93 protein-coding genes and 1 pseudogene (1 of these 94 cut by a window edge) are annotated in these 115,343 nt (G+C 49.2%); 64 read left to right on the top strand and 30 right to left on the bottom strand.

Annotated elements, in window-relative coordinates; genetic code table 11:
- Window positions 1-25 precede the first annotated feature (25 nt).
- The 13 genes from glmS (at window position 26) to DFR27_RS09780 (ending at window position 16,539) form a co-directional block, all read left to right on the top strand.
- A complete protein-coding gene (glmS, locus tag DFR27_RS09840; RefSeq protein ID WP_121877294.1) occupies window positions 26-1,855 on the top strand; it encodes a glutamine--fructose-6-phosphate transaminase (isomerizing) in 1,830 nt (609 codons plus the stop codon).
- 6 nt (window positions 1,856-1,861) lie between these two features.
- Window positions 1,862-2,986 carry a non-hydrolyzing UDP-N-acetylglucosamine 2-epimerase gene (gene wecB / locus DFR27_RS09835; RefSeq protein WP_121877293.1) on the top strand — a complete coding sequence of 375 codons (1,125 nt, stop codon included), beginning with the start codon at window positions 1,862-1,864 and terminating at the stop codon, window positions 2,984-2,986.
- An 11-nt stretch (window positions 2,987-2,997) separates the two neighbouring features.
- Window positions 2,998-4,269, top strand: a complete 1,272-nt coding sequence (gene wecC / locus DFR27_RS09830; RefSeq protein ID WP_121877292.1) for a UDP-N-acetyl-D-mannosamine dehydrogenase — start codon at window positions 2,998-3,000, stop codon at window positions 4,267-4,269.
- A 70-nt stretch (window positions 4,270-4,339) separates the two neighbouring features.
- Window positions 4,340-5,521, top strand: a complete 1,182-nt coding sequence (locus tag DFR27_RS09825; protein ID WP_170150837.1) for an MATE family efflux transporter — start codon at window positions 4,340-4,342, stop codon at window positions 5,519-5,521.
- 139 nt (window positions 5,522-5,660) lie between these two features.
- The gene (locus DFR27_RS09820; RefSeq protein ID WP_147434533.1) at window positions 5,661-6,881 is read left to right on the top strand and encodes a hypothetical protein; all 1,221 of its coding nucleotides are present in this window, start codon (window positions 5,661-5,663) and stop codon (window positions 6,879-6,881) included.
- Window positions 6,868-7,914: a glycosyltransferase family 4 protein gene (locus DFR27_RS09815; protein ID WP_170150836.1), complete on the top strand. Its 1,047-nt coding sequence runs from the start codon at window positions 6,868-6,870 to the stop codon at window positions 7,912-7,914. The genes DFR27_RS09820 and DFR27_RS09815 overlap by 14 nt, the downstream gene beginning before the upstream one ends.
- Window positions 7,911-9,032, top strand: a complete 1,122-nt coding sequence (locus tag DFR27_RS09810; protein WP_121877288.1) for a glycosyltransferase family 4 protein — start codon at window positions 7,911-7,913, stop codon at window positions 9,030-9,032. The genes DFR27_RS09815 and DFR27_RS09810 overlap by 4 nt, the downstream gene beginning before the upstream one ends.
- Window positions 9,022-10,164 carry an N-acetyl sugar amidotransferase gene (locus DFR27_RS09805; protein WP_121877287.1) on the top strand — a complete coding sequence of 381 codons (1,143 nt, stop codon included), beginning with the start codon at window positions 9,022-9,024 and terminating at the stop codon, window positions 10,162-10,164. Before DFR27_RS09810 ends, DFR27_RS09805 begins: the two co-directional genes overlap by 11 nt.
- Window positions 10,161-10,763: an imidazole glycerol phosphate synthase subunit HisH gene (hisH, locus tag DFR27_RS09800; RefSeq protein ID WP_121877286.1), complete on the top strand. Its 603-nt coding sequence runs from the start codon at window positions 10,161-10,163 to the stop codon at window positions 10,761-10,763. The genes DFR27_RS09805 and hisH overlap by 4 nt, the downstream gene beginning before the upstream one ends.
- Window positions 10,726-11,538 (top strand): AglZ/HisF2 family acetamidino modification protein, encoded by an 813-nt coding sequence (locus tag DFR27_RS09795; protein WP_211327613.1) that lies wholly within the window; start codon window positions 10,726-10,728, stop codon window positions 11,536-11,538. Before hisH ends, DFR27_RS09795 begins: the two co-directional genes overlap by 38 nt.
- Window positions 11,535-13,646, top strand: coding sequence for a bi-domain-containing oxidoreductase (locus DFR27_RS09790; RefSeq protein ID WP_121877284.1), 2,112 nt, complete (start codon window positions 11,535-11,537; stop codon window positions 13,644-13,646). The genes DFR27_RS09795 and DFR27_RS09790 overlap by 4 nt, the downstream gene beginning before the upstream one ends.
- A gap of 453 nt (window positions 13,647-14,099) precedes the next feature.
- Window positions 14,100-15,314: an alginate lyase family protein gene (locus DFR27_RS09785; protein WP_170150835.1), complete on the top strand. Its 1,215-nt coding sequence runs from the start codon at window positions 14,100-14,102 to the stop codon at window positions 15,312-15,314.
- Window position 15,315: 1 nt separating this feature from the next.
- Window positions 15,316-16,539, top strand: a complete 1,224-nt coding sequence (locus tag DFR27_RS09780; protein ID WP_121877282.1) for a glycosyltransferase family 4 protein — start codon at window positions 15,316-15,318, stop codon at window positions 16,537-16,539.
- A 36-nt stretch (window positions 16,540-16,575) separates the two neighbouring features.
- Here DFR27_RS09780 and DFR27_RS09775 read toward each other — a convergent pair whose 3' ends face one another.
- Entirely contained in the window at window positions 16,576-18,300 is a 1,725-nt protein-coding gene (locus DFR27_RS09775; protein WP_121877281.1) for an SLC13 family permease, read from the bottom strand.
- Window positions 18,301-18,388: 88 nt separating this feature from the next.
- On the opposite strand from DFR27_RS09775, the gene DFR27_RS12735 reads away from it, so the two are divergent.
- From DFR27_RS12735 to rimI, 10 genes are all read left to right on the top strand, one after another.
- Entirely contained in the window at window positions 18,389-18,520 is a 132-nt protein-coding gene (locus DFR27_RS12735) for a hypothetical protein (RefSeq protein ID WP_281269021.1), read from the top strand.
- A 20-nt stretch (window positions 18,521-18,540) separates the two neighbouring features.
- Window positions 18,541-19,455, top strand: coding sequence for a sulfate adenylyltransferase subunit CysD (gene cysD / locus DFR27_RS09770; protein WP_211327612.1), 915 nt, complete (start codon window positions 18,541-18,543; stop codon window positions 19,453-19,455).
- Between the two features lies 1 nt (window position 19,456).
- Complete coding sequence (cysN, locus tag DFR27_RS09765; RefSeq protein ID WP_121877280.1) at window positions 19,457-20,869, top strand: sulfate adenylyltransferase subunit CysN; 1,413 nt, start codon at window positions 19,457-19,459, stop codon at window positions 20,867-20,869.
- An 85-nt stretch (window positions 20,870-20,954) separates the two neighbouring features.
- Window positions 20,955-21,554 carry an adenylyl-sulfate kinase gene (cysC, locus tag DFR27_RS09760; protein WP_121877279.1) on the top strand — a complete coding sequence of 200 codons (600 nt, stop codon included), beginning with the start codon at window positions 20,955-20,957 and terminating at the stop codon, window positions 21,552-21,554.
- 91 nt (window positions 21,555-21,645) lie between these two features.
- Window positions 21,646-23,148: a mannose-1-phosphate guanylyltransferase/mannose-6-phosphate isomerase gene (locus DFR27_RS09755; RefSeq protein ID WP_121877278.1), complete on the top strand. Its 1,503-nt coding sequence runs from the start codon at window positions 21,646-21,648 to the stop codon at window positions 23,146-23,148.
- A gap of 77 nt (window positions 23,149-23,225) precedes the next feature.
- Window positions 23,226-24,134, top strand: a complete 909-nt coding sequence (galU, locus tag DFR27_RS09750) for a UTP--glucose-1-phosphate uridylyltransferase GalU (protein WP_281269020.1) — start codon at window positions 23,226-23,228, stop codon at window positions 24,132-24,134.
- Window positions 24,135-25,151: a UDP-glucose 4-epimerase GalE gene (gene galE / locus DFR27_RS09745; RefSeq protein WP_121877276.1), complete on the top strand. Its 1,017-nt coding sequence runs from the start codon at window positions 24,135-24,137 to the stop codon at window positions 25,149-25,151. It abuts the gene before it with no gap.
- 9 nt (window positions 25,152-25,160) lie between these two features.
- Complete coding sequence (locus tag DFR27_RS09740) at window positions 25,161-26,120, top strand: DHH family phosphoesterase (protein ID WP_121877275.1); 960 nt, start codon at window positions 25,161-25,163, stop codon at window positions 26,118-26,120.
- A 30-nt stretch (window positions 26,121-26,150) separates the two neighbouring features.
- Window positions 26,151-27,086, top strand: coding sequence for a hypothetical protein (locus tag DFR27_RS09735; protein ID WP_121877274.1), 936 nt, complete (start codon window positions 26,151-26,153; stop codon window positions 27,084-27,086).
- 3 nt (window positions 27,087-27,089) lie between these two features.
- Window positions 27,090-27,563, top strand: coding sequence for a ribosomal protein S18-alanine N-acetyltransferase (gene rimI / locus DFR27_RS09730; protein WP_121877273.1), 474 nt, complete (start codon window positions 27,090-27,092; stop codon window positions 27,561-27,563).
- A 146-nt stretch (window positions 27,564-27,709) separates the two neighbouring features.
- On the opposite strand, the gene DFR27_RS09725 is transcribed toward rimI, so the two are convergent.
- The 6 genes from DFR27_RS09725 to DFR27_RS09700 form a co-directional block, all read right to left on the bottom strand.
- Window positions 27,710-29,290, bottom strand: coding sequence for a BCCT family transporter (locus DFR27_RS09725; protein WP_245962646.1), 1,581 nt, complete (start codon window positions 29,288-29,290; stop codon window positions 27,710-27,712).
- A 25-nt stretch (window positions 29,291-29,315) separates the two neighbouring features.
- Entirely contained in the window at window positions 29,316-30,845 is a 1,530-nt protein-coding gene (locus DFR27_RS09720) for a carboxylesterase/lipase family protein (RefSeq protein WP_121877272.1), read from the bottom strand.
- A 4-nt stretch (window positions 30,846-30,849) separates the two neighbouring features.
- Window positions 30,850-31,839 carry an NADPH:quinone reductase gene (locus tag DFR27_RS09715; protein WP_121877271.1) on the bottom strand — a complete coding sequence of 330 codons (990 nt, stop codon included), beginning with the start codon at window positions 31,837-31,839 and terminating at the stop codon, window positions 30,850-30,852.
- A 144-nt stretch (window positions 31,840-31,983) separates the two neighbouring features.
- Window positions 31,984-32,784 carry an SDR family oxidoreductase gene (locus DFR27_RS09710; protein WP_121877270.1) on the bottom strand — a complete coding sequence of 267 codons (801 nt, stop codon included), beginning with the start codon at window positions 32,782-32,784 and terminating at the stop codon, window positions 31,984-31,986.
- Window positions 32,785-32,849: 65 nt separating this feature from the next.
- A complete protein-coding gene (locus DFR27_RS09705; RefSeq protein ID WP_121877269.1) occupies window positions 32,850-35,324 on the bottom strand; it encodes a TonB-dependent receptor in 2,475 nt (824 codons plus the stop codon).
- Between the two features lie 119 nt (window positions 35,325-35,443).
- Window positions 35,444-37,447, bottom strand: a complete 2,004-nt coding sequence (locus DFR27_RS09700; protein WP_121877268.1) for a tetratricopeptide repeat-containing sulfotransferase family protein — start codon at window positions 37,445-37,447, stop codon at window positions 35,444-35,446.
- Window positions 37,448-37,583: 136 nt separating this feature from the next.
- Between DFR27_RS09700 and gcvA the strand changes: the two genes are divergently transcribed.
- Together gcvA and DFR27_RS09690 are read left to right on the top strand one after the other, a co-directional pair.
- Complete coding sequence (gene gcvA, locus DFR27_RS09695) at window positions 37,584-38,498, top strand: transcriptional regulator GcvA (protein WP_121877267.1); 915 nt, start codon at window positions 37,584-37,586, stop codon at window positions 38,496-38,498.
- Window positions 38,499-38,506: 8 nt separating this feature from the next.
- Entirely contained in the window at window positions 38,507-40,555 is a 2,049-nt protein-coding gene (locus DFR27_RS09690) for a tetratricopeptide repeat-containing sulfotransferase family protein (RefSeq protein ID WP_121877266.1), read from the top strand.
- A gap of 241 nt (window positions 40,556-40,796) precedes the next feature.
- Here DFR27_RS09690 and DFR27_RS09685 read toward each other — a convergent pair whose 3' ends face one another.
- Both DFR27_RS09685 and DFR27_RS09680 read right to left on the bottom strand, forming a co-directional pair.
- Entirely contained in the window at window positions 40,797-41,480 is a 684-nt protein-coding gene (locus tag DFR27_RS09685) for a transposase (protein WP_170150834.1), read from the bottom strand.
- A gap of 216 nt (window positions 41,481-41,696) precedes the next feature.
- Window positions 41,697-42,620 carry a hypothetical protein gene (locus DFR27_RS09680; protein ID WP_121877264.1) on the bottom strand — a complete coding sequence of 308 codons (924 nt, stop codon included), beginning with the start codon at window positions 42,618-42,620 and terminating at the stop codon, window positions 41,697-41,699.
- A gap of 117 nt (window positions 42,621-42,737) precedes the next feature.
- Here DFR27_RS09680 and DFR27_RS12665 point away from each other — a divergent pair, with 117 nt between their 5' ends.
- The gene (locus DFR27_RS12665) at window positions 42,738-42,998 is read left to right on the top strand and encodes a hypothetical protein (protein WP_211327611.1); all 261 of its coding nucleotides are present in this window, start codon (window positions 42,738-42,740) and stop codon (window positions 42,996-42,998) included.
- Window positions 42,999-43,061: 63 nt separating this feature from the next.
- Here DFR27_RS12665 and DFR27_RS09670 read toward each other — a convergent pair whose 3' ends face one another.
- From DFR27_RS09670 to DFR27_RS09660, 3 genes are all read right to left on the bottom strand, one after another.
- Window positions 43,062-44,630 (bottom strand): sodium/sugar symporter, encoded by a 1,569-nt coding sequence (locus DFR27_RS09670; RefSeq protein ID WP_121877263.1) that lies wholly within the window; start codon window positions 44,628-44,630, stop codon window positions 43,062-43,064.
- 184 nt (window positions 44,631-44,814) lie between these two features.
- Window positions 44,815-48,009, bottom strand: coding sequence for a glycoside hydrolase family 2 TIM barrel-domain containing protein (locus DFR27_RS09665; protein ID WP_121877262.1), 3,195 nt, complete (start codon window positions 48,007-48,009; stop codon window positions 44,815-44,817).
- A 159-nt stretch (window positions 48,010-48,168) separates the two neighbouring features.
- The gene (locus tag DFR27_RS09660; protein WP_147434532.1) at window positions 48,169-50,622 is read right to left on the bottom strand and encodes a TonB-dependent receptor; all 2,454 of its coding nucleotides are present in this window, start codon (window positions 50,620-50,622) and stop codon (window positions 48,169-48,171) included.
- 218 nt (window positions 50,623-50,840) lie between these two features.
- Here DFR27_RS09660 and DFR27_RS09655 point away from each other — a divergent pair, with 218 nt between their 5' ends.
- The 10 genes and pseudogenes from DFR27_RS09655 (at window position 50,841) to DFR27_RS09610 (ending at window position 60,586) form a co-directional block, all read left to right on the top strand.
- A complete protein-coding gene (locus DFR27_RS09655; RefSeq protein WP_121877260.1) occupies window positions 50,841-51,413 on the top strand; it encodes an aspartyl/asparaginyl beta-hydroxylase domain-containing protein in 573 nt (190 codons plus the stop codon).
- Window positions 51,414-51,505: 92 nt separating this feature from the next.
- The gene (locus DFR27_RS09650) at window positions 51,506-53,131 is read left to right on the top strand and encodes an SGNH/GDSL hydrolase family protein (RefSeq protein WP_170150833.1); all 1,626 of its coding nucleotides are present in this window, start codon (window positions 51,506-51,508) and stop codon (window positions 53,129-53,131) included.
- Between the two features lie 94 nt (window positions 53,132-53,225).
- A complete protein-coding gene (locus DFR27_RS09645) occupies window positions 53,226-54,395 on the top strand; it encodes a hypothetical protein (protein WP_147434531.1) in 1,170 nt (389 codons plus the stop codon).
- A 256-nt stretch (window positions 54,396-54,651) separates the two neighbouring features.
- Window positions 54,652-56,229 carry a peptide chain release factor 3 gene (locus DFR27_RS09640; protein ID WP_121877257.1) on the top strand — a complete coding sequence of 526 codons (1,578 nt, stop codon included), beginning with the start codon at window positions 54,652-54,654 and terminating at the stop codon, window positions 56,227-56,229.
- 190 nt (window positions 56,230-56,419) lie between these two features.
- Entirely contained in the window at window positions 56,420-56,836 is a 417-nt protein-coding gene (locus DFR27_RS09635) for an ExbD/TolR family protein (protein ID WP_121877256.1), read from the top strand.
- Between the two features lie 207 nt (window positions 56,837-57,043).
- Window positions 57,044-57,634 (top strand): 1-acyl-sn-glycerol-3-phosphate acyltransferase, encoded by a 591-nt coding sequence (locus tag DFR27_RS09630; protein ID WP_121877255.1) that lies wholly within the window; start codon window positions 57,044-57,046, stop codon window positions 57,632-57,634.
- Window positions 57,635-57,672: 38 nt separating this feature from the next.
- Complete coding sequence (locus DFR27_RS09625; protein ID WP_121877254.1) at window positions 57,673-58,770, top strand: AI-2E family transporter; 1,098 nt, start codon at window positions 57,673-57,675, stop codon at window positions 58,768-58,770.
- Between the two features lie 4 nt (window positions 58,771-58,774).
- Window positions 58,775-59,602: a DUF72 domain-containing protein gene (locus tag DFR27_RS09620; protein ID WP_121877253.1), complete on the top strand. Its 828-nt coding sequence runs from the start codon at window positions 58,775-58,777 to the stop codon at window positions 59,600-59,602.
- Between the two features lie 76 nt (window positions 59,603-59,678).
- Window positions 59,679-59,843 (top strand): annotated as a pseudogene (locus DFR27_RS09615) (rubredoxin); the annotation flags it as partial.
- A 5-nt stretch (window positions 59,844-59,848) separates the two neighbouring features.
- Window positions 59,849-60,586 (top strand): class I SAM-dependent methyltransferase, encoded by a 738-nt coding sequence (locus DFR27_RS09610; protein WP_245962645.1) that lies wholly within the window; start codon window positions 59,849-59,851, stop codon window positions 60,584-60,586.
- Between the two features lie 141 nt (window positions 60,587-60,727).
- Here the strand turns inward: DFR27_RS09610 and DFR27_RS09605 are convergent, their stop codons facing one another.
- The 3 genes from DFR27_RS09605 to DFR27_RS09595 all read right to left on the bottom strand — a co-directional run bounded on the left by DFR27_RS09605 (window position 60,728) and on the right by DFR27_RS09595 (window position 62,976).
- Window positions 60,728-61,261 carry a retropepsin-like aspartic protease gene (locus DFR27_RS09605; protein ID WP_121877251.1) on the bottom strand — a complete coding sequence of 178 codons (534 nt, stop codon included), beginning with the start codon at window positions 61,259-61,261 and terminating at the stop codon, window positions 60,728-60,730.
- A 136-nt stretch (window positions 61,262-61,397) separates the two neighbouring features.
- Window positions 61,398-62,492: a S1C family serine protease gene (locus DFR27_RS09600; protein WP_121877250.1), complete on the bottom strand. Its 1,095-nt coding sequence runs from the start codon at window positions 62,490-62,492 to the stop codon at window positions 61,398-61,400.
- A 70-nt stretch (window positions 62,493-62,562) separates the two neighbouring features.
- Entirely contained in the window at window positions 62,563-62,976 is a 414-nt protein-coding gene (locus DFR27_RS09595) for a Z-ring associated ZapG family protein (RefSeq protein WP_121877249.1), read from the bottom strand.
- A gap of 116 nt (window positions 62,977-63,092) precedes the next feature.
- On the opposite strand from DFR27_RS09595, the gene DFR27_RS09590 reads away from it, so the two are divergent.
- From DFR27_RS09590 to nhaA, 9 genes are all read left to right on the top strand, one after another.
- The gene (locus tag DFR27_RS09590; protein ID WP_121877248.1) at window positions 63,093-63,725 is read left to right on the top strand and encodes an alpha/beta hydrolase; all 633 of its coding nucleotides are present in this window, start codon (window positions 63,093-63,095) and stop codon (window positions 63,723-63,725) included.
- A 10-nt stretch (window positions 63,726-63,735) separates the two neighbouring features.
- Window positions 63,736-64,839: a cell division protein ZapE gene (gene zapE, locus DFR27_RS09585; protein WP_121877247.1), complete on the top strand. Its 1,104-nt coding sequence runs from the start codon at window positions 63,736-63,738 to the stop codon at window positions 64,837-64,839.
- Window positions 64,840-65,314: 475 nt separating this feature from the next.
- A complete protein-coding gene (gene rplM, locus DFR27_RS09580) occupies window positions 65,315-65,743 on the top strand; it encodes a 50S ribosomal protein L13 (protein ID WP_121877246.1) in 429 nt (142 codons plus the stop codon).
- Window positions 65,744-65,756: 13 nt separating this feature from the next.
- Window positions 65,757-66,146 carry a 30S ribosomal protein S9 gene (gene rpsI / locus DFR27_RS09575; protein ID WP_121877245.1) on the top strand — a complete coding sequence of 130 codons (390 nt, stop codon included), beginning with the start codon at window positions 65,757-65,759 and terminating at the stop codon, window positions 66,144-66,146.
- Between the two features lie 592 nt (window positions 66,147-66,738).
- On the top strand, window positions 66,739-67,335 hold the full coding sequence (gene petA, locus DFR27_RS09570; RefSeq protein WP_121877244.1) for a ubiquinol-cytochrome c reductase iron-sulfur subunit: 597 nt from the start codon (window positions 66,739-66,741) through the stop codon (window positions 67,333-67,335).
- Window positions 67,335-69,563 carry a ubiquinol-cytochrome c reductase gene (locus DFR27_RS09565; protein WP_121877243.1) on the top strand — a complete coding sequence of 743 codons (2,229 nt, stop codon included), beginning with the start codon at window positions 67,335-67,337 and terminating at the stop codon, window positions 69,561-69,563. Before petA ends, DFR27_RS09565 begins: the two co-directional genes overlap by 1 nt.
- Before the next feature lie 85 nt (window positions 69,564-69,648).
- A complete protein-coding gene (locus DFR27_RS09560) occupies window positions 69,649-70,284 on the top strand; it encodes a glutathione S-transferase N-terminal domain-containing protein (RefSeq protein WP_121877242.1) in 636 nt (211 codons plus the stop codon).
- Window positions 70,285-70,344: 60 nt separating this feature from the next.
- Window positions 70,345-70,791, top strand: coding sequence for a ClpXP protease specificity-enhancing factor (locus tag DFR27_RS09555; RefSeq protein ID WP_121877241.1), 447 nt, complete (start codon window positions 70,345-70,347; stop codon window positions 70,789-70,791).
- A gap of 106 nt (window positions 70,792-70,897) precedes the next feature.
- On the top strand, window positions 70,898-72,073 hold the full coding sequence (gene nhaA / locus DFR27_RS09550) for a Na+/H+ antiporter NhaA (protein WP_121877240.1): 1,176 nt from the start codon (window positions 70,898-70,900) through the stop codon (window positions 72,071-72,073).
- 265 nt (window positions 72,074-72,338) lie between these two features.
- Here the strand turns inward: nhaA and glpK are convergent, their stop codons facing one another.
- The gene (gene glpK / locus DFR27_RS09545) at window positions 72,339-73,829 is read right to left on the bottom strand and encodes a glycerol kinase GlpK (RefSeq protein ID WP_121877239.1); all 1,491 of its coding nucleotides are present in this window, start codon (window positions 73,827-73,829) and stop codon (window positions 72,339-72,341) included.
- A 143-nt stretch (window positions 73,830-73,972) separates the two neighbouring features.
- On the opposite strand from glpK, the gene DFR27_RS09540 reads away from it, so the two are divergent.
- The 6 genes from DFR27_RS09540 (at window position 73,973) to DFR27_RS09515 (ending at window position 80,283) form a co-directional block, all read left to right on the top strand.
- Window positions 73,973-74,803 (top strand): SDR family NAD(P)-dependent oxidoreductase, encoded by an 831-nt coding sequence (locus DFR27_RS09540; RefSeq protein ID WP_121877238.1) that lies wholly within the window; start codon window positions 73,973-73,975, stop codon window positions 74,801-74,803.
- Window positions 74,800-75,861 carry a phosphotransferase family protein gene (locus DFR27_RS09535; RefSeq protein ID WP_121877237.1) on the top strand — a complete coding sequence of 354 codons (1,062 nt, stop codon included), beginning with the start codon at window positions 74,800-74,802 and terminating at the stop codon, window positions 75,859-75,861. Before DFR27_RS09540 ends, DFR27_RS09535 begins: the two co-directional genes overlap by 4 nt.
- Window positions 75,862-75,899: 38 nt before the next feature.
- Window positions 75,900-76,238 carry a hypothetical protein gene (locus DFR27_RS09530; RefSeq protein WP_147434530.1) on the top strand — a complete coding sequence of 113 codons (339 nt, stop codon included), beginning with the start codon at window positions 75,900-75,902 and terminating at the stop codon, window positions 76,236-76,238.
- Window positions 76,239-76,516: 278 nt separating this feature from the next.
- Window positions 76,517-77,665 carry a DUF3089 domain-containing protein gene (locus tag DFR27_RS09525; protein ID WP_121877235.1) on the top strand — a complete coding sequence of 383 codons (1,149 nt, stop codon included), beginning with the start codon at window positions 76,517-76,519 and terminating at the stop codon, window positions 77,663-77,665.
- 60 nt (window positions 77,666-77,725) lie between these two features.
- Window positions 77,726-78,016: a hypothetical protein gene (locus DFR27_RS09520; protein WP_121877234.1), complete on the top strand. Its 291-nt coding sequence runs from the start codon at window positions 77,726-77,728 to the stop codon at window positions 78,014-78,016.
- Between the two features lie 200 nt (window positions 78,017-78,216).
- Window positions 78,217-80,283 carry a M13 family metallopeptidase gene (locus DFR27_RS09515; RefSeq protein ID WP_121877233.1) on the top strand — a complete coding sequence of 689 codons (2,067 nt, stop codon included), beginning with the start codon at window positions 78,217-78,219 and terminating at the stop codon, window positions 80,281-80,283.
- Between the two features lie 163 nt (window positions 80,284-80,446).
- Here DFR27_RS09515 and DFR27_RS09510 read toward each other — a convergent pair whose 3' ends face one another.
- Window positions 80,447-80,983: a hypothetical protein gene (locus tag DFR27_RS09510; protein WP_121877232.1), complete on the bottom strand. Its 537-nt coding sequence runs from the start codon at window positions 80,981-80,983 to the stop codon at window positions 80,447-80,449.
- Window positions 80,984-81,299: 316 nt separating this feature from the next.
- Here DFR27_RS09510 and DFR27_RS09505 point away from each other — a divergent pair, with 316 nt between their 5' ends.
- Window positions 81,300-82,664, top strand: coding sequence for a tetratricopeptide repeat-containing sulfotransferase family protein (locus tag DFR27_RS09505; RefSeq protein WP_121877231.1), 1,365 nt, complete (start codon window positions 81,300-81,302; stop codon window positions 82,662-82,664).
- Window positions 82,665-82,673: 9 nt separating this feature from the next.
- Here the strand turns inward: DFR27_RS09505 and DFR27_RS09500 are convergent, their stop codons facing one another.
- The 4 genes from DFR27_RS09500 to DFR27_RS09485 all read right to left on the bottom strand — a co-directional run bounded on the left by DFR27_RS09500 (window position 82,674) and on the right by DFR27_RS09485 (window position 88,685).
- Window positions 82,674-83,969, bottom strand: a complete 1,296-nt coding sequence (locus tag DFR27_RS09500) for an NAD(P)/FAD-dependent oxidoreductase (protein WP_121877230.1) — start codon at window positions 83,967-83,969, stop codon at window positions 82,674-82,676.
- A 4-nt stretch (window positions 83,970-83,973) separates the two neighbouring features.
- A complete protein-coding gene (locus tag DFR27_RS09495) occupies window positions 83,974-87,075 on the bottom strand; it encodes an efflux RND transporter permease subunit (protein ID WP_121877229.1) in 3,102 nt (1,033 codons plus the stop codon).
- Window positions 87,072-88,091 carry an efflux RND transporter periplasmic adaptor subunit gene (locus DFR27_RS09490; RefSeq protein WP_121877228.1) on the bottom strand — a complete coding sequence of 340 codons (1,020 nt, stop codon included), beginning with the start codon at window positions 88,089-88,091 and terminating at the stop codon, window positions 87,072-87,074. The genes DFR27_RS09495 and DFR27_RS09490 overlap by 4 nt, the downstream gene beginning before the upstream one ends.
- Window positions 88,092-88,175: 84 nt before the next feature.
- Window positions 88,176-88,685, bottom strand: a complete 510-nt coding sequence (locus tag DFR27_RS09485; protein WP_121877227.1) for a DUF1643 domain-containing protein — start codon at window positions 88,683-88,685, stop codon at window positions 88,176-88,178.
- A 134-nt stretch (window positions 88,686-88,819) separates the two neighbouring features.
- On the opposite strand from DFR27_RS09485, the gene DFR27_RS09480 reads away from it, so the two are divergent.
- The gene (locus tag DFR27_RS09480; protein ID WP_121877226.1) at window positions 88,820-91,045 is read left to right on the top strand and encodes a RelA/SpoT family protein; all 2,226 of its coding nucleotides are present in this window, start codon (window positions 88,820-88,822) and stop codon (window positions 91,043-91,045) included.
- Window positions 91,046-91,077: 32 nt separating this feature from the next.
- On the opposite strand, the gene DFR27_RS09475 is transcribed toward DFR27_RS09480, so the two are convergent.
- The 4 genes from DFR27_RS09475 to DFR27_RS09460 form a co-directional block, all read right to left on the bottom strand.
- Complete coding sequence (locus tag DFR27_RS09475) at window positions 91,078-91,623, bottom strand: histidine phosphatase family protein (protein WP_170150832.1); 546 nt, start codon at window positions 91,621-91,623, stop codon at window positions 91,078-91,080.
- Window positions 91,616-92,872, bottom strand: coding sequence for a TetR/AcrR family transcriptional regulator (locus DFR27_RS09470; protein ID WP_121877224.1), 1,257 nt, complete (start codon window positions 92,870-92,872; stop codon window positions 91,616-91,618). Before DFR27_RS09470 ends, DFR27_RS09475 begins: the two co-directional genes overlap by 8 nt.
- A 3-nt stretch (window positions 92,873-92,875) precedes the next feature.
- Entirely contained in the window at window positions 92,876-94,291 is a 1,416-nt protein-coding gene (locus tag DFR27_RS09465; RefSeq protein WP_121877223.1) for an aldehyde dehydrogenase family protein, read from the bottom strand.
- An 88-nt stretch (window positions 94,292-94,379) separates the two neighbouring features.
- On the bottom strand, window positions 94,380-95,468 hold the full coding sequence (locus DFR27_RS09460) for a methyltransferase (protein WP_121877222.1): 1,089 nt from the start codon (window positions 95,466-95,468) through the stop codon (window positions 94,380-94,382).
- Between the two features lie 359 nt (window positions 95,469-95,827).
- Between DFR27_RS09460 and DFR27_RS09455 the strand changes: the two genes are divergently transcribed.
- The 5 genes from DFR27_RS09455 (at window position 95,828) to DFR27_RS09435 (ending at window position 102,652) form a co-directional block, all read left to right on the top strand.
- Window positions 95,828-98,425, top strand: coding sequence for a TonB-dependent receptor plug domain-containing protein (locus DFR27_RS09455; protein WP_121877221.1), 2,598 nt, complete (start codon window positions 95,828-95,830; stop codon window positions 98,423-98,425).
- A gap of 62 nt (window positions 98,426-98,487) precedes the next feature.
- Window positions 98,488-99,426, top strand: coding sequence for a class I SAM-dependent methyltransferase (locus DFR27_RS09450; protein ID WP_121877220.1), 939 nt, complete (start codon window positions 98,488-98,490; stop codon window positions 99,424-99,426).
- A 23-nt stretch (window positions 99,427-99,449) separates the two neighbouring features.
- On the top strand, window positions 99,450-100,067 hold the full coding sequence (locus tag DFR27_RS09445) for a hypothetical protein (protein ID WP_147434529.1): 618 nt from the start codon (window positions 99,450-99,452) through the stop codon (window positions 100,065-100,067).
- 3 nt (window positions 100,068-100,070) lie between these two features.
- Complete coding sequence (locus DFR27_RS09440; protein ID WP_121877218.1) at window positions 100,071-102,017, top strand: alpha/beta hydrolase family protein; 1,947 nt, start codon at window positions 100,071-100,073, stop codon at window positions 102,015-102,017.
- Window positions 102,018-102,064: 47 nt separating this feature from the next.
- The gene (locus DFR27_RS09435) at window positions 102,065-102,652 is read left to right on the top strand and encodes a YhgN family NAAT transporter (protein ID WP_121877217.1); all 588 of its coding nucleotides are present in this window, start codon (window positions 102,065-102,067) and stop codon (window positions 102,650-102,652) included.
- A gap of 20 nt (window positions 102,653-102,672) precedes the next feature.
- On the opposite strand, the gene cysZ is transcribed toward DFR27_RS09435, so the two are convergent.
- From cysZ to gatC, 4 genes are read right to left on the bottom strand one after another with little or no spacing between them, the layout of a single operon-like run.
- A complete protein-coding gene (gene cysZ / locus DFR27_RS09430) occupies window positions 102,673-103,485 on the bottom strand; it encodes a sulfate transporter CysZ (protein ID WP_121877216.1) in 813 nt (270 codons plus the stop codon).
- A gap of 2 nt (window positions 103,486-103,487) precedes the next feature.
- Window positions 103,488-104,945, bottom strand: coding sequence for an Asp-tRNA(Asn)/Glu-tRNA(Gln) amidotransferase subunit GatB (gatB, locus tag DFR27_RS09425; protein WP_121877215.1), 1,458 nt, complete (start codon window positions 104,943-104,945; stop codon window positions 103,488-103,490).
- The gene (gene gatA, locus DFR27_RS09420) at window positions 104,942-106,411 is read right to left on the bottom strand and encodes an Asp-tRNA(Asn)/Glu-tRNA(Gln) amidotransferase subunit GatA (protein WP_121877314.1); all 1,470 of its coding nucleotides are present in this window, start codon (window positions 106,409-106,411) and stop codon (window positions 104,942-104,944) included. Before gatA ends, gatB begins: the two co-directional genes overlap by 4 nt.
- Before the next feature lie 16 nt (window positions 106,412-106,427).
- Window positions 106,428-106,715 (bottom strand): Asp-tRNA(Asn)/Glu-tRNA(Gln) amidotransferase subunit GatC, encoded by a 288-nt coding sequence (gene gatC / locus DFR27_RS09415; RefSeq protein WP_121877214.1) that lies wholly within the window; start codon window positions 106,713-106,715, stop codon window positions 106,428-106,430.
- A 219-nt stretch (window positions 106,716-106,934) separates the two neighbouring features.
- Here gatC and DFR27_RS09410 point away from each other — a divergent pair, with 219 nt between their 5' ends.
- Genes DFR27_RS09410 through DFR27_RS09385 form a run of 6 tightly spaced genes read left to right on the top strand, consistent with a single transcriptional unit; the run spans window position 106,935 to window position 115,243 of the window.
- Window positions 106,935-107,975 carry a rod shape-determining protein gene (locus DFR27_RS09410; RefSeq protein WP_121877213.1) on the top strand — a complete coding sequence of 347 codons (1,041 nt, stop codon included), beginning with the start codon at window positions 106,935-106,937 and terminating at the stop codon, window positions 107,973-107,975.
- Window positions 107,976-107,988: 13 nt separating this feature from the next.
- Window positions 107,989-108,870: a rod shape-determining protein MreC gene (mreC, locus tag DFR27_RS09405; protein WP_121877212.1), complete on the top strand. Its 882-nt coding sequence runs from the start codon at window positions 107,989-107,991 to the stop codon at window positions 108,868-108,870.
- On the top strand, window positions 108,870-109,346 hold the full coding sequence (mreD, locus tag DFR27_RS09400) for a rod shape-determining protein MreD (RefSeq protein ID WP_121877211.1): 477 nt from the start codon (window positions 108,870-108,872) through the stop codon (window positions 109,344-109,346). Before mreC ends, mreD begins: the two co-directional genes overlap by 1 nt.
- Window positions 109,313-109,927: a Maf family protein gene (locus tag DFR27_RS09395; protein WP_245962643.1), complete on the top strand. Its 615-nt coding sequence runs from the start codon at window positions 109,313-109,315 to the stop codon at window positions 109,925-109,927. The genes mreD and DFR27_RS09395 overlap by 34 nt, the downstream gene beginning before the upstream one ends.
- Complete coding sequence (gene rng, locus DFR27_RS09390; protein WP_121877209.1) at window positions 109,920-111,398, top strand: ribonuclease G; 1,479 nt, start codon at window positions 109,920-109,922, stop codon at window positions 111,396-111,398. The genes DFR27_RS09395 and rng overlap by 8 nt, the downstream gene beginning before the upstream one ends.
- On the top strand, window positions 111,395-115,243 hold the full coding sequence (locus tag DFR27_RS09385; RefSeq protein WP_121877208.1) for a YhdP family phospholipid transporter: 3,849 nt from the start codon (window positions 111,395-111,397) through the stop codon (window positions 115,241-115,243). Before rng ends, DFR27_RS09385 begins: the two co-directional genes overlap by 4 nt.
- A 62-nt stretch (window positions 115,244-115,305) precedes the next feature.
- Here DFR27_RS09385 and yjgA read toward each other — a convergent pair whose 3' ends face one another.
- Window positions 115,306-115,343, bottom strand: partial view of a ribosome biogenesis factor YjgA gene (gene yjgA, locus DFR27_RS09380; protein WP_121877207.1) — the end only. 481 nt of this gene lie beyond the right edge of the window; only the last 38 of its 519 coding nucleotides appear in the window; the start codon falls outside the window, past its right edge; it ends in the stop codon at window positions 115,306-115,308.

Below are 115,343 nucleotides of genomic sequence, written 5' to 3'. Positions count from 1 at the left end.
TAAAATAAAATACTAGGATACTCCAATGTGTGGAATTGTTGGCGCTATTGCCAATCATGATGTGACAGCGTCACTTGTTGATGGATTGCGTAAGCTTGAATATAGAGGTTATGACAGTGCCGGCGTTGCCTTGCTTAATGGCGGCAAGCTCGAGCGTCGCCGGGCTGTGGGTAAGGTGCAGAACCTTGCTAATGTGATTGAAGCTACGCCGGTGCAGGGTGTTGTAGGCATTGCGCATACCCGTTGGGCCACTCACGGCCAGCCAACTGAGGCAAATGCTCACCCACACGTGAGTAGTAATATTGCCGTGGTACACAATGGTATCATTGAGAACTACGCAACACTTCGAGATGAGCTTAAAGGCAATGGCTATGTGTTCACCTCGGATACGGATACCGAAGTGATTGCTCATTTAGTCCATAGCTTGCTAGCTGCTGAAAATATTAGCCTGCTAAGAGCAGTGCAACGTGCCTCGCGTATTCTTCATGGTGCCTACGGCATGGTGATTATTGATCAAAAGCACCCTGATCAGTTGGTGGTGGCCCGTAGTGGCTCGCCGTTAGTGATTGGTCATGGCGAAGGCGAAAATTATGTGGCCTCTGACCCGCTGGCATTAGCCGAGCACACCAGTCAGTTTACCTACCTTGAGGAGGGTGATGTTGCCAAGGTAACCACCACCAAGATAGATATTTATAATGACCGTGGTGAGCACGTACTGCGTGATCAGGCTCGCGATACCGAATTTAATGCCGCGGTGAGTAAGGGCGAGTATCGCCACTTTATGCTCAAGGAAATTTACGAGCAGCCTTCCGTGGTGCAGCGCATCTTGGAAGGGCGTATTGGTGCTAATGGCTTATTGCCAGAAGCGTTTGATGCAAAAACCGTTGAGCTGTTTAAAACTATCGAAAATATCACTATTATTGCCTGTGGTACCAGCTACCATGCAGGCCTAGTGGCGCGCTATTGGATTGAAGAGTTGGCAGGTATTCCCTGCAATGTAGAGATTGCTAGTGAGTTCCGCTACCGCAAGATTGCTCCGCCTAAGAACGCCATGCTGTTGACCATCTCTCAAAGTGGTGAAACTGCGGATACGCTAGCAGGGTTGCGGGTGGCGCTTGACCGTGGTTTTGTAAGCAGCTTAACCATTTGTAATGTTCCGGGTTCAAGCTTGGTGCGTGAGAGCGATGCCGCCTTTATGACCCGTGCGGGCACTGAGGTGGGCGTGGCATCCACTAAGGCCTTCACGGCGCAACTAGTGAGTTTGTTGCTAGTGACGTTGCAGTTGGCGAAGACACGCGGTTACAGCCAAGCGCAAGAGGTTGAGCTGTGTAATGACTTGCATAAGCTACCTGCTATTTTGAGCGATGCACTAAGTATGGCCGCTGGTATTGAGCATCTCTCCGCTGAGTTCATTCATAAGCAGCATGCGCTGTTCCTAGGGCGAGGAGTTCAGTACCCTGTCGCCATGGAAGGGGCGCTAAAGCTGAAAGAAATTAGTTACATCCACGCCGAAGCTTATGCGGCGGGTGAATTAAAACACGGCCCATTAGCACTCATTGACGAAGATATGCCGGTAATAGCCGTAGCGCCAAATGACGAACTCCTCGATAAGCTCAAGAGTAACCTTGAGGAAGTGAGAGCGCGCGGCGGTGAGTTGTTTGTATTTAAAGATAAAAACGCCGACTTCACTGACGGCGAAGGTATTACCCTCATGGATGTGCCTCACGTGAGCGATGTGATGTCGCCGCTGGTGTATAACATTCCATTGCAGTTGCTCAGTTATTATGTTGCGCTGATTAAGGGTACGGATGTAGATCAGCCAAGAAATTTGGCGAAGAGTGTAACGGTAGAGTAATCATAAATGAATAAGAAGAAAGTATTAACCGTATTCGGTACTCGTCCGGAAGCTATCAAGATGGCACCTCTGGTCCATGCGCTGGCAAACGACGATCGATTCGATGCAAAGTGCTGCGTAACGGCACAACACCGAGAAATGCTCGATCAGGTTCTGGAGTTATTCGAGATTGCTCCGGATTACGACTTAAACCTAATGAAGGCAGGGCAAACGCTAAACCAAGTAACGGCTCGAATTGTTACTGAGTTAAAGCCAGTGCTTGAGGAGTTCAAGCCAGATGTAGTGTTGGTGCATGGCGACACCGCTACTACGTTTGCGGCGAGCTTGGCGGCCTACTACGAGCAAATTCCTGTTGGGCACATAGAGGCAGGGCTGCGCACGGGCGATATTTACTCGCCATGGCCAGAAGAAGGCAATCGTAAGCTAACGGGTGCGCTAACTAAGTATCACTTTGCCCCAACGGAAACATCTAAGCAAAATCTGCTAAAAGAAAACTTCAGTGAAGACGATATTCATGTGACGGGTAATACCGTTATCGATGCGCTGTTGATGATTACCGAGAAGCTAGCAAACGACGAAACGCTTTCGTCCCATTTGGCTGCTAAATTTCCGATGCTCGAAGATAGTAAAAAGCTAATTTTAGTCACTGGCCACCGTCGCGAAAGCTTTGGTGGTGGTTTCGAGCGTATCTGTGAGGCGTTAGCTAAAGTCGCTCAACAGCACGAAGATGTGCAAGTTCTTTACCCGGTGCACCTAAATCCCAATGTGCAAGAGCCAGTCAATCGAATTCTTGGTTGTGCAGCGAACATACACTTGATTGAGCCGCAGCAGTACTTACCGTTTGTATACCTAATGACCCGCGCTCACATCATCCTTACCGATTCGGGAGGTATCCAAGAGGAGGCTCCAAGTTTAGGTAAGCCGGTGTTGGTAATGCGCGATACGACCGAGCGACCCGAGGCGGTAAGCGCGGGTACGGTCAAGTTGGTGGGTACCGATGTGGAAATCATCACACAAAACTTAAATCGGCTGCTTACAGATCAAGCAACCTATAACGAAATGAGCTTCGCTCATAACCCTTACGGTGACGGTAAGGCGTGTGAGCGTATTTTAGATCAGCTAGCAAAATAAAGAGTAAAGATATGTCTTTTGAAACCATCTCAGTAGTCGGCCTTGGGTATATCGGCCTACCCACAGCGGCAATGTTTGCCTCGCGTAAGAAAAAAGTCATTGGTGTTGATGTAAATCAACATGCGGTAGACACGATTAATCGAGGAGAGATTCACATTGTTGAGCCTGAGCTCGATATGATAGTACACGCAGCAGTCAATGAGGGTTATCTTAGAGCGGTGACGACGCCAGAACCGGCCGATGCTTTCCTCATCGCAGTACCTACGCCGTTTAAGAATAACGGCAGCGAAATTCCTGAGCCAGACCTGAGTTATATTGAGTCGGCAGCGAACGCTATTGCGCCAGTCTTGAAAAAAGGCAACTTAGTAATATTAGAATCGACCTCCCCGGTTGGCGCGACCGAGCAAATGGCCGAGTGGCTCGCAGCGGCTCGCCCAGATCTTAGTTTCCCAAAAACACACGGTGAAGACTCTGATATACGCGTAGCACACTGTCCGGAGCGTGTTTTACCCGGGCAAGTCGTACGAGAGCTTGTCGAAAACGATCGAGTGATTGGAGGCATGACGCCCTGGTGCTCGACTGCTGCGATTGAGCTCTATAAAACGTTTGTAGAGGGTGAGTGCGTAACTACGAATGCGCGCACTGCAGAAATGGCGAAGCTTACAGAGAACGCCTGTCGTGATGTTCAAATTGCATTCGCCAATGAGCTATCAATAATCTGTGATAAATTAAGTATTAATGTTTGGGAGTTAATCTCGTTGGCTAACAGGCATCCGCGAATCAATATACTAGAGCCAGGTCCAGGTGTTGGGGGTCATTGTATCGCTGTGGACCCTTGGTTTATAGTTTCCAAAACCCCGGATGAAGCGCGTTTGGTAAAGACCGCCCGAACAATCAATGACGAAAAGCCTTCTTGGGTAGAAGAAAAGGTATCGCAAACAGTTGGTAAGTACCTCGAACTTAATCCCAGAAAATCGCAAATCGATGTGGCGGTCGCCTTTTATGGCCTTGCATTCAAGCCAGATATAGATGATCTAAGGGAAAGCCCATCAATAGATATTGTAGTATCGTTCGCAAAGAATCACCTAGGGAAGATACTAGTCGTTGAACCAAATGTATCCGAACTAAGTATAGACCAAGTTACTTTAGTTGATATGGATGAAGCTATTACTCAGGCAGATATCCATGTCCTATTGGTAAGGCATCAGCAATTTGAGAATATTGATATTGATTCGGATTTTATTGTAGATACTAAAGGCCTCTTATGTGCTAGTCGGACTTAATGGAAAAGGCTTTTTAGGTTTATAGATACAGTATCGGATGAAAAGCATATTCGGCTTGGTAAGATATGGTGTGAATGAACTCTTGGCTAGAGGGCTTAGTCTTGGGCTTATTCTTATACTGCCTTTACTTCTAACGCCAACAGAATTTGGGTACGTCGTATTTTACGTCGCAGTTGAACAGGTGCTAGTGTCGTTACTTCTGTTCGGGCAATCCAATTACTTTATAAAAGTTTATCAGTCAAGCGAAAGTCTCGGAGCAAAATTAACTCAATACGGCATAGCAATATCTGTGATTTTCTTTATAGCTATTATCGTTACAAGTGTTGGTCTTGTTACCTTCATCTCAGGGATTGCATCTCTGAGTAAGGGAGTGCCTTTTTTACTAATACTTTGTTCAAGCGTCATGTTGGCGGTTTACGAGCTCAAGAACATAAAGTTTAGGGCAGACGGTCAACATCGCGACTATTTTCGCTCCAAGTTACTGTTTCAGTCATTGAAGTTCGCAATTTGTATGTTCTTAGTGGTTGTGTTGGGAGCTCAAAGCCTCTCATACCCAGCGGCACTTTTTATCGCAGTCGTCGTAACGTCCTTGCGAAATCATATAGCCGACCCATTATCGCTAGGTTTTGTCGAAGCTCTGCCAAAGTTAAACAGTGTTTTAGTTTTAGTGCCTTTTGCAATGCAATCTTTAATTAATATTATGTACAGCTTTGTCGATCGAATTATGGTAAAGGATATGTTGAGTGTGGTCGATCTCGCTGTATACGGATTCTCATACAATGTTGCTTCGCTAGCTTTCTTTTCACTGAGCGTAATTTTTATATATTATACACCTGTGTTTTACCGTGTTAAAACACTGTGTGTTGCACAGAGGATTCTTTTTAAAGTATGTTCAATTGCTGCATGCTGTCTTGTTATTTTAATTTTCTTCTTGTCTGTTATTTATGATCCCATAATCGAACACTTTCCGATTGAGTATCGGAATTCCGATGTGGTGGCGAGAATATTGATTATAAGCTTCTTGTTTCACGTGTTATACCTTTACGGTTTTCATTTGAGTAATTACCAAGGGTTTGTCAAGCTAATGCCGATTTACGTCACAATAAGTCTTTTGTTGAATGTTCTATTTAATTACGTTTTTATCGCTCGCTATGGGGTATCGGGTGCGGCATTGTCAACACTATTATCTGAAATGGTATTGGCGTTTTTGATGGTTTATAACGCAAGGATCGCCAAGCGAAATCATGCATAGTTTTATATTTTTACTTCCTTGTATATTTGTATTCTTGTTCGATGATGAGAGTGTAAGGGACTATAGTTTTCTTCTATACGCATCGCAACTAATGGTGTTGCTGTCGTATGTGCGAACTAAAGGTGCGCTTATAGATTTCATGAGGCCGACAGTTCTAACACTGCTGTATGTGTTGGTTTCATTTTCTCTTGGTAGCTGGGCTTATAGCAAAGGCTTGGTGTACAGTTTAGATAATCTCAATAATTATAAAAGTTGGCAGTATTATCAGCTAGCGACATTTGTAATGCTAGCATTCAATTTTATTGTATTCTTAGTTTATACAAAGACTAGTTCGAGTCTGTTAAGGTCAAATTACAGTATAAACGCAGTTGAGAGGCGGGAAGTTGCTGCTCGCGCTAAATATTTGTTTTTTACTACGTTACTAGTCTCGCTCCCTTTCGCCTTTTTTGACGTCGATTTAAGTGTGGTGGGAGGGTCTGGCGGCATCGCGGTGATTCCCAAAGCACTCGTCGCAATATCGCTGATCTATTATTCGTGTGTTCGTTTGGGCAGCTCGCGGTACGTTATTTATATGTTGATTCTTTTGGGCTTTTCGTACTTTTCGTTTTCTGATAAGCGCGATGCCATTTTTCTTGTGTTTCCAATTGTTTACTTAGAGTTACTATTCAACGTCAATAAGATAAATATTCGTATTATTTTAGTAACGCTAGCGTTGGTATTTTTTATTGTTTTTTTAATTGTTGTTATGTCAATCACGAGGGGTTATGGCGGCTATGACGTAAATTCCGTAAGCGACGCGATTCCACTTGTAAAAGACTATTTAATGTCTGACCTTTTTCTTGTGTATTTTTTTAACAATATTGAGGTAAATTATACTTTCTTTCATTCGATACAAGCAGTCGAATACATTCTAGGCGATTCGAGCTTAATTGCTTATGGCGAAACGATCGTAAAGTTTATCTTTTTGGTAGTTCCGAGGGAGTTGTTCGAAAGCAAGCCCCAAAGCTTTGTGGATTTGTACACGCTGATGTATGACCCCTCATTCAGGGCGAAGGGAGGCTCTTGGCCACCAAATTTTTATGCAGAGATATTTTGGAATTTTTCGTTTATAGGTTTTGCAGTCGCTTTTTATATCTTCTTGCTTTTTGAAACGCTTTTCATAAAGCTAACGGATAGAGTTCGTGTAGCAAATTATTCTTATTCTCTGCTTTCTTTGTTTTTTGTGTACAGTTTTTTGATTTTAATTCGAGGTGGGGGTTTCGATTTGTTCTTATTTCAAATCATCGTGTCCGGTATTTTTACGTTTCTTGGTTATGTTTTTTTACGTCTCATTCGAGGTGAGATATATGCAGGCTCGTAAAACGTTACTTATATTTCAAGAGTCTTTGATGCATTATCGTGTAGAGTTCTTCAATGCCTTGACGGAAAGATATAAAGTTGTTGTTTTAGTGGGAGCTATCGATGACAAAATTCTCGAGAAAGATGTTAGGTTCGAAATTCTAAAGACCGACTTTAAATATTTCTACCGATTCGCTTATGTACCGGCGCTTCGAACGTTAATTGATCGTGTTAGCCCTGAATTTGTAATCGCACCCTTCGATTTGCGGTTAATAGTGGTGATTTCTTATATGCGTCATAGATTTGGAAAAAACATGGTTTTATGGGGCCTTGATAAGGGAAAAGGTCGCGCTGCACTTGGATTGAAGTTATCTTTAGCCAGACGTTTTGACAATCGAATCGTCTTTTATAGTTCACATACCATGCGTCAGTTTATAGGTATGGGTTTGGATGAGAGTAGGTGTTTTTTCGCGAATAATACCTTTCCCGTATTACAATCAAAAGATACAAGCAAGTCTAATAAGGACATAATCCTATTCGTTGGAAGCTTTGATAGCAGAAAGCGGCTACCAGACTTAGTCGACGCGTTTAACGCTATTCAGTCGAATAGTTCACTAAAGCTTATTTTAGTCGGAGACGGCAGTTGTTATGAAGCAGTTTCGAGGTACGTTCATCGGCTCGGTCTACAAAGCAAAGTATCGATGGTTGGCAAAATAACTAATGCTGATGAATTAGAAATCTTTTATTCGAGAGCATTGTGCTCTGTTTCTTACGGGCAAGCCGGGTTGAGTGTGCTTCAGAGTCTAGCTTTTGGTGTTCCTTTTATCACTCATCGTGACTCTATATCAGGAAGTGAAAAGTTCAATATAATTAATTCGTATAACGGGTACTTCGTAAAGGACGTCGACGACCTGATCAAAAAAATTGATGCGCTCAATCGAGATAGAGATTTAGCTTCAGAGCTAGGGGCTAATGCATATAAGTTTTATTTGGAAAACTGTACCGTAGAGATTATGTGTAATCAAATGATACGTGCTATAGAGGATGTTCGATGACTACGGTTTTAGTAAACGCAATCAACTCAAACTCCGCGGGTGGATTGACGGTTGTTAGGAACTTTCTTGGCCAGGCTTTGAGAGATAGTTGTCGCGATACACGATATGTTCTACTCGTTTCCAGGCCAAGTCTCTTTTCCGATTACGAGTCTGAGAATATTGATCTCATTAAGGTATCTAAGTTGGCTCTGATGCCGCTCCTGAATATTATATTCTATCGTTTTTTTATCGAATGGTATGTAAACCGATACCGTGCTGAGGTTTTGTTGAATTTCGGCGACCTAATTCCACGTGTCAGGTGTAGGGTTGTCTATTATTTCGACTGGGCGTATGCGCTTTACAACGACACGGAAATATGGCTTCGAATGCCCTTTGTTGATCGAATTTCACGTAACGTCAAGCGCGCGCTAATCTTAAGGTATATTACAACTTGTGCCGTAGTGATATGTCAGACTAAAACGATCGCAAATCGATTAAGTGGGTTTGTCGAAGATGAGCGTATTTTGATCATCCCCAATTCGATCCCTAATCATTTCATGCGTGACAACGTTAAATTTCCATTGGGGTCGAGCGCCGATCGGAAGTGCTTCCTTTATTTAACAAAGTATTACACCCATAAAAACATTGAGATTCTAATCGATGTTGCTTGCTTAGCAAAGCGGGCTAGTCTTAATTGGACCTTTGTATTGACAATTGATGAGAGCCAAGGGAGCGCTGCTCGTCGGCTAATAAACAAGATTAAGCTTCTTGAGTTAGATGATTTTTTTGAAATTTTAGGTTCTATTCCTTATGCTGATATACACCGGCTCTACAACGCGGTTGATTACGTTATTATGCCTACTCTATTGGAGTCGTTCTCTTCAAGCCATATTGAGGCTATTGCTGCGAGAAAACCGATATTCACTAGTAATAGGGATTTTGCTAAAGAAGTTTGTCAGAATTATCAAACGTTCTACTTTGATCCTCTCGATGGGCTCGATATATTTCAGGTCGTGAATAACGGTTTAAAGAAGATAGAAAATTGCTCTTCGGATTCTTTTTCGCACGTTGGAGTCTTGCCAGTTTGCTGGAATGTTTCGTACTTAAATATAAAAGAGGTGCTTTTGGATGAAAAGTAGCAGTAAAATTACGTTGTGTAGCCATTGTGTAATGGACTCCACTGATCGAGCTATTGTATTCGATGATCAAGGGCGTTGTGACCACTGCGACACCTATTTTAGCGATATTTTACCAAAGTGGGCGCCTGACGGTATTGACGATCTTGCTCTAGAAGATTTAGCGGAGCGTATCCGTAGGGATGGTAGCAGCCGCGACTTCGACTGTTTGATAGGTATGAGTGGAGGGATTGATAGTTCGTATCTGCTTTATTTGGCAGTTGAGAAAATGAAGCTGCGCCCGTTAGTGTTTCATGTTGACGCTGGTTGGAATTCACAAGAAGCTGTGCATAACATTGAGCGGTTGGTCGATGGGCTTGGGCTAGATCTCTATACCGAAGTGATCGATTGGGAAGAAATGAAGGACTTGCAACTTGCATTTTTTAAATCGGGAGTTTCCCATATTGATACACCTCAGGATCACGCTTTTTTTGCAACGATGTATAAGTTTGCTAGCAAGCATGGCGTTAAGAATATTCTTACGGGTGGTAACTACTCGACAGAGTGTATTAGAAATCCATTGGAGTGGATGTACTATCAATCTGATTCGCGTCAGTTGAAGGATATACAAAAGAAGTTCGGCACCAAGCCTCTAAAAAAATATCCAGTAACTAACATTCTTTGGCACAAAGTTTATCTGCCCTATGTAAAGGGTATCAAGGTCACTCGTCCATTGGACTTTATGAAATACGACAAAGAGGCGGCAACCCGCCTGCTTGAAGAGCGCTTTGGCTATCAGCGTTACCCTCAGAAACACTTTGAATCGCGTTTTACTCGTTTTTACGAAGGTTACTGGCTTCCGAAAAAATTCGGTTACGACACACGTAAAGTGCAGTTTTCGAGCCTCATACTTACTGGTCAAATGACCAGAGATGAAGCGCTTGAGCAATTAAATCAACCAGCGATGACCGATGATCAAGTCCGCCAGGAGTTTGAATATATCGCGAATAAGCTAGGTATAACCACGAAAGAACTTCAAGGATATCTCGACGCGCCTAACAAGTCCTACAAAGATTACAAGTCGATGCAGAACATTTACGACGTCGGCGCTAAGGTCATGAGGGCGCTTGGTTTAGAGAAAGGTGGTAAACGTTGATAGCGATTGTTGATTACGGTTTAGGAAATATTAGAGCTTTCGGTAACATATACCGCCGATTGGGTATTTCTTTCTGTTTCGCAAGCACACCGAATGAGCTGGAAGGCGCGACTCATCTAATACTTCCGGGCGTAGGGTCTTTTGATTACGCCATGGAGAGATTGAATGATTCGGGTCTCAAAGATAGTCTAACTGAATTGGTTCTAAAGAAAAAAGTTCCAGTTTTGGGGATTTGTGTCGGAATGCAAATTATGGCTGCAAGTAGTGATGAAGGGTCGTCTGAAGGGTTAGGCTGGCTAGATGCCAATGTTAATAAGTTTGAAAGTCGAGACGGCTACCCGCTTCCACATATGGGCTGGAATAATCTTAAAGTGAATCAAGCCGAGAAGCTATTTTCAGGTCTAGATGATGATCTGCGTTTTTACTTCCTTCATAGTTATCATTTTAAGGATGATGCGGATGGAGTGATTGCAACCGCAACATACTCAAAAACCATTGGTTGTGTTATAAAAAAAGAGAATATTTACGGTATTCAGTGTCACCCAGAAAAAAGCCACCATAATGGTGTTGCTTTACTTAAAAATTTCGCAGAGTTGTAGAATGCTAAGATCTCGCATTATCCCTGTTTTGCTGGTTCGAAATAAGGGATTAGTTAAAACCACGAAGTTTGGCGATGATAAGTACGTTGGCGACCCAATTAACGCGGTTCGTATCTTCAATGAAAAAGAAGCAGATGAATTGACCGTTTTCGATATTGATGCATCAGTTAACGAATCAGAGCCTGATTATAAAATGATTGAAAACTTAGCGTCGGAATGTCGGATGCCTCTTTGCTACGGCGGAGGCGTCAAAACGTTGCAACAAGCGCTTAACATATTATCTCTAGGCGTCGAAAAGGTAGCCTTAAGCTCTGCGCTTATCAGCAACCCTAGTCTTGTCAACGACATCGCAGCACAGGTCGGGAATCAAAGCGTTGTTGCAGTTCTCGACGTTAAAAAGAGGTTGTTGGGTGGCTACAAGGTCTTTACTCACAACGGTAAGAAGGCTTCAAACGTCGATCTCGTTGACTTTTGTAAAGACTTGGAAGTTCGCGGAGTTGGCGAAATCGTTATTAATAGCATCGACCGCGACGGAACCATGCAAGGCTATGATAAGGCTTTGATTAAAAAAGTAAAAGAAGCGGTTAATGTGCCGGTTACACTGTGTGGAGGAGCCTCCGATCACGCGGATCTAGGGCAGACGATTGCTGAATTCGGTCCTATCGGAGTTGCCGCGGGTAGTTTGTTCGTATTCAAAGGTAAATACCGCGCCGTGCTAATCAGCTATCCAAATTCAAACGATAAAGAGAAGATTTTCTCAGAAGGCCAAAAGTGAAACAAGTACTTCAAAATCTTGCGAGCGGTGAAACTTCCCTTGTAGATGTCCCATGCCCAAAGGCAAAGAACGGTGCTGTCCTAATAAATACGACGAGTACGCTAGTCTCAGTTGGTACTGAGCGAATGCTCGTCGACTTCGGTAAAGCAGGCTGGATTGAAAAGGCTCGATCCCAACCAGATAAAGTAAAAATGGTGCTTGAGAAAGCCAAAACCGATGGAATTACCGCCACCTATGATGCAGTCAAATCGAAGTTAGATCAGCCACTACCCCTCGGTTATTGTAACGTCGGTATCGTGATGGATGGCAGTGACACTGGCTTCGAAGCCGGAACTCGTGTCGTGTCCAACGGCAATCACGCTGAAGTTGTGCGTGTACCTAAAAACTTAGTTGCCGCAATTCCCGATGGTGTTGATGATGAATCAGCAGCGTTTACGGTTCTAGGTGCCATTGCGATGCAGGGTATAAGGTTGGTTAAGCCGACGTTGGGCGAGGCTGTAGTTGTTACCGGACTAGGGTTAATTGGGCTATTAGCCGTACAGATTCTAAAAGCCAATGGTTGCCGAGTTCTCGGAATCGATTTTGATTCTGCAAAGTGCGAGCTAGCAAAGCAATTCGGCGCCGAAGTCGTCGATCTCTCCAAAGGTGAGGATGCAGTAGTGGCTGCGGACGCTTTCTCTCGTGGTCGGGGTGTCGATGCTGTGTTGATTACAGCTAGCTCCAAAAGCAATGACATCATGAGTCAAGCAGCAACGATGTCACGTAAGCGAGGACGAATTGTCTTGGTTGGCGTAGTAGGCTTGGAACTCAGTCGCGCAGATTTTTACGAGAAAGAGCTTACCTTTCAGGTCTCTTGTTCCTATGGCCCAGGTCGTTACGACGAGGATTATGAGGAGAAGGGGAAAGATTACCCATTGGCTTTTGTTCGCTGGACAGAGCAGCGTAATTTTGAAGCAATTTTGGATCTGATGGCGTCCGGTGCCATTGATATCAAACCCCTCGTTAGCCATCGCTTTTCAATAGATGATGCTAAGGCTGCCTATGAGAAACTTGACGATCGTTCATCTCTGGGAATTCTCCTAGATTACGGTCAATCAGACACTGAGCAACTTACTAAATCGACAGTCGTATTGAATAAATCGTCTCATGCATTAGCGTCGAAGGGTAACGTGGCTTTCATCGGCGGCGGGAACTATGCGTCACGTGTATTGATTCCAGCATTTAAGAGCGCGGGGGCTACGCTAACCAGCATTGTAACGAGTGGCGGTATCAGTGCTGTACACCACGGGAAAAAGAACGGTTTTAACCACGCTTCAACTGATATGGTTCAAGCATTGAACGACCAGACAGATACGGTTGTCATTGCTACTCAGCACAATTTACACGCAACTCAGGCAATTTCAGCTCTTAATGCTGGCAAACATGTATTTGTCGAAAAGCCTCTCGCTCTTAATCACGCAGAGATTGATGCTATCGAATCGGCGCAGATCAGTGGCGAGAAGATGGTAATGGTTGGTTATAACCGGCGCTTCGCTCCCCAGATCCAAAAGATGAAGTCTTTACTGAAGAAGAAGGTTGTTCCAAAGACATTTATAATGACGATGAATGCGGGCGATATTCCAAGTGATCATTGGACTCAGGACCCGTTAGTTGGTGGCGGTAGGATTATAGGTGAGGCGTGCCACTACATCGATTTAATGCGCTTTTTAGCTGGTTCGAAGATTAAGTCTTTCAATGCGGTCCGTATGGGTGACAATGATTTCGTGGCTCTTACGGAAGATAAAGCAATAATCACGCTTGAGTTTGAAGATGGTTCAGTCGGGTCAATTCATTACTTTGCTAATGGTGGTAAGTCATTTTCAAAAGAGCGTATTGAAGTTTTCTGTGATAATGCCGTGCTTCAACTGGATAACTTCCGAAAGCTTAAAGGTTTCGGCTGGCAAGGGTTTAACAAAATGAATCTTTGGTCTCAAGACAAAGGTCAGTCGAATTGCGCCAAGGCCTTCATGGATGTTGTTAAGGAAGGGGGTAACCCTCCCATTCCACAAGACGAGATCTTTGAAATTGCGAGAGTTTCAGTCGACATAGCTGAGCTTCTTCGGAAATAGTTGGGATTAGAGGGGGCTAGGCCCCCTTTTTAAATTATGAAAAAGATCTTATTACTTATCCACACACTTAAGTATCTTAAGTGGCCCCAGTTTTATTTTCGGCTATATCGTAAGTTCGCAAAGCCTCGGGTTGGTGAAGAATTCAGCGGAGTGGTGCCTAAGCGCAACAGTTTATGGGTTCACACAGCGCTCTATAGCGAGAAGATTACGACCGATCTTGAAGCCACTTTTTTAAATAGCAGCAAGAAACTACGTTTTCCTAGTGACTGGAATAATGAAAATCATAGCAAATTGTGGGTTTATAACTTGCACTATTTTGAGGATCTTTTAGCGGTCGGCGCGGATCAAAAATATGCTTTACACATACGATTGATAAACCTTTGGATGGATGGGAATCCGGTAGGGGAGGGCAATGGTTGGGAACCATACCCACTCTCATTGAGAATTCCAAATATGCTAAAGGCTTGGCAAGCGGGCCTACCTCTGGACGGCTCGCATTTTTCGAGCCTCTACGCTCAGGCTAGCTATCTTTCAACTGATCTCGAGAAGCATCTTTTAGGAAACCATTATTTTGTTAATCTAAAAGCGCTTCTCTTCGCAGGGATTATATTTCAGAATTCGCGATGGTTGGGTTTGGCAGTTACTGGACTCGTTAAAGAAATTCCGGAGCAGACGCTTCCCGATGGCGCGAATTTCGAGCTAACACCAATGTATCACTCACTGATACTAGTGGATATGCTCGATATGTTTAATCTATGTAGGGCGTATCCAAGTGAGCAGACGAGTAAATTAACATTGTTGCTGGAGACCTACATCCCGAAGATGTTGAAGTTCATGCAACTTATGTCGCACAACGACGGCGGGGTGAGTTTCTTCAACGACTCTGTGGATGGCATTGCTCCGCCTAAAGCTAGAATAGAGTCCTACGCTAGGGCGTTAGGATTTCGGGTCCACAAACTCGATACTATGCAAACCTCGGCAATTGACTCAATGCCAAGCGGTTACATGTGTGCAATGAGCAATGGTAATAAGCTGATATTCGATGCTGCTAATGTCGGTCCTGACTACATCCCAGGGCACGCCCACGCTGATACGCTATCCTTTGAATTATCCTTAGGCCCACAGCGGGTTTTTGTTAATACAGGCACCTCACAATATGGCTTAGGGGAAAAACGTCTTGTTGAACGAAGGACCCAATCACATAATACGGTTGAGGTCGACGGTTTCGATTCTTCGCAGGTTTGGAGTGGCTTTCGTGTCGCTAAAAGGGCGCGCGTTATTTCACGTTCACATAGAGTGATCGATGATCGTGCTGTCTTAAGCGCGAGTCACAATGGGTTCAAAAAGGTCTCAGGAGGGCCGATTCACTTTCGGCAATTAGAGCTTTCAGAGAATAGCCTCAAGGTCGTTGACGCGTTTAACGGTGAGTATGGAACTGCAGTGGCTAGATTCTATTTACACCCCTCACTCAAGGCGGCTATAAACTCTGAATGTCTTACAATTATTGGTGAAAACTTCGAAATAAAGGCTGATCTGAAAAATTTACAGGCGCAGCTATCGGACACTACTTGGCATCCAGGTTTTGGATTGAGTCAGCCCAATAAATGCCTCGAACTCCGTTTTACTGCTGAAGAGCAGTCTGTCGAATTCACATGGAAAACTACTTAGTATGCATATTCTTTTTCTTACCGACAACTTTCCTCCTGAAGGAAATGCGCCAGCTACCCGTACGTTCGAGCACACCCGCGAATGGGTCAAGAAAGGTCATAAGGTAACGATTATCACATGCGCGCCTAACTTCCCCGAGGGCCGAGTTTTTGAAGGCTATAAGAATAGCTGGCTTAGTAAGGAGCAGGTGGAGGGGATTGATGTTTGGAGGGTGAAGACGTTTATTACAGCTAACGAAGGCTTCCTGAAGCGGACATTAGATTTCATTTCGTTCATGGTAAGCAGCTTTTTATTTGGTCTCTTCAGCAAGAAAGTCGACGTCGTAGTCGGGACATCTCCACAGTTCTTTACGGTCGTCTCGGCTTGGGCTCTCGCGAAACTAAAGCGGGTCCCATTTGTCTTTGAGCTCCGCGATATCTGGCCCGCTTCGATTACTGCAGTCGGAGCAATGAAAAAGAGCAAAGTGATCACTGCCTTAGAGAGGCTAGAGATGTTCTTGTACCGTCAAGCCCATGCAATCATTTCTGTTACGCATAGTTTTAAGTCGGAATTGATAGAGCGTGGAGTTGACGGCAGTAAGATTAAGGTGGTTCTCAATGGCGTGGATTTGTCTAAGTATGAACCGGCGACGGAAAAATCGGCTAACTTTGCGAATCAGTATGATTTAAAAGGCAAATTCGTAGCAGGTTATATTGGAACGCACGGTTTAGCGCATGCACTAGATAAGATTATCGATGCGGCAGAATTGTTAGAGTGTAATGATAATATCCGTATCGTGTTTGCTGGTGGAGGAGCGGATAGACCTAGGGTAGAAAGGATGGTCGAAGAACGAGGGCTTAAGAATATCGTGCTAATTCCTCGTCAAGCAAAAGATAGAATGCCAGAACTATGGAGTCTGTGTGACGTATCTCTTGTGCACCTCAAAGATGCTCCGCTGTTTAAGACGGTAATACCTTCGAAGATATTTGAGTCAATGGGAATGGGGCTACCCATAATTATATCGGTGCCCGAAGGTGAAGCGACAGCCATTATTGAGAGTGCTTCAGCTGGAATAGTAATTCCACCGGAAAACGCTGAGCAGCTTGCAGCAGCTATATTGCAGATGACGGATCCTGAAGTTTTAGACGAATACTCAGCGAACAGTATCACGTCGGCTTCAGCTTATGATCGATCTAAATTAGCACTTTCTATGTTGGATATTTTGGAGTCTACCGTCGAAAGTTAGCGAAGCGTTTGTAACTATGCAGAGACGCTAGTTTTTCTAAAACGGAAACACCACCGGAATCAAACACAACACCGCCACGCCATAACAAATCGATGTCGGCACGCCACACATCAAAAAGTGTTTCAGCTTATATTGCCCCGCGTTGAAGACCATTAAGTTGGTCTGATACCCAAAGGGGCTGATAAAGCTGCCACTCGCCGCAAACGCCGTCGCCATGATGAATGGCATAGGGCTAACCCCTAAACCCTCAGCAATACCCAGCGCAATGGGGAATACCATGGCTGCGGCGGCATTGTTGGTAATCAATTCCGTGGTGATCAGCGTGAGTAGGTACACCCCAATCAAGGTAATCCAGAGTGCTTGGCCGGCTAGCGCAGTTTGAGCGGCGCTTGCAATAGACGCACTCAGTCCCGTATTCAGGAAAGCCAAGGCAATAATCAACGCTCCTAATACAATACCTACCAGCTCATAGGGAAAGCGTTGTTTGATATCGTTGGTGAGTAAAGTCTTGGTGATCAACATGGCCGCTACGTAGAAGATTAGCGGCTTTAGCAACGGTATGCCCATAATAATGGAGGTGCTTAAGGCGCCTATAAAGCCACCAAGCGTGAGAATCTGACGCCAGCCAGTAATCACTCTGTCCGTAGTTAAATCACTCAATACAAAGAAGTTACGAGCGAGGTTAGGACGGGTATTGAAGTCCGGGCCGGTAGCTAAGGTTAAGAAGTCACCAGCGCGTAGCTTAATGTCTCCTAGTTTGCCGGATAGCGTTTCCCCCTGGCGGCGAATGGCCACCACAGCGGCATCAAAGCGCGAGCGAAAACGCATGTTCTGTAGGTTCTTACCCACCAATACAGAGCCGGGCTTAATCAGCACCTCCACTAAGTTGTCAGTAGGGTAGCCTTCACGGTGCGCGAAGATCTCAATGCCTTCAATAATCGCCAGTGAGTCCAGCTTGCTGACTTGGCCAGAAAACAGCAGTTTGTCGCCAGCGCGGATATGGTGGAACGGCCTCACCGGCGAGATTAATCGCCCGTCTCTTACAATCTCTGCCAGAAAGAAATTCTCCAGGGTTCGTAAGCCGTTTTCCTCCACGCTTTTGTTCACCAGTGGTGAATCGTCACTCACCATGGCTTCTACGAAGTAGTGTTCTTCGTCGTTATCCTTTGGCCAGCGGGTTGGCAGAATGTAATGGCAAACGCTCACGGCGAACGCCACTGCCGCTAAGGCGCCCAGGCCAACCAGGGTGAAATCAAAGAAGCCAAGGCTTGCCATGCCGCTCTCAACCATTTGCGCATTGATGATGAGGTTCGTTGAGGTACCCACCAGGGTCAGCGTGCCACCGGCAATGGAGATGTAGCTAAGTGGGATAAGCAGCTTTGAAGGCGCTACCTTACCGTTGCGCTTAATGGGCGTAATCAGTGCCGCTACCACAGCGGTATTACTTAGCACCGATGACAGCAAACCCGCCATGGTGAGCGTAGACGCTCTGGCGTGTTTGGGTTTCTTGCTAAACAGCTTGCGAGACATGCTGTAAACCAACTGAGTACGCTCCAGAGCAAAGCTGGCAACAAGCAGGAGCACTAGGGTTACCACACCCTGATTGGTAAGCACACTCAGTAACTCGTTGGTATCAACCATATCCAGGGCGTAGCAGGCCAGCGCCGCTACGGCGAAGAACGCACTGGCGCGGCGCTGCTGGATAAGCAATCCCAGCAGTAGTAAGCTGATAATTAATACGAGTTGCGTGGAAGCGTCCATAAAACCCTATTCATGTTAGTTTTAATCAGTCTAAGATATTTTTGCTGGGGTTTGCACATTTATCTAAGCGCACAATGGTTCTAAGGTTATGAAAAAACGCTCCAACCAACGTCTTTTCATCGCATTGTGTAACGAGTATGTTAGTGGCAAGTCATTTCTATTGTGTGAAGGCTCCGCGGTAGAAGGGCATAAAGTAATCAAAGAACAACTAGGTCGTTAATAAGAAGGTTAAGTGCTCGTATGCTGGTGTCGCCACAGAAAGTTACCCATCTAAAACAACTGGAAGCTGAAGCTATCCATATCTTTCGGGAAGTGGCGGCGGAGTTTGATAACCCGGTAATGCTTTACTCCGTTGGCAAAGACTCCAGCGTATTACTCCATTTAGCGCGCAAGGCATTCTTCCCGGGGAAAATCCCGTTCCCGCTATTACATGTGGATACCACTTGGAAGTTTAATGAGATGATTCGCTTCCGCGATCAAATGGCCACGGACATTGGTTTTGATTTGCTAGTACACCAAAACCCCGAGGCGAAGGCACATAATATTAACCCCTTCGATCACGGCAGCTCCAAACATACGGATATTTGGAAAACTCAGGGCCTTAAGCAGGCGCTAGACAAGTACGGCTTCGATGCGGCCTTTGGTGGCGCACGCAGAGATGAAGAGAAATCTCGCGCTAAAGAGCGTGTGTACTCCTTCCGCGATAAAAAGCACCGCTGGAATCCCAAGGCTCAGCGCCCGGAATTATGGAATGTATATAACTCCAAGGTAGAGAAGGGCGAAAGTATTCGCGTCTTTCCTCTGAGTAACTTCACTGAGTTAGATATCTGGCAGTACATTTACCTCGAGAATATTCAAATCCCAAGTTTGTATTTTTCGAAGCCTCGTCCGGTTGTAAATCGCGATGGGATGTTAATCATGGTGGATGATGAGCGTATGCCCATTGTACCGGGTGAAGAGGTGGTAGAGAAGAGCGTTCGTTTTAGAACATTAGGCTGCTACCCGTTAACCGGCGCTGTGGAGTCTGAAGCAACCTCGCTCCCTCAGATTATTCAAGAAATGCTACTGGCAACCACCTCGGAAAGACATGGGCGAGCTATCGATCACGATTCCTCGGGCTCAATGGAAAAGAAAAAAATGGAAGGTTATTTCTAATATGGCACACAGTTCAGATTTAATCGCCGATGACATAGAAGCCTACTTACAGGTTCATGAAAACAAAGACATGCTGCGTTTTATTACCTGCGGCAGCGTAGATGACGGTAAGTCCACGCTAATTGGGCGCTTACTGTATGATTCAAAGATGATCTTTGAAGATCAGATGGCGGCTATTGAGAAGGACTCGCAGCGCTTTAATACCACCAATGATGATTTTGATTTGTCGTTACTGGTAGATGGCCTACAAAGTGAGCGCGAGCAGGGCATCACCATTGATGTGGCCTACCGCTATTTCTCTACGGAACAACGCAAGTTCATCATTGCCGATACACCCGGACACGAGCAATACACCCGTAACATGGCAACGGGGGCGTCCACCTGTGATTTGGCCGTCATTTTGATTGACGCGCGCCACGGCGTGCAAACGCAAACGCGTCGTCACAGTTTCATCTGCAGCCTATTAGGCATTAAGCACGTGATTGTAGCGGTGAATAAAATGGATTTGGTTGACTACAGCCAAGACACCTACAAAAAGATTAAAGCCGAGTATCGTGAGTTTGCTGAAGACCTAAACTTCGCCGATATTCGCTTTGTGCCCATGTCAGCGCTGCGCGGCGATAACGTGGTGAACAACAGCGAAAACATGGCTTGGTATCCGGGTGCTACGCTCATGCGCCTACTGAATAGTGTTGATGTCCAAAGCACGGCAAGTGAGTTCAATGAATTTCGCTTGCCAGTACAGTATGTTAACCGCCCGAATTTGGATTTCCGTGGTTTTGCCGGAACCATCGCCGCGGGTGATATTCGTGTGGGTGACAGAGTACTAAGTTTACCTTCCGGGAAAGAGAGCAAGGTTAAACAAATTATTACCTTCGATGGCGAGCTTGAACAGGCTTCGCAGGGTATGGCCATTACGCTCACACTAGAAGATGAAATTGATTGTTCGCGCGGCGATATGTTGGTGCGCCCAAATCAACGCCCCCTCAGTTCAGAGAGTGTTGCGGCAGATGTAGTATGGATGGACGATCAGCCCCTAGCGGTAGACCGAGACTATGTAATTAAGCTGGGCACCTGTGAAACGGTGGGGCACGCTAAGCGCTTTGAGTACAAGGTGGACGTGAACAGCTTAGCAAAGTCCGATGCGGCCCAGCTAGACTTGAATGAAATTGGCCGAGTCGTCTTTGATTTTGATACCCGGGTGCTGTTTGATTTGTATCAGCAAAGTCGCCGTACGGGTTCATTTATTATCATTGATAAGCTTACCAACAACACCGTGGGTGCCGGTATGATTGCCAAGGCGGTCAAGTTTGATGTGCCAAAGCCACTTTATTCGGAGCAGGAGCTTGAACTTAATGCTTATGTACGCAAGCATTATCCTCACTGGGGTGTAAAGGATATTTCCAAGCTGTAATGCACACAGAACGCTTTAGGGTGGTGTCACGAATATAATCCTCAACCATCATTCCCTAAGCAGCAAGCAGGACGTAGAGGCAACAATGAGCACCAACATCGTTTGGCACAACACACAAATCACCTCGCAACAGCGTGCTGATCAGAAACAGCAGAAGCCGGTGGTACTTTGGTTTACGGGCTTAAGTGGTTCGGGTAAGTCCACGGTTGCGAACGCCGTGGAAAGTCTGCTCTTTGCAAAAGGCGCTCACAGCTATTTGCTTGATGGGGACAACGTTCGTTTCGGTTTAAACAAAGATCTTGGCTTTAGTGATGAAGATAGAGTGGAAAATATTCGTCGCATCTCGGAAGTGGCTAAACTCTTTGTGGATTCAGGTTTGATTGTGCTAACGGCATTTATCTCGCCGTTTATTGCTGATCGTGCGCAGGCTAAAAGCCTCATTGGTGATGCTAACTTCTTGGAAGTCTTTATTGATACGCCCATTGAAGTGTGCGAATCCCGAGATCCGAAGGGCTTATACAAAAAAGCACGTGCAGGTGAGATTAAGAACTTCACCGGTATTGGTTCAGCTTATGAGGCGCCGGTGGCTCCTGATATTCACATTCAAACGGATACTCTGAGTATTGAAGCCTGTGCCACCGCGGTGGTTGATGCCCTAACTACCAAGGGTTATGTAAAAAGTTAGGCGGCTACGGACTGCTATCTAGTCCCTACGCTCTTTTTACCCTCACTAAAACTCGCTACACTAGCGGTATCAATCATCGGAACCGCACATTATGCCCGCACTTTTACCCGTCATTATGGCGGGCGGCTCTGGCAGTCGCCTATGGCCGCTGTCTCGCCAGCAACATCCCAAACAGTTCATCCGCTTTAACGGCGAGCAAAGTTTACTGCAACAAACGGTGTTACGTGCTCAGGCATTGTCCACTCAGGCACCCCTGGTGGTGACCAATGAACATCATCGTTTTCTTGCCGCGGAACAGCTGCAAGCTGTGTGTGGTGATGACTTCCATCTGTTACTTGAACCCGAAGCTAAGAATACCGCGGCCACCATTGCGCTGGCGGCTAATTGGGCCAAGCAAGCGCTGGGTGAAGACACGCAACTGTTAGTGCTGGCGGCAGATCATGTCATGGCCGGTGGTGAATCACTGCTCACCGCGGTGGAGTCAGCCTCGAAGGCGGCCATGGATGGTTGTTTAGTGGCCTTTGGTATTGTGCCCACGCACGCGGAAACTGGCTACGGCTATATTCAGCGAGCTAACTTTGAAGGCCAAGCCAGCTTTGCAGACCAAGCCAGCTTTGAAGGTAAGGCTAGCCTCGAAGACCACACTCACCAAACAGTTAACCCGCAGCAAGCGGCGCCGATTTTAGCGTTTCATGAAAAGCCCTCATTAGCAGTGGCCGAGCAATACCTGTCGTCCGGTGATTACTGGTGGAACAGCGGGATGTTTCTGTTCTCGGCCCACGATTTCCTAGTTGAGCTCAACACCTATCAGCCAGAGATTGCAAACTGCTGCGAACTCGCGGCGAATTTTTCCGTGGACAGGGACTTTATCCGTATTGACCATGAGCCGTTTAGGAGTTGCCCATCATTGTCAGTGGATTACGCCGTGATGGAGCACACCCAGCGCGGTGCGGTGGTGCCTTTTACCGGAAACTGGAGTGATATTGGTAGCTTCGCAAGCCTGTGGGAGTTTTTGCCAAAGGAAGCGGCTGGGAATGTTCACTGGGGTGATGTCACCAGTATCAATAGCCACAATAATTTGGTGGTGGCCGAACATAAACTGGTGGCAACACTGGGTGTTGATGACCTAGTAGTGGTAGACACCAAAGATGCCATGCTGGTGGCGCACCGAAGCCAGTCTCAACAGCTTAGAGAGGTTGTGGCTCAGTTAGCTAAGGCCGACCGCCCCGAGTTGCAGCTGCACCGCCAGGTCTCAAGGCCTTGGGGTAGCTACGACAGTATTGATGAAGGTAATGGCTTCAAGGTAAAGCGCATCAAGGTAAAACCTGGACAGCGCTTAAGCCTTCAGTACCACCACCATCGCGCTGAGCACTGGGTGGTAGTGCGCGGAACGGCAACGGTGACCAAGGGCAATCAACAGCTTACGGTGAATGCTAATGAATCCCTGTATATCCCAGCTGGCGAAACTCATTCACTTGCAAATAATACACCTCACGCGTTAGAAATAATCGAGGTACAAACGGGCGATTATCTCGCCGAAGATGATATTATTCGTTTAGATGATGATTATGGCCGTGCCAACTCAAGCGACTGAGCGCGGAGCCAAAGGCTAAACATTGGATACATGTTACAATCATCCTAACTAAGCAGCGAACCATGAGGTCCTGAACTGTGCCGAATAATGTAACTCGAAAAATCACTTCCGCCGTTATTCCTGTTGCCGGCTTAGGCACACGTATGCTGCCTGCTACCAAAGCCATCCCCAAGGAAATGCTCCCCATTGTGGATAAGCCACTCATTCAATATATTGTGAATGAATGCGCCTCGGCGGGTATAGATCAAATTATTTTGGTCACGCATTCCTCCAAGGGCTCAATTGAAGATCACTTCGACACCTCATTTGAACTTGAAGCCACGCTAGAAAAACGGGTGAAGCGTCAGTTATTGGACGAAGTTCAGTCTATTACCCCGAAGGGCGTGACCATCATGCACGTTCGCCAGGGCCACGCCAAAGGGTTGGGACACGCGGTACTGTGCGCGCGGCCAATTATTCGTGACAACCCCTTCGTAGTGGTGCTCCCGGATGTGATTTTGGATGCTTACACGGCCGATCAAAAAACCGCTAACTTAGCCTCCATGATTAAGCGCTACGAAGAAACCAGCGCCTCGCAGATCATGGTTGAAGCTGTACCGGAGGAAGCCGTATCCAGCTATGGTATTGCCGATTGCGCCGGCGTAGCGGTGGCACCGGGTGAAACCGCGGTGATTAAAACCATGGTAGAGAAGCCTAGCCCTGAGGAAGCGCCATCTAATTTAGCGGTGGTAGGTCGTTACGTATTATCGCCAGCCGTATGGGGCGAGTTAGAGCGCACTCCGCCGGGGGCGGGGGGCGAAATTCAGCTCACCGATGCGATTGATCATATTATTAAGCATGAAACCGTTGAGGCCTTTTGTATGGAAGGGGCGTCCCATGATTGTGGTTCAAAGCAAGGCTATATTAAGGCCTTCGTGACTTACGCCATGCGTGAGGAATCCTATAAGGCAGCGGTAATTGAGGGAATTCAGGGAGTTGAGGTTTAGATGAAGGTTTTAGTAACAGGCGGTGCCGGGTACATCGGTTCGCACACAGTTCTTCAGTTGATTGAAGCAGGTAAAGAGGTTGTTGTCTTAGATAACCTATCTAACAGTTCGCGTGTAGCGCTGGCTCGTCTTGAAAAATTGGCAGGGCAAACCATAGCGTTTATTGAAGGTGACATACGTGACGCTCAGTTGTTGGAAAGACTGTTCGCGGATCACGATTTCGACTCCGTTGTTCATTTTGCAGGTTGGAAAGCGGTAGGCGAATCAGTTGAGAATCCACTTGAGTACTATGACAATAACGTGAACGGTACCCTTGTACTCTGTTCAGCTATGCAAAAAGCGGGTGTAAAGAAGATTGTTTTTTCTTCATCGGCCACAGTTTATGGTGATCCGAAAACGCTGCCTATCACAGAAACTAGCCCAGTAGGCGGAACGACCAATCCTTACGGAACGTCAAAATATATGGTTGAGCGAGTTTTGGAAGACATAACTATATCAAATCCTGAGTGGTGCGTATCGTTGTTACGCTATTTCAATCCAGTTGGTGCTCACGACAGCGGAACGATAGGCGAAGATCCGAATGGAATTCCTAACAATTTGGTGCCATTTATAAGTCAGGTCGCCGTGGGGAAGTTGGCAAAGCTTAGTGTATTTGGCGATGATTACGATACGCCCGATGGTACCGGTGTAAGGGACTATATCCACGTTGTTGATCTGGCAGAGGGGCATTTAAAGGCATTAGACTATTTAGAAAAGCACCCGGGCTGTCATGTTCACAATTTGGGGACAGGTGTGGGTTCAAGCGTCCTCGAAATGGTCCGTGCATTTGAAAGAGCTAGTGGAAATACTATTCCCTTTGAAGTTAAGCCACGCCGTAGTGGTGATATCGCAACGTGCTTCGCTGATCCCATGAAGGCCGAGCGAGAGTTAGGCTGGAAAGCTAAGCTAACACTCAGTGATATGATGCTAGACACCTGGCGCTGGCAATCAAACAACCCTAACGGCTATAACAGCTGAGGAGTTAATTTGGCTCATTACGATGTATTTAACGGCGATGCCGACGGTGTTTTGTCCCTGGTTCAATTGCGTTTGGCGCATCCGGCCAACAGCGTGTTAATCACCGGTGTCAAGCGCGATATTTCTTTGCTCAAGCAGGTCTCTCCGGATGTAGGAGATTCCATCACGGTGCTAGACGTGAGCATGGAGAAGAACGCCGAGGCACTCGATAGCGTGTTGGACCTAGGCGCAGAAGTCACTTACATTGATCACCACCGCGCAGGACATATTCCTGCTCACGGTTCGCTATCCGCACATATTAATTTAGATGCCAACACCTGCACGGCGCTAATTGTTGATGAGCTATTAAACGGCACCTACCACGCCTGGGCTATTGCTGCCGCCTATGGTGATAACCTCATTGCCAAAGCGGACTCACTGGTAGCGGCCGCCGAATATAACGAAGGCCAGCGTGAGTTCCTCAAGGAGCTTGGTACCTTGGTTAACTATAATGGCTATGGCGAGCATATTGGTGACTTACATTTTCATCCCGCTGAGCTGTTCAAACGTTTAGTTAAGTCGCTGTCTCCGTTCGAGTTGCGCGAAGATAAAAGCTCGGTCTTCTATGAGCTTAAAAGCGCCTATGAAGCCGATATGTCTGAACTTGACGAAGTGGAAGCCTGTTACAGCACCAAGGTAGTTGAAGCCTTTAGATTGCCGCACAAGCTCTGGGCTAAGCGGGTGAGTGGCGTATTTGGTAATGAACTGGCCAATACGGCGCCAAATCGCGCGCACGTGGTCTTTACTGACAACGCCGATGGCACACTAATGGTCAGCCTTCGAGCGCCACTAGCGAACAAACAGGGTGCCGGTGATATCTGTAGTCAGTTCCCAACGGGTGGTGGTCGTGCTGCCGCGGCGGGGGTGAATAAATTACCGGAACACATGATGAGTGACTTCCTAGGGGTGGTTGAACGCTACTACGCTTAAGCGCTAGTCCTACACAAAAAAGGCCTTACCGTGATTTACGAGAAAGCACGTTTAGAATATTTAGCCGCCATGGGCGTAACGTCTTGGGTGCCGCGCCAGCAGCTACCCGGGGCCAAGCCGAGTATTCGCTTAGTGCCGCAGGGTAAGGCGCCAAATAAAGAACGCGCGCTTGAGGGCGCGAATGGCTTAGCCGCCATGCGCGAGGCGGTAGGCCATAGCACGTCGGCAAGCCCTAGCCGCAGTTCGCAGGGGAATATGGTCGCGGCACGCGATGCCGCGAAAGAGATGTTGGCATCGCTCAAGTCCAGCGTGGCGGCGTCAGCGAATGGCGCTGAGAAATCCGGTAGTGCTAGCCCTAGTAACGCCGCAGCCGAGGATAAATCGGGAGCGAATGCCGCTAAATCAGCATCCAAGGCCAAGAACGTAACCCCGCGTGATGGGGATTCGGGAGTGAATGCGCAGCATGCTGCTGAGGCAGATGGCAACGCAACGCCCATGCTGCCTTCGTTATCGGTACTCCAAGTTGGTAGCGTGATGCTGGTGGTTGAACAACCCGTTGATAACAACATCAAAGGTTTACAGTATCCGCACCGAGTCCTCTTGAATGACGCCATGGTGATCTTAGCCGGTAGCTTTAATCGCGGTGACGTTAACGAGCAGGAAATTGATACCCAGGCCATTAAGCGCACCGCGCCTCGCGCCTCCGATAGTGAGCTGAACACGCGCATCCATGAAACCCTCCAAGCCTTTATTGAAGCGCGTGAGCCAACACTATTGGTAAGCTTTGGTGCAAGTATTGGTGAGAGCTTATCGGCGGCGCAAACAGCTCGCTATCGCTTTCATGCGGCACCGGCGTTCAATGAGCTCTTTGCCAGTGCCAACGCACGATTGACCCTAGCCAACCAATTGCTTGAGTTGAGCATGGGTGGGGAAAAGGACAGCGCCGCGTCAGAAGCCGCCTCCTAAGCCATGGATAGTTCAGCGCTAGAGGGTTATAAGTTTACGGTTTTGCATGAGTCGCATTTCGAGGCGGTTAAGGGGTTAGAACAGGGTTCCCATAGCCACCCCTGGTCCAACGCCAACATTCTTTCGGCGCTGTGCTCCACGCGCACACAGGTCTTGGGTTTCTTGGATCCGCAATCAGAACTGGCGGCGTACGCTGTATTCGACAGTGTGCTAGATGAAATTACCCTGCAGAATATCGCCGTGGATCTTGGGCATCGGCGCAAGGGGCTGGCCTATAAGCTCATTGAATCGGCTTGGTCAATCTTCCCTAACACCACCACCCAGTTTCTTGAGGTGCGTGAATCAAATACCTCAGCAATATCGCTCTATGAAAAGCTTGGCTTTGTAGAAGTGGGTGTCCGCAACAACTATTACCCCTGTGATCGTAAGGGTCGCGAAGACGCGATTATCATGGCGCTGACGCGCTTGGACGATTGACCACCAAGCTCCTCACCGGGCATCCCCAGGGCACTAGTTAGGGCGCCAGTTAGAGCGCTAGGCAGTCAGCCCGAATGCCAGCTTGGTAGCTAGGAACTCAGGCCGTACGCTAAGTGAGAGGGTTGATTGATAAGCCGTTACGAATACTATTCGTTCAGGTCCGCCGTTAAGCGCTTACGTGCATCGCGAGTACTCATAACGCCGTACTTAACATAATCCTCACGTAACATCTTAAGTAGTGAGCTGGTCATAATTACGCCAATCACCAACAGCGGCATACTCGCCACAATGGTGGTAGATAACATGACCTTAATGCCGCCATCAATGAACATCAGCGAGCAGGGCAAAATACCCACCCCAATGGCCCAGAAGATTCTATGCCAGCGCGCGGGGTGATCGCCAGCATGAAGGTGATCAGTGGCCACAGACGCCAAGGTATAAGAGGCCGAATCGTAGGTTGTTGCCACAAAGATAATGGCCACAAAGGCAAACAGAACCAGCGCCCACTCACCTGCGGGTAGGGAGAGGAACACTTGGGTAATCGCCGTTTCGGGCGATTGTTCGTTCATGATGCCGGTCACGTTTAGAATGTTATTGATGTCCAAGAACATGGCGTAGTTACCGAAGATAATGAAGAACAGCGCCGCGCCTAATGAGCCCCAAAGCAACATATTCATGATCACGGAGCGGATGGTTCGGCCACGCGAAATACGGGTGACAAAGATGCCAACAAACGGCCCGTAGGCAATCCACCAAGCCCAGTAGAACACCGTCCAGCTTTCCACAAAGCCACCGTTTTCTACTGGATCCGTCCAGGTGTTAAAACGAATGAAATCCTGCAGTACCAAGCCAATGCTATTGGTGCCCATTTTCAGAATAAACAGGGTAGGGCCAACCGCTAGTACGAAGAAGAGTAAGGCTAGCGCGGCGAACATGTTGATGTCCGCTAGGCGCTTAATGCCTTTACTCAGACCTAGCCAAGCACTGGTGCCGAAAATGGCTACACAGAGCACCACCACCGCCACTTCTAGAGCAAAATCGTGGGTGATACCAAAGATACTTGCCAAGCTTGCGGCAATGACCGGGGTGGACAATCCCAGTGAGGTACCTGAGCCACCAATTAAATTAATCATGTAAATGAAATCAATGAAGCGACCGCGCTTGCTGTTCACCCCGTTGGGAAGGTGTGCCACACAACCGGTACTCAAACGCAGATAGGGAATTTTGCGAACATAGTACGGGTAGGCAATGGCTAAGGTTGGTAGGCAGAAGATAGCCCAACCGGTAATGCCCCAATGGAAGATACCGTAAGCGGAGGCGTATTCAATGGCCTCGGTGCTACGTGCCGCAAAGCCTCTAGCGGGTGAATCAATATAGAAGCCCCATTCAATCACGGCCCAGTAAAGCAAACCCGCGCCAACCCCCGCGCTGAATAACATACCAATCCAGCTGAAGGTGGAAAACTCCGGTTTGTGGTCATAGTCGCCCAGCTTGATGTCGCCGTAACGACCAAAGCCTAGCCAAGCCAGAATAGCAACGGCCGCAACCCCATACCAAATATAAAAAACGCCAAAGTTATTGGTTAGCGCGGTGAAGAGACTACTAATAAAGGCACCGGCCGTATCATGAAATCCAATGATAGGAACACTCACCAATAATACGGTAAGCATAGTAGTGATGAACATGGGGCGATCTACGCGCGATACGGCTTGCGTTGATTGAGTCACTGCAACCTCCTAGTGGGTGCTTTTATTATTCTGTTAGTAGATTATCGCAGATTGCGCGTTGGATTACTGCGCGCTGCGGTGTATCACCGAAAATCAGCTGCTGTCCGCTGCTAAGCAGGGGCCAACTAGGCAGCGAGCTATCATTCGGGTTGCCTGTTCGGGCGAAATTAACCCAATAGCGAATCATGGCATCGCTAATCGCCAAATCCACCATGGACGTAGGCAGCCAGTCATCGTGGGTATTAAACACGTAGGCGATCTCGGCACCGTGGTAGGCGCCAATTTGATTACTTGGGTGAGCGCGAGTGGTATCGAAGCGGTACACATAGCTTGGTGCCGTGTCCTGATTCGCTTCAGCGAAGCTGAGACTGGGGCAAAGCATTTGCTGTGCGGTGGTGAGACGGTCTAATTGCTGACGAGCGGTTAAGCCCGCGAGGGCCTCATCAACGCTTTGCGTCTGCGCGGTGGACAGATACTCGGCGCGAAAGTTGGCCACAGCTTGCTCACTCACGGTGTCTGGCAAGTACATCAGCCATTCATCTAAGTTAGTACCAATCATGAGTGGCACGCTGCGCAGTGTGTTTGCCGCTAAGGCCTCTGCCACGGTGAGCGGCAAGGTGGGGCCACCGGCCACCGGGGAATAGCCATCGATGTCTTCAGCAAGTTCGGATATCTGGCTGTGTGTAAGCGCTCGCAAACCGTTCAGGTCAGTATTTGCTTTGCTGGCTAGTGCTTGTCCCTGTTCGTAGGCATCCGCTAGCGTGGCGCGGTCCAGGAGTTGAAAGCCGCCACTTTGGCTGATGAGTTTGGCGAAGAGTCCTTCGCTTTGGGGCACCGCTAACAGAGTACCCACATTCGCGGCGCCGGCAGATTCGCCGAAAATAGTGACATTACTGGCGTTGCCACCAAAGGCTTCAATATTGCTCTGAACCCAGCTTAACGCCGCAATTTGGTCAAGTAGCGCGAAGTTATTCTGCACCACTTGCGAGTCTTTCATCTCAGGATGCGAGAAATAGCCGAAAATCCCCAGGCGATAATTAATGGAAACAAGTACTACCCTGCGTTTGGCGAATTCACTACCTAGATAGTTGGGTTCAAAGCCCCAACCATTAACGTTACTGCCGCCGTGAATCCACACCATTACCGGTAGGCTCGCATCACGTTTAATAGGCTTTGGGGTCCAAATATTCAAATAAAGGCAATCTTCACTGATTGGCGGCGTGGTGATGACCTTCTCTGGGCCGTTAAAATTATCGGCCACGCTTTGATACCAATTCGCGTTGCCGTCATTCTGAATGCAGGCGCTGGAAAACGCCGTAGCGTCATATTCACCTTGGATACTAATGGGTTCGGGCGCTCGCCAGCGACGATCACCTACTGGCGGTTTGGCGAAGGGGATGCCACGAAAGCTCCATGTTTGAGCTTCCTCTACGCCCACATAAGTACCGCCGCTCGCGGTGCTAACCGAGTTTAGTTCTTCGTCTCCACAACCCAAGAGCACACTCGGCAGCACCGCGATAACAGCGATACGCTTAAGACACTGCAATAACATCATTCGATTAAGCAGATACCTTGACAACTACACAGCCGCCGAAGCCGCCTTGCTCAATGAGTTCGTTAGACTTAACCATCTCACTAAATGGCAAATTATGGGCAATGCGATGCTGCAGCTTACCTTCACTCAACATGCGCTGAGTATCGGCAATAGCTTGCATCTTGGCCTCTTCAGGCATGGCATACACAATCACCATTCGCAGCGTTAAATCCATAAACATCATCTGAATGAACGGCAACTGCGGTTCTTTAACTTGGGTAGACGAGTAAGTGGCAATCACGCCGTTAATGTTGATGCACTTGAGTACTTCCGGTAAGTTGGCACCAAATTCAACATCCACCACGCGGTCAACCTTGTCACCGCCTAATGCATTCACTACCGCTTCGCCCCAATTCGCTTCGCGATGATTCACAACGAAGTCAGCACCCATCTCTTTACAGGTTGCTTCGTCAGCAGGATTAGAGGCGGTAGCTACCACCGTGGCCCCGGCTGTTTTCGCCCATTGGATGGCGTAGTAACCCACGCGGCCAGCGCCACCGGTAATCAGGATGGTCTTGCCAGTAACATCGCCATCGGCGTATACACAACGGTGCGCCGTCATGATGGGAATGCCAATGAGCGCGCCCACTTCCATTGGGGCTTCGTCTGGAAGCTTTGGTGCGCGGTTGCTGTCAATAGCAATGTACTCCGCAGCCGTTCCCAAGAGGCGGCCATACTGACCTTGGTATACAAATACGCGTTCACCAATACGTGATGGGTCAACGCCTTCACCAACAGCTTCAATGACGCCCGAACCATCGGAGTTTGGAATGACGGGGCCGTTATCCAGCAAATTAGGGAACGCACCTGCACGCTTCTTCACATCGGAAGGGTTAGGGCAGGTATACGCCACTTTGACTAATACTTCCCCAGCGCCTGGGGTGGGGGTTTCCTGGTCACCGATGATTAAGGTGTCGGCGGCGGCTCCAAAGGATTCAAACCATGCAGCTTTCATATCTAGCTCCTAATGTTGCTTGGTGACGGCCTTAATGATGCCGCCCGGTACTTAATAATTCACTTTATAGCGGCTTGAGCCGGTATCAGTGCAGGGTAACTGAGCCGCGCAATAAGTTCTGCGCGGCCCTTAAACAATAATGACCTAAGGCTCAAGGAAGTTTGAAAGGCCTTCGGTGTGTCCATCTACGGCAATGGTTTGCCCAGAAATGGATTTGCCCATATCGCTGGCAAGAAAGAGCGCGGTATTGGCAATATCATCCGCTTCCACAAACAGCCGCATTGAGCTCTGGCGCTGATAAACGGTCCGTATTTCATCGGTGGTCATACCACGGCCGGCTGCGTCACGTTCAATCACGCCTTCAATACGAGGGCCATTAACGCTGCCAGGACAAATCGCGTTAACGCGGATTTTGTTGACGCCCAGCTCCATGGCCCAGGTTTTAGTTAGGCCCAATATTGCCCACTTGGCGGCGGTGTAAGGTCCGCGCAACGGAAAGCCAAAAAGTGCGGCATTGGAGGCGATATTAATCATGGCGCCACCGCGTGCTTTCATGAGCGGCGTGGCTTCCTTAGTCACATAGAAAATACTGTTGAGGTCAATGGCAATGGTTTTATCCCATTCGTTGGGGTCCATGTCTTCTACCGCAGCCGTAGGGCCAGCAATCCCAGCGTTATTGATTAATACATCGAGGTGGCCGAATTGGGCGGCGATGCCTTCGAACATTGTTTTAACCCGCTGGTAGTCGCTCACATCCACCACATCACCTGAAGCATTGGGGTGCGAGGCAATAAAATCAGCCACGCCTTGCTCATTGATATCGCACACGTGTACTAAGCAGCCCTGTGCAAGGAAGCGTTTTGCCATGGTTAAGCCGATACCCGAGGCACCCGCCGAGATAAAAACCGTACTACCAGACGATAGCCCCGGTACTCGTGGTTCCATATATGAACTCCTAAAAATGTAGTAAACAGGGCGCCGGGACCGGCGCCCTTGATCAGCCTTTCAGCTTATTCAAAGCGCATCTTGAAGCGCACACCAATGGTCCGAGGACGGTTAGTGGTGATTGACGTATCGTAGCTTGTGGTGAAACGGGTAATTTCAGCACGCTCATCGGTTACGTTATTGATAAAGGCTTCAACACCCCAGGCATCCGTTTCTACACCAGCGGTGAGGTTCAGGTTGTCATAGGCTGCCTGAACTTTGCGCTGATCCATGCTGGTGTTACCACCGGCATACTTAAAGATGTCATTATAGCTTTGATCCACGTTGGCGTAGGCCATTTGTACGTGAGTATCAAGCCCCATCATTGGGAACTCGTAACGCGCGGCCATGTTCCATTTTACATCGGGAACATGCGGTAGTGCGGTACCCGCGGGTGAAGAGTTGCCGCCGATAACGAAATCTTCAGCAAAAGAAGCGTCGTTATACGCCATGGCGCCCGAGAGCGTTAGGCCATCCATTGGAATCCACGTTAGGTCAGTCTCAAGACCTTGAATTTCCGCTTCGCCCACATTAAGTGTTAAGCCCACCGGTGAACCAAAGCTTGAGTCAAACTTAGTGAACTGCATATCTTCCCAGTCCATGCTGTAGATAGCACCGTTCCAGCGAACCGTATTGCCAGCCCAAGAGCTCTTCCAACCGAGTTCCATGTTGGTTAGGAAGTCAGCTTTATAGGTACGCCCTACTACCGCTGTCTCGTCACGGTTGATACCACCTGGGCGGTAACCTTCAGACCAGGTAGCGAATAGGTTGACGTTATCGGTGAGGTCATAGGCCAAGTTGAATTTCTTCAAGACGTCCGAATCACTAACCGAAGAGTTCACGTTGATAATTGGGAAGCCTGGTGCAATCACACCGTACCCAGAAATCCCTGACAACGAGCTTTCGGTCTCGAAGTAACGCAAGCCCATGGTAGCGGTTAGCTTATCCGTGAAGTCATAGGAAATCTCACCAAATACTGCCGTTTGCTTGTCATTACGAACTTGATCAGTGAGGTACCAAAGATCAGCTTTGTCCAATTGAACAAAATCTGGTCCCTTCGCCATACCCGGCTGAATCCACTCCTGACGATAGGTGTGATCGCTATCTTCGTAGTAAACCCCTACGCTGTAGTTAAGCGGGCCTTCCGAATTAGACACTAAGCGCAACTCATGGGTGCTGCGGTCATACTGGTTATCTTCTTCGTACATAATGTTGTTACTAGTACAAGGCGCGGTTGCCGTGCCGTAGTACTCACAGCTGTAGTACTGGATCCAGCTGGTTGAATAGTAGTCAGCGTAGTCTGAGTAATCGTTGTTGTACTCAACTTCACGGTCTAGCAATGAGCCTGCGTAGGTGGCGGTGGCGAAGCCTAAGTCACCTTCAGCCACAAACGAGAACTGGGTGAACTGATCCACGCTGCTGTCATCATTAAAACGCTGAATTTCAAGATCGCCCACTTGGCCATTTGGATTTTCTGGATCGTGGAACCAAACGCCTTCAGTTTCTTGCTTCTGCGTCACCACACTCGCGGTGACTGTCCAGCTGTCGTTAAGATCTACCTTTAGCGCGGCACGAGCGCCGGTGTTGGTTAGATCGTTAAAATCTTCCTCAACGCGATCGGCGTTATCTTCCACAACCATTGGGGTGGATGGATTGAACAGCGCATAGGTACGCTCGCCATAGACATTGTCAATGTAACCGCCGTCTTCCTTATTCCAACCTACTAGTCGAATGGCTGCGTTTTCCGATAACGGAATGTTTACAAAACCTTCTACTGAGTAGCTGTCTTCACCGTTCTTGGTGTTGGCATAGCTGACATCGAAGCCACCTTCGAATTGGGTGGTGTCAGGCTGGTTGGTAATAATACGAAGCGTACCACCCTGCGACGACGCTCCGAAGAAAGTGCCCTGTGGGCCGGCAAGTGCTTCAACACGCGCGATGTCATAAACGTGAACGTCTAAGTTACGACCAATTGCGGTAACTGGCTGCTCATCAAGGTAAATGGCAACACTTGGGTGCTGACCAGAGGCATTACCGTCGCCACCATCGGAGGCACCACGCATATAAACCTGCGCAAGACCTGGGCCGGCCGACTGATAGCTGAGGTTAGGGAGCATGAGCGCGTAATCATTGAAGTTACTAACGCCCTGATTTTCCAAATCCTGCGAACTGAGTGCTTGAACGCTAATAGGAACATCTTGCAGGCTTTCGGTGCGCTTCCGCGCGGTAACTAAAACTTCTTCAATTGCCGTAGCTTGAGCGGCAACGGGTGCTTCGGTTTGCGCGAAGGCAGCGGTGCTAGCCACTGCTGCACCAATACCGATGGCAAGATCTTTGCGTTTCAGCTGAGTAGTTAGAGCGCGATTTAAAGCTTTAGTAGCCTCGCGACTCGGCAAGCGAGTGTTATTCATTTGGTTGTCTCCAGTATCGTTCTTATAGTTATTGAATAGTGGAGGTCGAATCCGCTTTGCAACGGATACATCACGACCCTGCCAAAACATGGCAGTGTTTCCCTATTCAATGGCATTGCACGGGGTAAAGCAAACGAGGAAAATTTGTCTATAGGTAAGATAAATTCACCTGTTTAGGTGGCGCAAATAGGGTGGGGAGGCTCATTATTCTAAATGAGCCTCTCGTAGTTCAGTGTGGTTTCTTGAAGTAGGTGTTGGAGCGGCGAAAGCGTTTCGCCGTAGGCTTTCCAGAGCTCGACGGCACTGGTGTAAATGGGTTGGCGAACCTGTTCAGAACTGGCCGTTCTCACTGATCGTTCCGTCTGATGAAAATTCACGCAAGCCTCTTCGAAATTAAGATTGCAGTAGTCTAACAGCTTTCGGATTTCATTTTCAGTGTCATTGACCATGTTTTCATAACACACCCTATGAATGCGTCCAGGTAACACTTGGTCGAAGTGAGCCATCAGTTGCTCGTAATCTTGGTAGTAGCGGCCAATGTCCTCTAGGCGATAGCTAAAACGCTGCCCCGAGGCGAAGAGTTGCTTGTAGCCACCAAAGCAAGCTGCCATGGGGTGGCGACGCGCATCAATAATCTTGGCATTGGGTAAGATTAGTTGGATGAGCGCAATGTGTGCGAAGTTGTTAGGCATCTTATCAATGAAGAAGGGGGCGTTACCGCGCTGGGCGGCAGCGCGTTCCAAATACTCTTCGCCCAATTGAAGGCGCTGCTCTGGCGTTAGCTCGGCCAGTACTTCCGGATAGTTAGAAGGGTCTGTCTTCTTATTTCGTCCCGAGAGCCGCCTCGCCATGGCGATAATGTCAGGGAGCTCCTTGGTGCCGTCTACTTGGCTGTGCGAGGCGAGAATTTGTTCAATCAGTGTTGAGCCAGACCGCGGTAGGCCAACAACAAAAATCGGATCCGGTCGCTGGCAGCCCAATGAGGTTTCCGCAAACAACGCGGGGGTGCTAACTTGAATGGTGCGCTGCGAATCGGCGTGGTTGGCGTCTGCACTGTAGCGCTCGATGACCGCTTTAATGTTATTGCCCTTTTCGTAGTACTCGAATGAGCTGTTGTATGCTTTGCGATCCTCATAAGCTTTGCCCAGAGCGAAGGCAAGGTGGTAGGCATCTTCACGGGTGAGCGCGCCGCTGCTGGCGAGCGTGTGCATTTGCGCCAGGAGTTCGTCGTCAAACTTGAATACCTTCATGTTCGCCAAACTCCAATAGGCTTCGCCCAGGTTGGGGTTGAGCTTAATGGTCTCAAGGTAGGCGGCAATCGCCTCCTCCTGAGCGCCAATGGCCTTATGGGTATGGCCAAGGCTCATGACAATATTCGCTTGGGCGGGGTAGTGTTCAATCAGGTAGTTATAGGTGAGAACCGCTTCTTCCAATTCGCCCAGCTGAGCCTGAGCGGCAGCTTTGAGCGTGAGATAAGCGGGATTAACGTTGTCCTGTTGCTCAAGAATGGCGATTTGCGCCAGTGCTTCCTGAGGGCGCTGACGGCCATGCAGCGCGCTGGCATAGTTTAAACGCGCAAGATGAAAGTCCGGTGCCAATTCCAGTGCGCGCTCCAGTAGGCTTTCAGCATCTTTATAGAGTTTGAGCTTGATGGCGATTTCGGCCAGTAGGCGAATGGCAGACACATCGGTGGGGTGCTGCTTGAGGTAGTTTCGTACCTTTTGCTCAGCCTCGGCAATACGGCGAGCATTGAAGTCTTGCATGGCTGCCACTAGCTCGGGGGCCTGCGATGAGTGCTGCAATTGCTGATGTAGCGCGGCCCTACTGGCAGCTTCATTGCCCAGAGCACCGTGCGCGTTGGCTAAACCTTGCCATGCTGCGGCAAGTGAGGCGTCTAGGTTTGTTGCGGCCTCCAGATGCTGCGCAGCCACTTCATACTCGCCCTGTTGTGCTAAGCACAGCCCCAGTTCCTGCTGCGCTAGGGCAAATTTGGGTTGTTGGCGAACGACCTCGGCAAGGTGCTGCTGGGCTTCGCTGAGGCGCTGCTGTTTACGCAGTGCCGTGCCTAAAACTCGCAGTGCATTGATATTTCCGGGCGCCACCACAAGGATCTCACGGGCCTGCTCTTCAGCAAGCGAGAACTGGTTGTTGTCAATCAAGGATTGCGCATGAAAAACGGCTTCTTTAAGGCTTTGAGTGTGCGCGTTAGTCATGGTAAATCCCCTAGGTGGTGAGCAATTTAATAGCGTTTTAGCCAATCATGTTGACATGGCAGCGGCAAATGTTCAAACTCGAGTGGTTAAGTTTTATTCACCTATAAATTTTATAATAACGAAATAGGGTTGAATTATGCGCAAACGTTTACCCCCGTTAACCGCGTTAAAAAGCTTTGAAGCTGCTGCCAGATTAGGCTCGTTTAAGGACGCGGCCGCTGAGCTTTTTGTCTCACACTCTGCCATTAGCCACCAGGTTAAATTACTGGAGAGCTATTTAGACATTAGTCTCTTCGAACGCAAGGCTAGAGCGGTCCACCTCACTAAGTCGGGCAAGGCTTACTACCCCATAATTCGTGAAGCATTTGACCGAATTGCCGAGGGGACAGAGCTGATACTTAAGCCGAAGGATCACGATATTCTTACGGTTCAACTCTATAGTACTTTTGCTATTCGTTGGATGATTCCCAGGTTACCTGAATTCAACGCTGCGTACCCCGATATCAAGATTCGCTTGAATACCTCTCAAGTGGACGTGGACTTTAGTCACGATGATGTGGACGTCTGCGTGATGATTGGCCAGCGTGTAAGCGAAGACTTGCACTACGACTACTTGTTTACCTCGGAGATGTTCCCGGTAGCGTCGCCAAAATTGATTGCCGAACAGCAACTTAATGAACCTAATGATCTGGTGGGTTGCCCTATTTTGCAGGTACACCCATCACCCCATGATTGGGCCATTTGGTTGGAAGATCATGGCGTAAAGGATATTGATTCGGCGGAGGGTTTACAGTTCGACAGTTACGACCATGCGCTTTCAACGGCAATGCAGGGGTTGGGTGTCGCCCTAGGGATGCAGCCCTACGTTGATAAAGACCTTCGCTCCGGAATGCTACAGGAAATATTCCCGGGCCAGCGCTCACGCGCCGGTGGTGACTGGTATGCCGTATGCCGGCAGGAACGTATGAACGATGAAAAAATTCGCCTATTCAGAGCGTGGTTGCTTGAAGCATTGGCGCAAGATTCTCAGTTGCAGCCATTGATGGCATAGGGGGCTTTATGACCGCAACCATTTCACCTAATCAAGCGGCGCAAGCCAGTATTGCCGAAGCTGTTGGCGCGATGAAGCAGCGTAACCCACAGGAGGCTGAGCGCCTGTGTAAAGACTTTTTGGTGTTGAATCCCAGCAGTATTCCGCACGTGCAGGTGCTCGGGCACGCATTAATCCAGATGAATCGTCTGGCGGAGGCCAAGGCGCAAATTGAGTTTGGCATCAAGCTCGCGCCGGATTATGCCGCGTTCTACGAAGACCTGGGCAGTGTAGCGGGCATTGAAGGTCAGTATGACGAAGCGGTGCGGCTGTTGCAGCGCGCTATTCAGATGGATCCAAAGCAGCCGCGCTTTCACAAAAAATTGGCACAGGCTCTTGTAGCTGCAGGCAGGGCGACTGAGGCCGATGAGGCCTTCATGGGTTTTCTTGACCGTGACAACGATGCCGCGCTGGTGGCAATGGGTGCCGAGCATTGGCGTGCCGAACGAAAAAAAGAAGCCGAAGAAGCGTTTCGTAATGCACTGCGTGAAAACCCACAGAATGTTAACGCCATGCGTTTCTTGGCCATCTGTTATCACGAAGCCGGAGCTAAGATCATTGATGCCGAGGCTTTGCTGCGCCGAGCAGTAGAGATTGCGCCAGACTTTCATCAGGCGTGGCACAATTTGGGTTCGGTACTGATAGACAGTCAAAAGTGGCAGGAGGCCGTGGCGGCGTTTAAAGAGCTGGTGGCACTTAAGCCCGAAGATGACTTGGCCTGGGCTGGGTTGGGCAATGCGAGTTCGAACCTAGGTGACGTACATGCCGCTATTGCGGCGTTCGAACAGAGCTTGACCCTTAACCCTAAGTCCGCCGGTGTGCACATGTCGCTGGCGCATATGTATAAAACGGTAGGTCGTTTGGAGGACGCGCTGGCGTCCTATCGCGAATCGATTCGTCTCAAACCTGACCTCGGGGAGAGCTACTGGAGCATGGCGAACCTAAAAATCTTCAAGTTTGAGGATGAGGAAGTGGTCGCAATGGAAGCTCAATTGGAGAATGCCGAACTCAGTGAGCAGGCGCGGGTGCATTTCGAGTTCTCGTTGGGTAAGGCCTACGAGGATCGCAAGGATTACGATAATGCCTGGCAGCACTACAGCGCAGGGAACCAACAAAATCGTGGCTTGGTTGACTATGACCCGGTTGAATTTGAGCTGTTGCAGTCACGTATACAGTCCGTATTTAGTGCGGAGTTTGTGAATAAGCATCTTGGCTTAGGCCACGATGCCCCCGATCCCATTTTTATTGTTGGTCTGCCGCGCTCTGGCTCTACGTTAGTAGAGCAAATTCTGTCGAGTCACTCTCAGGTTGAGGGTACTTCTGAGCTGCCAAATGCGGCGAACATCGCCTATTCTACGGCAAAATACCGAAGTGATGGTCTAAGTTTCCCTGAAACATTAGGGGAGCTAACGGCTCGAGATTGGGCAGCCTACGGTAAAGAGTATCTGCAACAAGTGAGGCATCACCGGGTGGAGGGGACGCCGCTATTTATTGATAAGATGCCCAATAATTTTAGCTTTGTTGGCTGGATTAAACTCATTCTTCCCAATGCCAAAATTATCAATACCCGCCGTTTCCCCTTGGACAGTTTGCTGGGCGCACATAAGCAGCTATTCGCCAAGGGGCAGAATTTTACCTACGACGAATTTGAGCTGGCTGAATACTATCAGCAGTACGTTAAAATCATGGATCATTGGCATCAGGTCTTCCCTGGGGAAATACTTGATGTGCATTATGAAGACACGGTAACGCGTTTACCATGGCAGGTAGAGAGGGTATTGGAGTTTTGTGGGTTGCCCTTTGAGGAGCAATGTCTGCGTTACTACGAGAACAAGCGCGCGGTGAAGACGGCGAGTTCCGAGCAAGTTCGCCAGCCTATTTATACCTCGGCCCTTGGGCTGTGGCAGCGTTACGAAAGCCATCTGGAACTCTGGAAAGAGGAGCTCAATGAGGTGATTGAAGCGTGCCCAGCGCCGGTACTGGATGCCGCTGGTTGGAAGGTGAGTGCGGCTAGCTAAGTTTTTGCTTGCGCATCACACAGCACAGAGCGGATAGCACAACACAAGGCAGCAAAGCACACCTTTTAGCGCCGGCTAGTCCGGTGCTTAGGTGTGGAGACTGCACCGACACCAAGCCAACACCAAACCAACACCAAACCAAACCAAACCAACACAAACCAACACAAACCAACACCAAACCAAACCAACACAAACCAACACCAAGCCAATATCAATACCAACCCCGATAACGCCGCCTACTTTAGGTAGTGTTTGATATCTTGCGGTGAGCGTTGCTTCGTCGGCGATTGTCGGCAGCTAGATGCCGTTCTAAAAAGCTTGTTTCGCCGAACGCAAAGTTGTTCCGAGTAGCTTTGCGAATAGCCGCTTGTACTTGCTGGCAGGGCGTTTGAAATGAATTTCGATACACCGCGCAGCGAGTTTGTTTGGTGTTACACAGTTCAAGAAAGCTGGGATGCGGCGTTATCCAAGGGCAGTGATCCTGTTCGGCATTGGCTAAGTAGCTAGACCAGGGATAGCTTGCCGGTGTTGTTACCATGCCAGCGCGAACTGGGTTGTCTTCAATGTAGCGATAGCAAGCCAGCACATAGCTATCGTTGTCCACCAGGCAGGATGTGTAGCGGCTATCCCACAGCGGCCCACTTCTATCAAACGCCGTATTAATATACCGCGCATACTGTTGAGCGCAGGTCTTCATGAGCAGTGCGGGTGCACGCTGAGAGTGGGGGGTGATAAGCAGGTGAATATGATTGGGCATCAGGCAATAGGCGTGGATGTCACAATGGTACGCCTGGGCATTGCTTACCAACAGCCTGATGTAGCGGAGATAGTCGTGAAGTCCATAGAATAACTGCCGTTGGTTTAAGCCGCGGTGGACAATGTGAAGTGGCACTTCAGGTGATACTAAGCGTGCTGTGCGTGGCATGATCAATCTTCCCTCCATGGTTAGGATTGATCATCTATCGTGTCGTAATTCGTTAGCGAATTAGCTGCTAATAAGGGTAGTAATTAGGGATATTTCCCCGCGCTGCGTCCTAGGGTAGTGCCGCAATCGCAGTGGGGGTATCAATGGCAATGCGCGTTAAGGTGCTGCCGAACTCAATTAGCCCGGATTTGAACTTAGCGGCGTCTCTTCGCTTGGTTAAAAGGGATAGACTTCAAGCCCGTGAATGGCGTGGCGAACATCGTTGGTCAGCTGCACAGTGAGCCCGGTGACGCGTAGATTCATATCATGGATAGCAATGGTTGACGGAGAACTCCCGGCCGCAATGATTCCAGGCGCAACCACACATAGTCCACGGCCGAAACCAGGGCGAGCGAGCTTAGATTCGTCCAAATTCATCCCAGTTAATTCTGAAACGGGATATTGCGGCACTGGGAAAGCACATTCGTCTTCGATAGAACTTCTGCTGGCAAAACGAACCGCGTCGGCCTTTGTATCGTTGAAGAGTACACCATCCTGGTATGGCTGGGCGTTATGGGTGCCCGGCGGCAATTGTGCGCTCATGTTAACGTCTTTGCCGTTGAAGTGAAGCATACCGCCAGTCTTCAAACCGCTGATGTACATGCCATCATCGTTACAATGAACGTTGTTGATGTGCATCTTATTAAGCATTAACGGCCCTTCGTTTCCGTTCGGGTCAAAGCGCTTGGCACTAAAACTTAAGCCGTTAGTATCAAGTTGGATGGCCCAATGAAACTTCTGGGATTTGGGGTCGAAGCCAATAATTGCGTCGTAGGCCGTTGAAGTAATAAAAATAGTGCCTCGATACTCAAAGATTTCGTGGCAGTGTTTGAGGTACGGATTCTTCCAGCTACCAACGCATTCAAACTGCGGGTTGTAGGCAAACAATTCATCACTGGCGGCAATGTAAATGGTTTCGCCAATGATACAAATTCCTCGAAGCCCGCGATCCCAGCCGCGCCCTTGCCAGTCGATATCCATCTTGTCCCAATCCAATACCTGTTCGGTGGATTGAGTTTTAAGATCTACAAGAAACACGCCACCATGGCTTTGCCCCTGTTGGCTGCCACGTACTACAGATGTTGCAATAAGCTTAGTCATGAAGAAGTCTTTTGTTATTAGCGTTTGTATTTAGTGTACCCACTAAGAAATTAGAGTGACAGATTAAAACGAGTGAAAAAATGTAAAGTGTGTTGGAGTTACATTCAACTTTAGGGCTTGCGGCTATGGCCAACCTGGGGGCTAATACTGAAGCCAGAGCCAGAGCCAGAGCCAGAGCCAGAGCCAGAGCCAGAGCCAGAGCCAGAGCCAGAGCCAGAGTCAGAGCCAGAGTCAGAGTCAGAGTCAGAGTCAGAGTCAGAGTCAGAGTCAGAGTCAGAGTCAGAGCCAGAGTCAGAGTCAGAGTCAGAGTCAGAGTCAGAGTCAGAGTCAAAGTCTTCGGGTGGGTTGTTAGAGGCAGTTCTGAAGCCTGATCGCTAAGTTTAGATCTGGTCAAAAAAGGGCGCCGAAGCGCCCAGGGGATAAAAACTTAAGGTGGATTGTTTACCACCATGCCGCATAGAGCGCTATGAGGATAAGGCTGACCGCCACGGCGGCAACATTGAAACTCTTATCCGTGGCGAAACTGATGCCAGTGTTATCCAGCGCTGCTTTCTTATTGGGGAACAGCAGCGAGAAGATCACGCCTAATACCATACAGGCGATAAACACCACGCCTACACGATCCATGAATGGTAGCGTTTCCCAGAAGATTTTCAGTAGCAGGCTAAGGGCCGCCGAGCCCACGGTTGCCGTTAAGGCGCCCGCCGCGCTCGCTTTCTTCCAGAACATGCCCATGAAGAAGATAGCCACAATTCCTGGTGTGAAGAAGCCTGTGAACTCCTGAATGTACTGGAAGGCTTGGTCAAAGTTACCCAGTAATGGGCGAGCAATAATGACAGCAAGGATTAACGCGGCCATACCAACGGTACGACCTACGGTAACTAACTGTTTCTGAGTATGTGTCTTCTTACTGAACTGTGTATACATATCCATTGTGAAGATGGTGGATATGCTGTTCACCATTGAAGCGAGGGAGCTCACAATGGCGGCAATCAGTGCGGCGAAAACCACTCCCTTAATACCAACAGGCAGTAACTTCATCAGTTCTGGATAGGCTTTATCCGGCGCATCCAAATCCGGGAGTAACATCACCGCGGCAATACCGGGGAGCACTACAATAATTGGCATAAGCAACTTGAGGAAGGCCGCAAAGACAATGCCCTTTTGAGCTTCGCGCACATCCTTGGCTGCTAAGGCTCGTTGAATGATGTACTGATTGAAGCCCCAGTAGCTGAGGTTCATGATCCACATACCACCCACGAGCACCGAGATGCCTGGAAGCGAAATATATGAGGGATTGGAAGGGTCAAGAATCATATCGAACTTGCCAGGCAGCTCATTCAGCATGATACCAAAACCTTGAATCGCGCCGGTTCCTCCGGCGTTAATGGCAATGGCATCCAAGCTCAAATAGGCAAGGAACAGTCCGCCAGCCACCAACAGTACCACTTGAATGATGTCTGTGAGCGCCACCGCCTTAAGGCCTCCATAGAGCGAGTAAGCAGCGGTGAAGAGTGCCAGTACCACCAAAGCGTGATTGAGATCCAAGCCGGTCACGCTATTAATAGCTAATGCCCCTAACCATAGGATGGAGGTCAGGTTCACGAAGATGTAAACGCCCAGCCAGAATACCGCCATGACGGTACGTACTGCGTGGTTATAACGCTGCTCTAAGAACTGCGGCATGGTATAGATTTCGTGCTTCAAAAAGATCGGCAGGAAGTATTTCCCCACAATGATCAAGGTGATTGCTGCCATCCATTCGTAGGAGGCAATAGCCATGCCCATCACGTAAGCGGAGCCGGACATGCCGATGATTTGCTCAGCAGAGATATTGGCAGCAATCAGAGAGGCACCAATGGCCCACCAGGGCAGACCACGGCCTGCTAAAAAGTAGTCACTGGTATCTTTTTCATGGCCCGCTTTTTCACGAGATACATAGGTAGCAATGCCAATTAACGCAATGGCATAAATGGCGGCGACCCAAAGGTCTAGGGTTTGCAGTTGCATGTGGTACTCCCAATGTAAGTTATTGCTTACTTGTTATTGTTGTCACCAGGCACTGTGCTGGCTATTTTCTATCGTTATTGCTTAGTTTTTATTGTTGTCACCAGACACTGTGCTGGCTGTTTTCTATCGTTATTGCTTACTTGTTACTGTTGTCACCAGGCACTGTGCTGGCTATTTTCTATCGTTATTGCGCTCCCGGTGGTAGCTCACCAAAACGGAGCCACAGCGTATACTCGAAGCGGTCACCGTTAAGGTTGTATTGCGATAAGGTATGACCGCCCCAAGAATTGTCTCCGCCCACGCCCATCTGGCCGAAGTCTAGGTTCAGAGTAGTAAGCGGGAGCGGTTTGATATCGTTGAGGTGTGTGTTACGACGCTCCTCATTGCGCTGCGCTTCTGGCCCATCTTGGACCGTGACCGCAACCTTGACAGGCGGTGTGAAATCGCTACGGGTATTGTGGTGAACGCCGAAACTAAAGCTATTGTCGGACCACACCTTAAGCGCATGTTCGCCGCTTAAGGTGAGCGAGCGAGTATCTGTTTTGTAGCCATTTTCCTGCGGGCGCGCATAGGGTACATAGTGCGCAGCGATGGGCTGCTGATAACTATTGAGGAAGGCAGAGTGGTTTCGGTCTTTATAGTTCTCGTGAGGGCCACGTCCATACCATTGGGACTGCTCAAAACCGTCTACAAGTGTTGTCTGCAGACCAACACGTGGCAATCTAGCGGTGCCGGGAACACGCTCAAACTGATTACTAAGATGCAGTTCGCCATTCGCATAGATGCTAAAATTTGCTTTCCAGCTACCCAGTAAGTCGCCAGATTCGCTTTGAAACTCATACACGGCTGTCACTTCCACGCGTTGATCGTCCAACTGCTGAATGGCGAAATCCTTGAGTAAACGATGTTCACTCGCGTAGGCCCAATCCTTGCCCCAGTTGGTGAGGTAGTTGCCAAAGTCATTGTCGGTTGGGGCGCGCCAAAAGTCCGGCGTGAATGGCGCTAGTAGTTGAGCTTCGCCTGCCACGCTAATCTGTGCAAGCAGGCCAGTGCTATCGAAGAGATAGCGATGATCTGCTGCGTCTACCTGCCATTCCCCGGTGTTCAGGGCGCTAAAAGTCAGCTTCGGTGAAGCCTGCTGCGGTGGCGAGTAGGGCTCAGACGGATGCGCATTGTATTGAACCCACTGTTCGGCCGCTAGTTCGTGCCCTTTATTCAGTAATGGCTGTGCCGCCGAGAGATGGATACTCAGAGTCACTGTGTGCTCGCGGGCGTCTTGAGGTGCAGTGATTGGAAGCGTGACGAGTTGCGTATCCGAGGCGGCTAGGTCTGTCAGCGTAATGCTGCCCTGTGCAATGATAGCACCCTCGGCTCGCTGAGCCCAGCGCAGCTCATAACCAGCCAAATTGAGGAAGTTGTAGTGGTTCTTGAGTTGAAAAACGCCATTATTTAGATCCAGCGCCTCAAAGCCCACGGACTGATAAACGTGTTTTACTTCCCAGTAGGCCGGTTGTGGCTCGCGGTTTGAAAACAGCACGCCATTCATAACAAAGTTGCCACTAGAGGGAACGTCCTCTGGCCCGTAATCACCACCATAGGTGTAATATTCGGTGCCGTCCTTATCCCACTCTGCCAAACCTTGATCAACCCAGTCCCAAATGAAACCGCCAGCCAGCGCGTCGTGCTGATTAATCACGTCCCAGTAAGCTTGAAGGTTACCCGTAGAATTGCCCATGGAATGCGCGTATTCAATCAAAACAAAGGGTCGATCTTGATGGGTTTCTGCGTGAGCGGCTAAATCCCAATAACGCCAATACATACTTGAGTGAAAATCGGAATGACGTTCTCCTACCTCACTAATATCCCCTTCGGTTTCATATTGAACTGGACGGGAGCTATCAGCGGCTTTTAGCCAGTGATAGGTAGCGCCCAAATTTACCCCGTCTCCTGCTTCATTCCCCAAACTCCACATGACGATTGACGGGAAGTTCTTATCGCGCTCATACATTCGTTGAGTGCGGTTCAAATGCTGAGCCATCCACTCGGGCTTATTGCCTAATGTCTTATCATGGTCGTAGCCATAGCCATGACTTTCGATATTTGCCTCGTCCACCACGTACAGACCGAATTCGTCGCATAATTCGTAGAAGCGCTCAGGGAAAGGGTAGTGTGAGGTTCTCACAGCATTGAGGTTTGCCGCTTTCATTAACTGAATATCACGAATCATAGTGGCTTCATCAATCACGTGGCCGCTAATCGCATGATGTTCATGGAGATTGGTCCCTTTCAATTTAACGGCTTCACCATTAATTTTGAATACGTTACCGTCAATGCGAACGTCGCGAAAACCAATGTACGGAGCAAGGGCTTGAATCTCTTGCTGTTGGGAATCCACTGATTGAAGTGTTAGCCGATAGCGGTTCGGAATCTCGGCTGACCAGGCGGCGACTTCTGGCACGCTGGCGAAAAAATTCACTTCGTTGAGACCAGGTTCTAAGAGAACCGTTTTAGCTTCGGCAATACGTTGCTGTTGTCGGCTCAGGGTCATCGTTAGCTGATGAGATACCGATTGTGCTGAGTGATTTTGAACCATAACGGTCAACGCAAGCTGACCATCCTGGTAGTTATTCACCAGCCCAGCTAAGGCGTGGTAGTCAATGATTTCTACCTGAGGGCTGAAGCGAATACTGACATCTCGCTGAATACCGGAGAGCGACCAAAAGTCTTGATCTTCAAGATAGCTGCCGTTGCTCCAGCGATAGACTTCCATGGCAATGAGGTTGTCGCCGCTAACTAGGAATTCCTCAATGCTAAATTCAACGGGCGTCTTGCTACCTTCACTGTAGCCAACGTAATTGCCGTTTACCCATAAATAGAAGGCCGAACTTACAGCGCCAACGGTCAAGGTGGCCTGTTGAGAAAGTTGTTCATCGGACAGTGTCACCACACGGCGATATTGTCCCACGGGGTTATCTTGCGTTGGTACGTGCGGTTGATTCGCTTCAAAGGGGTAGGGGATGTTCACGTAAATAGGGTAACCGAATCCGTGTCGCTCCCAGTTTGACGGAACCGGGATTGAACCCCAGGCATTTGCATCAAAGCTTGGCTGATGGAATTGGTTGTCGCCGGGTGTAGCGGGAGGCGTTGCCGAGAAATTAAACTGCCAGGCACCATTTAAGCTCAAATGATAAGGATTGTGAGTGAGGTCATCTGCTATCGCGAGTTCAGCATTGGGATAACTGCGGAAATAAGCTCGCGGTGCTAGGGTATTCTCTTGAATGACATCAAGATTATTCCAATGCGGCGGTGTCTGACCCGAATCGCAGGCGGTTAGAAGGGCGGTGGTCAACAACACAGCGGCAGAGAAAAGTCGAATCATGATTTCATCTCACTGAATTAGATGGATAGAAATTACCCTATCATAAACAAGGCTCCGCAACCGAAGGCGGCGAGGGAGGCGCTTGAAAGTAGGGTTTAAACAGTCATGCAATAAAAAGGCGAACACCGAAGTGCTCGCCTTTATACTTATCCCAGTGGTTTAGAAATGCTTACTAAAACCAATGGAGAACTCACGTGGGCGAATAACACTTTCCAGTGAGCGATAGTTACTGACGTTGTACTGATCCAGTAACCAATCGTCGCCAGTGTGTACCCAGTTCACCGAACGATCGTCCCAAACGTTATAAATACTAAACGTTACGTCCCAATCGTCAGCGGCCCAGAGGCCCATCTGGAAGTTCGCTTTTTCGTAATCAGGAATGGTGTTTCCACCCCAGCCTGATACGGTATTCTGCGCGTTCCACCAGTCGTGAGCATAAGCTGCCTGCCATGAGTGGTCATAGCTGAACCAAAGGTCGGCACCTAACATGGCATTGTGGAAGGTGTACTCCGCTTTGATCCACCACTTTTCATCTGGTGCAATGGCCAGAGGCTGGCCTGCTGCGGCAAGCTCGTAGTCCGCCCAACCCGGAAGGTTTGGCACCACATCACTGAAGTAGACCGTTTCTTCAATCTCAGACGAACCGTTGAAGTAAGTACCCTGCAACATAAAGCTGTCACTGAGCCAGCCGGTGAAGCTCATTTCGATACCCTTCGACGTGGCATCACCCAAGTTGACGTGACCTTTTGCACCCAGTGCCGTTGGATCGCCAACTTCACGTTGCATTTCGGTCCAATCCATTTGGTAATAAGTGGCGTTTAGCTGCAGCGCGTCATCGAAGAATTGGCCTTTGAAGCCCACTTCCTGGTTGACCAGTGAATCGGGCCCGTACTCTTTAGGTAGACTTGAGGCATTACGAACGGTGTTGTGTCCGCCCAATCGGAAGCCTTCAGAGTAGAGCGCGTAAACCATCACGTCATCGCTGATGTTATAGCTGGTGCTAAACTTGTACACGGTGTCGGAGTTGGTGCCGGCGTATTCGTCAACACCACCGTTGTCGTAGTTACCGAAAGGTACGCCATACGGCCAGTACTGTTTCTCGGTGCGCTGACGATCATATTCGAACCATCGAACACCAGCCTCTACGTTCCACGCTTCCGTGATGTCATAGCCGAAAGTACCGAATACAGCGGTTTGCTTAGTGGTACGCTCGAACTCTTCACCGTAGTAGCGATCTGTAGGAGCTACTGGATAGATGGTCCCAGTGTTGTAGTTGTTCTGCAGCCAGTAAGCAAGGTAGTTCAATGCCTGCCAAGCCGGCGTGCTGGTGAGGTTTGGCGTTACCCAATACCAATCCCAAGCATCGTAAGTATCTTCATAGTAAGCACCCACCATCCACTGGAAACGAGAGTCACCAATAGAAGCCAAGCGAATCTCATGAGAGGTACGGGTGCCTTCTTGATCATTCACTACCGTGCCAATGTCGTAGGCTGTGTGGTAGTAAAGTGGGTTGTAGGCGTAGTTAATGTTGTCAATGCCGTAGGCGCGAGTACGAAGCTGATCGCTAACCATAGTGTCGAACTCATAATCCACTTCACGCTCAACGGACGCCGCTGCGTAAGTTAACTGCGCAAAGTCGCCGATGTCGCCTTGGAGGGTTAAACTACCCAACCACCAATCATCGGTACGGATGTCTTTGTGGAATCGAACAATCTCGAAATCATCAAGCGCCGGATCTTGCTTCCAGTCGCCCGTTGTTTCCGATGACTGGTCGATATACATTAAATCGAGGTTCCAGTTGTCGGAAATGTTCCAACGAGCTGTGGCCCGAACACCCGATTGCTTCCAATCGTTGAAGTCATCTTCCACGGCACTATCGTTAGTTGCGCCAGTGAAAAGGTCGGAGCCAGCCACGTTATCAATGTAGCCGCCCTCGTTAACATCGTAGCCAACCACGCGAAGCGCTAAGACATCATCAATGATAGGTAGGTTGACCATTGCTTCAACGTCAGTGCTGTCTTCACCTTCGCTCATGGTGGACCAAGAACCACGGATGTAGCCTGACATTTCAGACGCATCGGGTTTGTTGGTGACGTACTTCATGGCACCCGACTGCGAACTTGAACCGAATAGCGTGCCCTGTGGACCAGGTAGCGCTTCAATGTGCGCCATATCAACCATACGTGGATCGACCTGCTGCGCCGCAGAGGTCATTGGCACTTCGTCCATGTAAACGGCTACGGATGAGTCCGTTCGCCATTCCTGTGAACCGGTACTGATTCCACGGAAGACCATTTCGTTTCTGCCTGGTGACGTTGACACCGACGACAAACTTGGGATGGCCGCTTGGAATTCTTGGAAGTTGAGCATGCCAGAGCGAGTAAGCTCTTCTCCGCTCATGACTTGGATACTTTGCGAAACGTCCTGCATGTTTTCGCTACGCTTGGTTGCGGTGACCAATACTTCTTCGATCATGCCGCCCTTGCGTTCTTCGGTCTCCCCCTCTTCTGCGGTTTGAGCTATTGCTGTGCCCGACACCATGGTCGAAGCTAGCGCCAGGCTAACCGCTGAAGCGAGTGGGTGACGCGCACGATTTGGAGTGAATCGAGCCATAGTTGTTCCCCCAGAATGTGTTGAAGGGTGCTCCTGCTCAACAACTGCATTCAGCACTTTATTTTTATGTTGTTTATGTTTATAAATTAACTGCTGCTCGGACTGCCCGCCCGATAAAACCCAAGTTACGGAAATCACGATGTTTAGGCAATTAAACGCGGTTGATCTTTTTTGGGTGCGAGTTGAATAAAATTCACACAATGCTTTAGGGGTTATTTATGAACATTGACGTTCCGCTTCGTCTACTCGGCCCAGTAGACTATGTGCCATTGCAGTTGGCTATCGAGAAAGCGAGTGAAGAGCAGTGGCTAGAGAATCAGTATCGTCAACGAAAATTTGAAGTGCACTATCAAACCCAAAGTTTGGTGATGTATTTTCTCGAGAGTGAGCGTTGGCCTGAAATCAAAGTTAATCGCGAGCCAGGCTACGAGTTGCTGGCTGAAGCGGCTCAGCCGTTGATGGATAAGATTATTCAGGACCATTACGAGCCAGGCGGCGTAATCATTCGCGCCATGGCCGCGAAACTGCTGCCAGACGGAATCATTAAGCCCCATGTAGACAAGCATGCGTCCTTTGAATTTAGTCACCGAATTCACATCCCCATTGTCACCAATCCGAAAGTACGTTTTATGATCAATGGGCGGCCCAATCAATTTCAAGTAGGCAACGCTTACGAGATAAATAATCAACAACAACATAGCGTTATGAACAAAGGTGCAGAGGCTAGGACAACCTTCATTTTCGACTATGTTCCGCCCAGCCAAATGCATAAATTTACGTTGGTAGCATAATGAACTGGCTTTGGAAAATACCCGGGCTACGGAATTTAGCGTGGCGCCGGAATTTAGTAAGACGTTGGGGTTTAGTAGGGCTACGGAATTTAATGGGACGTTGGAGTTTAGCGCTACTTCGTAGGCTCGGTGTGCCGCGGCCAATAGTTCGAAAAAACTCTAGTCCACTTGCAGTGGTTCAAGCGGTGATACTTTTAGTGCTATCTACCGGCAACGCTGTTGCAACCACTATTTCGCCGGATTCTGATCTGCTTGACTATCAGGGTGTATGGTACGGAGCGCCTAAGCAACCGCAAATGACTTGGGCAGGCAGTGCGCTGGCGCTCAATTTTCGCGGTGCCGAGCTGGCTATTGACTTCGATGTTGGCGCGCAGGCAGAAAATTTTCGAGTGGTTATTGATGGCGTGCCGAACTCGAGTCCGCTGCGCATAGCCCCAGGCCGGAGTCATGTAATACTTGCAACGGACTTGGATCCAAGCCAGGCGCACGAAGTTGTCTTTTTCAAAGAGACCTATGACGGCAGCCCCAGCACCCTTTTTGGTGTTGAGCTTAGCGATGGCGCCGAACTGTTGCCTCCGCCGTCAGCGAGCGATAGGAGAATTGCCTTTTACGGTGATTCGAACATGGACGGAACCAGTAACTATTCCGAACACGATAGCGGTTTTGCCGGTGCTTACTTTGCCTACCCGGCAATTACGGCACGAATGCTAGCCGCTCGGACCACCACTCAGGCTTACGGCAGCGCAACCTTAACGGGGTATGGTGACAACAACGTCATGCGCTTTATCTACTCGCCAGATTTTACAACTCAACGCCCCGATTTTCGCACTGATTTTGCGCCTCAACTCATTGTGGTTAATGCTGGCGCCAATGATATCTACCGCATCGCCGCTGAGCCGGGGAATGGCTACGGCGAGACCTCATCCTCTAATCCCGACACGCTTCGTGCGCAGATGAAAGGGCGCTTCAAATCGGTGGTGGCTGAGCTACGCAAAGTCTATGGTGAGGCCGTGCATATTGTGCTGTACAACGCCTACGGATGGGACCTCAATGAACCTGCAAACTACACGGCGGAAGTGGTCGCGGAGGTGGGTGGTAATCTGTCCTATCTTCACTATCCGTGGACGTGGGAAAAATGGCACGGTTCAATGGTAGAGCACGGTGGCCAAGCACGTTTATTGGCCCGGCATATCGCGACCGAGATGAATTGGGATATCAAGGCTGAGCCGCTCATTTTTGATGGTTTCGCCAACGCCGGACAGGTTGCCAATGGCGACTTCGAGGCGGTTGCTTATGGAGATTTCGAAGCCTTTGGCTGGCGCTACGCGTCGGAACACGCGCGGCGGGAGTGTGATGAAGCAAATTGCTGGCTTAGCTTAGCGGCGGATGCCACGGTCCATCAGGGCTTTGATGCCACGGGTGACTATTTACCAGGGCCATCGCCCATTGGAATGGTTATTCAGGTGCGCGCGATGATTCGAGGGGATACTGGTACCCGTGCTCAACTGGTGCTTGATCATGAGCAGCAGGCACTGTACCAGCGCAATGAAGTCGCTCGTCAGCATTTCGATGGTCTAACGAATGAATGGCGCGAGGTGATGTGGCAGGTGCCTATTCCGGAAGGTTCCTGGAAGTTATATTTACGTCTGGGTGCCGAGGATGGTACGGTAGAGTTTGATGATGTTCGTACTCGATTTGTGATGATGGATGAAAAGTAATGGGGAAGGCAGCGTATTGCCATCTTGATACTAAGGACAAGGGGTCCAAGCCCTAATAAAAAATGTGATGTTAGCCAAGGGAAGGTATACACAGTTGAAGATCTTAAAAATAGCCAAAAGGCTGACGCTTTTTCTAGCGGCATATATTGCTTACGCAGTTGTGCTGAACTTATCGGTATTTGATGCGAAACCTTCTGAGTTGGCCATGAGCTATCAGCAGGGTGAAGCTCTATCGGCGAAGCATTATCGGCTAAGTGGGTTGCCATTCCTGGATCGCGATGCGGAAGAGGTTGGGCGTGAGATATTCGGGCGAGAGAGAGTGGAGTTAATCGGGTATGAACGCCCTGAGTATAATGATGTGCTTGAGTTGCTTTCTACGGGAGAGGTGGGTAAGAGCATATCGTCCTATCTGGATTTCTCCGAGCTTGTTGGTATTGCAGCCATTGCAGAAAATGATGTGGTATTCGAGTCGGCCGACTGGCGAGAGTTGAATCGCCGACTGACCAATATCGACTGGCAAGGGCTAGGCACGGCAACGCTTGATGCAGAAAGTCATACCCTTTTTTACAGCTATGGAATTTACTATGAGTATCTTGAATATCGTCTTTGGCAGCTGGTTTACATTATTCGTAACGAAGATGAAATAGCTTTGGCAGAGTGGCTGGGTCAGTACATGAAGTACATTGAGTACACTGATACAGATTTCCGTCTCAGTATGCTTGGCTTGAGTCCTTTGTACAGCTCGGAAACGATGCGTGAATTGTTAGATCTTGAATTCTTGTCAACGGCTGGGCGCAGTAATTTAACCGAGCAGCTTAAGGATTTTATTGAGCGCATTGACCGTAATCGAAGTGCGATTTTTGTGCGAGTTAAAGAAGATGAGGCTCGATTAGTCGTCGGAACGCTAATACTCGCGTCGCGTTACGCGAGCGTCGCTGGGGTATGGGGTAATAAGCTCAAGTCGTCGGGTTGGGCTGAGTCCACGTTGAACCTCGCGGCTGTAGTCTTCTTCCAACGGCAACGATTTATAAACCGAGCCGCAGATTACAGCGATAAGAGACTGGCCGGAGTGATGGTTACGCCTAGACCAATCTATAGCAAGATTCTTTTTCCTCAAGACATAGCGGGTGAGCTGATACTGGATAACCTGTGGCAGGTTGATTCGCGTTATTATTTTGCCCAGAGTGATGAATCCGATCAACGTTGGAATGCCTACGTTGATAGTTTAGTAGAATTCCGCGCTGAGTTAGCACAGAAGCAATAGGTGCATGGCTGGCGGGTACTTACTCTCTAGTTTGATTTCTTGCTCCCCTGAAAGGTGCAGATAAAACAGCGGAGATCAAACTTAGGTCGCTGACTCAACGCGGCATTCGTCGAACTGGAACTAGTTAGCTATTTCAAGCGCTAGCGAATTGGGGCAGTTAGTCAACCACTGTCCCCGTTCCTAAACGCAATTGTGCCTTTTTTCGTCAAAACGGTTATACTTCGCGCCCCTAATTTTTTTCAGGTAACTCAGCGCCATGTCGGTCAGTGATCATATTGCCAATCGCCGCACTTTTGCGATTATTTCCCACCCAGATGCGGGTAAAACCACCATTACTGAAAAGCTCCTACTTTTAGGGCAGTTGATTCAGAAGGCGGGCTCGGTGAAAGGGAAGGGGTCAGACCGCCATGCAACCTCTGACTGGATGACTATGGAGCAGGAGCGTGGTATCTCGGTGACCTCATCGGTGATGCAGTTTCCCTATAACGGCCGAATCGTCAATTTGCTGGATACGCCAGGACACGAAGATTTCTCTGAGGATACCTATCGCACACTCACCGCTGTTGATTCATGCTTAATGATTATTGATGCGGCGAAGGGTGTGGAAGATCGTACTATTAAGCTTATGAACGTTTGCCGCTTGCGCGATACGCCTATCATTAGCTTCGTCAATAAGTTAGATCGTGAAATTCGCGACCCAATTGAAACCTTGGATGAGATGGAGGAGGTGCTGGGTATCGCCGCAGCGCCTATCAACTGGCCAATTGGTTCGGGTAAAGAATTTAAGGGTGTTTACAACCTATATACGGACACCATCCACGTCTACAAGGCGGGATCACGCTCGGTAATACCTGAAGATATTCGTATTCAAGGCCTTAATTCACCGGAAGCCGATGAGCTTCTCGGCGTGTACGCTGAAGAAGTGCGCGAAGAACTCGAATTGGTGCGTGGAGCAACCCACGAATTTGATATCGACGAATATAAGGCCGGTCAACTTACGCCGGTATTCTTTGGTACGGCGCTGGGTAATTTCGGCGTCCGAGAGATGCTCGATGACTTCGTTGAGTGGGCGCCAGCGCCGTTGGATCGTGATGCATCAAGTCGTCAGGTTGTGGCCACTGAAGAGAAATTAAGCGGTTTTGTGTTTAAGATTCAGGCAAATATGGATCCAAAACACCGAGATCGAATTGCTTTCATGCGGGTGTGCTCCGGCGCGTATACTCGGGGTATGAAGATGAAGCATGTCCGCATTGGCAAAGATGTAAAGATCGCCGACGCGGTAACTTTCCTTGCCGGTGAGCGCTCTCATGTAGAGGAAGCGGTAGCTGGAGATATTATTGGTCTTCATAATCACGGTACGATTCAAATTGGCGATACCTTTACTGAGGGCGAAGAGCTAAAGTTCACCGGTATCCCCCACTTCGCACCGGAAATGTTTCGCCGAATCCGCCTTAAAGATCCACTGAAGATGAAAGCCTTGCAAAAGGGGCTTCAGCAGCTGTCCGAAGAGGGATCTACGCAGGTTTTCTTCCCAACACGTAACAACGACATCGTTGTGGGTGCGGTAGGTGTTCTGCAGTACGAAGTGGTTGCCTACCGGTTGAAGGAAGAATACAAAGTTGAAGCGGTCTATGAGCCGGTTAACGTCTACACGGCACGATGGATTGAATGCGAAGATCCGCGCATGCTGGAGGACTTTAAGCGTAAAAACAGCGAGAACGTCGCCATTGATGGTGGCGGTCATCTTACCTACTTGGCACCCACACGGGTGAATTTGCAACTAACGCAAGAGCGTTGGCCAGATGTGGAATTCAGAGCAACGCGAGAGCATTAATGCGCTATTTTGAACCCCTAATGCAAGTTGTTGTCTATGCTTAGGTTAAAGAGATAGGTTATTCAGACCAATATCTAACCGTTGGTCACACATTTGCGAACAAAATACCCTCTTGGGTGTTTACATCGCACTGGGTAAATGGGCACAATGTGCTCAAAGAACTTATAAGTAAATAAATTAGGATTTTAATATGCGTCGCTTTGCGAAACCTGCTGACGAAGAAGAAAACGAAATTGACTTAACGCCGATGCTCGACGTTGTATTCATCATGTTGATTTTCTTCATTGTAACGGCCACGTTCATTAACGAAGTTGCCCTTGATTTCAATCGTCCAGATTCAACGGATGATACACCTCCTCCGCCCGATGCGCCGCAGAATGCGGTGATCAATATCAATGCGTCTAACGTGATTGAAATTAACGGTCGTCGTGTTGATATTCGTGCAGTAGAAGCTAACGTTCGTCGTATTCTTGCTGAGAACCCAAATGGTTCGGTAGTGGTAATGGCGGCAGAAACTGCTGACACCGGTGTGTTCGTTGAGGCAGCTGATGCCGCGCGTGCCGCCGCACCAAATGTTCCAGTGGCATTGGTCATTGAAGGCGAGTAATCGCAGCACGGTTGGTGCAAGCTAACCAGTTAAAAAAAGAGCCGACGATAGTCGGCTTTTTTTTGTCTGAATTATGGCAACGCTTAACGCGTTAACGTCGCGCACAGTGTTGCTGTTAGCGTTAATCAAAGGCTTACATCTTGGCGTCAGGCTGTGCCATAATTAAGCTATTAATAACAATAACAAGCAGTCATCGGAAGTTAGCGTATGAAAAATTTAGCCGTCCCCAATTCAAACACTCCTATCAAACGCAGACCAATCCTTCGTTTTATCGGCCGTCTTTATTTACGCATTTTGGGCTGGCGCCTAATTGGCGAATTCCCTAACGTTCCGAAGTGTGTCACGCCGGTGGCGCCTCATACCAGTAATTGGGACTTTGTCCATGCTATCGCCATGGTGATGGCCACGGACCTTCGTGTTACCTTTATGGGAAAGCATACCTTGTTCGAAGGGTTTTTCGGCAAGTTCTTCTACGCCATGGGTGGCATTCCGGTGGTTCGTCATGATCCAAAGGGGCTTATTGAACAGGTTGCTGAGCAGTTAAAGGGCATGGATAAAGCCATCTTGGCTATTGCCCCGGAAGGCACGCGCAAAAAAACTGACAACTGGAAAACTGGTTATCTGCGCATTGCTTATGCGGCCGAGCTTCCAGTCATACCGGCGTATATTGATTATCCGAGTAAAACCATTGCTTTTGTCCCGCCCGTTGCACTAAGCGGTGATTTAGAAACCGATATGGCTCGTGTCCAGGAAGCACTAAAGCCTTATCGTGGGAAATACCCGGATCAGCATCTCTAACAACAATCAGGAAGTCTAATTCAGCCCTAGGAGGGCTTATGTACGCAAATCCGTTACTTCGTTTTTTAATTGGCGCCGCCGCCTTAGTGGTCGCCGTAGCAGGATTGCAAGCAGCGCAAGCGGCGCTGGTACCGCTGTTGTTGAGTTTATTCATTGCAGTACTTTGTGGGCCTATGTTGTTTTTCCTCAAACAACGAAAGGTACCCACTGGTCTCTCGATCTTTCTGATTATGTGCCTGGTAACGGCGGTGCTGGCCTCTATTAGTGCGTTGGTGAGCGGTTCAGTCACCAAGTTCATCAGCGATTTACCCTTCTATCAGGCTCGTCTTACCGAGATTAGCACGGCATTTTTGGCCTGGGCTGAGACCATGGGGTCATCAATGGGTATTGATGTATCAACCGAGACGCTCCGAGAACAGATTGACCCCAGTCAGCTTTTAGGCATGGTTGGCAACACACTCAGTTCCTTCGGCAATTTAATGACGAACACCTTACTTATTCTTGTGACGGTGATCTTCATTCTGTCGGAGATGGATAGCTGGAAGGGTAAGCTCAAGTTCATTGATAAGAGTAGCGCTTCGGGCGGTGTGGGTGATTCTATTTCTCGCATCGGTGAAACCGTTGTGCACTACATGACCCTTAAACTATGGGTAAGCTTAGCTACGGGTATCGTGATTGGGTTATGGCTCTGGATTATTGGTGTGGATTACCCGCTGCTCTGGGCTCTTGTGGCATTCCTGCTTAATTTCATTCCTAACTTGGGCTCAATTTTAGCGGCCATTCCAGCCGTTCTGCTTGCGATGGTTCAGTTAGGCGTGGGGCCTGCCGCCTTAACAGCTTTAGGTTATGTGGCGGTGAATATGATTATGGGTAATGTCATTGAACCCAAGATCATGGGGCGCGGCTTGAACCTTAGTACGCTGGTGGTATTTTTGAGCTTAGTACTTTGGGGTTGGATTCTTGGTCCAGTGGGGATGTTTCTATCGGTGCCACTCACTATGGCGGTTAAGATTGCGTTGGAGCATTTTCCAGAGACTCGCTCTATTGCCATCATGTTAGGCGGTGCCGTTCCCGAGGAAGAGCTTGAGCCAATGAGTGATGACGAACTGAGTAGAATCGCCGGAGACGGGAACTAAGTCTGTGTTACGCCTGGGCTTGGCACAGTGGCATCACCGTGATTGGGCTAATCAGATTGGCGGCAGAGGTCTAGCGGCCTACGCAGAGCAGTTTAAAACAGTAGAGGCGGGCAGTACCTTCTATGCGCTGCCGTCGCTACAAACCGTTGCGCAATGGTCACTGGATACCCCCAGTGACTTTCGTTTTGCCTTTAAGTTTCCGCAGGAAGTAACCCATCGAGGTGGCTTGGTGGCAAATAGCCGAGCGCAAAACGAATTTTTTCGAATTTTGGATGTGGTGTTAGATCGCTGTGCACCATTTATGATCCAGCTACCGCCCACTTTTTCGCGAGCACAGTTCGCAAGCTTGGAGCCATTCCTGTTAGGTCTTCCTGTGGGGCTTAACTACGGTATTGAGTTTCGTCACCCTGATTTCTTTGATCGTGGCGACACTGAGCGCGCCACCAATCAGTTACTTTATCGTTTAGGTATCGAGCGAATTTGGTTCGATACCCGTGCCTTGCGGGAATTGGCTGCGGATAACGACATTACGCAAGACGCCCAAAGCAAAAAGCCGAATGTGCCCACCTATGGCTACGCCCTCACCGATACGCCTATGGTGCGAGTAATCTCTCACACCTACTGGCAGGGCGCTAAGGTATGTGTCACCCAGTGGGCGCAGCGTTTTGCTCAATGGGTAGATGAAGGGCGCGATGTCTATTGCTTCGCTCATACGCCAAGCAACGCTCGAGCACCTGAATTTGCGGGTGCGATACAGGATTTGAGTGCCAAATATAGTGACCAAATTCCACCCTGGCAATGGCGTAGTGGTACCACCGGTAACTTACTCTAAGAGGCAAGTGAAAGTCGCACTGGTGGCGGCTTTGACACTGTGGCAAAATCGCGCCATTAATTGACTTGAGGTAGTTATGGAATTCAAAAAATGGGAATGCATCGTCTGCGGATACATCTATGATGAGGCGGAAGGTTGGCCGGAAGACGGCATAGCTCCGGGGACTAAGTGGGAAGATGTGCCAGAAGATTGGTTATGCCCCGATTGCCTAGTAGGCAAAGATGAATTTGAGATGGTGCAAATAGGTTGATCACCCATCAACTTGTCCTCAGTGAGCGAATTCGGGCGATTCTGCCCGAGGCGAAGCTGGAAGTTGTAAAGCTTCCTGACGTGCCAGAGATATCGCTCTGTCTGCTTGAGGATAGTTGTTTTAGGCGCCCGCTTACCGAGCAAGAAGTGAGCGCAGCGTGGACTCATCCCCCGTATTGGGCATTTTGTTGGGCCAGTGGGCAGGCAATGGCCAGGTATCTACTTGATCACCCTGGCGATGTCTCTACTAAGAGAGTGGTCGACTTTGGTTGCGGCTCTGGTATAGCAGCCATAGCTGCCGTAAAAGCTGGGGCAAAAGTCATTGCCTGTGACATTGATCCAGACGCCCTTCAAGCTACTAAGTTGAATGCTGAGCTGAACAGCCTGTTGATTATTGACGGTGACGAGCGCCTTCAGGCTAATCCAAATTCTCAACTTTGGGATCTAGTGTCCGAACAGGAATGGCGCAATACCATTGTGCTCTGCTCAGACATGAATCGTATTGGCAAAGCGGAGTGCTTGCTGGCGGCCGATGTGTTGTACGATCCGCAGAACCTGCCGTTACTTGATAGCTTCTGCGAATGGTCGAAATCGGTACTGGTGGCCGATTCACGGGTTCGAAATTTTAGTCATCAAGACTACCAGTGGGAGTTCGAAATTCAGTCCATTACGTTGCCTGATCTGGACGAGCTACTCATGCACCGCTGCGTTAATTTCTATCGCCGTGTGAGCTAGTCCTGCCGTGAGGCGTATGGTGAGCTGTTGCTTCGGCTGACTTCTTCAGTTTGCGTTGGGCGGTCTTCTCTAGCTCACGCTGGACTGTCTTCTTTAGCTCACGCTGGACTGTCTTCTCTAGCTCACGCTGGACTGTCTTCTCTAGCTCGCACTTGGCTGAAGCCAGAGTAAGTTGTTGTCGTAATCGATGATCGCATTATGCGCCTTCAGGTAATCAGAGCCAATAATGGCTGATAAGCTGCGAACTTCATTGCTGCGGTAAACGCGATTGATGTGCTCTAAATTCATTACTTTCATGTCGTTAGCGTCAAGAAACTGGTCGCCAAGGCTGAATGAATTGAAATCGACGATTTCTAAGTAGCCCTGCGAGCCACCCAAGCCAACCGCTCGAATTGTTGATTCACGCGTAGCGGCGTTGATTCGTTCTACAAAACTGCGGTCCACCACCGTTGTCGTAGCGCCACTATCTACCAAGATGTCAACGGGATTACTGTTGAGTTGTCCATGGGCTACAAAGTGCCCGAAGCGGTTCTCGGTGAGCTCTATGGCCACGTAGCCGCGATCGCTGAGTAGAGCGTGAAGGTCTTCCGCGTGGAGGGCTTTAGCAGGTAGCAGTAACGCACTCACCAATGCTAGGGTGCTGAGGAATCGATAAGCTATTGAGGTCTGGTTCATGACGTCACTCCCTGTGAAAACATCTGTTGATTTCACTGTAAACGCCCTTGCGTGAGGGCGCAGTAGGGAGCGACCGTTGTTAATTAGCTGATTAGAGAGGGGGAGGTACGCAGATTTGCTATTAAAACGGAGGCTATTACTCGCTTGGTTGCTCAGCAACTATGAGTTCGGCCTTAAATGACCTGCCATTTCGCCATACCGTCAGTTCCAGCTTTTGACCGGCTTCGGCGGTTGCCACTTGGCGTGCAACTAATGCCGGCGAGGTCAGAGGCGATCCTCCCCAGCCAATAATAATGTCGCCGGCTTGGAGTCCTGCTAAATCAGCGGGTCCGTTCGGGGCGACCGCTATAATCCCTAATCCCTGTTCGGTGGGCAGCCCAAGCGAACGGATAAGTGAATTGGTGAGCGAACCTCCTGAAATTCCTAACCATCCGCGTGATACTCGGCCATTTTCAATAATGCTTTCTACTACGTATTTAATGGTAGAGGTGGGGATGGCAAAGCTTATTCCCTCAGTTCGGCTTCCTAATACCGAGGTGCTGATACCAACAAGTTCACCATTAGTATTCACTAACGGGCCGCCCGAGTTACCGGGATTAATGGCGGCGTCGGTCTGCAAATAAACGCTGGCGCCAGAATTGATGTTGAGGCGTTCCGTAGCGCTGATAATCCCTTGAGTTACCGTAAGGCCAACTCCAAATGGATTGCCGATTGCCAAGACAATATCACCCACGAAAATCTCGCTGGGCTCTTCGAGTGCTAGCGTATGCAGGTTGTTGAATTCTACTTTAAGGACCGCTAAGTCGCTGAAGGCGTCGTCCCCCAGCAGCTCGGCTCTGGCTTCTCGACCATCGGCGAACACAACTAGAATGTCCGTGGCATCAGCAATCACATGGCGATTGGTGGCAATGTAGCCATCACTGCGAATGACTACGCCGGATCCCAACACCGTGCTTTCGTTTTCATCCTGCCTTAGTACTCCGAGGTTTCTAGAGAGCTGTGCCTGCGCACGATCTTGCTCGGAGCTCTCGGTGACTTTGCGAGAATAAATGGATACGACAGCCGGGGCGGCGTGATTGACGGCCTGACGATAGCCGTCTTGGGCTTCGGTGTTGACAGTGGGATTGGGGGCTATTTTATCGCCACTCAGTAAAGCAAAGCCAAGGGCAACTCCAGCGATTATTGGCCATAGCCAGTCTTTTAGCTGCTTTGTGAGGGCGTTAGCTTTCATCCATGTCTTCCCCGAGGGCGCCGAATTAGCGCCGCATTATTGTTGTTGTATCAGGTGTGGCTATCCGGTGTTAGGCGCGAGGAGGCTCGACCGGTTCTTCTTTCAGTCCGTATTCTTCAGACAGGGTACCGATTGCATCCGGAGACTTTGGTGCCCAATCTCTAGGTGGTTCGGCATGAGCCAGAGTTGGCTTCGATCCGTCAAAATGGCTGATGAGATTAATACCGGCAATTTGCTCGGCGCTATCAATTAACTGTGACTTGAGTAGTTCGCCCTGGCGGTTGAGCTCAGCCGTTGAAGCTGCCATGTGATCGAAATAGGTGGCCAAGTCACGGCGAAGTTCGGCGGTTGGGTCAGTAATGGGCTGCTCAGACGCAGAGGAGACATTTTGTTGTGCCTTATTGATGCCAGTTAGGTAGCCCACAACGACACCCACAACTAGGAAGGCAATGGCGATAAAAATAGAGGTGATCAAACTATCCACGGCTTACTCCACTAACTAAAAAATGGTTGGTTCTTATTGATTATAAATAAAGTCTAAAAAATAACAGTTTAAGCGTTATTATAGAGGTATCTACCTTAAAGCTATAGTACTACTTCATGAACAATCTATTTAGTCAGAAATCACACACTTTTTTCATTGATGGTCCAGAGGGAAAGTTGGAGGCGGTCATTGATGGTTGTCCTAACGCTATTCGAGGGGTGGCTATTGTCTGTCACCCACATCCTCTCTACGCGGGGACCATGCATAATAAAGTGGCACATACTTTGGCTCGTGCTTACCGTGATAGCGGAATTGCCGCGGTGCGTTTTAACTTCCGTGGCATTGGTGACTCGGATGGCAGTTACGGCGATGGCGATGGCGAGCTCGAAGATCTTCTGGCGGTGAATCGCTGGGTAGAGGCTCATCGAGGTGACTTGGCTAAATATTTGAGCGGCTTTAGCTTCGGCTCAATGGTGGCGGCACGTGGTGCCGAGGCCTGTCAGCCCAAGCACTTATGCCTCGTGGCACCGCCAGCAGCCAGATACCCTTACCCGTTTCACTATCCATGTCCCGTGCTACTACTTCAGGGTACTGCGGATGAGGTCTGTGATGCTGAGGATGCCTTTGAATGGGCCCGCAACACCACGCCTGCGCCGGCGGTGGAGATCTTTGAAGGTGGCTCCCATTTCTTCCATGGTATTCTCGCGGATTTTAAACGCCGAGTAATGAAACACTTGGAAACGGTGTGAGGAGCGGAAAGTGAGTCCCTACGAACAGTGGAAAGCGTTGGTTGATAGTGGTGAATTCAGCTTCGACCCCGCCCAAGAGCTAACGGTTAGCAAGTTAACCGAAGTCTATGACCATCTCTGTATGGCATTGCATGATCCTGCCCCCGTTTCAGTCTGGCGCAAGGTGCTAAAGCGGCCAAAACGGATTGCGCCAGTCAAAGGTTTGTATCTTTGGGGAGGTGTAGGACGTGGTAAAACTTGGTTGATGGATGTCTTCTACGATGCCATTCCAGGTGAGCGAAAGATGCGTATGCACTTCCATCGTTTTATGCGTCGTGTTCACAGTGACCTCAAGCGCCTTGAAAACCGGAGCGATCCGCTTGTTCACGTTGCGGATGAGATTGCGGCGGAAACTAAAGTGATTTGTTTCGATGAGTTTTTCGTCAAGGATATCACTGACGCGATGTTACTCGGACGAATGTTCCAGTTGCTATTCGCCCGAGGGATCACCTTGGTGGCTACGTCAAATATTCCGCCAGAAAAGCTCTATGAGAATGGTTTGCAACGTCGTCGTTTTTTACCCGCTATTGAAATGATTCAAACCCATTGCAACATTCTAAACGTTGATAGCGATACCGACTATCGTCTGCGGACGCTATCACAAGCTGAGCTCTACCACGTGGGAGTTCCCGAGGAAACTGATGATGCGCTTCGGGAGGCGTTCTCTCAGTTAACGGCTAATCATTCGGGCGGTGAGCGCCGTGTTGAGATTGAGTTGTTGGGCAGGACCGTCGTTGGCCGCCGGGTGCATGATGATGTGGCATGGTTTGATTTTGATGCGTTGTGTAATGGCCCTCGTTCGCAGCACGATTACATTGAGCTGGCTAAAGAGTTCCATGCGGTAATTCTTTCAGGCGTACCCCAGCTTACTTCAGAGATTGAAGATCAGGCGCGGCGCTTCGTTTATCTAATTGATGAGTTCTACGACTGTAATGTTAAGCTCATTATTGCAGCTGAAGTGGGTATTCATGATCTCTATGTGGGCGAGCAAATGCAGTTTGAATTTCAGCGAACGGTAAGCCGTCTACTAGAAATGCAGTCACACGAGTATCTTGCTCAAGAGCATAGAGCATAGAGCATAGAGCATAGAGCATAGAGCATAGAGCATAGAGCCTAGAGCCTAGAGCCTGGTGCTTCGGCTTGCTTAAGTACAACTCTCAGCTCGAGGTCGGGTTGCTCGTATAGGAAGCGTTAACCATCTCAACTATAGTTCGCGTCGCTGGCGTATTTTTTAGTATTTGCGCTAGACAATGGCGTTTGACTTCTATATAGTTCCGCGCCAAAGGTTGAGCACGACAACATGAAGACAAATAGCTCGCCGAATCGAAGGTTCTTCTGTAGCCCCGATTCATATCGATAAGCAAACCTAAGTGTTTGCCCGTTCGTTAACGGTACTCTAGTGATTTCTATCGCTTTGTTGCTGTGGTTCTTAATCACGTAATGATGCGCTCTGAATTTGCTGAGATGTGCTGTCCTGTCTTCTTCTCTTACGAGAGTCTGTCGTGTTCTTTTAGTTTGCGGGAAACCGCCTAGAGCAGGATTTTGTTTTAATGAAAACCTTCAGTGCAAAAGCAGAAGCTGTACAGCGCGAGTGGTTCATTGTTGACGCTAAGGGTAAAACTCTTGGTCGTATGGCAGCTGAAATCGCTACACGCCTACGTGGCAAGCATAAGCCAGAATACACCCCACACGTTGACACTGGCGACTTCATCATTGTTGTGAACGCAGCAGAAGTTAACGTAACCGGTAACAAAGCTAAAGACAAAATGTACCACCGTCACACGGGTTACATTGGTGGCTTGAAGTCAATTTCTTTCGAGAAGTTGATCGAGAAAGCGCCTGAGCGCACCATCGAGACAGCTGTTAAAGGTATGCTACCAAAAGGTCCTCTTGGCCGTGCAATGTTCAAGAAGCTTAAAGTATACCCAGGTGCTGAGCACCCACATACAGCACAACAGCCTAAGCAATTAGACATCTAATCGGAGCAGAACAATGGCAGAACAATTCTACGGAACCGGTCGCCGCAAGACTGCTACCGCACGAGTCTTCTTGAAGGCGGGTAGTGGCGCGATCACTGTTAACAACCGTTCACTTGATGAGTACTTCGGTCGCGAAGTTGCTCGTATGATCGTTCGTCAACCACTTGAGTTGACTGAACTTACCGAAAAGTTTGATATCGCTGTTACCGTAAAAGGTGGTGGTGCTTTCGGTCAGGCTGGCGCAATTCGCCACGGTCTAACGCGCGCATTGATGAGCTATGACGAAACTCTACGTGGCGCACTACGTGCAGCGGGTTATGTAACTCGTGATGCTCGTGAAGTTGAGCGTAAGAAAGTTGGTCTACGCAAAGCACGTAAGAGCACTCAGTTCTCGAAGCGTTAATTTTCGATGTTATCAACGCTTTGCCTTGGGTGAATCGTTGTTCGAAAATTCAAAACCCCGCCATGGTGCGGGGTTTTGTTGTTTATACTCTTGCAGAATTATACTCGGCGGTCTATTTAGTGGCTGCGTCAAAGTGCTTTAGTCTTAACACAGGCAAGGTGTTAACTGCGCTTTAGGCTTATCACTGCCCAGGTGTAGGTCGCGTTTTAGTCTTCTCACCGGGAAAGCGTGGGCTGCGCTTTAGTCTTCTCGCTGGCAAAACCTAGGCCGCGCTTAGCGATATACCGTAATTCTCCGACGGACGGCTGAGCTTTATCTCCCAGTATTTCGTATTAGTTATTGAGTGCTTCACTTATTCAGTGATTCATTGCGGAGCTGAGAAGGTTTTTACGCCTATTCGAGCGGGCACAATGACGCAAATCGACTATAGTCTTCAACAATGCCAAAAATTGTCGGAAATCATCGCATTAGCGAGCTAGATAACCTTGTTACTCTTAGGGGTTTCTTATAACATACCAAGATAATTTTAAGTGCAGTAAACGCGGCGACAAGCCTAAGTTTCAAGTGAAGTTGTGATGGGAGAATATGCGTCATGAGCGATGACGGAGTAAATACGGCACGCCGTAAATTTCTTATCGGAGCCACCGGTGCGGTGGGTGCGGTAGGAGCAGTTGGTGCAGCCGTTCCGTTCGTAGGGTCTTGGGCCCCGAGCGCTAAAGCAAAGGCCGCTGGAGCCCCAGCTCGAGTCAATATCAGCAAGCTCGCCCCAGGCGAAATGATGGTAGGCGAGTGGCGAGGTAAGCCAATTTACGTTGTTAGACGTACGCCAGAAGTACTCGAAAATCTATACAAAATGGATGGCGAACTCCGCGATCCGGAATCTGTAGAGCCAATGCAGCCAGGCTACGCTCAAAACCATTATCGTTCTATTAAGGACGAGTACTTGGTATTGATTGGAATCTGTACGCATTTGGGTTGTGCTCCTCAGTATCGTCCTGAAGTTGGTGCTGCCGACTTAGGTGGCGATCAGTGGTTCGGTGGATTCTATTGCCCATGTCACGGTTCGAAGTTCGATTTGGCTGGTCGCGTACTGAAAGGTGTGCCGGCACCAGTGAATCTCGAAGTTCCTCCTTACAAGTTTGAAACCGACGGCTTGCTAATTATCGGCGTCGATGAGGAGACTGCATAATGTCGAAGATGAAGTCATTTATGGAGTGGCTCGACTACCGTCTGCCGGTTACCGAGGCCTTCAATAAGCACGCGGGCGAATATTATGCGCCTAAAAACTTTAACTTTTGGTACTACTTCGGTGTACTAGCCTCCATTGTTCTGGTCAATCAGCTGGTTACCGGTATTTGGCTAACCATGAGCTACGAGCCATCCGCTGAAGGCGCTTTCTCTTCCGTAGAATACATCATGCGTGATGTGGACTATGGCTGGATTATTCGCTACATGCACAGTACAGGTGCATCGGCATTCTTCGTGGTAGTTTACCTCCACATGTTCCGAGGATTGCTATACGGTTCGTACCGTAAGCCACGTGAGTTGGTATGGATCTTCGGTATGTTGATCTACCTGGCTCTCATGGCTGAAGCTTTCATGGGTTACGTGTTGCCATGGGGACAGATGTCTTACTGGGGTGCTCAGGTAATTGTTAATCTATTTGGTGCCATTCCTGGAATTGGTGAAGCACTAGTTGAATGGATTCGTGGTGACTACCTGATCTCAGGTATTACACTAAACCGATTCTTCGCGCTTCACGTGGTGGCCTTACCAATCGTCCTGTTGGCATTGGTTGTACTGCATATTCTCGCGTTACACCAGGTTGGTTCTAACAACCCAGATGGCGTAGAAATCAAAGCTCACAAGGACGAGAAGGGCAATCCAATAGACGGTATTACCTTCCACCCTTATTACACCGTTCACGATCTACAGGCCATTGCAGTATTCCTGTTTATCTTCTGTGCGGTGCTGTTCTTTATGCCGGAAATGGGCGGTTTCTTCTTGGAGTACGCTAACTTCGAAGAAGCCAACAACCTTAAGACACCTGAGCATATTGCACCGGTCTGGTACTTCACTCCTTTCTACGCCATGTTGCGTGCAGTGACCATCGATATCGGTCCGTTGAGCTCGAAGTTCCTTGGCTTTATTGTCATGGGTGCAGCCATCGCTGTATTGTTTGTTCTACCTTGGCTTGATCGTGCGAAAGCGCGTTCGGTGCGCTACAAAGGTAAAGTAACCTTTATCATGCTGGGTCTGTTCGTTAGCTCGTTTATCATCCTTGGCGTACTAGGCGTTAAGGCGGCTACACCATCGCGTACGGTGCTAAGTCAGCTGACAACTACCATCTACTTTGCGTTCCTTTTGGGTATGCCTTGGTGGTCTCGTGCCGGCGTTAAGACAACTGGAACCTACGTGAGCATGTGGTTCTGGGGGCTTTTGATTGCAGGTATTTCGGTCTCGGCCATTTCAACTACTATGGCCGCTACGGAAGCCGACGCACACATGATTGCTACCGCGGTTTATGGCTTAATTGTTGCCGTGATCTTCTTCATCATGCCTTGGCTAGTTGCTGGCGACAGTGAGAAACAGGAACCTGAGCGTGTCACGATGGACGGCGGTATGGGTCCAATGAAAGTGATCCTCTGCCTTGTAGCGGTTGCGTTACTTACTATGCTTCCGCTTCAAGCGAGTGCGGCGGGTGGCTCTGGTTATCCGCTAGACTCTGCAAACGTTGATGTGAGTGACCAAGAGTCACTCCAGCGCGGCGCCGCGTTATTCACTAACTACTGCATGGGTTGCCACAGCCTTAAGTTCCAACGGTTCGAACGCACCGCCGACGACCTTGGTATTCCGCATGACATCATGCAGGAAAACCTAAACTTTGCTGGTACGTCAATTGGCTCTTTGATGCAAATTCCAATGACTCCTGATCTGGGTAAGCAGTGGTTCGGCGCTGCTCCACCAGATCTGACGCTGGTCGCTCGTGCTCGTGGCGTAGACTGGTTGTACACCTACCTACGTACCTTCTACCAAGATTCTTCGCGTCCAATGGGTGTGAATAACAAGGTTTTCCCTAACGTTGGTATGCCGCACGCACTACTAGAGCTTCAGGGTCTAACTGAGTGTGCTCCTGGTCCAGTTCTTGCCGCTAATGGTGGTCAAAAACGCGATCCGTTAACGGGTGCTCCGTTGTTAGAGGATCCTTGTGGAACGCTAAAGATTGTCGAACCCGGCAAGCTGACAGCTGAAGAATATGACCAAGCAGTTTACGACCTAGTAAACTTCTTAGCTTACACTGCTGAACCTACGCAATTGAAGCGTGAGCGTATTGGCATGTTTGTGTTATTATTCATCGCAGTATTCTTTGTATTCGCATATCTCTTGAACCGCGAATATTGGAAAGACGTTCACTAAATTGTCGTTTAGGTGAACTTATCGAGGGCAGCTTTTAGAGCTGCCCTTTTGTGCTTTTATATTTTGAACAGTCGAGGTAACTTCTATGGGTGTTGTCGCTAAGCGATCCTCCATGACATTTTTTTCCAATGCTACTTGTCAGTTTTGTCACCGTGTTCGTATTGTTCTCGCCGAAAAGGGCGTCACTGTAGAAATCGTAGACGTTGACTTGAATGACAAACCTCAGGAATTGCTCGAGTTAAACCCTTACGGTACCGTGCCAACCTTGCTTGATCGTGACCTTGCGTTGTACGAGTCAAAGGTCATGATGGAATACCTTGATGAACGATTCCCACATCCGCCACTACTACCTGTTTATCCGGTGGCGCGAGCTGAGAGCCGCCAGTTAATGTACCGTATCGAACGAGATTGGGCGCCGTTGATCAGTGTTATTCAGACACATGAAGATCCTAAGGTGGCGGAGCTTGCTCGTAAGCGTTTACGTGAGGGTTTGTTGTCTACCGCTCCGGTATTTGGTGAGCTTGACTACTTTATGAGTGAAGAGCTTACGTTGGTCGATTGCTGTATGGCCCCAATTTTATGGCGCTTGCCGTTGCTGGGGATTGATCTTGGTGAAGGTAAGTCTGCAGAGCTGCTTCAGGGCTATATGACGCGTTTATTTGAACGTGAATCCTTCCAGAACTCATTGAGTGACTTGGAAAAAGAGATGCGTGATCTATAATCATAGGCACGGACTCTCAATGGCGCCTTCAGGCGCCATTTTTGTATTAAGGATGTAAAAATGAAGATGACCCCCAATAGAGGCTATGTTTGTAGAGCTATCTATGACTGGATTCTTGACAATGAAGCCACGCCCTACCTGTACGTGAATGCGTTAGCAAAAGATGTTGAAGTACCACAGGAGTACGTAAGTAAAGGGCAAATTGTATTGAACATTGCCCCCTCCGCAGTACAAAATTTGGTGCTTCATAACGATGGCATCAGTTTTAGTGCGCGTTTTGGGGGTATTCCCCGCACCATTTGGGTACCTGTTTGGGCCATACTCGGCCTGGTTGCGCAGGAAACGAATGAGGGAATCTTCTTTGACCCTCAGGAAATTGAGCCCTACGCGCTTGGCGGTGGACCTCGTTCGGAGAATAATGGTGAGAACAACGAGGATCCTGACCCCAGTTCACCCCCTCCTTCGTCAACTACTAAAGGACGCCCCTCTCTGAAAGTTGTAAAATGAAGCAATTAAGTTGAAGTGCGATCAAAGAGTCAAAGTTGCAATCATTGCAATGTCTTACGAGCGTTTACAACACTTTTTTATACCATTCTAACTACTAGGAAAAGCTATGCTGAAGGATTTTTTACGATGGGAAGCAGCCGGCGGAATGTTGCTAGTTGTGGCGATGGCAGCGGCAATGATCGTCGCGAACACGCCATTAAATGAGTACTATCAGGCGTGGCTAGATTTAATTGTACAGATTCGAGTGGGCTCACTGGATATTGAGAAACCGTTGCTGCTTTGGATCAATGATGGATTGATGGCGGTTTTCTTCCTGATGATCGGCTTGGAAGTGAAGCGCGAAGTGATGGAAGGCGAATTGAGTTCGCCATCACAAATTGTACTGCCCGCGTTCGCAGCGGTAGGTGGTATGTTGGTTCCTGCGCTCGTCTACGTGTATTTTAACTGGGGCAACGAAGCCGCTATGGCAGGCTGGGCAATCCCGACCGCCACAGATATTGCGTTTGCGTTAGGAATTCTGAGTCTCCTAGGCAATCGTGTGCCGCCAGCGCTGAAGGTATTCCTGCTAGCGTTAGCGATTATGGATGATTTAGGCGCCATCATCATCATTGCCATTTTTTACACCGCGGATCTCAGTACGCTGTCATTGATCTCTGGTGGTATCGCGTTAACGGTGTTGATTCTTTTCAATGTCTTTAACGTTAAACACTTAGGTATCTTCATGATTGTAGGCACCATAATGTGGGTGTGTGTGCTGAAAAGTGGCGTGCACGCTACGCTTGCTGGTGTCGCCTTGGCCTTCACGCTTCCGCTTAAGTTTAAGGACGGTAGCGAAGGCTATGTTCATAAGGTGGAACATGCGGTTCATCGCTATGTAGCCTTTATGATCTTGCCAATCTTTGCGTTTGCCAACACTGGTATTAGCTTTGACGGCATCGCGCTTTCCGAAGCAATGGGAAGTATCCCAGTTGGTATTGCGGCGGGCTTGGCAATTGGTAAGCCCCTAGGTGTATTTTTCTTTGCTGCCATTCCCATTATTGTGGGTTGGGCAACACTTCCAAAGGATGTTTCTTGGTCGGCGTTGTTCGGAGTGGGTTGCATCTGTGGTGTTGGTTTAACGATGAGTCTGTTTATCGGTACCCTTGCGTTTTCCGGGGCTGGTGGCGGCGGCGAGGCTGGCATTATGATTGACCGAATAGGCGTGTTAGCGGGCTCTTGGATCTCGGCAATCCTTGGCTTCTTTGTGCTTTGGTTGGTTCTCCCAAAAGTAGCTAGGCGCTAGCTCCTGAGAGATTGGCTTCTTTAGAAGCCAGCCTCATTGGGAATGATATAGCGGACCGAGTATCTCGACAGAGATGCTCGGTTTTTTCGTTTCACGACCTGTCTTTTATGAAATCAAGCAAGCGAATGCCTTTCAATAAAATACCTATCCGTTCTAATAATTTAAGCCCTTCAGCTCTTCAGCCCTCCAGCCCTCCAGCCCTTCAGCTCTTCAGCTCTTGCGTTCTTAAGTTCTTGCGTTCTTCAGTTCTATCCTCGGATGCCACTCACATTCTATCGTTTCGGCTTAGCTCAATACTTACTGCTGCGTGCCAGCGCTTCATCAGTTGATCTCGCAGCGATGGATTGATGCGCGGACTAAAGCTTTCGCTATGAGGTGCTGGGTTGGGCAGTGAGTTGAGGTCTTGTGCAAGACCACTACCCAATGCAGCTAAATAGGCCGCACCCAGCGCGGTAGCCTCGCTGAAATCATTGCGTACAATTCGGAGTTTAGAGAAGTCTGCCAACCACTGACAGAAGAGGGAATTCTTGACCATCCCTCCATCTACCTTTAGCTGAGTTAATTCCACACCGTCAGATTCCATTGCGGCAAATAGGTCGGCGCTTTGGAAGGCCACGCTTTGCAATGACGCACTGGCGATGTGTCGCTTGTCGGTACCTCGAGTCATACCGCTGATACTCGCTCTGGCATCGGCGGCCCAGTGCGGTGCACCTAAACCCGTGAACGCTGGAACCATGATGACGCCGTGATCAACCTCAACGTCGGCGGCTAAACGTTCGGTTTCACTCGCTGATGAGATGATGCCAAGCGAATCTCGCAACCACTGAATAATCGCCCCAGCCATGAATATAGAACCCTCAATGGCGTAGTGGGTCCTTCCGTCCAGTCTATACGCCACCGTTGATAGCAGTTTGTGCTCGCTCACAATGATATCCGAGCCAGTATTTGCCATCACGAAACAGCCCGTACCATAGGTGGATTTGATGTCACCGGGTTGCCAACAGCGCTGACCAATCAAGGCCGCTTGCTGATCGCCGGCGACGCCACGAATAGCGATACGATCACCGAATAGCGTGGCAACCGTTTCGCCGAAGTCGGCAGCACAATCATGGACAGCTGGAAGAATACGCTTCGGGATATTGAAAAGTGCTAATAGCTCGTCGTCCCAACATTGTTGGCGAATATTGAAGAGTTGTGTCCGTGAAGCATTGGTTGCATCGGTTGTGTGCTTTGCGCCACCAGTTAGCTTCCAAATTAGCCACGTATCAATGGTTCCAACAAGTAAGTCTTCTTCGGCGATCAGTTGGCGGGCGCCAGACGTATTTTCAAGTAGCCATTGAATTTTGGAGGCGGAGAAGTAGGGGTCTAGCACCAAACCGGTTTTGCTATTGATCATCTCGCCGAGCTCGCGTTGGCGTAATTGACGGCAAAAATCTTCAGTGCGACGATCCTGCCAAACAATGGCTGGGGCGATTGGCTTTCCGGTGCTCTTTTGCCAGGCGACAACGGTCTCGCGTTGGTTGGTAATGCCGATGGCTTTAATTTCCTTCGCTGAGAGCTGGGCGCTACTCAGTGCCTTGCGCACAGCTACAAGTACAGACTCCCAGATTTCCAGTGCATCGTGCTCTACCCATCCATTCTTTGGGAAATACTGCTGAAATTCCTGCTGATGGCTGGCGACTTCAGAAAAATCCTCATCAAAGATAATCGCCCTGGAGCTAGTGGTTCCCTGGTCAATGGAGAGTATAAAGTTCATAGATTCACCTCGGTGATCATAAAGCTAGTTAAGTCACTTCACTTTACGCAGTTTTTTCGATGGTTGCATCTCTGCTACTGATTTCCCGAAGTAAAAGTAAACCGCTTAGGCGTGTTAAGCTGGAACGAATTAAGGAGTAAATAATGAAAATAAAAGACTCTCGAATCATTATAACCGGCGGAGCGGCCGGTATTGGCGCAGCCTTAGCGCGGCGCTTTCACCAAGCTGGTGCCAAACAAATCATCATTGTGGATCACGAGGCCAAGGCGGCCGAATACATAGCCGCCGAAGTTGGCGGGCTCAGTGTAAGCATTGATGTCTGCAATGAGCAAGCGCTGAAGGAGCTCGTTGATCGCATTGAGCTAGAGGAGGGTGCCATTGACCTTTTCGTATCCAATGCTGGAACCGGAAAGGGAGACGGCGAACCCTGGTGGGCTACTTCAGCCTCTAATGATGACTGGCAGCTGCTTTGGCAGCTTCATGTGATGGCCCACGTCTACGCGGCGAGAGCATGTTTGCCGTACTTTATTAACCGACAATCAGGCTGGTTTCTCAATACCGCTTCGGCGGCCGGTCTATTGAACCAGATTGGCGACGCAGCGTATTCTACAACCAAACATGCCGCAATTGGTTTCGCCGAGTCACTCGCTATTACCCATGGTGATGACGGTATTGGTGTGTCGGTACTGGCACCTCAGGCGGTGGCTACCGGGCTTATTGGCATGGCCAACGGGAAAAGCGACATTGCGGGCGTATTGACGCCAGAACAGGTGGCGCAATGTGTGGTTGAGGGGTTAGAGCGAGGAGATTTTATGATCTTGCCTCACTCAGAGGTGAAGAAATTCTTCACCGCAAAGGCCGAAAACTACAACCGCTGGGTTGGCGGTATGCGTAAGCTAAGAAGGCAATCCATCGCACTTAATCCAGAATCAGGGATCAGGCTGCCGGTCAGTCAACTCAAGGAGTCGAAATGAGCAACAACACAACCGTTAGTATTAAAGCTGGTGAAGAATTGAATTGGGATGCGCTGGAAGCGTGTTTACGAGCAAATATTCCCGGTTTGGAAGGCGAAATGACAGTAAGCCAATTTCCCGGTGGCAATTCGAATTTAACCTATGAAGTTCGCTTTGGTGAGCGCTCGCTGGTGTTGCGTAGACCACCCTTTGGGACACGCCCAAAGAGCGGTCATTCAATGCACCGAGAGTACTTTGTGATGTCCGCACTCAAGGACTCGCGTATTCATGTACCGCAAACGCTGTTTTACACTGATGACGAAGCGGTGATAGGCGCTGAGTTCTATGTCATGGAGCGCGTAGAGGGCACCTTGATTCGTCAGCAATTCCCGCAGGACTGGAAGCTAACCGTGGCCGAGAAGCGGGCCTTAGTTTTTCGCGTCTTCGATGAGCTTATTGCCCTCCATAATACGGATATAGCAGCGGTAGGCCTGGCTGAATTTGGCAAACCTGAGGGCTATATAGCTAGACAAATAGGAGGTTGGAATAAGCGTTTTAATAAGGCAAAAACCGATGACGTTGATGACTTTTTAGATGTTCAAGCGTGGCTGGAATCCAATCGCCCTAGCCAAGAAATTGCCGGCTGTATTGTTCATGGAGACTTTCGTTTAGATAACGTCATTATTGATTCGGAAAGCCGAGAAGTGGGGGCCGTACTGGACTGGGAAATTTCAGCGCTAGGGGACCCGCTGATGGATCTTGGTAACACCTTGGCATACTGGGTTCAAGCTGATGATCCTGACTATCTGAAGGGCTTGATCACCCAGCCGTCAATGGATGAAGGAATGCCCACACGGAATGAAATCTTAGCCTACTATTCAAGTAAAACTGGGATTGATACTAGCGATTTCAATTTCTATCTGGTTTATGGATATTGGCGTAACCTAGTCATTCTTCAACAAATCTACTACCGTTATTACCATGGGCAGACACAAGATCAGCGCTTCGCTATGTTTAAAATGGCCGTTAACGCGATGGGCAACCATTGCCGAATGTTAATATCTTCAGCTCATCGCTAAGCGGTGGTGCTGATCAATAGAATGTGAGGAACTTGCAGATGAGAATGACGTTGATCATTCCTATTCTTCTGTTCTCTGGGTGCTCTATGCACTCGGAGAGGCACTATTCGTCAGTTCCCGCATTGGCTCCCACGGCTAATCAGTGGAGCACCACCCTCTGGGTAGACGATATTGAAGTCCGCTACGGCTACATTGGTAATGAATATTTCGTTCGATTACGAAACCAGGGCAACGACGTGTGTAAGGTAACGCGCATTTATAGTAATGGTGAAATTTTAGAAACCTATCTTCCTCCGCTTGAAAGAACCGACGTAGAATGGCGGACGTTACCCACACAGCTATCCGATGTATCGGCGAATTGTCAGACTATCGATTAAGCTAGTCTTCTCCCAAAGCCCAAAGCCCAAAGCCCAAAGTCAAAAGTCAAAAGTCAAAAGTCAAAAGTCAAAAGTCAAAAGTCAAAAGTCAAAAGCTCAAATACCGTTGATCGCTGCCCGATTAACGTCGGTATAATGAGACTAGGCCTCACTAGATTGATTATCCATCCAAGCCATTTATGCGTTAACATCCACGGCTAAACTTAGGTGAAATCATCGCTCGTCAATTTAGGCGCAGCTTAACCGCCGAAGACTCTCAGTAGGAATGGACCTTAACTATGAATCGTTTTATTAAATATGCGCTCTCTATCATCGGAGTCCTTGTTCTTCTTATTCTCGCCGTGTTTTACCTATTTCGCGGTGAGCTACTTGAGTGGGCAATGAGCCCAGCGAAGGAATTTGCCGTCGCCGATGCAGTGCAGGCTCCCGACTACCGTTTAGCGAGTAGCTGGGCGGCACTACCCGGAAACCAAGCTGGTCTTGAGACCGGTATTGAGGAGCAGGGATTGATGTTGTCCTCGGCCATGGCAGATGCCTTCTATGTCCATCCTACCGGTTATTATTCGCCAAGCTCCTGGAACTCGCCCATGAATACACCGAGTTTCTCGAGTGAGCAAACGCAGGCGATGTTGCTCGCTCAAGCGAGTGCATTTTCTGAATGTTGTGACGTCTGGGCGCCCGAGTATCGCCAAGCTGGTATGGCGGTATTTTTTGAACGCAACTACGAGGACGGAGTTCAAGCGCTTGATTTGGCTTACGAAGATGTGTCGGCGGCATTTCAAGTATTTCTTGCTGAACGCGACCAGAGTCGTCCTTTCTTTATTGTCAGCCATAGCCAAGGCTCGGTTCATGCACTACGCCTTCTGAAGGATTTTGTTGATGGTAAAGCGCTACATGCTCAACTCGTGGCCGCCTATACCGTAGGCTACGCCATACCCAAGGACTATGCTGAAACCGTCTACTCCGATATTCAAAATTGTCGTGCTGAGTTTGATCAAGGGTGCCTACTTCATTGGGACAGCGCAATGCCTACCGCGAACTTAACGGGTAGCTACCCGCTATGGTATCCCTCCGGATGGGGGACAACAGGGCGATCTGAGCGACTTTGCATTAACCCTATCAATTGGAGCACCACGGAGCCAGCGAGTGCAGAGCTAAATTTGGGCGCATTGGTGGTATCCGCTTCGCTGGACGAATCGGCCGCTATGGCTAACCAGGCAACCGGCGTAGCGCCAACGGTTGAGGCGTTGCAGGTAGGTCAATATGGCGCGGAATGTCGAGCGGGTATACTTAGGGTATCCGGAGTTGATGAAGCTTCTCCTTTTAGGGGCTTGGTTTCAGCCGAGGGGGATCTGCACTTTGCAGATTATCAGCTTTTTTGGGGTAACCTTCGAGCGAATGCGCTTGAGCGTCTACTCGTCCATTAGTCAAAACTAGCGCCCACTGTCAGCGGATAAGCTATAATTGAAGCTGACAGTGAGGTATTTATGATTTTAACGTTTGATGAATTCCGCAATCATTTGGATGATGTACTTTGGTACACGTGGGACCCTGAACGGCGCAATCATAATGAAAAACAGCGGCACTGTTATTATCCGCTCACAGAGCAGCTTGCAGAACGCCTTTTAGATAACTACCGAAATGTTGATGTGACTCAGGAGTTGGCAAGATTACGCACAACTCATTGGCCTCAATTAGGCGAATCGACGGAAGAAAAGGCCGCCTGTGAAGCGATTCAAACGCTCCTATCCAACGCTGAAGTTGACCCCACCGCTTAGTGATTATTCGGGGCCTCTCATCCAATGTCGAAATCCACGCCGCGCCTTAGTGATTTTTCGATGCCCATCACCCAACGCCGAAGTCCATCCCATGGCTTAGTGATTTTCCGAAGCCAATCAAGACCTCCTAGTATCGTTCGAAACTTTTAGGTAGGCTGTAACACGTCTACTTTAAACCACACAAAAATAATGGGTATGTTATGAAAAAACTTCTACTGTCTGGCGCAATCGCCATGGCGCTATTTGGTTGCGGCGAAACCACCACTAATTCGGATGTGGCTGATCAAGAAATGTTGGAAGTCACTAGCTTGGCACCGATTTCAGGTCTGGATCTTGATGCCATGAACCTCTCTATTAAACCGGGTGATGATTTCAATGCTTATGTGAATGGTACCTGGATTGAGAGTGCCGAGATCCCTGCCGATCGCTCTTCTTTTGGTGTATTCGGACTGCTCCGTGATCAGGCTACGGCGGATATTCGCGCCATTATTGAAGAGTCTGCTGCCGCTACGCATGAGGCAGGTAGCGACGAACAGAAGGTGGGCGATATGTATAACGCTTACACTAATTGGGATGCACGAAATGCCCTCGGTATTTCGCCTCTAGCGCCGGAATTCCAGCGCATTGCGAATATTTCTTCGTACAGTGATTTAGCTAGCTACTTCGCCTACGCGTCCAAATACGGGGTGGATAATCCGCTTGGCATGGGGCAGTACGTTGACTTTACAGACCCAAATTCCTACATGGTTTATGCCGCTCAAGGCGGGCTAGGCCTTCCGGATCGCGAATTCTACTTCAATGACGGTGAGCGCAGCGAACAGATTCGAGCCGCGTATGTAGCGCATATTGAAGCTATGCTAACCCTTGCTGACATAGAGAACCCTGCCTCGGCAGCCGAGATGATCATGGCGTTAGAGACTCGCTTGGCGGCGGCGCATATGAAGAAAGAAGACGCCCGTAATATGACCAAGATCTACAACCCAATTCCGGTTGATCAGCTTGGTGAAGTGATGCCGACGTTTGACTGGGACGCGTATCTGGGTGAGTCGGGCATGGCTGATAAAATCGATAACCTAGTTATCCTTTCGTTGGACTATTCAGCGCAGCTAGATGACATTCTGCAGGATGTTGCATTAGATGATTGGAAGACGTATCTAAGTTGGAAGCTCGTGGATGCCTCAGCTTCTTCTTTAACTCAAGCCATGGACCAGCAGAACTTTGAGTTCTACAGTAAAACGCTTCGTGGTGTTGAAGAGCAGGAACCAATGTGGAAGCGCGGTGTGGGTGTAGTCAATGGTACGCTTGGTGAGGTTGTTGGTAAGGTCTATGTGAGTAAACATTTCCCTCCAGCAGCGAAGGCGAAGATGGAAACCTTAGTGGCTAACCTAATTAGCGCTTATGAGGCGAGCATCAATGAGCTGGATTGGATGAGTGCTGAGACCAAAGTTCAAGCATTGGACAAGCTTCACAAGTTTACGCCGAAGATTGGCTATCCTGAAAACTGGCGCGATTACTCGGCGCTTGACATCACTGGCGATAATCATTTTGCGAATATCCGTAATGTCCGAGAAGTTAACTGGGCGGAGAATATTGCCCGTCAAGGTGGCCCGGTTGATCGCAGCGAGTGGGGCATGACGCCACAAACGGTAAATGCTTACTACAATCCACCGTTAAACGAGATTGTCTTCCCAGCAGCTATTCTTCAGCCACCGTTCTTTAATCTTGAAGCCGATGACGCCGTGAACTACGGTGCAATTGGTGCGGTGATTGGCCACGAAATCGGTCACGGTTTTGATGATTCCGGTTCTACCTTCGACGGTGACGGCGTGCTTCGCAACTGGTGGACTGAGGCTGATCTCAGCGAATTCCAATCCCGCACATCGGAGTTAGTCGCTCAGTATAACGGCTATTACCCATTCGAAGATTTGCACGTGAATGGTGAATTTACCTTAGGCGAGAACATTGGTGATTTAGGTGGTCTGAGTATTGGGCTGCGTGCTTATGAGATGAGTCTAAACGGTAATGAATCACCGGTAATTGATGGTTTTACAGGCGTTCAGCGTGTCTTCCTTGGTTATGCTCAGGTTTGGCGGAATAAGTATCGTGACGAAGCGCTTCGCAATTTGATTGAAACGGATCCGCACTCACCATCTATGTACCGAGTGAATGGTATTGTCCGTAATGTACCAGCGTTCTATGACGCGTTCTCGGTTCAGCCTGGGGACGAACTCTATTTGGCGCCCGAAGATCGCGTGAAGATTTGGTGATCAACACGACGACATCGCCATAGCTAAGCGCCAGCTGGAAACAGCTGGCGCTTTTTTGTGGTCATGTTAAATAGTCGCTTTCGCGTGGGGCCTTCTGTTTTGCTCGCAGTCATGAGCGACAGTCTCACCGCTAGCAAGGAACAGAAGGCGGCCTGTTGGGCAGCTAAATTGTTTCCATCGTGATGGTCGCCGTATCCGTATAGTTGCCTGGCAGCTTAACGGTTCCGTCCTCCGTAATTGTTGCGGTCACGGAGCCAGGATAGCTGCTTCCGTCACAGCTGGTGGAATGGTTATCGATACCCTCATTAGAAGCGATTACCGATTGATCATCATCAGAGTCAAACTCTGCGCTTCCGGAGCCCTGACCAATCGTGAGCTTGTACGTAATGTTGTCGGCACCCCCCGCGTTTAGGTTAAAGTCATTATCGGTTTCGACATCAATCGAGTAATCGCCAGTGTTGGAGAACATACAAAGTCCGATTGTTGCGTCGGAGTTATTAGCGGCCGAAGCAAGGTCAATATCATCATCTTCCAAGCGCAGGGTGGCGAGTGGCACGACCGTTACGTTGATATCAATTTCACCGTCAGATTCACTGGTGTCATCGTCCTTGCCTTTTTTATCGGCCAGGGCGGTGCCCGATAATAACGAGAGGCAAAACAAGCCGGTCAGGAGGGGGGATTTTCTTAGTAAATTTTTCATGGCTAGGAGCTCCTTAAGGAAAATAACTGCCCTCGCGACTACGACATCATCAACCATGATTGTGCGACAGTTCTATTGCGCTCCGAGCGCTTTATCTAAATTTAGTTGACGCTTTGTCTTTCGCTGTAAGGATATATTGCTAACAATATAAGGGTTGGCCACTAGCTGATTGTAGGATGGCATACTAGCTGGCTACGATAGATCGCCCCTGCTTACTAATAGAACGAGCTGTTTCGAGATTTACCCTACGCAGCTCTGAGTGTTAATATCTCAAACCTTCTTGGTTTCCGAATTAATGGCATAAGGTTTACGGCTCATGATAAATATCGATACGCTAAATTCACAGAAAGATGAGCTCTTAGCCAAAGAGGACTACTTGGGCGCTATTAACGTGCTAGAGCAGATTCTAGCAATCGATAGCGCCGCGCCTAAGGCGTTACTCGATCTGGGCAGAAGCCAGTTGCAGGCAGGTCAGCCCACCAAAACGCTGGAAACACTCTCCACAGTGAGCAGCGATCATTCGGATTATTTGGCGATTCAGCTGGTGGTTGGTCACGCCCACAAGGCGCTTAACAATAATGATGCCGCGGCTGAAGCGTATGGCACCATGATCACCGATGATAATCCCTACTTCAGCGGTGTAGCATTTTGGTCAATAGCCGATCTAAAAACCAGAGCTTTTCACGACGACGAAATTGCAGCGCTTGAGCAGTTCATTGAACGCTTTGAAAGCCAGCCAGAGGTTCGTTACTTGGCGGATTTTGCGATGGTCAAAGTGTTAGAAAGTCGCGGTGATTACGAAGCTGCATTTAACAGCGCTCAACGCGCGAATAATATTGCTTGGCAGTTGCAACCCTTTGATCCGGCGGCGTTTCAACAGTTTGTGATGCAAAATGCGCAAACCCCCTGGCACAGTAAGCTAAGTTCAAATGAGGCCGCGCCCATTTTTATTGTTGGCATGCATCGTTCCGGCTCTACCCTTTTGGAGCAAATTCTGGCGGCCCATAGCGGAATAGAGGCCACAGATGAACTGCCTTATATTCGCCGCTTCGCCCATCAGTTAGAGCAAGCTAAGCTAAGTAAGGCATTTTCCGAGCTAGATGAAAAAGCCTTGGATGGAATGGCGCAACAGTATCTTGAGCAAGCGCAAGCTCACCAACCCGGGTTTTCCGGAACACTGATTGACAAAGAGCCCACCAACTTTCTGCATATTGGACTCATTTTCTCCCTGTTTCCAAAGGCAAAGATTATCAATATCGTTCGGGATCCTCGGGATAATGCCATGGCGGTTTATAAGCAGTACTTTGCCAAAGGTAATGAGTACAGTAATGCCTTGGAAGGAATTGCCTTTTATTGGCAGGGCTATGCAACCTTGATGCGGCATTGGCAGGCACAGTATGGGGATAAGATTTTAAACGTCTCCTATGAGGCGTTAACCGATAATCCGGAAAATCAGATAGCGCGTTTATTTGCCTATCTAGATAAACCTTTAGAGCCTGCATGCCTTAAGTTCTATGAGTCTGATCGCCCCGTACTCACGCCGAGTTCCGGACAGGTTCGACAGCCTATTAACAAGCGTTCAGTTGGCGCTTGGGAAAAGTATAAAGAACCACTTGGTCAACATGCCCAAGTATTAACGCAAATCAAACAAGTGGTTGATAAGCTATTCTTTAAATCTTGAGCTAGCAGTTTAGAATCCCAGCTTATCTCTCAGCCCGTACCAAGCGGCTCCCATGGCTGACATGGGAATCGCGAAATTTCGCCCACCTGGGAAGCTAAACTGCGGTAAGTTTGCAAAGGCGTCAAAGCGTTTGGCTTGGCCATTGATCGCCTCGGCAACGAGCTTACCAGCTAAGTGAGTACAGGTTACGCCATGACCACTGTACCCCTGAAGATAGTATACAGAATTGCCGAAACGGCCGAACTGAGGCATGCGTGAATAGGTAAGCAGGAAGTTACCGGTCCAAGCGTAGTCAAGCTTAATTCCTTTCAGCTGCGGAAAGGTCTTTTCTAAATTTGGGCGAAGTAATCTCTCGATGTTATCCGGGTCGCGCGCGCCATACACCACACCACCACCAAAAAGCAGACGGTTGTCACCGGTGAGACGGTAGTAATCGAGTAGGTAGTTGCAGTCTTCTACGCATACATCAGTGGGAAGTAGAGACCGCGCTAGTTCAGGATCGAGCTGTTCGGTAGTGACCACTTGCGTGCCACAGGGGATTGCCTTTGTAGTAAGCTTAGGTTCTAGATTGCCTAAATAAGCATTTCCAGCCAGGACCATAAACTTAGCTTTGACTGAGCCAAGTTTGGTATAGGCAACTGGCGAATCACCTTTATCGATGCGCTCTACGGGCGACATTTCGAAGATCTGTCCACCCAAGCGAATGAGCGCGTCGGCTTCACCAAGCGCTAAGTTGAGCGGGTGAATGTGTCCGCTGCGATTATCTAACAACCCACCTACGTAAAGGTCAGTGTCAACGTGTTCGCGTATGGCGGCCGAATCAAGCAATTGTAGCTGGTTGTTTCCGAGTGCTTCCCACGCTTTCTTTGTGTGTGCTAAACCTTTTAATTGCTTGTGAGTCTTCGCGGCAAAAATTCCGCCCTGCTTGAGGTCGCATTTGATGTTGTAGGTGTTGATGCGCTCACGAATGATGTCGCCACCTTCAAAAATCATTTCGCAAAGTGGCTCGGCTAACTCTTTCTTGTACTTGGCACGGAGGGTATCTACATCTCGGCTGTAGCTATTCACAATCTGGCCGCCATTGCGCCCGCTTGCGCCGAACCCAATTCGCGACGCTTCTAGCACAATGACCGAAAAGCCCAGTTCGGCAAGATGTAGCGCGGAGGATAAACCCGAGTATCCGCCTCCCACCACGACCACATCAGCCTGTAGGTGCCCATCGAGTTGTGGGTAGGGTGTTTTACTGTTAGCCGAGGCGGCATAGTAGGAGTCTACGTGTCCCTGATTTTGATGATTTATACTCATGAATTTAACTCCTCGGACCTTTGCTAAGTTCGCTTTGTAGCGCCTGCGCCTCATTGGAGCGAGATTTTGCCAACGGCGCAATATAGCTGTAGAAAATGGGGGTGACATAGAGTGTAAATACTGCGGCCATGGCTAGGCCACCGAACACTACCCAGCCAATAGCGTTTCGAGCTTCAGCGCCAGCACCGGTGGAGAGTATCAGCGGTAAGGCTCCCAAAATGGTCGACAGTAAGGTCATCATAATGGGACGTAATCGCACTGCAGCCGCTTCACGGACAGCCTCGGCCACGGCATAACCCCGATCACGGAGTTGATCGGCAAACTCAACAATGAGAATCGCATTTTTGGCGATAAGGCCGATTAGCATGACGAGTCCAATCTGTGAGTAGATGTTAAAACTGGTGTTAGTGAGGTATAGCGATAGCACTGCCGCGGCAATACCGAAAGGTACCGTCAACATCACTACCACCGCGCTATTCACGCTTTCAAACTGCGCTGCTAGCACAAGAAAAACCACCAGGAGGGCAAGCGCATAGGTTAAGGCCACTTCATTACTCGTCTCTTCTAACGTTGCCGCCTCACCTAGGAATACTAAGCCGTATTCCGAAGGTAGCACACTGGCTGCAGTATCCGAGACGATATCCATCATCTGTTGCATCGTTAGCTCATCAAGTCCAAGCCGAACTCGGATGCCACGGCGTTGAGCATGACGCTCAAGTTCAGCCGCAACACCCTCTTCAACAAAGGTTGTGAGCGAACTCATCGGAATCATGGCTCCGGTATTGCTGGCAACATATAAGTTGTTGAGGTCAGAGGGACTATTCACCGCAGATCGGCTTGAGCGCAGTATGATAGGGATAGACTGATCGCCCACGTTTAAATCCACCACATCGTCACCGTTGACGGCCACACGGAGGGTGGTAGCAATGGCAGTGAGTGGCACACCTAAACTTGATGCTCTTTGACGGTCTATCTTAAGGCGCACTTGCGGCTGCGTTGCCTGATACTCAATGCGAATATCCGACAAGTTAGGGAGTTGTTCCTCTAGCGCGTCAACAAGTAATCGGGTTTGTTCATAAATACTTGGGTGATCTTCGCCGGTAATAGCAAATTCCAAACCACCACCCTGGCCACGCAAGTTCAAACTATTTGAACTCCAGACCCTCGCCGGCGCACCGGGAATGCTTCCTAGGGGGCCGCTCAGTTCAGCAATCAATTCCTGCTGGCTGTAATCGCGCTCGCCCCAAGGTTTGAGTGGTGCAGTAATGAGTACTCGGTTGGGGTCCCATTGCCCAACAACGGTAAATAGGGAATCAATTTGGCCATTGTCTACATAGGGCTGCAAGATAGCTTCCATCTGCTCGGCTTGCCGATTCATAAAGTTGAGGCCAACTCCATCGGGGCCGGTTGCGAAGGCTCGAATAACACCCCGATCTTCCACGGGCAGTAGCTCATTATCGATAGTAAAGTACGAAGAGGCCGCAGCACCCGCTGCCACGATGGAGAGTAATAGTACTTTGAAACGGTGCCGCAGGCAGGTATCCAGCGATCGGCTGTAGAAATTCTTTAGCGTAGCGCCAAGCTGCTCCCTCTTGGTGGGGGCCCCGTCGTTGGTGGCGGTACGCAGCGGTAACTTGGCGGCAAATGCCGGAACCAGTGTTAGGGCAACGATACTTGAAATGATTACTGCGCACGCCAGAACCGCGCCGAACTCTCTAAAGAGTCGGCCCGCCGTGGATGGCATAAAGGCAATAGGCAGGAACACCGACGCTAGCACTGCGGTGGTTGCCACCACGGCGAAGAATACCTCTCGGCTGCCAAATACGGCGGCCGCTCTTCGTCCCTGACCAAGGGCTCGATGACGCTGGATATTTTCAACCACGACAATGGCATCATCCACAATCAGACCGGTAGCCAGCACCAACGCCAATAAGGTTAAGATATTGATAGAGAAGCCTAACAGCCAAATGATTGCTACCGAGCCCACTAGGGCAACGGGGATGGATAAGGCGGGAACAATCGTGGTGCGAAATGAGCCAATAAATAGCCAAAGTGTGAACACTACCATCACCACCGTAAGTAGTAGCGTGCTGACCACTTCGCTAACGGACTGTCGGATAAATAATGCCTCATCGGAGGTTACACGGATCTCTAAGTCTGGGTATTGCTGATCTAAGGCTTCAGCGAGCGCTAACACTTTGTCCGAAATATTGATGGTGTTAGAGCGAGCTTGGCGAATCACCCCCACACCAATCACTGCTTTGCCGTCTAAGCGAACTATGCTCTCCGCGTCCGCTGGGCCGAAATACACATTGGCAACATCGCCAATTCGGGTTGCGTCGCGGATGACAATTTCTTCAACGAGTTTGGCATCATCCGCGGTAGCATCGGCGCGGATAATCAATTGTTGGTCGAGGGAGCGGAAGCTGCCAGCAGGTATGTCAAAGGGCGCGCCGCGAAGTGCGCTCCTTACGTCAAGAATGGATATCCCGAAGGATGACAGTCTCAGCGGGTCAATTGAAACGATGAGTACCTGCTCACTATCGCCACGCAATTGAACGTCGGCAACACCATCGATGCTGATTAAGCGTGGAGCGATGTCCGTTTCTACTCGCCGAGTTAATGCTTCGCGGCTCAAGCTGTCACTCGCGACAGCTAAGTTGACAACAGGATCCGCGTCACTATCGGCCTTAATGACCGAGACATTCTCTACGGCATCGGGTAACTGGCGTCGTGCTCGGCTGACCGCTTCACGCACCTCACTTGCCGCAGCGTCCAGATTAACGGTGGGCTGAAATTCAATAACAATGCGAGTGGTATTTTCTTCACTTTGTGAGCGAATATTCTTTACGCCACTGACACGGGTGGCAGCCGCTTCTAAGTGGCTAGTGACCTCGGCGTCAACAGTTTCGGGCGAGGCCCCAGGCAGCACGGCTCGCACCGTAACGACGGGGCGATCGATGTCAGGTAACTCACGAACTTCTACGCCAAATAACGCGGCAAAACCGGCCACCATAATAAGCAGGTTCAAGACCGTCACCAGCACAGGTCGGCGGACAGAGAGTGAAGCGATATCGTTAGTTCGTTGATGGTTTAAATCTGTCATGGCTGTTCCACCACGGTAATAACTTGGTTAGATCTTAAGCGCTGAACGCCCTCGACAATAAGTTGTTCACCCGGCAGCAAATCGCCCTCCACAAGGATGATTCCCGTTTGGCGCTGGACCACTTCAACGTTACGTCGTTGTGCTCTACTTTCATTGTCCAAAGTCCACAGGTAGGCACCACTAGCCCCCCAGAGCAGTGCCGCTTCAGGTATGCTGGCGTAGCGCTGGCCTTGCGTTAAATGATCGGCTTTGAGACTCATTCCCGGGCGCAGTAGGCCGTTAACATTGTCAATGGCTAAGCGAATCTTAAGTGTGCGCGTTACGGGATCGACCCGGGAGTCTAAATCGGTGACGGTACCAACAATTGAGGTAGTTTGATCCCCCCAGGTTGTTAGATTGAAGGTTTGTCCCTTACTCAGTGTAGTGGTTAGTGCCTCGGGAACGCGTATTAGAACGAATAGATGATCGAGGTCATCAAGCGTGGTAATGACCGTGCTAGGCGTGATGCGATCACCCACGCGTACATCACTTAGGCCTGCTATACCCGTAATTGGCGCGATCACAGTATGTTCATCAAGTTCTACTTGAGCTTGAGCTAAGCGGTTGGCGGCGAGATCGCGCGTCAAAGTGGCGGCATCGAGCTCCTGTTGGGAGGCAGCCGCCTGAGAATGGATAGTCTTCAAGCGGTCTAAGCGTCGTTGGGCGTCGCGGAGATTAATCTCCGCTAACTCAAGCGCCACCTGTTCACGCCGATTGTTGAGCTGAAGTAACGGCGCGCCCGCTTCAATCGCATCGCCAGCTTGGAAGTAAACGTTGGTCACTACGTCTCCCACAGCGGGAAAGATCTCTACAGAGCTTGCCGACTCAATGGTGCCAGTTAATTCTAGGCGCTCCGTTTTTGCCACAAATACAATAGGCTGGACTATTGCGGTGGCCGGTCTCTGTGCTATTACTTTGGTAGACAACAGCGACACGCTGAGCACGATGATGAGAGCAATACTAAAAGTTGAGCGCATGATTGATTGTATTCGCCTGCGGTTAAGAAAAAATAAGTTAGTTAGAGACGTATTTTAACTGAAGTTTGTGTTCTTGGTAGGCATTTACGCTCGCTTTTGTAAGCTTGGTTCAGTTTGGCGGAAATAGATGGCTTGGCGAAGTGGTTTGATGGTGGTAGTTGCGGCGGTGAGAAGAGGGTGACTAGGTTGGCCGCTCACGTTAATATCTAAGCAGGAAAGGTTATGCAGCGATCGAACGGCCCAGTCAGCGCGATGACCAAGTTGTCCATGTGTTCCCCACGCTGCAACACTTACGTCGGCGTCGAAATGCAGGCTCTCTAGCCAATTGTTGTTATTGTCACCAATTGGGGCTGGATGACGTTGAAGCATGAGTGGGCTGGTACATCGGTAAGCAAATAAATTGGCTACCGAGATCGCCCCAAATCCCCAGCGCTTAGCGAGCTGAACATAGCGTTTAATCACAGCTTCATGACCTGGGTCAGCAGGACTTGGGTTTAGGCCGATGAAATTTAGCAGCGGCAGTTGGGGCTCCCAGGACCGCCAGTGAGCAAATCGATATTGCCCGCAGCGAGAAAAGACACTGTGATTACTCATATTCTACTGTTTATCCCTCGGTAAAAAGTGAGCATAGTTCATAACTATTGGATTGTACAAATTTGGAGTTAGTGCTCGCAAACCAGCGAGTCATTGTTAATATTAAGTTGGTGTTTGAAAGGTAGGTTTTTGTAATGGTGCAGGTTCGCCCAACATTGATTCGTTCCGATTCGGGCAATATCGATGTAGATCAATGGCTAGATTATATGAAGGACAGTGTGCATCTGCCGGTAGAGCGCATTGAAACGGCCATTGTTATGCTGCGCCAAACACCCATGCCTAGTGAGTGGCAAGTCAATTTGAATTGCCTCGATATCGGCGTAGAGATGGCTCAGATTTTAATAGAGCTGGAGCTCGACGAGGCTTCCGTGGCGGCAGCGCTAATCTATCGAGCGGTTCGCGAGGAGTTTATTGCGCTGAACGAGGTCACGGAGCGTCTTGGTAAAGATGTGGCCGAATTGGTCTCCGGTACCTTAATGATGGCCGCGATTTCTCGTTCGAGGGGTCAAACTTCGGATAGCGATGCCGCCGCTCATCTCAATCAAAAAGATAATGTTCGAAAAATGCTGGTGGCGCTCACCGATGATGTGCGGGTGGCGTTGATCAAGCTGGCGGAACGAACCTGCGCTATTCGAGCAGTAAAGAATCATGTTGAGCGTCGACGTCAAATAGCCATTGAGGTCTCTGAGATCTATGCGCCGTTGGCGCACCGTTTAGGGATTGGTCACATCAAGTGGGAGTTGGAAGATTTAAGCTTTCGCTATCTTAAGCCGGATGAATACGCTTCCGTAGCTAAACAGCTTGACGAACGTCGTGTTGATCGAGATCAGTTTATCCAAGCGGCGAAACGGCAGATTGAGGAGGCCTTGCAAGCGGCTGGGGTTAGCAACGCCGAGGTCACTGGGCGAGCAAAGCATATCTATAGTATCTGGCGGAAAATGCAGATCAAGGACTATACATTTGGTCAGTTGTTCGATATCCGAGCGTTTCGTATTTTGGTGGATCAACTCGCTGACTGCTACACGGCATTGGGTGTGATTCACTCACTCTACAATCATATTCCACAGCAATTTGATGACTACATTACTAACCCTAAGGCCAACGGCTATCGCAGTCTCCACACGGCGGTATTCGGCCCGCAAGCGAAAACCATGGAAGTGCAAATCCGTACACGCGCGATGCACAACGAGGCAGAGCTTGGGGTTTGCGCCCATTGGAAGTACAAGGGCACCGATGTAGAAAATACTAAGAGTTCCTATGAAAGTAAGTTGGAGTGGCTTAGGCAAGTATTAGATTGGCATGAAGAAATAGATGACGGTGCCAATAGCGAACTATCGAATGTGGTTAAGGCGGATCGCATCTATGTCTTCTCTAAAGCAGGACATGTTATTGATCTTCCGGTGGGTGCTACAGCTCTCGATTTTGCCTATCGTATTCACTCTGACGTGGGGAATACCTGCAAAGGTGCCAAGGTAGGCGGGAAAATTATCCCGCTGAATCAGGCGTTGAAGACCGGCGATCAAATTGAAATTCTGACCAAGAAAAATGGCCGGCCAAGTAGAGATTGGCTCTCAAGTGATGCAGGCTATATTACCACTTCACGAGCCCGAGCGAAGATCATTCATTGGTTTAAGAACGACGAACGTGATGAAAATGAGGCAATTGGACGGCAGGCACTGGATGCTGAACTGAAGCGTATAGGCAATAGCGATATCAACCTGCGCAAGCTCGCAGGGCTGGTGAACTATAAAGATGAAGCTGGGATGTGCGCCGCAATTGGCGCGGGTGATTTAAAGCTGACCCAAGTGTTAGCCGCGGCGCAGCGAGCTTCGGATAGAGCGCAGAAGCCACTTGATGTGGCAGATATTCGCTCCAAGCTGGCCAATGCGCAACCCACTGTGGCCAACAAAGAAGCGGTATACGTTGGAGGTGAAGGCGGCATGATGAGCTACTTGGCAAGTTGTTGTAGCCCCTTACCGGGCGATAATATTGTTGGCTATGTAACGGTTAGTAGAGGAGTGGGCGTACACCGCGCAGAATGCACCAATGCTCTGCGTCTCAAGGAGACTGAACCGGCTCGAATCATTGCGGTGACTTGGTCGGACAATGCTTCGTCAACCTTCCGTGTAGATATCGAGATTGAGGCGATTGAGCGCGATGGGCTGTTGCGCGACATTACGGCACTCTTGGCAGATGAGAAAGTAGATATTGCGGCGCTTTATTCAACGGATCAGCCTGGCGCCGCAAAGTACATTGCGCTAACGGTTGTGGTGCCAACCTTAGATCATCTTGGTAGAGTCTTAGCCAAGCTGATAGCGCTGCCAGGTATTGTCTCAGCTAAACGAAAGCGCGGAGTCTAGCCAGAGCGTTTGGCCGCCTCTTAACGCTAGTGTTAGACCATGACGCTGCTGTCTAATTCTTTATCGATACTCAGAAAATGTAATTGGCCATCGATGATTTCGAATTCTGCAATTGCGCAGTGATCGGGAAGTGCGTTAACTACGTTTTCGGCACCCGTGGCAGTGGCAATGAGTGCATTAATGACCACGAAGTGGCTGAACGCGAGCGTATCTTTCTCTAGGGAGGTAGCCCAGTTTGTGAGGCTCTCACGCCATACTTTTATCTCTGGTTCAACGCTGTCCCAGGTGGATCGGAGGGTGTTGTCCAGCCAACTTTGACGCTGGCTTGATGGCACCCAGTAGCTCGGGATTTCTCTGATAGCTTGCTCCGTCTGGATGTCGAGTTCAGAAGCGCTCACCCTAGCCGTTTGTATAGCACGCGCCATGGGGCTGCTGACAACCTGTTGATACGCATAATTCGCGAGCACTTTGGCGGCTTCAGCCGCCTGCGCTTGGCCTACTTCTGAGAGGCCCGGGTCAGGATCTTGACTCCATCCGCTCTCGGGGTGGCCATGACGGACTATATAAAGTTTAGGCATTACGTTTAAGGGTTCCGTGAAAGAAGATATCCCATTCATTATCGAGTAGTGAATCAGTCGTGCTATCAAGACTTTTAGGGAAGCGAAGTATTCGCTGTTTCATGGCAAAGCAGCAATGGGCAATTACCGAAGAGGCGCTGGTTCTAATGGACCCGTCATGAACACCCGATATCACGAACTCCATGAACCTAGAGCGGATGTAGTCAACTTCTTGGATTGTGTCGATAACGTCTTCTGCTGCTAACTTTCGGATGAGGCGATACAGCGGCAGCTGAATACCCCTATGTTGTACTGCCATTGCGTCTAGCTGGATAAGTAGCTTGATCGCGTCGAGGCCATCTTTAGCGTGCTGGGTCACTTCCTGATAGAGGTATTTGTCGAAGGCTAGTGCCTGCTTAAAAGAATACTTTAATACCGCATTCTTATCTTTGAAATGGTGATAAAAGGCGCCTTTACTCAGACCGACTTCTGCGCAGACCCTATCAATGGAGGCGGCTTCGAATCCGATTGAATTGAACAAACGTGTTGCAGCGTTACTAATTGCGTCTTTGACTGGAAACTGACCCTCATGTCCGGCGGCACGCCGAATGATCTGTTCGCATAGTTCTAGGTGACGAAGCTCGCTGAGCAATTTGGGTTCAAAGTGCGTAGCAATGCCATTCAGATAAACATCGGCGCTGATTTCAGCGATATGCATAACCTGATCGCTTGAGCGAATGCTTTCGATCCAGATGGTTCCCCAATCGAATATTGCATGGAGAAAATCGGCAGCAGCTTGATGAGAAAACGATCGCAGTGTGCCGCTGAGTCGTCCCTGCTCAAAGCAGTCGTCTAATTGCTGCTGAACTGTGTCGAAACTGCTCTTCACTGCAAGCATTGCGTCTGCGGACAGCAGGTGCTGCTCGTAAACCATGGCAAGAGCAGAGTGTTCTTTGCTATGGACAGCGTGCCAAGTGTTGAAGTGAAAGCTAAAAAAATTATTTATGATCACTTCATAGCGCGAGGACGTTTTTCGAATATCCATCAGCGCCTTCGCATAGTGGGCTAGCGATTGACAGTAACAATCCCGGAGAAGGCATTCTTTGGAGTCAAAATAGTAGTAGATATTGCTGCTACGCATCCCCATCGAACCAGCAAGCTTTGTAATGGAGAGGCCTTCGTAGCCAGCGGTATTAAATTCAGCGGCAGCGTGATCTAAAATCTGCTGTCGCCGAATTGCCTGTTTTGCGGTGACTTTGGCAGTTGCCATTCACTACCTACCTAGAAACCGCAAAGTTAGTTGCAGAATCTTTTTGACTCGAGGTGTATACGGAGCGAACAGCTGTTTACTCAGTGATAGATGATCTCGCACCACACCACGTTCGTTACTGAACGCTAAAAAGCCGTAGTGGCCGTGTGACTTGCCTATACCGCTATTATTCACGCCGCCCACGGGAAGGTTGGAGTGAATAAAATGAAGAAGGCAAGTGTTGATGCAGGTGCCGCCTGCCGTACTGTTGTTAATAACGTGGTCAATGATTTGTTGATTCTGCGCAAAGATATAAAGTGCGAGAGGCTTCGGCTGTTGACTGATGATATCTAACGCCTCATCGATCTCATCGTAGAAGCGAATAGGTAGTAACGGGCCAAAAATCTCCTCTTGCATAATCTTGGCGTTGATCTCAGGTTCAACAACGAGGGTGGGCGAAATGAAGCAATCCTCGGCATCGCAATGCCCGCCCAATACCTGTTCAGCTTTTGTTTTGGCATCCACCAGTAGTGATTGAACACGGTCAAAATGTCGGGGATTTACAATTCGTGCCAAATCTTCGGACTGCTGCTGTGTTGTTACGTCGCGCCCGTAAACACTTGCGATGCGCTCGTAGAGCTCATTGCTAAATTGCGCTTCGTGGCTGCGATGGACGAGTAGGTAGTCTGGTGCAATACAGGTTTGGCCGTTGTTGGTGAACTTCGCCCAAACCAGCTTCTCAATGCAATCGTCCAGCTTTGCGCTGGCATCAATGATAACTGGCGATTTTCCACCTAATTCAAGCGTCACCGAGCTTAAGTTCTTGGCGGCAGCTGCCATAACTATTTTCCCAACGTTAGGTGAGCCGGTAAAGAAAATGTGGTCAAAGGGCAGTTCAAGTAGCCGGGTGGTGGTTTCCACTTCACCATCAATCACAGCCACTTCGTTGGTCTCAAAGACATCTTCAACTATTTCTCGAATGACCGCGCTGAGTGCTGGCGTAAATTCGGAGGGCTTGATGATGGCGCTGCAACCGGCTGCCACGGCACTAATAACTGGGCCTAAGCTGAGGAAGACAGGGTAGTTCCAGGGCGCGATGACCAAGCTTGTACCTTTGGGTTCGTAAACTATTTTGCCACTGGCACCAAAGAGGGTTATGGGGGTGCTAACGCGCTTGGGCTTCATCCAACGCTGTAGGTGCTTGGAGGTGTTTGCTAGTTCACTGAGTAGCGGCATAATTTCCGCAATGTCCACCTCGGCTTCGGGCTTGCCGAAGTCCTCAGCGCCCGCTTTGACGATGTTTTTACGAAAGCGCAAAATGGCCCGTTTCAAGCGCTGAAGCATAGCGATCCTATCCTGAGCACTTCTTGCTTTAAGGGCTGGTAGATTGTCCTTTTGTTGCTGAAAGATCGCTTCTATATTGCTTGTGTTTGTTGGCATTGTTAGCCTCTATTAGCAGGTGTTTTATAAATCAGTGTTATGTGAATTGGCCTTCAAATCAATACCTGAGGCCCAAGTCCCAATGAATTCAATCCATTCTGTATGCTTGGATAAGGATGTTGCGTGGCGTGATGGTAGGTGAACAGAATTCAATCAGTTCAGCCCGAAAGCCATTTTCTTCCAGAAACATTACGTTGTCTAAGCAGAGACGGATTTCCAGTGCTCTTCGAAACAGTTCGCACTGAGCTTCGTAGGCAACCTCTCGTTCAAGCCGGGATTTTGCACTGTTTAGGAGCTTCGCTTCGGCGGTCACCTCTTTGTTTGCCAGTTGCGGTACCCGTTGCGAAGCGCCCCACTGACAAAAAGCAGCGAACCCTTTATTTATGATGGCTGACGAGACACTAGGGAGTGGGGTGTAATGGGTTACCTTGAGCTCCCGCTTGACCCATTCATCAAAACCTAATCTATACAGCCTTAGCTGCTCTCTTGCTTGGAGTTCGCGGTTCGCTGCGGTGACCGACTGCCGGACTGCTAACTGGATATTTCGCTCGGTCAGCTTTAGTTCGGAGCGCCTCGCGGGACGGGATAGCATCTTTAAGCCTTGGTGGAAGCGTTTATGATAGCAACAGGGGGCTAGGTGAAGATCGCTGCCGCGCGTCTTGACGGTAGCCTCTACCATCGCCGTATGTAAGGACCCGCATGCGTGCAGCGCTACGAAGGACTGTCCGGGGTGTAAGTAGCGCTCTGGATCCGCTAGGACATCACACTGGTGGAATATTGCCGACTTTGCTTGGTGAGTCATAGCCTTGGCGACCAGCGCAGGATCAATTTCCAAACCGACCACCGATTGCTCGCTACTTGCAAGATGCCGGGAGAGATGGCCTATGCCGCAACACCAGTCTACCACGCTGCTGGCGTTGGAGCTGAAGCGGGCTTTGAATTGCTCTATCTGCTGCCACTTTCGCAGTTTCATGCCGGCGGGTGGTTCTGATTTCTTTATCGAAGCTGGCGAGCGAGGGAGCGTTGTTGCCGGCGCCAATTCCCTGTAAATAGTTTGCAGGCTTGCCTGATCTAGCCAGTGTTTATCGGAATGGCCAAAGGTAGGCTGCCACGCTGACCAATATTGGACCAGTAGCTGATCGAGTTGTTCAAATCGTTGGGTTGGGTTGAAATTCACGCTCGTCTCCAGCGGTCTTTAAAGGGGTTGAAATGCCATTCACTGCTAGTTTTATACCTTTTATCGAAAATATGACCAATTTCGAATCATAAAAATGGCGATGCCCGCGGACTGATCAATGATGTGAATTGCTACAGCATCCATTGTATGTACAACCAATGCTGCAGTTTAGACGATCACAAAGCAAACGCCGAGGGTGATTTCAGCTGTGGATACTGTAGTTTCGCAGTATGCATCTACGAAATTACTAGGGTGTTTACGGGGTTATACGTAAAAAAAAGGTTTTTTTTGTTATTAGTTTCGGTTACATTTGTGGGTGGAAGCAGTAATAACAATTAATACCATTTGGGGGATATTTAATGAAAACTGCACCTTTATCAAATGCTATTCGCGCGGCGATTAGTGCATCAGTCTTGGCTGGTGTTGCTCTTCCTGCGTTTGCACAGGAAGCCGAAGACGGCGCACAGGTTGAAGAAATCTTCGTAACCGGTTCGCGTATTCAGCGTTCAACTAACACTGACTCTCAGGAAATCATCACTATCAGTGCTGATGACATGAAGATCTCTGGTGACATCTCAGTTGCTGATGCACTACGTTCTTCTACTTTGAACTCTTTGGGTTCTTTCCGTGAGTCTTCAGGTAGCTCAGCTCAGTCAAACGCGACTGTTGACCTTCGTGGTGCTGGTGCTGGCCGGACGCTTGTTCTTTTGAACGGTCGTCGTACAGTAGGTTCTCCATCACTAGGTGGTGGCGGTACCGTCAACTTGAACATGATTCCTTTCTCTGCAGTTGACCGTCTAGAAATTATCGCTGACGGCGCGTCTGCGGTATACGGTTCTGACGCGGTTGCTGGTGTTGTAAACGTTATTCTTAAGTCTGGTTACGAAGGAATGAAGTTCAACGCTCGCTACGGTGATCGTTCTGAAGATGACGGCGTTGAGAAGAGCTTCTCTTTCTTGACTGGTGCTAAAGGCGATCGTGGTTCTGTAACGTTCGGTCTTGAGTACGACAGCCGTGATCCTGTATTCGACAAAGATCGTGACTACACTGCAGCACGTTACTCTGACCTTGACGGTGATGGTTACATCATGGGTTACGGCGAGACAGCTGGTGTATCATTCTACGGTTACACGCTACTAAACCCTAACTACAATGGTCAGCCTTTTGACCCTATGGATCGTGATACTTGGGAAGTAACTCCAGGTAACAACTGTGTTGATGACGGTTCATTCGTTGGTGAAATGCAGGCTGACCTAGTATTCGGTCCAGACACAGGTTTCTACTGTGGTTACGCTTACGCTAACGTATCAGCAAACCGCGCTGGTTCTGAGCGTGTTAACGCATGGGTAAGCTCTACGTTCGAACTAACTGACGAAATCGAGTTGTTCGCTGACGCGGTTATTGCTCAGAACGAATCTTTCGGTCGTTACGCTCCGCCAGCAGCACCAGGTGCGGCGCTAGCTTCTGATCCTAAGAACCCGTATGGTCAGCCAGTAAACGGTTACTTCCGTTGGGTTGACATCGGTACTCGTGACAACACAGTTAACGACAACTTGACTGACGTCAACTTAGGTCTTCGTGGTGACATCAACGATTCACTATCTTACGAAGCTTACTACACCTACTCAGACTACAAGTCAGTATCTATCGGTACTTACTACTTGAGCTACGGTGGTTTCGAGTACAACATCAACTACAACATCACTGATTACGATCAGTACGTTGCTAACCTTAAGTCGACTACTATCAATGACGACCGCATGAACCTTCAGAAGGTTTTCTACGGTCTTCAGTGGGATATGTTCGATATGGCTGGCGGCATGGCGTCTTCTTACTTCGCAATCGAAGGTTTCGAAGTTAAGTACGCAGCAATCGTTGATGGTCAGTCTGAAGCTGGTCTAGTTGGTGGTTCTGCAGGTAACTCTGCGGAAGGTTCACGTAACGTTGGCGCAATCTCTGCGGAAGCAATCTTCCCAGTCACTGATTGGTTAGATATTGATGCAGCTGTTCGTTACGATGACTACTCTGACTTCGGTAGCGCAGTATCTCCTCGTTTGGGTGCAACATTCACTATGATTCCTGATCTAACCATCAAGGCATCTTACGGTGAAGGTTTCCGTGCTCCAGACTTGTCTGACCTTTACGGCGTAACATCATTCTCTGCTGAAACTGCTACTGACTACTACGGTTGTCAGCTAAACGGTATCTCAGAAGCTGACTGTAACTCACGTCAGTTCGATACTTACATCGGTTCTAACCCTAACCTTGATGCAGAAACGTCTCAGACTTTCTCATTGGGTGCTAACTACAACTTCTTCGACGCGTGGAATGTTGGTGTTAACTACTTCAACCTAACTATCTCTGACTCAATCGAGTACGTTTCTGCTCAGGACATGCTTAATGTTGACTACTACTCGCAAGGTGGTAACTCTGCAGTTGTTCGTTCTGCGAACGGTCGTGTTGAAGAGATCAGCGCTGGCTACCAGAATGCTGTAGGTGACCTAACTCGCGAAGCAGTTGACTTCTCGTTGAGCGGTTTGATCGAAACTAGCTTCGGTATGTTCGAGCTACGTGGTAACTCATCTTACTACCTAACTTACGAATACGAGCAGGACTTTGGTCAGGGTAACGTTGCGAACGCAGCGGGCGACCTAGGTTTCCCAGAGTGGCGCTCAAACGGTTTCGTTCAGTGGTCTATGGGTAACGTATTTGCATCTTGGAACGTTGATTACATCGGCGAGTCTAAAGACGCAATCAACGGTACTGAGTACGATGCATGGATGGTACACAACGCTTCTGTTGGTTACTCTTTCACTGACTACGGTACAGTTAAAGTAGGTGCTAACAACATCCTTAACGAAGATCCGTTGCTAGACCAATTCGGCGAGCAAGCTGATGAGTACATGTACGACAACACAGGTCGTGTTATCTTCGTAGAGTACTCAATCGAGCTTTAATACTTGCTAGATTGATATAAAATAAAGCCCGCATTAGCGGGCTTTTTTTTTGGAGAATAATAATGGATGCATGGGGTAACTTTTGGCAGAAGGGTCATAGCACTACTTTCGGTGAGTACTATGCAGATGGTTACACACGAGGATATATCAATAATTGGTGGCGCGAGGTACTAGCTGGAAGTTCATCACCGTTGACGGTACTTGAAGTAGGTTGCGGAAATGCCTCACTACTGCCAGCGCTATTCGAGTCCAGCTTAGAAGGTCACTACGTTGGCGTTGATGCAGCTGAAGTTGCGCTATCAGACGCGGTTAAAAAGCGCGACAACGGAAGTTTCAGTGTGGAGCTTGTTGGCAAGCAGGGTATCGAAGTGGCGCAACTTCCGCGCGAAGAATACGATATCATCGCTTCGGTTTACGGACTTGAATATAGCAACATAGATGAATCTATACCGCGGCTTAGAGCGTTGACGCCGACAGGCAGGGTAGAGCTACTTGTTCACCATAATGGATCAATTATCACTAAAATGTCAGAGAAAGCGTTGGGTGAGTTTGATTTCATCGTTATGGCTATTGTTGTTCAGGCGCTCGTAGATATTGATATTTGCTTAAACGAGTACCAAGGCGATCCATCGCGTCTACCGCAAAGCGCCAAGGCCGTGGCGGCACGTGAAGTCGTTAATGACGAAGTTTCGAAGATTATGAATGTGGAGCCTGAGGCGCGAAACCCAATTCTTGTGGACTTTGTGACTCAGGTGTTACTCTATTTTAAACATATTCGCGACGACGCTAAATCCAGAAAGCAGCGAATTAATTCGATTCTGCCTGACTTTGAAGCCTCAAAGGAGCGTTTCCGTCAAATGGTGGATGTGGCCCAAGATGAAGCGGGCGCCGAAGCAATCTGTGAGCAGTTTAGGCAAGCTGGATTTGCTGAAGTTCACAAACAATCTCTCGAACATGAAGGAGCACCTGTAGCATGGGCAATAACCGCCAAAGCCTTATAGTACCGTTGATGGTAAGCAGCGTTATGGCTTCGTCATTCGCGATGGGGCAGTCAGTTGAAGCATGTCGTCAAGAGCGAAGTGATAGCCTAAGGCTCGCGTGCTATGACGCGTTGTTTGATTCGCCAGCCATAGTCGCTGATGCGGTATCTACCACCTCAGGGATGGCTGCTACGTCTGATCCCGCGAATGCTACTCCAGCTCCTCAGGTGGTGATGCCAGCTAGTTCAACTTCTACACTGGATGACGCGCCGATAGCATCAGCTAGCGAAGTAACGCGCTCTGATGCCGAGGCGGCCTTACTAGCTAGCGAGCCCAGTCCGACTTCAACTTCAGTGTTAACTTCTACTTCTGCTGCCGCAGGAGAGGGGGCTGCTCAGGTGGATACTGAAGTAGCGGCGCGGGCACAGGAAGCTTATGACGAAGTCATTGCCAATGCACAAACACTAGTTGTAACGGATGTTCGCCGCAACTCCCGACGCCAGGTTTTCTTTGCCACCGAGCAGGGGAGAACTTTCCGCAGAGAATCTGGGAGTTATGCATCGTTTAAAGAAGGCGATCAGCTATCTATCGAGAGTGGCATGATGTCATCGATGTTTCTTGTGAATCAAGACGGCTTACGTATCAAAGTAAAGGAATTATAAAAAATGATCAGAACGATTGCTCTATGCCTAGTCTTGGCATTCACTAGTTTTGCTGCACAGGCCGAGTTGCCTGGCAGCTTTAATGCGTTACTCGATGGGCGAGACTTTCGCAACCTCTCCGTTTCACCGTCGGGCGAGTACTTTTCGGTTATTCAAAAGCGTGATGGAAGGAACACACTTATTATTCTGTCGCGAGAGACCATGCAGCCATTGCAGAGTGTGCGGTACGAGGAAAGCGACAATATCGAGGTCTCCTATGGCTATTGGATTGACAATGAACGCTATGCCTACGCGGTACTGACAGAGATTAATGAAGGTCAGCGTCCAGCGGATGTAGGTGACCTTTTCCTGCTTGACGTCTCAACGGGCAATAATGAGCGTATTTGGTATTACCAAGGTAACTACGAAGATAATACCCGTGGTCGAGGAGATCTAATTCGCGGCGGTATGCGGGTCTTGTCAACGCTTCCTGATGACCCAAATAATATCTTGGTTTCTATCATGCCTTGGGAGAAGGCCGATGGTGGCGTTCGACCGTCCATCTATCGTTTAGAATTGGCTACCGGTGATATGAAGAAGATGGTGACAGGGCCTGCTCGTGGTGCAGAATTCTTGACCAATCGCGAGGCGACTAAAGCTTTTAGTTGGGCAGTTACGCCTGACTATGAGACTCGCTATTTTCATCGCGGCAGAAATGAACGCTGGACTGAGATTGACGTTGACTTGCCCGGTGGTTTCTACGCGCAATCGCTCACCAGTGACGGTAACTTTGTATTCGGTCTCTCGCAGGTAGGTGATGATCTGAATGCGTCTCAGCAGCTAGTGAAAATTGCGCTGCAGAGCGGAGCCGTAACGGTTGAAGACGAATATGGATTCGTGTCATCGGTGGATGTTAACTACGATAGAGACGGTTACCCTGAATTTGCCCAGTGGGTTGCTGACAAGCCTGAATTTAAGATGTACCAAGAGACGAAGGCCGCGCGTATCGTGGGCGGGTTTGTTCGAAGCTTTGACGGTTATAACGTCACCCTATCGGGTGCTGACGATAACGCTGAGAACTTTACGCTTCATGTTGGCTCACCGGGTATTAACGGAGAGTACTACGCATGGGAGGCCGAGAAAGGACAAGCACGCTTTTTGGTTGGTTCAGCAGATGCGATAGATCAGCTAGGGCTGAACTCCTTTGAGGCAATCAACTACCAGTCATCGGATGGTATCCAACTTCAGGGTTGGCTACTCATGCCGCGAAGTGGGCAACCTAAGGGTTTGGTTAACTATATTCATGGTGGCCCTCACGGACCCTATATCCCCTATGAGTTTGACGGGCGGATGCAAATGATGGCGGAGCTTGGCTACGCGGTATTTGCCCCGAATTTCCGTGGATCAGGTGGTTATGGCCTCAACTTCGAAGAGGCGGGTTATCGTCAATGGGGCACTCGTATGCTTGATGATATGCGCGAAGGTGCTGAGTATGTTCAAGCTAACTACGAAGTGGGTGAGAAGATCTACATAATGGGCATCAGTTACGGGGGCTATGCCTCAGCTCAGAGTATCGTTCGTCATAATGACTACTACGATTGTAGTGTGATCATCGCAGGGGTTTTTGATTTAGCTCAGCAGCTGGACACGTGGGATGCCGGCTCAGGTTTTAATACCGGAGGCTACGAGAACAAGGCAATTGGTTCAGATCCAGAATTCCTTCGTGTTAACTCACCAATCCACAATCTTGATCGCATCAAGGTTCCCTTTATGATTGTGCACGGCCGAGAGGATACGCGGACACCAATGGTGGGAGCAGAAACGATGATTGAAGCGCTTGAGACTACTGACCTTGATTATGAATATTACTTCTATGACAAAGAAGGTCATGGGCTATATTTTAAGGAGAACCGCTTGGATCAGTACGAGAAGATACAATCATTCCTTCAGCGCTGTGATGCCTTAGACTAGCCGCTAGAATTGACGAGTGTATTGGACATAAACAAAGGACGCTTAAAATGGATTGGCTAACCGCCTTTTTAACACTATTGCTGGTAATGGATCCGCTTGGAAATATCCCTGTATTCTTGGCGGTGCTTCGTGATGTGGATGAGAAGCGACGTAAGCGGGTGCTTATCCGCGAGCTTCTCATTGCGCTTGGGATTCTTTTGTTTTTCCTCTTCTTTGGTAAAGTTGTACTGGATGCGCTGGGCTTGCAAACCGAGACCATCTCAATCGGTGGCGCCATTGTGCTATTCATTATTGCTATCCGGATGATTTTTCCGCCGGCTGAAGGCGGAATTATGGGGGAGCATGCCTCCGGCGAACCATTCATTGTGCCTTTAGCCATCCCACTGGTTGCGGGGCCTTCAGCCTTGGCATTCTTGATGCTATTGGTGGGTCAAAATCCGGATATGATGATGGAGTGGACTGGGGCGCTGCTTGCTGCATGGGGCGTGTCAGCGGTGATCTTGTTCTTCTCAACTAAGTTCTATCAGTTGTTGGGCGATCGTGGCTTGGTTGCGGTAGAGCGTTTAATGGGGATGATTCTAGTGATGATCTCCGTCCAGATGGCGCTCGACGGTTTAACGCATGTACTCCATTAGCAGGTACCCCTAGCTGATTCCTAGCTAGGGGTGTTTTGGTCGCGAATAGCCTTGTCGTTGGTCGTATCTTTGGCCTTAAAATGCGGGTCTTGGTGTTTTTCTACCCAGTAGACAACGCCTCCAATCACCGCGGCTGGCATCACAAACCAATTAATAATGGGTATCATCGAGGCGCCAGCAATGGTGGCGCCGAAACCGTAGCTCTGTGGGCGGGTCTGACGCAGCTTGTTAAGCGTTTCATTGAAGTTGATTTGGTGGTTATCAAAACAATAGTCCGAATATTGAATGCACAACGACCAAGCGGCCCATGCGAAAGCTAGGAATGGGGCCGCTAAGCCTACGACCGGTATGAAACCGAGTAGGAAGCAACCTAACAATACGCCTATCGCGCGGGGAATGAAGTAGCCGAGTTTGCGAAATTCACGTCCAAGTGTGCGCCAAACCATGGCGGAGATCTTCTCTGGTGGGGGTTTTCTACCCGACAACAACTCTTCCGCTTTTTCAGCCAGTAAGCCGTTAAACGGCGCCGCAATCAGCCCGGCAACGAAGTTGAAGGTATAGGCGCTACCAACCAAGATTCCCAGTGTAGCAAGAATTGCCACTAACCAGCCTACCAGTGCGCGGAGCCAATCCCAGTCAGGAAGATAGGTATCAACCAGCCACTGATTCCATTCGCTAAGATGGCTAAAGACATAGATGTTCAGCGCAATAAACAACACCGCGTTGATGCTGATAGGAATCACCACAAAAGGGCGAATTCGTTTATCTAGTAGCAAGCGTAAGCCTTTAGCAACATAGGTGAAAGAAGAGATAGGCAGTTGCGGTGGAGCCATGGTTACTCCTCAATGAATGCGTTTAATTTGGCAACTAATAACTCATTGACCATCTTAGGGTTTGCCTGACCCTTGCTAGCCTTCATGATCTGACCCACGAAATAACCAAGCATTTTCGGTCGCTTATCCGCGGCGGCTTTGCTGTAGTTAGCTACTTGAGCGGCCGAATTAGCGATAACCTCATCGATCATGGATGCTAATGCGCCACTATCGGAATTCTGCTTAAGACCGTCACGTTCGATGATTTCATCTGGGGTGAGTTGGTCCTTCCAGCAAGTCTCAAACACTTGCTTTGCAATTTTGGATGAAAGCGTGCCGTCATCAATTCGGGTGATAAGTTGTGCCAGATGGGTTGCGCTGACGCGCGACTCAGCAATGCTAATACCATCGCGATTGAGTGCGGCAGAGAGCTCCCCCATCACCCAGTTGGCCGCCAATTTGGCTTGCTGGCAGCCTTCAACAACCGCTTCGTAATACTCAGATAGTAAGCGATCACTAGCAATAAGTAATGCGTCATATCTAGGTATTTGATAATCGCTTACAAAGCGTTCGGCCTTGTCATCAGGGAGCTCCGGTAGCGTTGCGCGCAGCGCCTCAATAAAACTATCATCAATATGTATGGGTAATAAATCAGGACATGGGAAGTAGCGATAGTCATTGGCCACTTCCTTCGAACGCATACTGCGGGTCTCATTTTTTTCGCTGTCGTAAAGGCGAGTCTCCTGAACCACGGTCCCACCATCTTCGATGAGTTCAATTTGCCGTTGGGTTTCAACTTTGATTGCCTTTTCTACGAAGCGAAATGAGTTGATGTTTTTGATTTCGGCCCGTGTGCCAAGCGCTTCCTGGCCGGCAGGTTTAACCGATACGTTCGCGTCGCAACGCATAGACCCCTGCGACATATCGCCGTCTGAGATGCCAATGTAGGTAATTAGCGAGTGGATCTTCCGCAGGAAAGCGACAGCTTCCTCAGCGGAGCTGATATCGGGCTCGGTAACGATTTCAATGAGTGGGGTGCCCGCACGATTGAGGTCGATTGCCGTCTTACCTGGAATTTCAGTGTGAATGGATTTGCCGGCATCTTCTTCGAGATGAGCGTGATGAATTCGAATGTTTCGCTCCGAACCATCTTCAAGTGTTACGGTCACTACGCCAGCGCCAACAATGGGTTTGTCGAGCTGAGTGGTTTGATATCCCTTGGGTAAGTCGGCGTAAAAGTAATTCTTGCGCTCGAAGACCGACTCTCGGCCAATTTCCGCGCCAATGGCCAATCCGAACTTAGTCGCCATTTCAATCGCGCCACGATTTACTACCGGTAAGGTACCTGGAAGCGCCATATCGACTTCGTCAATTTGGGTGTTGGGTGCTGCACCAAATTGCGTGGAGCTACCAGAGAAAATCTTACTCTTGGTGGCAAGCTGAACGTGAATTTCTAGGCCAATAACAACATCCCACTTCATGCTGAAACCTCCTGCAAGGCAATAGGCGCTCGCTGCTTGTGCCAGTCGCTGTGTTGTTGGAATTGGTGGCCAAGGTGAAGAATATTCGCTTCGCCGAATGCAGGGCCAATGAGTTGCATGCCAATCGGCAGGCCTTTAGCCATGCCGCAGGGTAGAGACATTGCGGGCAAGCCGGCTAGGTTCACGGCGAGGGTGTAAATGTCTTCGAGATACATTTTGGCCGGGTCACCAAATTTCTCGCCAAGTTTGCAAGCGGTAGAAGGAGTGGTTGGGGCGAGAATCACATCAACCTGTTTGAACGCCTGCTCGAAGTCGTCTTTGATGAGGCGGCGGAGTTTTTGGGCCTTGCGATAGTAGGCGTCGTAGTAACCGGCCGAAAGGGCGTAAGTACCCACTAATATTCGGGTCTGTACCTCGGCTCCAAACCCTTCGCTACGCGAACGGCTATAGAGATCCTTGAGGTCCTTTGGATCTTCGCATCGATGGCCGAATCGAACGCCATCAAACCGCGATAAGTTCGCCGAGGCTTCCGATGGCGCAATGACATAGTAAGCGCTCAGAGCGTGTTGGTTCATTTCGAGAGAGATGGGAACGATAACTGCCCCCTGCTGCTGCAGTTGGCTAATAGCAAGCTGAATAGCGTCCCCGACTTCCGAATCCAAGTCAGCGCTAAAAAAGGAGGCTGGGACACCGATCCGTAAACCGCTAATTGGTGTGTTGAGCTTGGTTAGAAAATCGCTATTTGGATGGGCTACGCTAGTTGAGTCTCGGTTGTCGTGACTCACCATGGTGTTGAGCAGCAACGCGGCATCTTCAGCGGATGTTGCCATAGGGCCCGCTTGGTCTAGGCTGGACGCGAAAGCAATCATCCCCCAGCGCGAAACCGAGCCATAGGTAGGCTTTATGCCGGTGAGCCCCGTGTGCGCGGCGGGTTGACGAATAGAGCCGCCAGTGTCGGTGCCGGTTGCGATGGGCGCTAGGGCCGCCGCGACGGCTGCTGCAGAGCCTCCCGATGAGCCTCCTGGGATGTGGTTAGTATTCCAAGGGTTACGTGAGGCACCAAAAAAGCTCGTTTCGTTGGACGAACCCATGGCAAATTCATCCATGTTGGTTTTCCCCAGATTAACCATTCCTGCCGCGGCGATGTTGGCGGTAACAGTGGATTCATAGGGAGGTATGAAGTTCTCTAACATGCGGCTAGCGCAGGTAGTTTTAATCCCCTGGGTACAGAAAATATCTTTATGGGCAATCGGTACGCCGGTGAGTGGGCCAGCTAAGCCGTCGGCTCTTTGTTTGTCGGCCATCTGAGCCTGCTTTAGCGCGCCATCGCGATTCACCGTGATGAAGCTGTTAATGTCGCTATCGAGTGATTCGATTCGCTTCAGAAAGTGTTCGGTAAGTTCGGTGCTTGATACGGTGCCCTGGCTTAACAGCTGACTGAGTTGTGCTACCGATTGAGTGTGCAGTGTCATATCGCTCATCCTATTCTACAACGCGTGGAACAACGAATTGTCCATCTTGGGATTCAGGCGCGTTACTTAACAGCGCGTCGCGATTGTTTTGCTTGGTGACCTCGTCAGCTCGCAGGATCTGAATTGCGTCCAGTGGGTGAGCTAATGGCTCCACATCATCGGTGTCCACCGCTTGCAGATTATCAATCAGATTAAGCACTTGGTTGAGCTTCTCTGTTGCCTTGTCAATGGCGGGTTGATCGAGTGATAACATTGCGAGTTCAGCAACGTGTTGAACGGACTCATTAGTGATGGACATACCGCGTAAAAACCTCTTAAAAGCGAACGAATTTGGCACTCTGTGGTCATAAAAGCGAACCGTGCCTAAAAAACCGACCAATGGGGGTAACTTAACACATTAGCTCCTTGCTCTAAAACCCCATGGTTGTTAGAGTTGCATCATTCTATATAAAAAAGTTTGGCGCCTAGATCTCACCGTTATGACGAGTGGCCGAGCACAGTTAAAAAGGTTAACTAAATGAAGCTTTTCAAAGGCATTCGCGGCATGTTCTCAAGCGATCTTTCGATCGATTTGGGTACCGCCAACACGCTAATTTACGCAAAAGACAAAGGTATCATTCTTGATGAACCGTCAGTGGTTGCTATCCGTGATCACAAAGGCACCAAAATGGTTGAGGCCGTGGGTGTTGAAGCCAAGCGCATGCTGGGAAGAACGCCGGGGAATATTTCCGCAATTCGTCCCTTGAAAGATGGTGTGATTGCGGACTTCAAAGTTACCGAAAAAATGCTGCAACACTTTATCCGTAAAACTCATGAGTCGTCGTTCGTCACGCCAAGTCCACGGGTGCTCATTTGTGTGCCATGCATGGCCACTGAGGTTGAACGTCGAGCTATTCGTGAGTCAGCACTTGGCGCCGGAGCGCGTGAAGTACACCTTATTGAAGAGCCAATGGCGGCGGCAATTGGTGCCGGACTACCTGTTGAAGAAGCCAGCGGATCCATGGTTGTTGATATTGGTGGTGGTACCACTGAGATCGCAATTTTAGCCTTGTCGGGCGTGGTTTACTCGGACTCAGTTCGAATCGGTGGTGACCGTTTCGATGAAGCTATTTCTAACTACGTACGCCGCAACTATGGCAGTGTAATTGGTGATGCCACAGCAGAGCGAATCAAGCATGAAATTGGCTGTGCTTATGCCGGCTCTGAATTACGCGAGATCGATGTTCGTGGCCGCAACTTAGCCGAGGGTGTACCACGTAGTTTCACGCTGAATAGTGATGAAATTCTGGAAGCACTGCAGGATCCGCTAGCGGGAATTATCCAAGCGGTTAAAACAGCGCTTGAGCAGTCTCCGCCTGAACTGGCATCGGATATTGCTGAATCGGGTATCGTACTGACTGGTGGTGGCGCCATGCTACGAGATCTAGACCGTCTAATTATGGAAGAAACAGGTCTTCCGGCCATCGTTGCTGAAGACCCACTTACCTGTGTGGCGCGTGGTGGCGGTAAAGCTCTAGAGATGTTGGATAATAGTAAGCTTGGATTACTGTTCTCATAATTGAGGTGATCTTATCAAACCGCTGTTTAAACGTGATGCCAAGTTAGGAAGTTACCTTGTTCGGCTCATCGTCGTGGCAGTCATCCTATTAGCTGTTGATAAGAACGTGGGCTTAAGCTCAATGCGAATGGCGCTGACAACTTTGTCGGCGCCTTTTTATTGGCTGAGCAGTTTACCGGATCGCGTCGACCAATGGGGTGACGATAATCTAGTCAGTCGAGAACGTCTTATGGCTCAGAATTCTGCGCTGCGGGCGGAAAATGAGCAGCTGCAACGGATGCTGCAACAGTTTCAGTCAGTGACTAGCGAGAACGATCGTCTGCGACAGATGATGGGTGCCTCTGAGCGTTTAAGTCACGACGTCATTACCGGGCAGCTTATTGGTGTTGCGCCTGATCCGGTCCGACAGGTAATTATCGTTGATAAGGGCAAGGAGGACGGTGTTCGAATTGGCCTTCCCGTTTTGGATCGTTTAGGGGTTGCGGGTCAAGTTATTGATGTGTCTGCCACCACCGCAAGCATTCTGCTGCTAACGGATCAAAGTCACGCGCTTCCGGTTCGTTTCTTGTCGAGCGATGAACGCTCGGTAGCTGAAGGCGCGGGAGATATCAGTCAACTGCAGCTTCTCTTCGTGCCACAAACCTCTTCCGTACAGCCAGGTGATGTCATCGTTACATCTGGGTTGGGAGACGTATTCCCCGAAGGCTATCCCGTAGGCGAGGTAGATTTTCTGCTTCGCGATCCGAATCAGCCGTTCATGGAGATTCGTGTACGCCCTTACGCTCAGCTTAATAAGAGCCGCTTCTATATGATCTTGGTTCCTCATCTGTCAGTGGACACCGAGGGCCTTCAAGACGCGGATTTGCCAGCAACTGAACCAGGTGAGTTAGACTAATGTTGCCGCAGGTTTGGATGGCAGCGGTGATTACTGTGCTGGTAGCAGTCTTATTCACTGTGGCGAGTGTTGTCGACCCCATTTATCGTCCTTCGCTCTTAGGGTTGAGTGTGGTGTTTTGGTGTATCTATTTTCCCGATAAAGTCTCCTTAGGGACCGCTTTTATTTGCGGCATCATTGCCGATGCACTCACCGGTGCGCTGTTTGGTTCTCACGTGCTAGGCTTCTGCGTTGTTGCCTATCTCACCACGTTGATGAATCGCCGCTTACTAATGTTCACGTGGGTACAGCGAATTCTGTTCGTATTCGTTCTAATGGGAATTTCTCAAGCTATCATTAACTGGGGCTTTGCTATTCGCGGGGAGGCGATGCCTGGACTGAGTTATTTGCTTCCCGCCACCACCTCTGCCCTAGTTTGGCCAATCTGGAAAGTGTTTATGAAATGGCTCCACCCAAAACGAGCAATGCCGCGATGACCAAGAGCAATCTTTTTCTAGCGTCAGCGTCGCCGCGTCGCCGAGAGTTACTAGCGCTGTTGGGTATTCCCTTTGAGGTGGTGAGCAATGACATTGTGGAGCGACAAGCTAAAGGCGAGTCCGCCTATGCTTATGTTGAGCGCTTGGCTAGAGAGAAGGCTGAAGCGGGTATTCAAGGTAGAAGCGGCGTAGTGATTGGCTCGGATACCTTAGGTGTGCTTGATGGTGTGGTGCTAGAAAAACCAAGGGATAAAGAGGACGCTCTGCGCATGTGGCGCGCCATGTCGGGGCGCAGCCATGAAATTCTTACCGCGGTGGCTGTTACGGATGGCACCAGTACCGAAAGCCGCGTAGTGTTAACGGAAGTTTTTTTCCGGCGTCTATCCGAATCCGAGATGGCTTACTATTGGACGACGGGAGAGCCTCAGGACAAAGCGGGGGCTTATGCAATACAGGGAGTGGGCGGTGCTTTCGTTGAGCGAATCAATGGTAGTTACCATGCCGTGGTCGGGCTACCACTGGTGGAAACCGCTGAGCTATTGTCTATCTATGGAATTCGAGTACTGAACAGCGATGAGTAACGAAATACTAATCAATATCACCCCACTTGAGACGCGTGTTGCGATTGTGGAAGACGGCTTGGCGCACGAGCTCTACTTAGAGCGTGCTAACCACAGAGGCCTCGTTGGCAACATCTATGTGGGCAAAGTTCAGCGCGTACTGCCCGGCATGCAAGCCGCGTTTGTAGATATTGGCTTGGAGAAAGCGGCCTTTATCCACGCTCAAGATGTTGTGGAATTAGACCAGCATGGTATGGAGTTGCGAAAGCCGTCATCGGCAACCCCACCCATTCGCGAACTACTGCATGAAGGGAAGCGCATTGCGGTTCAAGTGATAAAAGATCCCATTGCCACAAAGGGTGCCCGAGTTACCACTCACCTTAGTTTATCTTCCAGATATTTGGTATACATGCCGAAGACGGATCACGTTGGCGTTTCCCAGCGTATTGATGATGAAGTTGAACGCGAGCGACTAAAGCAGATCACCGAGCACTGCAGAGATGAGCGCGGTGGAGGCTTCATTATTCGCACAGTGGCCGAAGGCGCTGATGAGTCTGAACTCGCTTCAGATGCCAAGTTTCTTCAGAAGCTTTGGCTGGATATTGAGCGTCAGCTTACGGATACCAACCAAAAATTTCCGCGCCGCGTTCATCAAGATTTACCCTTGTACCTCCGAGTGATTCGAGATTATGTTCGCCCCGATATAGACCGTATTCGTATAGACGACGAAGACGTTTACGAAGAGCTTACTCGTTTTACCAATAAATATTTCCCCAACATTACCGCCAGGCTCTCGCTAAGTAAGGGCAAGACTCCGCTGTTCGACTTGTTTGGCGTTGAAGACGAGATTCAGAAAGCACTGAAACGCACCGTTCAGCTCAAGTCCGGTGGTCATATTGTTATTGATGAAACGGAAGCCATGACCACCGTGGATGTGAACACTGGTGGCTACGTGGGTGGGAAAACCCTTGAGGAAACCATTTTTAAGACTAACCTGGAGGCGGTTGGTGTTATAGCGAGGCAGTTGAGGCTACGTAATATTGGCGGGATTATTATTCTCGACTTCATTGACATGAAGGATCCAGAACACCGAAGAACCGTGCACAGAGCCTTTGCTAAGGTCATGGTCAAAGATTCAGTCAAGACAACGATCACCGGCATTTCAGAAATCGGTCTGATTGAACTGACACGAAAGCGTACCCGCGAGAGTTTAGAGCAGCAGGTCTGTGATTTATGTTCGGTCTGCGATGGGCGGGGTGTTGTTAAGTCCGCGGAATCCGTATGTTATGAAGTATTCCGCGAAATTCTTCGTGACGCGCGCCAGTTTGAGGGCGAAAAGCTTGTTGTAGTGGCCTCTTCAACCGTCATTGATCGTCTGTTGGATGAAGAATCAACGGCGGTAGCAGATATTGAACTGCTGTCCGGTAAAATCATCGAGTTCCGCCATGAACCCCTCTATAGCCAAGAACAGTACGATATTATTTTAGTATGACGAAGCGCATCGTTCCTTTTCTTATCACCGCCTTTTGGTGGACTTTATTAAGTTTGCTGGTTATCTGTGCCATTGTGATAAGCCTTGCGCGTGAATTAACTCCGAATGCCGCTAAGTACCGAGCGGAATTCGATGGCTACCTCTCAGCCATCACAGGATTGCAGGTCCAAAGTGACTCACTCTCCGCAGATTGGCCTGGCTTGGCGCCGGAGATTGAGATAAGAGGCGTCCAAGTCGTAGATCGCGACGGCAATATTATAGCCACTTTCGAGCGTTTGTTTCTCCAAATTGATTTACTGAGTTCGCTCTGGAATGGCGCCTTAACAACGCGCAGTGGCGAGATTTCGGGGCTCGACTTCTCTCTGCAGCAACGTACTGACGGCCTTTGGTTTTCTGCGGATAGTGGTGGTTCAACCGAAGGCGCGGATGTGAAACAGTTTCTAAATAGTCTGTTTCGTGCCAAGTCGTTAACGTTGCGAGATTCGACCATCAGGCTTATTACCCGAAATAACGTTGAGCTGCCGTTGGTGATAGCCGTTGCCGATATTCAAGCTCACCGCACAGGGAATACCATAGAGGCTGAGTTATTAGTAGGGCGTTTAGCTCGGCAGGTCAGCTTTCTCGCGGACTTTGAAGGACTTCCTTGGTCACCCAAGTTCGATGGAGAGGCCTATCTTGATATCCGCAATCAGGTCATTGATGATGACGTCAAGGCGCTTGCTCTGGAATCACGTATCTTTTCGGGTGAACTGAATCTGACTGAAGATTTGGCTATTGGCGGACAGCTTTGGGTAGATTGGGACTCCATCGATCAAGTTCGAGCTCAGGGCGAAATGTCGTTTAGCTATATTCCGCTACCCGCCAGCTGGGAGCAGTTTAGCCTTCATACTGTTCGAGCTGATCTTGCGATGCAGTGGGATGGCCAGCGAGTCAGCCGGCTCCTAGTGGAGAATGCGGCCTTTCATTTAAACGAGGACGCCTATACGTTACCTGCTATCTTGGTTGAAGGCGAGCTTACGGGGCCGGGTGCATTTATTCAGGTTGATATTCCCAGGGTCAATTTAGCTGATACCGCTAAAGCGATTGCGAGGTTGCCGTCGAGTAAGTTGACTGAGGTATTCGCCACACTTAACCCCACTGGTACGCTTCGAGATGTGTCAGTTAAGCTGCCTTTCGCCTCGCTAATGGATACCGCTTTCAGCGCCGAGCTTGATGTGGTCAACGTCGAGGCGTGGGGAGGGGCTCCTGCCGTCACTAACCTTTCAGGGAGCCTGGTTGCCACGGCGCTGAGTGGCTATGTAGACATCCGCGCTACTAATTTTACCATGGCTTTCCCAACTATCTATGATGCAGCGTTTGAAACGGATCAAGCTTCAGGGCGTGTATTTTGGCAAGTCGATACCAGTATTGATCGAGTACAGGTTGGGGCAAGTGACCTGCAAATGCTTGGGCCAATGGGGGTAATGTCTGGCGCCTTTTATCTAGATGGGCTCACTAAGCCTGTTGAGAATGTGACCAGTAAGCTGACCTTACAGATTGGTTTGGACCACTCTCAGGTAGTCTGGCATGAGCGACTTGTGCCCTTTATCGTTTCGCCCGGCTTAAGAGATTGGCTGGACAGTGCGCTGGTAGCAGGAGACATTGCCGAGGCGGATTTTGTGATGCTCGCTGAATTGGGTAACGACTGTTCAAGCTGTAATGTTGTGCAACTCAAGGTAGACGCACAGAACGCGACATTGAACTACCTGGACGGCTGGCCTGCTATTAACGGAGTAAATGGAAGAGTCATCCTCGATAATTCCGTAGTGACCGCGGATATCCAGCCTCTTTCCTACTTAGGTGGAAACCTAGTGGTTGAGAAAGTCTACTTAGAACCGAACCACCGTGGGGTAATGGCGCTAGAGGTTGATGTGCTTACTGCTGGAGAGAGTGGTGAAATTATCGGTGCATTCCAACAAACTCCGGTATGGGATAATATTGCAGGGACTCTCGGTAGCTGGCAATTCACCGGGGGTGTTGACGCAGAGGTAAGTATTCGCAGCGAGCTGTCGCCTGGCGCTACGCCAGAGATATTAATTGATGCGGAGCTGAATGGCGTTGACCTGAGAATTGATGACGTAGGGCTTTCCATTGCGGACTTAACGGGACGTGTGGAATCGGATCTTTACTCCCTAGAATCCACCGATCTTCAAGGTTTCTTCTACAGTGACCCCCTAGCACTGACGCTGAGCGGTAATCTAGATAATTTGTCTCTGGGCTTTAATACGAGCGCCACAATCAATGAGTTGGCCGATTGGGTGGGCCAGCCGCTGGATCTATTCGGTGTTGGCACTACCGATTTTAACGGTAGCTTTAGTTTGCGCAAGGAGTTGCCGCCGCGAGTGATTGTGGAGTCCAAGCTAGTAGGCGTAGCGGTTGACCTACCCGATCGTTGGTCAAAGACCGCGGCAGAAGAGACGCCCTTTAGAGTTACTATCCCCTTTTACGAAAACGGCTACACCGTCCAGATTGATTATCGCGATGATTTTCGGAGCAAGATGGAGATCGCTGGCGGATCGCTGCGGCAGTTGATCATCTCCCTCGGTAAACTTGACTCAGAGCTTCACGAGCCCCGCGCTGATATCTGGTTGAGTGCAGAGCTTGATTATTTAGATCCTAACCGTTTTCTGGACTGGTTCGGGCGAAAGCAAACCAACTTTGGCGGCGGCGGGGAGTCAGTGTCAGGGTTGACCATTGGGGCTGCGGCGCGAACTAATCAGTTGCGCTTGGCCGATGATATCCTGTTAACAGAAGTGGAGGGCATTGCTAGCAGAGAGTCTATGGCTTGGCAGTTTGATGCCAGTGCCAACGAGTTCTCGGGCGGCGTACGTATTGCCGACGGTGATCAGCCTTGGGAGCTAAACCTCGACTATCTTAAGCTCCCGGCCATAAATACTTCCGGTGGTGGTGCTCAAGGTGGTCGACAGCAAGCAATCTCTCCAATGATGCTTCACCGGCTTCCGGAGCTCAACGCCCGAGTAGATGATTTAAGCGTAGATGGGCAGGACTACGGCCGCTGGGAATTCAATACCAGGCGCTTGGATGATGGCTTCCGCTTGCAGGATATTAGTGGTGAATATGGCGGTTTGACCGTTGAACCCTCCGCGAGCGGACCGCTATGGATAGAGTGGCGGGAACGTCAAGAGGGTAATTCCACGGCGATGAACCTGCGCATGGAGACGGCTAACTTTGCGCAGCTACGTGAGGAAATGGACTGGGCGATTCCCATTGCCGCAGAGCAATCTGAGCTGACCCTGCGTTCAAGTTGGTTCGGGAACCCATTCGATTTTGAGTTGCTCACGGCTGCGGCCGATGTTGAATTTAGTCTTACTCGTGGAAAGCTAGAGACCACGTCCGCGAGTACGGATGCGATGAGATTGTTTAACCTATTTAACTTTAATACCTGGGCCAGAAGGCTCCAGTTAGACTTCTCGGACTTGGAGAAGGGTGGAATTAGTTTTGATGAGCTATCGGGGCGGTTTATTTTGGATGTTGGCCACTTAAGTGTTGTCACTCCCGTAGAGCTTGATAGCCCATCCTCGCGATTCGTTATGACCGGCACCGCTGACTTGAATGAAAATACCGTTGACTCGCGCTTAAATGTAACCTTACCCGTTGGCAATAATGTGGCTTGGATTACGGCCATCGCAGTGAGTTTACCTGCCGCAGCGGGCGTGTTCTTGGCAGGGCAGCTGTTTGAGGAACAGATGGATCAGCTTTCCACGCTCAGTTACAAAGTGAGTGGTTCCATTGACGAGCCCGATGTCAGTTTCGAACGATTCTTTGGGAAAAACGAAGAGAAATAGCAGTGGGCTCTAAGCTGCTATTTCAGTATCTAAGCTTCTATTTCAGTGTAACCGGCGGCTCGCTAGTCAATTAAATAGTCACGTAGGGCTTTGAATAGCT

Origin of the sequence: Umboniibacter marinipuniceus (genome assembly GCF_003688415.1) — a bacterium.
Taxonomy (GTDB): Bacteria; Pseudomonadota; Gammaproteobacteria; order Pseudomonadales; family DSM-25080; genus Umboniibacter; species Umboniibacter marinipuniceus.
The sequence above is the reverse complement of the archived record's forward strand: the minus strand, read 5'-3'. Positions and strand labels throughout refer to the sequence as shown.

What these genes read in the sequence shown, in the direction of transcription:
- glmS (WP_121877294.1), top strand. Translation starts at nt 26, where the DNA reads ATGTGTGGAATTGTTGGCGCTATTGCCAATCATGATGTGACAGCGTCA.
- wecB (WP_121877293.1), top strand. Translation starts at nt 1,862, where the DNA reads ATGAATAAGAAGAAAGTATTAACCGTATTCGGTACTCGTCCGGAAGCT.
- wecC (WP_121877292.1), top strand. Translation starts at nt 2,998, where the DNA reads ATGTCTTTTGAAACCATCTCAGTAGTCGGCCTTGGGTATATCGGCCTA.
- DFR27_RS09820 (WP_147434533.1), top strand. Translation starts at nt 5,661, where the DNA reads ATGAGGCCGACAGTTCTAACACTGCTGTATGTGTTGGTTTCATTTTCT.
- DFR27_RS09815 (WP_170150836.1), top strand. Translation starts at nt 6,868, where the DNA reads ATGCAGGCTCGTAAAACGTTACTTATATTTCAAGAGTCTTTGATGCAT.
- DFR27_RS09810 (WP_121877288.1), top strand. Translation starts at nt 7,911, where the DNA reads ATGACTACGGTTTTAGTAAACGCAATCAACTCAAACTCCGCGGGTGGA.
- DFR27_RS09805 (WP_121877287.1), top strand. Translation starts at nt 9,022, where the DNA reads ATGAAAAGTAGCAGTAAAATTACGTTGTGTAGCCATTGTGTAATGGAC.
- DFR27_RS09795 (WP_211327613.1), top strand. Translation starts at nt 10,726, where the DNA reads ATGGTGTTGCTTTACTTAAAAATTTCGCAGAGTTGTAGAATGCTAAGA.
- DFR27_RS09785 (WP_170150835.1), top strand. Translation starts at nt 14,100, where the DNA reads ATGCTAAAGGCTTGGCAAGCGGGCCTACCTCTGGACGGCTCGCATTTT.
- DFR27_RS09780 (WP_121877282.1), top strand. Translation starts at nt 15,316, where the DNA reads ATGCATATTCTTTTTCTTACCGACAACTTTCCTCCTGAAGGAAATGCG.
- DFR27_RS09775 (WP_121877281.1), bottom strand. Translation starts at nt 18,300, where the DNA reads ATGGACGCTTCCACGCAACTCGTATTAATTATCAGCTTACTACTGCTG.
- DFR27_RS12735 (WP_281269021.1), top strand. Translation starts at nt 18,389, where the DNA reads ATGAAAAAACGCTCCAACCAACGTCTTTTCATCGCATTGTGTAACGAG.
- cysD (WP_211327612.1), top strand. Translation starts at nt 18,541, where the DNA reads ATGCTGGTGTCGCCACAGAAAGTTACCCATCTAAAACAACTGGAAGCT.
- cysN (WP_121877280.1), top strand. Translation starts at nt 19,457, where the DNA reads ATGGCACACAGTTCAGATTTAATCGCCGATGACATAGAAGCCTACTTA.
- cysC (WP_121877279.1), top strand. Translation starts at nt 20,955, where the DNA reads ATGAGCACCAACATCGTTTGGCACAACACACAAATCACCTCGCAACAG.
- DFR27_RS09755 (WP_121877278.1), top strand. Translation starts at nt 21,646, where the DNA reads ATGCCCGCACTTTTACCCGTCATTATGGCGGGCGGCTCTGGCAGTCGC.
- galE (WP_121877276.1), top strand. Translation starts at nt 24,135, where the DNA reads ATGAAGGTTTTAGTAACAGGCGGTGCCGGGTACATCGGTTCGCACACA.
- rimI (WP_121877273.1), top strand. Translation starts at nt 27,090, where the DNA reads ATGGATAGTTCAGCGCTAGAGGGTTATAAGTTTACGGTTTTGCATGAG.
- DFR27_RS09720 (WP_121877272.1), bottom strand. Translation starts at nt 30,845, where the DNA reads ATGATGTTATTGCAGTGTCTTAAGCGTATCGCTGTTATCGCGGTGCTG.
- DFR27_RS09715 (WP_121877271.1), bottom strand. Translation starts at nt 31,839, where the DNA reads ATGAAAGCTGCATGGTTTGAATCCTTTGGAGCCGCCGCCGACACCTTA.
- DFR27_RS09710 (WP_121877270.1), bottom strand. Translation starts at nt 32,784, where the DNA reads ATGGAACCACGAGTACCGGGGCTATCGTCTGGTAGTACGGTTTTTATC.
- DFR27_RS09705 (WP_121877269.1), bottom strand. Translation starts at nt 35,324, where the DNA reads ATGTTTTGGCAGGGTCGTGATGTATCCGTTGCAAAGCGGATTCGACCT.
- DFR27_RS09700 (WP_121877268.1), bottom strand. Translation starts at nt 37,447, where the DNA reads ATGACTAACGCGCACACTCAAAGCCTTAAAGAAGCCGTTTTTCATGCG.
- gcvA (WP_121877267.1), top strand. Translation starts at nt 37,584, where the DNA reads ATGCGCAAACGTTTACCCCCGTTAACCGCGTTAAAAAGCTTTGAAGCT.
- DFR27_RS09690 (WP_121877266.1), top strand. Translation starts at nt 38,507, where the DNA reads ATGACCGCAACCATTTCACCTAATCAAGCGGCGCAAGCCAGTATTGCC.
- DFR27_RS09685 (WP_170150834.1), bottom strand. Translation starts at nt 41,480, where the DNA reads ATGCCACGCACAGCACGCTTAGTATCACCTGAAGTGCCACTTCACATT.
- DFR27_RS09680 (WP_121877264.1), bottom strand. Translation starts at nt 42,620, where the DNA reads ATGACTAAGCTTATTGCAACATCTGTAGTACGTGGCAGCCAACAGGGG.
- DFR27_RS09670 (WP_121877263.1), bottom strand. Translation starts at nt 44,630, where the DNA reads ATGCAACTGCAAACCCTAGACCTTTGGGTCGCCGCCATTTATGCCATT.
- DFR27_RS09665 (WP_121877262.1), bottom strand. Translation starts at nt 48,009, where the DNA reads ATGATTCGACTTTTCTCTGCCGCTGTGTTGTTGACCACCGCCCTTCTA.
- DFR27_RS09660 (WP_147434532.1), bottom strand. Translation starts at nt 50,622, where the DNA reads ATGGCTCGATTCACTCCAAATCGTGCGCGTCACCCACTCGCTTCAGCG.
- DFR27_RS09655 (WP_121877260.1), top strand. Translation starts at nt 50,841, where the DNA reads ATGAACATTGACGTTCCGCTTCGTCTACTCGGCCCAGTAGACTATGTG.
- DFR27_RS09650 (WP_170150833.1), top strand. Translation starts at nt 51,506, where the DNA reads ATGGGACGTTGGAGTTTAGCGCTACTTCGTAGGCTCGGTGTGCCGCGG.
- DFR27_RS09640 (WP_121877257.1), top strand. Translation starts at nt 54,652, where the DNA reads ATGTCGGTCAGTGATCATATTGCCAATCGCCGCACTTTTGCGATTATT.
- DFR27_RS09635 (WP_121877256.1), top strand. Translation starts at nt 56,420, where the DNA reads ATGCGTCGCTTTGCGAAACCTGCTGACGAAGAAGAAAACGAAATTGAC.
- DFR27_RS09630 (WP_121877255.1), top strand. Translation starts at nt 57,044, where the DNA reads ATGAAAAATTTAGCCGTCCCCAATTCAAACACTCCTATCAAACGCAGA.
- DFR27_RS09625 (WP_121877254.1), top strand. Translation starts at nt 57,673, where the DNA reads ATGTACGCAAATCCGTTACTTCGTTTTTTAATTGGCGCCGCCGCCTTA.
- DFR27_RS09605 (WP_121877251.1), bottom strand. Translation starts at nt 61,261, where the DNA reads ATGAACCAGACCTCAATAGCTTATCGATTCCTCAGCACCCTAGCATTG.
- DFR27_RS09600 (WP_121877250.1), bottom strand. Translation starts at nt 62,492, where the DNA reads ATGAAAGCTAACGCCCTCACAAAGCAGCTAAAAGACTGGCTATGGCCA.
- DFR27_RS09590 (WP_121877248.1), top strand. Translation starts at nt 63,093, where the DNA reads ATGAACAATCTATTTAGTCAGAAATCACACACTTTTTTCATTGATGGT.
- rplM (WP_121877246.1), top strand. Translation starts at nt 65,315, where the DNA reads ATGAAAACCTTCAGTGCAAAAGCAGAAGCTGTACAGCGCGAGTGGTTC.
- rpsI (WP_121877245.1), top strand. Translation starts at nt 65,757, where the DNA reads ATGGCAGAACAATTCTACGGAACCGGTCGCCGCAAGACTGCTACCGCA.
- petA (WP_121877244.1), top strand. Translation starts at nt 66,739, where the DNA reads ATGAGCGATGACGGAGTAAATACGGCACGCCGTAAATTTCTTATCGGA.
- DFR27_RS09565 (WP_121877243.1), top strand. Translation starts at nt 67,335, where the DNA reads ATGTCGAAGATGAAGTCATTTATGGAGTGGCTCGACTACCGTCTGCCG.
- DFR27_RS09560 (WP_121877242.1), top strand. Translation starts at nt 69,649, where the DNA reads ATGGGTGTTGTCGCTAAGCGATCCTCCATGACATTTTTTTCCAATGCT.
- DFR27_RS09555 (WP_121877241.1), top strand. Translation starts at nt 70,345, where the DNA reads ATGAAGATGACCCCCAATAGAGGCTATGTTTGTAGAGCTATCTATGAC.
- nhaA (WP_121877240.1), top strand. Translation starts at nt 70,898, where the DNA reads ATGCTGAAGGATTTTTTACGATGGGAAGCAGCCGGCGGAATGTTGCTA.
- glpK (WP_121877239.1), bottom strand. Translation starts at nt 73,829, where the DNA reads ATGAACTTTATACTCTCCATTGACCAGGGAACCACTAGCTCCAGGGCG.
- DFR27_RS09540 (WP_121877238.1), top strand. Translation starts at nt 73,973, where the DNA reads ATGAAAATAAAAGACTCTCGAATCATTATAACCGGCGGAGCGGCCGGT.
- DFR27_RS09535 (WP_121877237.1), top strand. Translation starts at nt 74,800, where the DNA reads ATGAGCAACAACACAACCGTTAGTATTAAAGCTGGTGAAGAATTGAAT.
- DFR27_RS09530 (WP_147434530.1), top strand. Translation starts at nt 75,900, where the DNA reads ATGAGAATGACGTTGATCATTCCTATTCTTCTGTTCTCTGGGTGCTCT.
- DFR27_RS09525 (WP_121877235.1), top strand. Translation starts at nt 76,517, where the DNA reads ATGAATCGTTTTATTAAATATGCGCTCTCTATCATCGGAGTCCTTGTT.
- DFR27_RS09520 (WP_121877234.1), top strand. Translation starts at nt 77,726, where the DNA reads ATGATTTTAACGTTTGATGAATTCCGCAATCATTTGGATGATGTACTT.
- DFR27_RS09515 (WP_121877233.1), top strand. Translation starts at nt 78,217, where the DNA reads ATGAAAAAACTTCTACTGTCTGGCGCAATCGCCATGGCGCTATTTGGT.
- DFR27_RS09510 (WP_121877232.1), bottom strand. Translation starts at nt 80,983, where the DNA reads ATGAAAAATTTACTAAGAAAATCCCCCCTCCTGACCGGCTTGTTTTGC.
- DFR27_RS09505 (WP_121877231.1), top strand. Translation starts at nt 81,300, where the DNA reads ATGATAAATATCGATACGCTAAATTCACAGAAAGATGAGCTCTTAGCC.
- DFR27_RS09500 (WP_121877230.1), bottom strand. Translation starts at nt 83,969, where the DNA reads ATGAGTATAAATCATCAAAATCAGGGACACGTAGACTCCTACTATGCC.
- DFR27_RS09495 (WP_121877229.1), bottom strand. Translation starts at nt 87,075, where the DNA reads ATGACAGATTTAAACCATCAACGAACTAACGATATCGCTTCACTCTCT.
- DFR27_RS09490 (WP_121877228.1), bottom strand. Translation starts at nt 88,091, where the DNA reads ATGCGCTCAACTTTTAGTATTGCTCTCATCATCGTGCTCAGCGTGTCG.
- DFR27_RS09485 (WP_121877227.1), bottom strand. Translation starts at nt 88,685, where the DNA reads ATGAGTAATCACAGTGTCTTTTCTCGCTGCGGGCAATATCGATTTGCT.
- DFR27_RS09480 (WP_121877226.1), top strand. Translation starts at nt 88,820, where the DNA reads ATGGTGCAGGTTCGCCCAACATTGATTCGTTCCGATTCGGGCAATATC.
- DFR27_RS09475 (WP_170150832.1), bottom strand. Translation starts at nt 91,623, where the DNA reads ATGCCTAAACTTTATATAGTCCGTCATGGCCACCCCGAGAGCGGATGG.
- DFR27_RS09470 (WP_121877224.1), bottom strand. Translation starts at nt 92,872, where the DNA reads ATGGCAACTGCCAAAGTCACCGCAAAACAGGCAATTCGGCGACAGCAG.
- DFR27_RS09465 (WP_121877223.1), bottom strand. Translation starts at nt 94,291, where the DNA reads ATGCCAACAAACACAAGCAATATAGAAGCGATCTTTCAGCAACAAAAG.
- DFR27_RS09455 (WP_121877221.1), top strand. Translation starts at nt 95,828, where the DNA reads ATGAAAACTGCACCTTTATCAAATGCTATTCGCGCGGCGATTAGTGCA.
- DFR27_RS09450 (WP_121877220.1), top strand. Translation starts at nt 98,488, where the DNA reads ATGGATGCATGGGGTAACTTTTGGCAGAAGGGTCATAGCACTACTTTC.
- DFR27_RS09445 (WP_147434529.1), top strand. Translation starts at nt 99,450, where the DNA reads ATGGCTTCGTCATTCGCGATGGGGCAGTCAGTTGAAGCATGTCGTCAA.
- DFR27_RS09440 (WP_121877218.1), top strand. Translation starts at nt 100,071, where the DNA reads ATGATCAGAACGATTGCTCTATGCCTAGTCTTGGCATTCACTAGTTTT.
- DFR27_RS09435 (WP_121877217.1), top strand. Translation starts at nt 102,065, where the DNA reads ATGGATTGGCTAACCGCCTTTTTAACACTATTGCTGGTAATGGATCCG.
- cysZ (WP_121877216.1), bottom strand. Translation starts at nt 103,485, where the DNA reads ATGGCTCCACCGCAACTGCCTATCTCTTCTTTCACCTATGTTGCTAAA.
- gatB (WP_121877215.1), bottom strand. Translation starts at nt 104,945, where the DNA reads ATGAAGTGGGATGTTGTTATTGGCCTAGAAATTCACGTTCAGCTTGCC.
- gatC (WP_121877214.1), bottom strand. Translation starts at nt 106,715, where the DNA reads ATGTCCATCACTAATGAGTCCGTTCAACACGTTGCTGAACTCGCAATG.
- DFR27_RS09410 (WP_121877213.1), top strand. Translation starts at nt 106,935, where the DNA reads ATGAAGCTTTTCAAAGGCATTCGCGGCATGTTCTCAAGCGATCTTTCG.
- mreD (WP_121877211.1), top strand. Translation starts at nt 108,870, where the DNA reads ATGTTGCCGCAGGTTTGGATGGCAGCGGTGATTACTGTGCTGGTAGCA.
- DFR27_RS09395 (WP_245962643.1), top strand. Translation starts at nt 109,313, where the DNA reads ATGGCTCCACCCAAAACGAGCAATGCCGCGATGACCAAGAGCAATCTT.
- rng (WP_121877209.1), top strand. Translation starts at nt 109,920, where the DNA reads ATGAGTAACGAAATACTAATCAATATCACCCCACTTGAGACGCGTGTT.
- DFR27_RS09385 (WP_121877208.1), top strand. Translation starts at nt 111,395, where the DNA reads ATGACGAAGCGCATCGTTCCTTTTCTTATCACCGCCTTTTGGTGGACT.